We start from the raw sequence: 111,338 nt of genomic DNA on the forward strand, positions 1-111,338 counted from the left end.
GTTCGCTGCGAGGAGTTTGGATGATGCGCGAACGGTGCGTTCCGGGGAATAGCGAACCGATTTCGAAAAATAGCGAAACAGGTTCCCTGTGCTTGGATGATTCGAACTCCGCAGCGGTAATATGGCAATAAAATATAGGGACGCTTCTAATTACAGCTGAAATTTGCAAATGTGCCATAGTAGATCCACAAAAGTTAGTTTAAACTTAAGTAGACAGCCTGTATCGCGCAATAAACCGAGAGCTAGCTTGAGGTTACCTCGAATGAGCCGTAAGCGCCTTGAAGTAGACCAAAGTTAGTCTAACTTAGGTGGGACGAGCCTGTACCCCGCAATAAAGCGAGAGCGACTTGGTGTTACCACAAATGAATGCCGTGGCCCGAAAAGATGAACGGCAGCAGGTTCCGTGCTATAATGATTCCAGCGTTATACAGAGTAGATCGTCTTCTGTCAGAAGGCGGTCTATTTTCACTTAATAGACCGCTTGAAGAGGGAGAACAACATGACTAAAATTATTGCCAAACCGTTCAATGAAGAAATGCAAGCTCAGCTGGGACAGCTGGATTCCGGCTATCATGCCGGGGAACTGAGCCTGAAAGCACAAGCCGAATTGCCGGAAGAAATCTACATTATCGATGCCGAGGATGAAATGGTCGGCTATGCTGTGATATGGGAATACGCAAATGAGAAGGCCTTAATTCACAAGGCGGAACGGGATTATTTTCATATCGATGAGAAGTACCTGGAAAGAGATTTCTATATCGATATCAAGAACGAAAGAAATTTCATTTTTATTGAAGCGCTGGACGTGCTCAAGGACTATGAGGGCAAGGGCTATGCCGCTTTTTTCATCAATTGGCTGAAAGCGAAATACCCGAACAAAAAAATGTACGTCTACTCGCTGGATAAATCACGCAACTTCTGGTTTAAGATGAACTTCGAGCCAGTGGGCGATACGGTGTGGATGTCCTTTAACTAAATAGGAACGCAGCGCGGACAGGCATGTTAATTCCCCGTTCAGTCCCCCGACTTATGAAGCTGAGTGAGCTTCTGCATTTTGTACTCCTTGGCGCTGATGCCGCATAGTTTGCTGAAGTAGGCGGAGAAATATTTGTAATCCTTGTAGCCTACGAGCTCTGCGATTTCATAGTATTTGAGATCGCTGTTCAGAATGAGCTCCTTCGCTTTTTCGATGCGAATCCGGTTCAGCCACTCTTTAAAGGAGTAGCCGGTTTCGTGTTTGAAAATCCGGCTCAAATAGCCGGTCGACAGGTAGGCGGCTTTGGCGACATCAGCAAGCTTCAGGTCCTCGTTATAATTCCGGTTGATATAATCCAGCGCGGCAGCAAAATGGACATTTTTGGATTCGCCTTCTTTCACAGGCTTCGCCAAGCTTAACACCAGCTCTATTATTTCTTCGGGTGTCTCGGTTTCCGCAATAATATCGATCGTCTTATGAGACTCGGACTGCCGGTCCATAACCGCTTCCATAAGGACGGCGATGCGATTGACCGATTCCAGAAAACGGGAACGCGAGACCGAATTCTCTTGCATGAATGTAAAATAGTTCAGGAGCGCCTGCTCCATTTGAGCAGGGTTTTTGGACAAAACGGCGGAGATGACCTTGCTCTCGCAAAACTGCGCTTGCCCAGGCTCGCTGCTGGTGAAAGTGTCGTGAAGCGAGACTTTCGTATATTCCTTCTCCGAATGCCAGAAGCAGCCGTCCAGCGCTTTGTCCAGCATCGCATAGCAATCTGCGAAGTTATCAAGCGCATCGATCCGGTTCATGACAACCAGACTATTGCCGAATATATGCGGTTTAAGACCGGGAAACGCCTTGTCCATCGTATCGTCCGCTAACCCCTCAGGCCCAACATTCAAGACGGCGACAAGCCTCGTCCTGTCGATAAAAAACACAAACGGCTGGAATTGCTCAAATGCCCGTATAAATAGGTTGTGAACGATCCAGTTGTCGTTCGTCTGGCAGCTCGCAACCAGCAGCGAGTAGGAGGGACCAGGCAGCGGAATGTCGAGCTTCTCGGCTCTTTTCCGGAATTTATCCAGCGGGACCTCGCCTTTAAAAAATTTCGCGAACAAGTCGGATTTGATCAGCTGCTGGTTTTCATTGTAAATGGTTTGAATGAGCGCATTTTGCCCTTGCGTCTCATATTCCGCCAGGATGCTTTCCTTAACCCGCAGCGCGGACTCCAATATCTTGCCCGAATCAGCGTTTTTGAGCACGAAGGAGCTCACCTTGACTTCAATAGCGCTGGTGAAGTTTTCTGTGTTGCCATACGCTGACAGGATGATGACCTTGGTGCGCGGCAAATATTCGTTTAATTTACGGGCCAGCTCGATTCCGTTCATCACCGGCATTTGAATGTCGGTAAAGACGATGTCCGGAGCCAATTGGATCGCCAGCTTCAAGCCATCCTCCCCATTAGCCGCTTCGCCCACAATTTCCATACCATGCTCTTCCCACGGAATCGTATGGCGGATTCCTTGACGGATAAAGGCTTCGTCGTCAACCAGCAATATTTTGATCATGATGTCCTCGCCCCCTTGTTCATTCTTTACCTCCCGCACCATCCAGCAACGGCAGCTCCTCCTCTGAGCCATCCGAATCCTTCCTCAGCTTCTGTGTAATCTGGAAGACGGTAATCCCGTCGCGCACGTAGCAATCCAGATGAAAGCCGTGCCCGTTCTTCAGTGCAAGACGTTCTCTGATGTTCCGCAGTGCAAAGCCGCGAATACCGCTGCCATCCTCCTCCAGCAGCCGCTTAATCTCGGCGACGTCCGCAGGTGTTCCATCGTTCATAACTTCATAAATAAGCGCATCCTCAACTGAGTAAATCTTCACCTTCACCATTCCGCTCGTGCTGTCCTTCAAGCCGTGAACGAGAGCATTCTCTACAAGCGGTTGAAGCAGCAGGCGAAGCACATAGCAGGATTTCAAATCCTCCGGGCATTCGATCGCAAATACAAACTGATCACCGTAGCGGATACGCTGAATATTGATATAGCTGCTTAGATGCTCCAGCTCTTCGGACAGCTGCACCATATCGCGATTGTTGGGTGAGAGCGTCAGCCGCATCATTTTCGACATATTGGATACCATGAGGCTCACGTTCTTCGTGTCACCCATCTCGGACATCCAGTAAATCGTATCCAGCGTGTTATACAAAAAATGGGGGTTAATCTGCGCCTGCAGGGCATGAAGCTGCGCTTGCTGCAAATTCAGACGGCTCATGTACACTTCTTTATATAGAAAATCCAGCCGCTCCGCCATCCGGTTGAAATTGTTGGCCAGTACCGATAATTCATCATTTCGCTTCACATCAATGCGAACGGAAAAATCCTCATTCGTAATCGACTTCATTCGTTTGCCCAGTTTGACGAGCGGGGCGGTTATGATCTGGGAGAACGTAGCGGATAATAGAAGCGCAAATATAAACACCAGCAGGGCAGTTAAAGAAAGACCTTTAATAAGGGTTTCCTTAATGATTGTGAGAATATTCGGCTTGACGACGCTGTACAGAATAAACGGCGTTCGTTCTATTTTATGGGCCGAAATATAGTAGTGTCCGCTGATTTGAGTTGAGATTGCCTCCCTGTCCGCCAGCTGCAGCAGATTGTCGTAAGAGGTTTCTGGCCCCAGCTTGAAATCGCCCGCATCTCCCTTCGTGTCGACCAGCGCTTTATTCTGTTCATCAACGATGAAGTAGGCAATATCATGATCAATCTGATCCGCCAAAATCGTCTCCGCAAGCTGTTGCCTGCTCATCGCGATTTTGATATAGCCGATTTCTTCGGATAAATTGCTCGGATTTTTTAACATTCGGGTTACGAAAATATGGTTGTACGCTTCTTGCTGTGCATCCTTCAGCCCTGAGACATCGTGATATTCCCAGTAAGGTCTCGATTTTAACGCTTTGGCAGCTTCGATTTCATCCTTGGTCAAATTAAGATTAATGCCGGCGTTAATCGGAATCTGGTTGCGCGATAGAAGCGATACCCCTCGTATGCCGTTGGAAAAGCCGTAAGGCATAGACATCAGAATGTTGTTGGCATTGCTGATGAGCTGAAAATGGTTTTCGCTCTGCTCCGGCATGCTTAAAAACGCTTTCAAATTTGTTTCCATAAGAGGATAGGTGGTCAGATCAAGCGCATCTGTAAAAAAACGCTCGACGTTTTTCCCGACCCCGTGAATGTTGTTGGAGAAACGCATTTGAAGATCGGTTTTTGTATTGTCATAAAAGATGCTGATGGCCACGGAATAGATCGTAATAATCGGGATGGCGACAAGAAAGATAAAAAACAGCATAATCTTTTTGCGCATGCTCACAGGCTCGCGACCTCCCTTGATGTTATGCAATCATTCTGTCATTGCGAGTTGTGCGTGTCAAATCCGTTCCGCGAAATCGGCAAAGAGGACATTTTTTTCAGATAAAAAGCAAATTATAAGGATAAAAATCAAATCCCGGTTCGTCAGATAACCGTCAAATCGTCCAAAAAGGACAAATAAAAGGGATAACGAGGTAATGAAAGCGGATTCAAAAAGAGGGTGCTCAGCGTGTAATATTGATCTCAGAAAGGCAAATACATTTTTGGGGGGACAACATGAAGACGAACAAACGGCTTACCGTCATCTCATTATTATTGGTTTTGTCCATTATGCTTGCTGCTTGTGGAAGCGGTAACAATGGCCCGAAAGAATCCAACGGCTCAAATGGCTCTAGCGGCTCGGGGAAAAAGGTGGAATTAACGTTCTCGCATTATTATTTGGAGGAAGAGCGTCCTACAAGCGCTGAAATGGACAGTTACATGACGCTCGTAGAGAAATGGGAGAAGGATAATCCCAATGTGAAGCTAACGCAGTCGGTGATGTCGCAGGCCGATTATTCGACGAAAATCCAAGCACAGGCGGCAGTGAACGAAATGCCGGATATCTTTTTCCTGAAAGGCTCGTGGGTAGGCAACTTCGCAAGCAACGACCTGCTGATGCCAATCAATGATGAGCTGGACAAGTATGAGTTCAAAGACAAGTTCCGCAAGGGCGCGTTTGACGCAGCTACGCAGGATGGCCAAATTTACGGTCTGCCTAATCAGCTCTCCATTACTTCTATTGTCTATTACAACGAAAAGATGTGGAAGGATATCGGCTACGACAGCTTCCCGGACAACTGGGATGATATTAATAAAGCTGCTGCCAAGTTCAATGAAAAAGGCATTGCGGCGATCTCTCTTGGCAATAAGGATAAATGGCCGGCGGAATCGACGATTCTATCGACGATGGGTGACCGTTTCACAGGTGCTGATTGGACAAACTCCATTATCAGCCGTGATGGCAAGGCGAAGTTCACGGATCCTGAGTTCGTCAATGCGCTGGATATGATGCAGAAGAGCACAGCAGCGAAAATTTTCAATCCGGATTTCAACGTCATCTCTAATGCACAAGCAGAAGAGTATTATGCGCAAGGCAAAGCGGCAGCTACGATCGACGGCCACTGGGCAATCAGCTACCTGCTAAACAATGCGTCAGAAGATGTGCTGAAGCAGACGAAAGTAGCAATCCTTCCTCCGGTTGACGGCGGAAAAGGCGAGGCAAACACCATTTCCGGCGGAGCCGGCTGGTATGTAGCCATCAACAAAAACCTGACAGGCGAAAAGCGGGATGCCGCTATGGATTTCTTGTTCAAAACAGCAGGCTACGATTTCTCCAAAGTGTATATGGAGAAATACGGAATGGCGGGACCAAGCCTTGTTGATGGCGTGGATATGACCAAATTCCCGCAGCTTACGCAGGATTTCGCTAGTCTGACTAGCAAAGTAACGTTCACGCCAATCTATGACATGCTCATGCCAGGCGGCATTATTGAAACGATGAATACAGGCTTGCAGGAAGTGCTCAACGGTACAAAAACCGGCAAAGCGCTGGCCGAGCAGCTTCAGTCCGCTCAGGACAAACTGTAGCAGCCGCAAAGATTGGATAGCCGGCACCAACGGCGTGCCGGTTGTCCGATTACGTATTCGGATGGAGGAGGAACTATGAATCAAGCTATGCGTCCGTCCAGGAAGTCATTCGCCATGTACATGCTGCCAGGGTTTTTCTTATATACCTTCATCGTGTTCGTCCCGATTGTGCTTGCCTTCTATTACGGATTTTTCGACTGGTCGGGCGGAACCAAGATGACTTTTATCGGTTTCGACAACTTTACTGCGCTGCTGAAGGATAGTGTCTTCATCCAGTCTTTCTACAACAACATTTATTTGACGGCGCTTTGTGTCATCGGCCAGGTCGGCATCGCGTTTGTACTTGCGCTGATGTTGCATTCAAAGCGGGTCAAGCTCAAGTCGCTGCACCGGACGATGTCTTATTTTCCATCGGTGCTGTCGGCAGTTGTCATCGGCTTTATCTGGACCATGCTCTATGACTATAACTACGGTCTTATTAATATCATTCTCAAGCAAATCGGCTGGGGACAATGGGCACAGCCTTGGCTGAACAATGAAAGTCTCTCGCTGACACTGGTAGCTATTCCTTTGATCTGGCAGTATATCGGCTACTACATGATTATCATTCTGTCGGCGTTGTCCGCAGTCGATCAGCAGGTGCTGGAGATGGCGGAGATCGATGGAGCCAACAGCTGGAAGAAAGCCGTTCATATTACACTGCCGCTGATTAAAAATACGCTGGCCGTATGCGTCACGCTTTCCATCGCAGGTACGATGAAGGTGTTCGATCACATTTATGTCATGACTGGCGGAGGTCCGGGCACGTCAAGCAACGTGATGGCTTTAAACGCCTATAAGACTTCTTTTCTCACATATAAGATGGGTTATGGCAGCGCGATGTCGATCGGCGTCTTGATTTTAAGCTTAGTTGTAATCGTTGGAACCCGCTGGATCATGGGAAGCTTCACGAAGGAAAGGGAGGTGCGCTAATGGCAAGAGCCTACGCAAGAGGGCGGTTTATGTCCGGACTGGCGCCTAACCTGATTTTGCTCGTATTTTCGATTTCCTGCATTTTTCCTGCGGTATGGCTGTTCTACTCTTCGCTGAAAGGGAAGTCGGAGTTTTACGCCAATCCGATCTCGCTGCCGCATAGTCCAAGCGTTGATCAATATGTGGCGATTTTTACGAAAAGCAAAATTTTGCTCTGGATGTGGAATACGACACGGAATAGCGTGCTATCGCTGCTGATCATTCTTGTTCTTGGCTTTATTATCGGTTATTTTCTGTCCAGGTTCCGGTTTAAAGGCCGCAATGCCCTTTACAACTACTATCTCTTAGGCATGCTGGTTCCGATCCATGCGCTCATGGTTCCGATGTATGTGCAATTCACGCAAACCGGAATGAGCGACAAATGGTTTACGCTCATATTGCCCTATGCAGCCTTTGGGTTGCCCATTGCGATTTTTCTGGTAGACAGCTATGTACGAAGCATTCCGATTGAGGTGGAGGAAGCCGCTTGCATCGACGGGTGCAGCTTCCACCGGACCTTGTTCAGCATCGTACTTCCAATATGCCGTCCCATTCTTTTTACCGTCGGTATTATTCAGTTTTTCGTAGTTTGGAATGAATTTACGTTTGCACTTATTTTGAATAGCAAGGATTCACTCATGACCGTTCCCGTCGGCATCACCTTGTTCAAAGGACAGTTTGTGACGGACTATCCGAAAATGATGGCTTCGATGCTGATTGCGATTTTTCCCGCGATGATTTTGTACTTCGCTTTTTCCAAACAGATTATTAAAGGCATGGTTGCCGGCTCGGTCAAAGGCTAAGGTTAAGGCGGAATTTATTCTAACAGAAGGAAGTGTATGGGGATGAAAATAGTTGGGTTGAACGAAGCATGGCAGGTTCACGAGGCGCCTCTGCATTGGGGCAGAGAAAGCTTGGCAGCGGTAAAAGCGCTGAAGGAGGGCTGGTACGCCTGCACGCTTCCTTCCGATGTTCGCATTCCGCTGATTGAGAACGGAATCATTAAAGATCCGGTTCTATCCGATTATGCGCTGGAAAGCGAATGGATCGAGCAGCGGTCATGGTGGTATATGAAGGAATTCGACGGCTCCGGCCTCGATTTCGACAGCGATATTATCGAGCTGGTCATCGAAACGATTGATTCACATAGCGATATTTTTGTAAACGATCAGCATGTAGGCAGCCATTATAACGTTCATTATCCGTTTGTACGCAATGTGAAGGATCAGCTGACGCCGGGCAAAAATACGATTGCCGTTCGTGTAACGACCGGCTTGGAAAGCGTCTCCGAGAGCAACTTGTCGGAGCTCAATTGGGCGACCTGCCGGGAGTACGACAATGGCGGCAAAGACCGCGGCGACTATCGCCGATCCTTCGTAAGACGGCCGCAATATACGGTTGGCTGGGACTGGGGCCCGCGTGTCGTAACCTGCGGATTGAACGGCAACGCTTATCTTCGCTCCGAGAAAAACATCGCCGTCCGGGAAGTGAGTGTGGTTACTCTCGGCATCGGTGAGACTGCCAGACTCAAAGCGACGGTCAACATCGAGAATCTCAATATTGTCGGCACTGCCAGCGGCGACCTGCTCGTCGAGATTTCTTATAAGGGCAGCGTCTGTGCTTCCAAAAAGCTGGACAACCTGCTGCTGACTTCGGGCATCAATTACTTTGACCTCGAATTTGAAATCGAGAACCCGCAGCTTTGGTGGCCAGCCGGCTATGGTGAGCATCCGCTGTACGACGTAAAGGTAGAGGCGGTATCCGGAGACGTTACGACTGAATTCCCTTCCTTCCAATTCGGCATCCGGACGATCGAGCTGGATACGACGGTGCTGCAAGGAGAAGACCGGAACTTCCGATTGATCGTCAACGGGCTGCCGATTTTCAGCAAGGGCGGCAACTGGATTCCGAACGATTTTATCTACTCGCGTGTACCTGAGGAGAAATATGTGACCCTGATCCGCGAAGCGGTGGAAGCGAATTTCAATATGCTGCGCATCTGGGGCGGCGGGCTGTTCGAGCGGGATATTTTCTATCAGCTGTGCGATCAGAACGGGCTGCTGATCTGGCATGACTTCATGCTGGCATGCTCCACCTACCCGGATCACAGAAGAGAATTTATGGACGAGATGCATGACGAGATGGACTATCAGACCAAACGTCTTCGCAATCATGCTTCGATCGCTTTATTCTGCGGCACCAATGAGGTGCACTGGATTTTCAATAAAACGGACAATCCAAGATGGAATATCGAATTTAAGCACGAGAAGCAATACGGCTTGTATATTGCCAATGTGCTTGCCAAAAAAGTACTTCACAACAACTGCCCTCATATCCCGTACTGGAACAGCTCGCCGTATGGAGGGGCACTCCCGAATGCCGATACGGTCGGGGACGTTCACCGCTGGCATAATGCCTTTATGAGTCTCAATCTGGAGGAACGGATTGAGCCGATGGATTTCGATAACGTTGAATCTAAATTCGTAAGTGAATACGGCTATGTGGGGCCTTGCAATCTGGAGAGCACGAAGGCGTATTTGGACGGCGGGGAGATCGATTTTGACAGCAGCGTCTGGGAAATGCACTGCAACGTATTTGAGAAAGGCACCGTTGCGGAGGGGATTTGGAAAAGCTACCTCGACCGGTCTGACAAGCTGTCGGTCGACGATTATTTGCTCTACGGCGGTATGGTTCATTCGTTGATGCTCGAATACTCGCTAGAGGCAATGCGCTTTAAGCCGGACTGCTCCGGCGCGCTGTTCTGGATGTACAACGATGCTTGGGGCGAAGTGGGCTGGACGATCATTGACTACTACTTGCGCCGCAAAATTTCGTATTATGGCGTGAAGCGGGCGCTTGCCCACACCAAGCTGACCTTGCGTACCGTGGACGGCAATGTCGTGCTTCAAGGAATCAATGACAGCACGGAGGCTGTGTCGTTCCAAGCGGAGTTTGGCTACATTTCCTTTGACGGAGATACGCGGGAAACGAAAACGGTGAGCCTGACGATAGAGCCGCATAGCCGCAGCTACTTGCTTACGGAGGAACTGCCGGACCGGGATTATACGAAGGGTACGATTATGGTCATCCCTGCAACCGATGCGGTGGATACGGTATCACTGCGAACTGGCGATATGAAGACGCTTCGGTTCGACCGCTCGCCGATTGAAGTCATCCGTGATGAACAGACAGGCGCTGGCCGCAGCATCACGCTGCGGAGCACAGGGTTCGCCCACGGCGTATACGTCTCTGGCGGCTATGACTGCTCCGATCTGTACTTCGATTTGCTTCCTGGCGAGACGAAGACGATCACGGTGTATTCTGCCGGCAGCGAGCCGCTGTCATTCACTTCGGTCCGATAGTTTACGGCAAGATCGCAATAGAAGAAAGGGAGGCAGTCTCCGTGAGAATAGAAGACTATCAGCATTTTAAACCGCTTATATTGGATTACTATGATAAGGCGCAGATCGTATTAACGGAGCAGGAGAAGCTAAACTTGGAGCTGGCCGATTTCGGGCTGAACGAGTTTGCACAGATCGGGCTTTCTCTCGTGACTTTCATTAATACAGAGCGCTGCTGTGCCAAGGAAATGGTGCTTTTGCCGGGACAAACCTGTCCCGAGCACCGGCATCCTGTGATCCCTGAGCTGGACTATCCCGGTAAAGAGGAGACCTTCCGCTGCCGTTCCGGCATGGTATACTTGTACGTAGAAGGGGAGCCGGCCGCTGAGATTTACGGAATGCTCCCGGAATCCGGCAAGGACTATTATTCGGTATTTCATCAAATTGTGTTGAGAGAAGGGGAGCAGTACACCATTCAGCCCAATACGAAGCATTGGTTTCAAGGGGGTCCGGAGGGTGCGGTCGTGTCCGAATTCAGCACGAAGAGCTTGGATGAATACGATATCTTTACCGATCCCCGCATCGACCGGATTCCTCGTATCGAAGAATGATCATCTGAAAAATAGCGGATTATTGGAGGCGTTGGCGTTGATCAATCGAGCAGCATTTATGACAGGACTTAACAAGCTGGAAATTCGCGAGGTTCCGGTACCGGAGCTAAAGGCGTCGGAGGTGCTGGTCAAGCTTGATTACGTCGGCATTTGCGGGTCTGACGTGCATTATCTGGAGCATGGCAAAATCGGCGATTTCGTCGTGAACGGAGATTTCATTCTCGGCCATGAGTGTGCAGGCACCATAGTCGCTGTCGGTTCGGATGTTAGGCAGTTGAAGACTGGCGACCGAGTGGCGCTGGAGCCCGGGGCTACGTGCGGTAAATGCGAGTTTTGCATCAGCGGCCGCTACAATCTGTGCCCGGACGTTCAATTTCTGGCGACGCCGCCTTTCCACGGCTGCTTCGCGAATTATATCGCCTTCCCGGCCAACCTGGCATTCAAGCTCCCTGACAGCATCAGCAATAAGGAAGGCGCGTTGATTGAACCGCTGTCGGTTGGCATGCATGCTGCCAAGCAGGGCAGCGTTACACTTGGCAGCTCGGTCGTCATCCTTGGCGCAGGCTGCATCGGACTGACGGCGCTGCTGGCGTCCAAAGCGTATGGCGCGCTGGACATTACAGTAGTCGATGTCATTCAGAAGCGGCTGGACAAAGCGCTGGAGCTGGGCGCTACGAGAGTGATCAATGCGGCACAGGAGGATGTTCTGGAGCAAATCAGCGAGCTGACCGGCGGTGAGGGCGTGGACATCGTGATGGAAACGGCCGGAGCCGTTAGAACGACCCAGCAAACGCCGCATCTTGTGAAGCGCGGAGGGACGATTGTACTCGTCGGCATGCCCCCGCAGGACATTATCGAATTCAATTTCGCCAAGCTGCTGAGCAAGGAAGCGGAGATTAAAACCGTATTCCGTTACCGCAACATTTATCCGCAGGCGATTAAGGCGATAGCGGAAGGTGTTATTGATGTGTCCGGCATTGTAACCCATGAATATGGGTTCGATGATATTGCCGAGGCATTCGACGTCAACATCAACCGGAAAAACGAAGTTGTCAAAATCGTCGTCAAAATCGACTGAGTCCTAATAAACAAAGGAGCGCTCACCCGGCCATTGGCTAGAGTGAGCGCTCCTTCGTTTATTTCAGCTGTTTATTTCAGCCGCCAGCCAAAAATCTTCACATGGACGAGCAGCTTTGTCAGCCAGTGTGTGGCGATATATAGAATGATGAAAACAATCAGCAGCGGCTTGAACAGGATCACGGCCAGCATCCAGCTAACAAGGATCTGCCAAGGCTTTAACTGCCTGATCAGTTTGACCGGGCTAAGTACAATTCTGTACAGCTTGTAGTTTTTTTGCAGTGCCTCCAAGTATTCATCACGTATTTGCTTCTCGTCCGGAGCGAGCCGGATCGCGTTGCCCAGCAGGATGATCTCCTGATCATAGTCTCCGCGCCGCGAGGCAGCCCAAGCGAGATAAAGGAATACGTTGTCCGACTCGGATTCGAGACGAAGCGCCTGCTCTTCGAGCTCTTTTGAGACGCGGAAATGACCCATTTGCGCTTCGATATAACTCATTAGCGCCAAATAGCCAGCATCTTCCGGGTTCAGCTCCAATGCTTGCAGCAATTGCTCTTTTGCTTCTTGATACCGGCCCTTTTGGTTCAAGATATCAGCTTGGAGATAATAATAGAAAGGTTCGTACGGATCGACACGCATCGCTTCAGCAAGCGCGGGTTTGAGCTCATTCCACTTCTTCTGTTCATAGTACGAGATACATTTTACAAACCAAGCCAGTTGGTTTTCGGGATCGCGCCTCAGTGCTTCCCCGCACCAGTGGTGGGCTTCTTCATACTTATCCATTTTCCAAAAAACCTGGGCAAGCATCGAGTAGGCATCTGCATCCTCAGGTTCCTCGCGAATAAGAGCCATAGCTTCCTCAGAGGCTTCTTTGTATTTTTTCCATTTGAGCAAATGCTGGATTCTTTCGTATCGTGTGGAATAGGTATCGAGCTGTATGGACATGGCGTTACCTCAACCCGTGGGCTTTCATATATTCCAGTACATTCTGGTAATCTTGATTCACGTCGCTGAAGGTCGCGTAGTTTTTAGCAGTAGCAAACCAATCCAGCGTTGTTGCTTTGCGGTTTTTGGCCGCTTTTTTCAGATCATCCTGCGTAATGGGCTCGATGTTGCCGCTTTTGAGCATTCGCTCTAGCGCAGACTCTACGGAATCCCTAACGATTTGCTCCAGATCAGCACCGGAGAACATCCGCGTATCCTTAGCAATTCGCTCCAGCTCCAGCTTGCCCATCGGCTTGCCGGCCAGCTTCAAGCCGAGAATTGTCTCGCGTTCCGCTTCTTCCGGCGGCGGCACGAAGATCAAATGATTGAACCGGCCCGGTCTTCTGAGCGCCGAATCGAGATACCAAGGCGTGTTGGTGGCGGCGATGACGAATACTTGATCATTGAAGCTTTGCAGGCCGTCGAGTTCAAGCAGCAGCTGATTTACGAGCATCCGCTCGTGATGCTGCCGCATCTGATTGCGGTTGCCGCCAAGCGCGTCCAGCTCATCAATAAAGATGACACAGGGCTTGTTCTCACGCGCTTTTTCAAAAATATCATGCAAGTTATGCTCGCTTTCGCCGACATACATGGACAATATCGCTTGCAGCTCAATGTGCATGAAATTAGCGTTAATTTCGCCTGCGACAGCTCGTGCAAGAAACGTCTTGCCGCAGCCGGGAGGACCATATAGCAGCAAGCTGCCTCCAGCTTCCCGTCCATAGGCGGCGAATACCTCCGGCTGCTGAAGCGGCAAGATGAAGTTAAGGCGGATTTTTTTCTTCACTTCTTCCAAACCTCCGACGTCGGCGAAGGTTTCTTTCGGTTTATCGGTCTCGACAAGCTTGTTGTCGTCTTTGTCAAACCGGATAACCTTAAGCTTGTTGCGGCGATGCTGATCCAGATCGTTGCGGTCGGACAAGGGGACACTTCCTTTCATTCCTATTCTATTGCTAAATTATATCAAATGAGGAAGCTTTAGTCCTCTCAGGTTGTTATATATTTTTGTCCGGCTTGAAGTCCTCCCAAACTATTTAGTATAACTGGTATAACGCAAGGAAGAACGGAGGCTGCTGAATGGCAATACATATCGGATTGGCGGGCTGGGGCGATCAAGACCGGCTGTACGGACCCGGGATAAAGGCGAAGGACAGGCTGCGGGAGTACGCCAATCATTTTCCGCTCGTTGAGGTAGACAGTACGTTTTATGCAATCCAATCGAAGGAGCGTTTTGCCAAATGGACGGAGGAGACACCGGAGACGCTGCATTTCATCGTAAAAGCTTACCAAGGCATGACCGGCCATCAGCGCGGCCCTGCGGCGAAGGACAATGATCCTGCCGCGATGTTCGGCGCATTCCGGGAGTCATTGGAGCCGGTAATTGAAGCGGGACGGCTGCAAGCGGCTTTGTTCCAATACCCGCCCTGGTTCGATTGCACGAGGGAAAATGTGCGGATATTGCGCGAAGCGAGGCTGAGGATGGAAGGGATTCCGTGCGCTCTGGAATTTCGGCATCAAAGCTGGTTTGCGCCGGAATACCGGGAGAAGACGCTTGCTTTCATGGAAGCGGAAAATTGGTACCATAGCGTCTGCGACGAGCCGCAGGCAGGAGTTGGCTCCGTGCCGACAGTGCTGCGGGCAACGCATTCGGAGGTGACTGTCGTTCGGTTCCACGGCCGTCATACCGCAGGATGGAATCAGAGCAGCGCGCCGAATTGGCGGGATGTCCGCTATCTGTACCGTTACAGCAGCGAGGAGCTGCGCGAATGGGCTGGCATGCTGAGACAGCTTGAAGAGCAAAGCAAGCAGGTATGCGTCATCTTCAACAACAATTCCGGTGGAGATGCGGCGGATAATGCTAAGGAAATGATGGCGATGCTGCGCTTGCTTCGTCCTGACGGCCGTGATCCGCAAGAGCCGATGGAGGAGCCCAAGCCGCCGCCATACGAGCAGTTGGATTTGTTTTGACGCTGATCCGATTATTGATCGCGCACAATGGAGTGTTATCAGAAGGACGGTTCCTCATAGGCAGTTAAGGTTTGACATATAGAAGTTACAGATGTAAACTCTATTTAAAGTAAAGTTTACACCTGTAACCTGTATGGGAGGCTGTTCGTATTGAAATCATCCATTTCTAAAATTACCGATTCCGAACTCGAAGTCATGCGCGTGCTTTGGGAGGCTGGCCGAGAGCTGCCCATATCCGAAATCCGGCGAACGCTGGAGGCGTCCAGCGACTGGGACAGCTCAACGATCAAGACGCTGCTGCGCAGGCTTTGTGAGAAAGGAATCGTCGAGGCAGTCAAAAAGGAAGTGTTTTATTATACGCCGCTGTGCAGCGAGCAGGAATATAACGAGCATACGACGCAAAGTCTGATTGACCGCTTATACGCCGGCAGTGCCAAAAACCTCATCGCTTCGCTCCTGGGAGGCAATAAGCTCAACGATAAGGATATTCGGGAGCTGCGGGACCTGTTTAAAGTAGGTGACGGAGATGAGTGATGCGGTAAAGCTCCTTCTTTCACTTTCCATCTCAGGCACGTTGATGGCAGGACTACTTATTCTATTGAGGCCGCTGCTGAAGCACCGGGTATCGAAATCGATTCAATACTATCTGTGGCTTATCGTTTTGCTGCGTCTGGCAGTTCCTTTCTCGCTAGAGGAGAGCATGATGAATCAGCTGTTTCATAAAAAAGCCATTACTGCTGCACCGGTCATTTTACATACGGACAGTCCCATAACTAAAGAAGAACAGGATATAACTTCCGGTCCCGGTGTCTATCCTGCCGTGAGAAATGAAGCAGGGAAACAAAATGATACTGTGCCAGCGGCCACTCAACCTTCGATTCCAAAACTGTTCAATCAATATGCAATCGGACTTTGGCTGCTCGGTGTTGTCTGTTCACTTGCTATAAACACAACGGGATACTTAAGATTCAGCAGCAAGTTGAGGACTGGAGGACGACCAGCCGAACGCTGGGAGGCCAGCATGCTGGCAGAACTGCTAGGCAGGAGCAGCCGCTTCCAGGTCAAGCTGATTCGCAGCTCTGCGGTTGCTTCCCCCATGCTTATCGGGCTCTTCCGTCCAATCTTCGTTATTCCTGACACGGAATACAGCGAAACACAGCTGCGCAACATCCTGCTTCACGAAACGATTCATTTGAAGCGCTTCGATATCGGCGTGAAGTGGTTCACAATGATCGTCGCTTCGGTGCATTGGTTTAATCCGTTTATGTACGTTATTAAGAAGGAAATGAATCGCGCTTGTGAATTGTCCTGCGACGAGGCGGTAATCCGCAGACTGAATACAGCAGAGAAACAGCAGTATGGCGAGACGTTAATTTCAGTAGCTTCACAGCAACAATCGCCGAAAGGGGTATTGCGGGCTACTTTCAGCGAGGAGAAGAAGCTGCTCCGTGAGAGGCTGATCGCGATTATGAAGCATGGCCGCAAACCTAAAATAGCTGCTGTTGTCACGATTAGCGTATGCGCGCTAATTGTATGCAGCGCCGTTGCTCTTGGAGCAAGCGTTGGTCCGGCAACTCGCAGCAGCACCGCTGAAGTCGGTCTGCTTCCAGTTGAGCCGCCTGTAATCAGCGTGACTCGTGAGAGGGAATCGGAGCCAATCGGCAATATATTAACACGGAAGGTGAGCTGGGACGGCATTAAATACGACCAGATGTCATTCTATCAGACCGCTTGGAAAAGCGAACCGTCCTTGTTGACCGGCCTGCATCGGCCGCTGCCGGGAGAACTGTTCTCGATCGATTTTGGCCCTTACACACCAGACAAGGTAGAAGTGCAAATGGCTTACTTGACCGAAAGCTACGAAGAATCGATGCTGCCGATACTGAATGTTCCAGTTCAGAAACAAAATAACTCTTATCAATTTATTAATCCTCAGGCTTCGACGAGCGATATACCAACCACGGGTAGAGTGTACAGCATCACCGCTGAATGGGGCGTGAATAGAAGCGAATATATATTTGCTGCCGATGGCAAGTTTGATAACTGGGATACTCCGCTCAATTATGAAAACGATGACTATAGCTTTACGCTAACGCTGCCAAGCAGCTGGGCCGGTAAATACCTCCTTGAAGAAAGGGAGGAAGATGACAAGGTCAGCTTCGATTTCATAAATGGTCTTTCGAAATCTGGCCTATTATTCTCTGTTACGGTATGTCCGCGGGAAACTTGGGAGCGCTTGAAGGAAGAGGGGCAGGCCAACCTTACGAAAATCGGGGAAAAAGAAAATAACGTCTACTTGTTTCAAACTCCTTCTGATGTACAGTATGACACTGCCAATGAGCGAGTGAAGGAAGATTACGACTCGATGGTGAAAGATTTAGGGGCGATTCAGGCGACATTTAAACTGCTAGGATAGACGTAATCGAGATAATTCACATGGAGAGAGGATCGGGGCGAGGATGAGCTTGCTTCGATCTTCTTTTTGTCCATAAGTTATGAGGCAGTATTTATACCTATGTCTGGCAGGGAATGAGCGCCCATATCCAGAATAACCGTTAGATAGGATACTGTATTTAATAGTAGCTAGGAGGAGAATGATGCCCGATTCAAAAATTAAGATGGACGGAACAGGCGGATGTCTGTGGGAGCCGATGTGGCAGCTTCATACAGGGCTGGCTCCGGTCGAAAGGGAGCTGCTGCAGTCTAGTTGGGTAAGGAGGCTGCATCTGATCCATCATTGCGGTCCGATGTATTTGAATTCCCAATTGAATTACAGCCGATTGCAGCACACGCTGGGCGTGTTTTCGACGATCGCCTATTTTCATCCCAAGGATGCGGAGCTGAGAGCGGCTGCACTGCTGCATGATATCGGTCATGTACCGTTTAGTCATACATTGGAACGGATAGAGGGAATCGATCATCACGCAATTACACTGGAGCGGATTCAATCCCCGGAAATCGTAGACATTTTGGCTGCTCATGGTCTGGATCAATCCCGCTTACTGAACTTGATAACAGGAGAAACGGCAAGCTTGCTCCGTAATCCTAACAATAAGCTTCAATTGGATCATTTGGATTCTTGGGTGAGAAGCGCGTATTTCAGCGGACGATTGCCGGTGATGCCGCAAACGATATTGTCCCGTACGGAAGAGGACGGCGGTTATTTGTATTCCGATCTGGAGACGGCCAAGCTCCTGAAGAGACTTATTGTGGAGGAAGCGGGTATTCATGCTTCTACAGCGGATATCGGTCCGAGTGCTTTGGTTTTGCACTTGGTGCAAATTTTGATCGACCGTGGACAATTGTCACAAACCGAGCTGATCGGGATGACTGACGATATGATTGAGCAAATGCTGCACAATAGCGAGTGGACAAAAGCTGATTTCTCCCGCTTTATAGACCGGCCATGGGAGTTAAAGGTAACTCGCGGCGAGGGTGACGAGCCCATTCCAGAACAAAGCTTCGAGTGGACGGTCCGTAAGCTGTATTTGTCGATGCCGCTGACCAAGGATGGTGCGAAGGATACTTTTTACGCGGAAACAGAGGAAGCCTATCGGCTGCTGCAGCCGCTGATCGGCACCTATTGGACCTATTGGCAAGATGAAGATTAAGGCTAATCATACTTTTCCTTCCCGTTAATTTCATGTAAAGCTGGAGAATAAGGGCCCTGATACGATAGAATGGGGTGGAGTGCAATTGAAAAGCGCAGGGAGTGTTATGAATGGTGTTGAAATGGGACGGGCATACGCATACCCGTTACTGCTATCACGGCAGCGATGCGGCCGAAGAGCAGTATTTGGACAGGGCGATCGAACTCGGTTTTGAGCGTTATACGATAAGTGAGCATCCGCCGCTCCCGGCGGGTTTAATAGAAGATGCGGCGCTGTTCCGCGAACTGGCTATGCCGCCTGAGGAATTGCCGCTTTACATGAATTATGCCAAGCAGATGAAACAACAATATGAAGGACGTATTGAGGTTACGGTCGGCTTGGAGCTTGATTATTTGCCGGGCCAGCTTGATTTTACCGAGCGGATTGTTGATCAATGGGGGCGCGACCTGGAAGACGTCGTCTATTCGGTTCACTATTTGCCGGGTATCGGCGGTACGCGCTGTATTGATTTTACGGCAGACTACTCGAGAGAGTATTTACTTGGGTATTATGGCACGATGGAAAAGCTTGTGGACGCCTATTACGATCATGTCGAGGGGGCAATTGCTTTCGCTGCCGGGCTTCCGATGCGCAAGCGGATCGGCCATATCAATCTGATTGAGAAGTTTGCCAAGGCGCTTCCTCCAATTGAAGAAACCCAAATCCGTACAAGGCTGGAAGGCATTCTTCCGCTGCTCGCCAAATCGAACGTAGGCATTGATGTCAACACAGCCGGACTGCGGGTGGAAACCTGCGGCAAGCCCTACGTGCCGGAATGGTTTATTGCGGCCTGCCTGGAACAAGGCGTTGAATGCGTATACGGTTCGGATTCTCACAAGCCCGAGCATGTAGGAACAGGCTGGGACTGGTTCGAAGCGCAGATCCGAGGATAAGAGGATAATGGCAGGACATATGGAATTGGAGACTTGGGAGAAGAAGCCGTTACGCTTGCTTGCGTGTTAGGCTTCTTTTTTTCATGCAGAAACATTAAGTCTATATTATGCGTTATAAAAACAGAGATTTTTAACCAGAATGGATAGGAGCATCTGACCGGAATTGACGAAAGGGATTAGGAGTATTTGAAGTTGTTGTACGCGAAATAGGGAAGAGGGTCGTAGGATGAGAGATCAGATGAAAAAGATCATTGGCACAGCTGTAATTATGCTTTTGCTAGCAGGCTGCGGAAGCACGGCCGCTCAGCGGACGATGATCGATTCAAGCGGGACGGCAAAAGAGACGCTGGAGGCAGCCGCTCAGACTTCAGACAGCTCTAGGATGCAGCACCTGACGCTGGAGAGTGAGGCGCTGGGCAAGGCGATGAAAGTAAATGTCTATTTGCCGGAAGAATATGCGGACGGAGCAGGCGGACCGTACCCGGTTCTGTATGCTTTGCATGGCAAAAACGGCAATGAAAACAGTTTTTTCTCCAGCGGTTTGAACATCGGGGAGCGAGCGGCGAAGTTGGTCAATGAGGGAAGAATCGCGCCGTTCATTATCGTCTCTCCCCAGCTCGATAACAGCTATGGCGTCAACTCCTCCGAAAAGCTGGACAAGCGGCATGAATATGCGCTCGGCAGATATGAGGACTATTTGCTGAAGGATCTCATACCGGCAATTGACGCCAATTATAATACGGTGGCCAATCGTGAAGGCCGCTATATCGGGGGCATTTCAATGGGCGGCTATGCAGCGCTGCATCTTGCTCTTACCCATCCGGATATGTTCAGCAAGGTCGGCGGCCACAGCGCAGCAGTATGGAAGGAGACACCGGACTACTTGGCTTGGCTGTATCAGGGTGATCAGCCTCAGGAAGAGGTGGACCCTGTAATGCTCGTTGGCAAGGGAGCGGCTAAGAAGCTGGCGATTTACCTCGATCATGGGGATAAGGAGCATGAATCTATCGCCGATGGCAATCAGGCATTGATGGAGGCGCTGGATAAAGCCGGGGTGAGCTATGAGTACCATTCGAGCCCAGGGGGACATAATGATAAATATTGGGCCGCGCATATGGACGATTATTTGCAGTTTTACGGGAACAAGGGTGAGGAAGGGAAGAAGTAGCAGGATTTCTGTTAAGGAGAAGAGAGTCATAGAAGAAGCCGTTTTATGCGGGCAAAGTGAGAAGGCAGGAAGAGCTGCAGTTCTATGCGCGCAAAGACGGTAAAGCTAATACATAGCAGCTGTTCAATGAGAGCAAAGTCAGCAAGGGAAAAGCTGCTAAGGGGTGTCGTTCTGGAGGGGAACTGTCGGGTAGACAGTTCCTTTTTTTTGCGCTCAGCAGGACTTGCCGTACAGCCGCCGTTTCGCGAAATGATGGACCTGCTTATGATAAAGGAGGACGTGCAAGGAAAGGAGCGCTGTGATCGATGCAAGCAAGAAGCGGAGGCAACGCGCAAGGTATTGATGTTTCACGTTATCAAGGAACGATAGATTGGAAAAAAACAGCGGCAGACGGCATTTCCTTTGCATTCGCAAAGGCGAGTGAAGGACAATTCTACCGGGACCCATATTTTGCAGGCAACGTGTCGGGAGCCCGGGCGGCAGGCGTGATGATCGGAGCCTATCATTTCCTCAATGCGGCTTCGACGGATGCAGCGAAGAAGGAAGCGGCTAACTTCGCGAATGCGATAGCGACGGTAGGCGGGATAGGCCAGCTCGATCTTCCTCCCGTAATGGATTACGAGAACAATCCGAGCAAGCTGAGCAAAAGCGCGATCAACGCGGTTGCAAAAGCTTTTTTGACGGAGCTGGAGCGGCTTACCGGGGTGAAACCGATCATTTATACCGGCAACAGCTTCGCTGCAAACTTTGACGCATCGCTTGGAGGCTATGAACTGTGGGTTGCGAGATACAGCACGCAGCCGCCGTCAAACGTCACCGCATGGAGCAAATGGAGCTTTTGGCAATATAGCGATGGCTCTACAGGCGGAAGCAGGCCAAGCGGCGGGCGCAAGGTGGCAGGTATCAGCGGACCGGTTGATCTCAACGAGTATGCCGGAACGGTAGAGGAGCTGCGGGCCAAATATACGGATCAGGAGGATGAGCCGATGACAGAAGCGGAAAAACAAGCTTTTAACGAGCTGCAAACCAAAGTTGCTAATCTGGAAAAGTATGTGAATATCTCGGGCAATCAGACGCCCCCTGCGTGGACGAAGCCTGCGCTAGATGCTGCTATGGCAGCTGGCGTTATTACGTCTACGAATGACAAAGGGCAGCCGGAGTTTGTGTCCATTCAGATGCTGTATAACGCGGGGTTGCTGAACAGCGAGCTGATCGCCTTTTTCAAAGCTTTTAATGCTAAGACTCGCGCGGCGATCGAGCAGCTGCAAAAAACGGGCGGGAAGTAGTAACTAACGAAGGCTCCCTCCATGATCAAAATGCAAAAGTGCAGGCTGAAGGGAGCTCCTACCGCCGAATTCTGGTGTCAAAATGCAAAAGTGCATTTGAAATGTCCCAAAAGCGCCATTAGGGGCTGATTTTGTCCAAACAAACTGTACTTTTGCATTTTGAGGGGGAAAACCAGCTGAAAATGGCTAATCAAACTGTATTTTTGCATTTTGATTGGCTACACCAGCCGCTGATGACTTAAGCTCCAACTGCCAGCAACAAAAGAGGGAGAGGAAAGCGCATGCCTCAGCATGAACACTTTCCTCTCCCTCTTTTGCACTCACCGCGTAACCTCCAGCTCCGACATCAGTAGCCGAGCTTCAATATCTCTTGTCCGTCAGAGAATGTCGTCGTGTTGAACAGCAGCAGCACATCTTTAATGTCGTTTTCCTTCATGTAGCTGGAGATGTTGCCGTTGTAGTAGCGCAGATCGATCACATGAATTTCCGGTACATGCATCGCTAGAAAAGGCAATACGCTATGGGCGTAGGAATCTTTGATGACGAGCAGTTTATCCAAGTCGACATCATCCGTAGGCAGCTCGGTTTTAATCGTCATTAATGCGTGAACACCGCCGAGAAAATAAGAGTACTTATCTTTTTTCGCCAAGTAGCTGTCTTCGTACAAGCCTTGAACAGTCGTATCATCGTCGAAAATATACATTTCCGATTCAACTTTGTTTTTCGGCAAATACGCTTGAATGGAATCCGGCTTCAACCCATTGAACTGGCTGCGTGTATGGAAGCTTCCCAGAAAGCTGTTCGTCACCGTGCGAATATCAAACTCGGATTCCTCCATAGGCGGCCAGCCCATTTGCTCCGCATAAGCCCGGTAAGCCAAGTACGCGCCGTATGTCGTCCAGTGGTGATCGGTACGGTAGTACAAATCTCTATCTGGCTTCTTCTCAGCCGCAGGCTTCAGAAAATCAAATCCATTAATAAAGCGGACATGCTCCCTCACTTGCTCCATTATGGTGCCGTTTACGATAGACTGCGGATAAGCAGAAGCCAGCCATGGCAGCCGCTCCGGATAAACACCGATGGAGGTTGGAGCGAGCAGGAAGCTGATGTTCGCATGAGGATTTTTATACGCAAATTTGTTCACGGCCTCCGCGAATTTAGCTAGATCCAGCGGTTCCGGCTCGGCAAACTGTTCAAATAGAAAGCCGTCTTTACCTTTATAAATCCCGTTGTTCTCTTGCTGAAGCCGCAATTGCTCCATCGTCGATTTGACGGCAACCCATTGATCCCGCAGCGGAAAATGATCCGTAACGAAGCTCTCCGTCTGTTCGGAAAAGGTTTTGTCCAGCAGCTTCTCCCAGGTGAGCTGAGGCTTTTTTTGCAGGCTGCGATTTTCCATCTCGGAGAAGGCTTTTTTCGGCGTGAAAAGAAACAGCAGGCTGAACGCGAACAGAAGGACGGCGAAGCCGGCAACATAGATGCGGTCTGTTCGTTTATTCATGCAATTCAAGCTCCTTCTCGCTTTAGGTTAGAATCGGAAATATAAAAACGGATTAAACGTCGCATCGACCAGATAGGCAATCGAAAGCAGCAGCAAAGCGAAATGCCAGCTTAGTTTGAGGATGGGCATCTTGTCCGCTAAACGCAATTGGCGCTTAGGCATAGACGCAATGATGAGAACGACGAGCAGAATCGCGTTCGTATAGAGCAAATACAGCGTCTCATCATTCCAAGCCGGCTGGCCGTTGGAACCTGCCATTGCCAGCAAGTATTGACCGATAGAAGGAAGCTCTTCGAAAGCGAAAAACACCCAGCCGATCAGAATGAGCAATAGCGCATACACATGCCGTACCCAGCGCGGCAGCCGTTGCAGCAGCTTCAGCAGAAACATTTTCTCACCGATCAGTAAGACACCGAAGTACAAACCCCAGAGCAGGAAGTTCCAGCTTGCTCCGTGCCAAAAGCCGGTCAACATCCAGACGATGAGGATATTTCTTAGCTGCATTAACAATCCGCGGCGGTTGCCGCCAAGCGGAATGTATACATAATCCCGGAACCAGGTGCTGAGCGAAATATGCCATCGTCTCCAGAAGTCGGTAATGCTCTGTGCCGTGTATGGCCGATTGAAGTTTTCGTTAAAGCGAAAGCCAAACATAAGCCCCAGACCAATCGCCATGTCCGAATAGCCGCTAAAATCAAAATAGATTTGGAACGCGAACGCAACAATGCCCAGCCACGCCATTAATGCGGGCATCATAAGGGGATTGGTGCCGGAAATCGTATCCCATAGCAATCCGATATTGTTGGCGAGCAGCACTTTTTTCGCAAGCCCAATTGTGAAGCGCCGAACTCCTTCGGCGAAAAGCTCCGTCGTCACCTTGCGGTTCCGAAGCTGCTCCGCAACTGTCGAGTATTGGACGATCGGACCGGCGACAAGCTGCGGGAATAAGGAAACGAAGGTTGCAAAATCAAGCCAGTTCCGCTGCGCCTTCACGGTTCCCCGATAGACGTCAATGATATAGGACATCGATTGAAACGTGTAAAACGAAATGCCGATCGGCAGCGCCAAATCGGTTAGCGGGATATCCGTGCCGAGCAGCGCATTCAAGTTGCCGATGAGAAAATCGGCATATTTGAAGTAAGACAGCAATGCCAGATTGACGGCAATCGATAGAGCGACAACCGCTTTGCGTTTGCCTGCCGATAAGCCCGGCCTGCCGAGCAGCAGGCCAAAGCCATAGTCCGTAACGGTAGACAGCAGCATGATGACAATATAGACAGGCTCGCCCCATGCGTAGAAAACTAAGCTGGCTGCGAACAGGACGAAGTTTTTAATCCGCCAGGGCGAGATGAAATATAGAGCTAATACAGCAGGCAGAAATAGAAACAGGAACAGCAGGCTGCTGAATACCATGGCTGGCGTTTATTTAAAGAAAGCGTCGAAAGCTTGCTCGAGCTCGTCTGCATTTTCAGATATGATGAAAATAACGTAGTTGCCCTTTGTTACGAGTTTGTAGTTTTTGGCATTTTCATATTGATCCGGCAGGTAGGTTTCGAATGTTTTTTGCACGTCTTCAGCGCGTTTCTTCACGCCTGCTTCAACAGCGGCTACGTCTTTGGAATCCTTCACCTTCAGAACGGCGATTTCATTCGTCTTCACATTCATCATCGGCGTCATGATCGTCGATTCTTCAAGAAGGGCAGGATCGAAGTGATACATATCTTTAACCATCGTGCTCTCGAGTTCCAGCAATTTTGGCTGCTCATGCGCTGCAAGCACGCTGTCTACCATTTCTTTAGTCGATTTCGCAGGAACTTTGGCCGATGAATTTTCTTCTTGGGAAACGTTTGAGGAGTTGTTCGAATTGTTTGTTTTGCCGGGATCATTCGTATTGCCTGCTCCCGAGCATGCTGATAACATAATACCTAGTGCGATAATTAGCGTGGTTAGTCCAAGTTTTTTGTTCATTTTGTTCATGATGTTATTCAATCCCCTTGATGTTTTTTATGTGCACACACTGTAGAAAACGAACTTAATTTCATTAATGTTGCAAATGCACGGCTTGGTAATTTCTTGTTAAGCATGATTATGTAAATGAGGTGTACGTATATGTCGGGTAAAAAACAGCTGGTTGATCTGCCGAAAGTTCCGGCTTATCTGGAGTCTTTGGAGTTAGATATTAACGATTTGGGTCAAGATTGCGAGTTTGTAGACAGCATCGTTCAGGATTGCGAACTGTCTGGAGAAGCGCCTTACAAGGCTTGCTTCGACCGCATGAAGTTTACGAATGTGACGATGCGGGGAGCGCGGATGCGCAAATCGGAATTTACAGATGTGATATTCGAACGCTGCGATTTGTCGAATGCCGATTTTCAGGATGCGATCTTTCATCGCGTTGTGTTCAAGGATTGCAAGCTGATCGGAATGGATGTTAGCAGCGGTATGCTTCGCAATGCCAGCTTTATTGATTGCAATGCCGAATATGCTGTTTTTCGCATGATTAATGCGAAGCGGATCAATCTGCAGGGCGGAACATTTGCATACGGGGATTTCTTTAATTCAAATTTGACCGAGTTTTATTTGACGGAGACGAAGCTGGATCAGGCGCAGTTCTCGCAGACGAAGCTTGCTGGTATTGATTTAAGCAGCTGCGAGTTTGATAATCTTGGCGCCACGCTGCCTGAGCTGCGTGGTTGTATCATTTCACCGCTCCAGGCCGCAGCATTTGCTGGGCAACTCGGCATGGTTGTGAAACGCTGAGAAGGGCGGCTGCCTTGGAGCGCCGTTCCCCCTTTTTCTATGATTCTCCGTTTTGGCGAGTACCAATCTATCAAATCCGCATAGCATAGAAGCAGGATACATCACGCTATGGGAGGCGATCGGATGGGTTCGATAGCAAAAGGAAAGGCAATTAGGGAAAATCAGGTTTACTCAAATCGTGTCGTGCGATCGGAGTTTGACCGGCATTGGTCAACCCGAATTTCGCAATCGGGCTACGTTATTTACACAGCCAAAGCGAACAGAGCAAAGGTTGTTGTGCTGCTGGCAAACGGGCAAAGCAAACTTATCGCTTTTCCAAATTTTGTCGGAGGCGGGGGTACGAGCCATTACAGTAAGCCGCATTTCGTGAAAAACGTATAGCACGCGCGTAAAATTGCCGGCATCAGGGAACCAATAGTAGGGAAGCGACTACAATTGGGGGAAGTTGGCGAACTTGGCAATGGAGCAAAACAATTGTGATTTTTCACCGCTTAAACAGGAGATCAAGCAGGAGCTGCTGTCAATGAAACAGTCATTCGTCGATTTATTCCATCGGCTGGATGAAGAGAACAATGACTGCATGCTGAATGAATTTGAGCAAATCAAGAATAAGGTCGTGGAGCTGGAATCGCTTGCCGCGGCCTATTACTTGAGATGCTTTTTGTCCAACTATACAAATAAATTCGTGGAGCTGTCGACGACGGTTCGTCATTTGTCTCAGCGGCGTCACGGAGCGCTGCTTGTCGTGCAGAGGAAGGATCCGGTGCTCCCCCTCATTACGAGAGGCGTTCATCTGAACGCCGAGCTCACACCGTCGCTGCTTGAGACGATTTTTGTACCCGGCGGGCCTTTGCATGACGGAGCGGTATTTTTGAGCGAAGATCGGATCGTATCGGCTGGCAATGTGTTGCCTTTGGCAGTTGTGGAAACAGGCGAACGCAAGCTTGGCACGCGCCATCGGGCTGCGATGGGGCTGACGGAGCGAAGCGATGCGCTTGTGTTGGTCGTATCGGAGGAGACGGGGCAATCCTCATTCAGCGTGGAGGGCAAGCTATACCCGTTTGCCGCGTATTAGATGGGCAATAGGGATGGTCGGCAGGTTCGGCGAAAGCCAGAGCTTGCCGACTTTTTTGTCTGATCGTTTGCTGATCTAGTACACCAACTGAACGCACTGCTGAAAAGCAGCCAAACTAACTTATGACCACTTGTGAAGCTCGCGTGATCCGGAGGATGACAGACTAGACACCGCGCATCACAACGCCGACACGGTACACCGCACAGGGCAACACCGCACAGGGCAACACCGCACAGGGCAACACCGCACACGGCACACGGCAACACCGCACACGGCAACACAGCACACGGCACACCGCACACCGCACACCGCACACCGCACACCGCACACCGCAACACCGTACAGGACAACACCGTACAGGACAACACCGCACACCGCATGTGGTTACGCCTCGGCACCGTGGAACGAAGCGGGTTCGTAAAATAGCGAACCTGATTTCGCTGTAGAGGTGCGGCGCTGAGCTTCTTCCCACTGGAGCGAACCAAATTTCGCTACTCAAGAACCTAGGTTCACGAATAGCGAAATTTAGTTCGCTGTAGGTTTGGCCCCACCTAGTCAGGCCAGAAAGAGCGAATTTGAGTTCGCTATATAGCGAATCAGCTTCGCTGGAGCAAATTAAGCTCAAAGTTTTGTTAGTTTTGAGCGATACATTGCGCTCAGCACCGTGGAACGAATCAGGTTCGCAAAATAACGAACCTGATTTCGCTGTAGGGATGCGGAGCTGTGTTTCTTCCCACTGGAGCGAACCAAATTTCGCTACTCAAGAATCTAGGTTCACGGATAGCGAAATTTAGTTCGCTGTAGGTTTGGCCCCACCTAGTCAGGCCGGAAAGAGCGAATTTGGCTTCGCTATATAGCGAATTAGCTTCGCTGGAGCAAATTAAGCTCAAAGTTCTGTTAGTTTTGAGCGAAACATTGGGCTAAGCCCCGTGGAGCGAATCAGGTTCGCAAAATAGCGAACCTGATTGCGCTGTAGAGGAGCGGAGCTGTGCTTCTTCCCGATGGAGCGAACCAAATTTCGCTACTCATGAACCTAGGTTCTCGGATAGCGAAATTTGGTCCGCTGTGGGTCGGGGCCCGGCTGGTCCCGCCAGAAAGAGCGAATTTGAATTCACAAATTAGCGAATCAGCTTCGCTGGAGCATGTGATGCCTAAAAACGGCTTGTTATGGTTTATGGCTGAGCATACTACGATAATCAGAAGTATGCATGCTAGCGAGTGTCAAAAAAAGCCGTGAATTGTCTAGAAGCATAGACGATTCACGGCTTTCAAGTTTACTTAGTTTTATTCAGAAGCTTGTCGGCGACAACGGCCGCCATTTCGCGGGTTACTAAAGCTTTCGGACTGAAATATCCGTTCGAGCCCGTCATAATGCCTTGCGAGCTCACCGCTTGCACGGCTTCCAGCGCGGAAGAGGCGATGCTTGCCTGATCTTTATAGGCAACTGCATCAGTTCCTCCTGTCAATTTGAAGGCTCTTGCAATCATGATAGCCATCTCTTGGCGGGTAATAGCCTGATCCGGCTTGAATTCCGCAGCGGAGATGCCTTGAATAATACCTAGTTCTTTCGCTTTCATTACGCTGCCATAGTACCAGCTTATAGGCTTCACATCTTTGAAAATTTGCTTCGCGTCGGCAGATGGTGTCTCATTAAGCAGGTTTAATATTAACTTGGCAAACTCTGCTCTTGTCATAGACTGCTTAGGAGCAAAGCGCAGCTCGGTATCGCTGACACCGACCATCACTTTGTCCTCAAACACACGATGTACAGCTTCCAGCGCCCATGCCGAGATTTCGCTCTCATCTTTAAATATTGGACGCGGCGTGTTCAGCTTGCTGCGGTCGATAACGGCAAATTTGGTGAAGTGAGTCACTTTGCCGGTAATGACGCCTGTTTTCAAATCTAGCACGGAAGGGATCGGAATCCACTCGCCAGTGCGCTCATTCAGCCAGCAAATGACCAGGTCGTCAGGGTTCGATGTTTGAACGGGAACTTTAAACTGGACGTACACAGCTTTGCCGAATACGGTATCCTTCGGCGTGAATTCAAAGACTGATGTAGCAATTCCAAGACGCTGCTCCTTCAATTCCTGAATAGAAATTGTAATCGGCCCAGTTGTAGCGCCACTTGGAACGATAACTGCAGCTTCTCCCAAGCTATCGGAGATGACCGTTTCCTTGTCGGCTGATGTTGTTTTGCTAACCGATACCAGTTGTGCGAGCAATGCTTTTGCCAGATCTTCGACTTGTTGTTTGCTCATAGGATTGTTGCGGTTCAAAATTTCCGTCGTTCGGCTCGTTTGCCCGATCGGCAGCGTATTGTCTGCTTTGATGGTCAACAAGCTGAAAGCTTGCTCCAATTCCTTGCTAATAGCCGATGTTGCAGCAGGCATGCCTGCGTTAAGATCCTGACCAAGGTCCACGGTATAATTCCAGGTCACCTTGTCCTTGTCTTTCAGGGTATAGATGCCGGCGCTGACTTCCGGATAAATACCGTTAACGGCAAACATCCAGCCGCTTTTTGGCCCGCGGTCAAACTCGGCAAGTCCGTCAATAGCTGAGACATAGATGGAAGGACCCGAGCCTGAATAGATCACTTTCGACCCCAGTTCGCGATGGAGTACGGAAAATGCGGTGTCTCCATCAGCAAGCTCGATCGTTTTGTTGCTGACGATCGTGCCCTTCTGACTGTCGCCAACGACAGAAAGCGTGACGGTGCGAGTGACTGGCTCCACATTCGCAGATAGTATCGTAACCGGACGGGTGTCGCGGACGAGCGCCGGTCCTTGGTTTTCACGCAGATGTGTAATGACCGCTTCATATGAACCGGCAGCCGGAATCCCTCCCGCAAAGCTTGCGACGCCGCTATTGTCGGTGACGGCCGACATACCAGCTATCGTTACCGTTGCACCTGCCGCTGGTGTTATGAGATCTGTGTTATTATCCCAGTCCCATGTCCACTTAGTGACGGAAACGGTGAACGCTTCACCTGCCTTCGGCTGTGCCGGAGACAGCGTAACGGATTGCACGAGCTGTGTATCCATTCCTCCATAATAAATCAGCAACTGGTCGTTTTTATTCAGCTTAAAGCCCGCCATACTGACTGACGGTATCACCCATTGATTGTCACGCTTGACGACAAACATCCATCCGTCAAAACCGCCGTACAAACCTTGTGCAATGCCTTTGATGCTGGTTACGTATGTGCCGCTGTTATCAAGTCCGACTTCAATATCATTTATGTCTGCTACTTGGAACAGCGCATCCATAGCGGTAACGCCATGCGCAGCGCCTTGGTATATTTGCGCTTCAGGACCTTGAATAACGGTATTGACCGTTACGCCAAATTCGACCCCTGGAAGATCAGTCTGTGTATAATCGTAAAGTCTTCCGTTGTTTTCCGTATAGAGCTGATAGGCAACCAATGCCTGCAGCGCTTGCTCGGTGGAAAATGCGTTGCTGGAGCCGTCGGACAGCTTATGGCTGTAGCCTCCGTCCGCTTTGCGGAAGGAAAGGAGACGACTAACCAGACTTTCCCCGTCTTTCGTATAGTCGGTATCAGTCGGATCAAAGCCAACTGCTGTAAGTGCAATGATAGCTTGGGCTATGCTTTCGCTGCTGTCGTCATAGCCGCCATGAGGCTGCTGCTGCGTGGAAAGCCATTGTACAGCAAGTTCCCCGGCAGTTTTGGCCGGCTCTTGATCCATGTATGGAGCCAGAGCGATAAGCGCCATAGCGGTCATGTCCGGTGTGCTGGTTGTTCCAGCATACCCGTACCCGCCATCTGGATTTTTGTACTCGATTATTTTATCGATTAAACTATCGCGCTTCCACTTTGCATCGTTCGGAATCGAATAGCCGCCAGAGTCAAGCGCAATGAGACCATAGATAGGGCCGTTTACGCCTTGAGCTGTAATATTGTTGAAATTATAGATTTTCTCGATCAGATTATGTGAGGCAAAGTCCGTTGCATCGTAGCCGAGGGCTGTAATGGCAAGGGAGAGCCGTTCATAATCGGTAACGTTAGCAAAATTGCCGTTTGCTTGGGTGATGCGCTCGATTAGCTTATTGTAGTAATTCTCGGGTACTTTATAGCCGGTTCTTGCGAGTCCTGCTGCTTCCCAGTCCGAGGTGACACCTTTATTCAAAATCTGTCTCGCGGCGGTTTCAATAGCAACATCTACTGATTCGCTGCTCGGCTTTGATACTTTGCCCTTGCGCAGGCTCAGATAATAAATAACAGGCTGTTTTTCTCCGTCTTGGGCAATGACCCGGACGAGCCGGGGTTCTGAATCGCTTAGCGTAAGCACTTTGTTAATCGGTGCATTAGCTGTACCTCGGGTATTATTTACGTAAATATTTGCGGCATCGCCGTTAGCTGTAATCTTGATGCTGTTCGCATCCACGACGATGTCGTCATAAACATACTGTCCAGACGTTAAATGCCAAACCTGCGGCAAAGCGCCAGGCGCGGTGCTTGTGAACGACAGCGTATTTAAATCGTCTGTGACACCTGTTTCACTGCTAACTGGTTTAGCAGGAATGAGTCCGCTGACTTCGGTACTGACTTCGCCCAATGCGCCGCCGTCGATTTGAACGGCTGTATATACTTTGATGAAATCGACGGATTCCAGATTGGCGGGCTTTCCGTCTTCGTCGACAGCCCATGCGATATCGATAGGGTCGCCATTTGGGGCTGACGCTGCATAGGGATTTCCGAGTACATCATACGGCCCATTCCCCATGGGATGGCTGTCGGCATAACCGAAAGCATTATTTCTAACATTAATATTAACGCCAGAGTAACTGTAGCCTGTGTTAGCAAAATCGGCAGGCCTTAACGGATAATTATTTGGGATGGGATAATAGGGCCTTAAATGGGAATTGTTAGTTTTGATCTGACCGGTATTTCCTTGATTATCCGTCCAAGGAATGTTGATGCCGTTGGTTATGGCAAAGTCGGGGTCCGGGTTTGTATAGTTGGCCTTGTAGTCCCATATCGCTGCATCCTCATAGTGCTCGGAGCCGGCGATATTATACCATTTTCCGGGTTTTCCTGTACCGTCATCTTGGGCTACGGCAATTGCGCCAGGTTCAAAAAAGCCGGTAAAAGCATTTCCGTATACGTTAAAGTCAACCCCATAAGGGTGGAGCGGACTGTCGACGATCGGCTCGTCCATTTTGAAAATTACATAGCCGCCAAATGCGCCGAGCGGCATAATTTTGCTCAAATTATTGTTCCATTCCGCATTTGGATCGCTCATTAAATAGGTGTTGGAGAACTGTCCTGGCGCTGGCAAGTACTCGTAGATAGTGAACGGCCCTAGATTCGGATTGCTGCCCGAAGCCGCATAAGCTTTATGCCCTGTAAAAGGGGCGATGCTGAACATAGATAGAAAGACGAGTAAGGATAATGCCAAAGCCGTCCATTTTCGAAACAAATAAGATTTCACTAGTAATCTCGCATCCTTTCATATATAAATAGAAAATAAAAAAATCCGCCTCCAAGCAGGGGCGGTTTACCAACAAAGATCAGCAGATGCAGACGCATAACGGCGTCTTCCGCAAGCTGCGCTTCTCTTTTCTCACCTCCCGAAGAAAAATAGAAACATCAGAAAAGGCAGGTCTCCTGGCTCATGAGTCTTCGCTTCCCTCTGCCTTCCCGATCGCAGGGCAATCAGTGGCTTAATAAAGAGTCGCTCGTCAATTACAGTGGCGGGACCGCGCCGGATCTGCACCGGCTTCCCTTTTAAGCGTTCGATCGGCATAAAGCCCGGATCGAAAGCACCATTTTCTGTGAAATATGAAATTATCCGTTTTGATCATACTCTTTAGCTATATCTTTGTCTATGAATTCGCAATAATGATTGTTATTCCGCTAATTCGTAATAAAACACCTAGTCCGTTTAGAAGCACACCTCGTCCTGTAAGCGGTTGCAATCTATGATGGAAAGGAAAGGCATTTATTCCATTCCATTGAGGAGGATCCGATTGATGCGGAGGTCTACTGCAAGGTGGTTATCCTGTATGCTTGCAATGCTGCTGTTGCTGACAAGCATGCCGATTTACGGAGCGGCGGCGGAAGCGCCGGAAGCGGGGACGGAAGGACAGCCACCGATCGAAACGGTCGTTGAAGCGGACGATACGGCGCTCGCAGCCAGTTTGGCAGCAGGGGGCGATTATGTCCGGTTGAAGAACAAATGGCAGCATAATTATTTGTACGAGGATTCAAACGGCATCGTGCGTTATGGATTCACAAACATAGCGAACGAGAGCTCACACTGGCAGGTAGAGGACTATAACGGCAACAAACGGTTGAAAAACCGGGCGACCGGCCACTATCTGACGCTAGCGGAGGTGTCGAAGCGCAGAGATGCGGTGACTAGCCGGGAAATTACAGCAAGCGCGGCGACGGATCAATGGTCCTTCCATGAATCGAACCGTCCGGGCTATATCGTGATCAAGAATGCTTCAGCTCCTTCGGCGTCCAATCTGGTTCTGCACGTTGAGGACCAGCTGGGCTTTGCGGAAGCGAGCAGTGATATCAACATTACATTTGAAAGCCCGCAGTGGAAGCTGGAGCCCGTATCGGAGCTTCTGCCGGTACGTATCGGAAATCAGTATCGGGATGGGCAATATTTGTACGAGGATGCGAAAGACGGTTCCATTAAGTATGGTCCTCTAAGCGCAGCTGATCCGCTTTCGCATTGGTACTTGGAAGAGACGACGGATGGCAGCGGCGGTGAAAAGGTCCGTCTCCGCAATCGGGAGACGGGGCATTATGTGGTGCAGGGCACAGACCCCGACGCAGCTCTGCTCGCTTCAACGGATGGCAGCTCGGCCAGCGGCGAATGGAACAAGCTGAGTGCAGGCAATAATTTCTACAATTTTACTAGCGCCAATCCGGCTAATCCGGCTGCCTATATTCTGCATGCTGAAACTGGCGGCGGAATCGTATTTTCCAATACAGGCGTTCAATTAGGCTGGGGAAGCGCGCAATGGAAAATTGAAGGGGCTTATGACATTGTGCCGGTTCGGATCGTCAATTTCACAACGGAAAAGATCGGCACTTCTTATTGGTATGAAGATCAAGGCCAATTGAAATCCGGACCACTGGGTCAAGCCAACGCTCAAAATAAAGCGTATCAATGGCTGGTGGAGGACAATAACGGCGTGAAGCAATTCCGCAACGCCGGAACAGGCAATTATGTAGCCTTGCCAGGTGCGGAAGAAGGCGCTGGATTAAAAGTAGTTGAGTCTGCATTGGAGACACCGGCGGAAAGCTGGCTCATCTCCGATTCTACAATCTACGATGATTATAAAAGCTTCCGGAGCGTAACGGAATCGACGTATTATGCTCATCAAGCGGATGATTCCGATCTGGTACTGGGAGGCGTTGCCGATCCAGAAACCGATGCAGCGCAATGGCTGCTTGAGGATTTGAACATAAGAACGGACGGAAAGCCGCAATATGTTCGAATTTCAAGTGTATGGCAAAGTATGTTCCTTTACGAAGATGAAGCTGGTCGTTTGAAGTATGGTAATCCGAAACTAGACGATCAAAGCTCACACTGGCTAATTGAGAAGTTCAACGGCCGGAAGCGAATTCAGAACCGGGAGACGGGACATTATATCAATCTGGATTCAAATGGCGGCGGATTGAAAGTTTCTGAGGTGGAGGATGATAACAGCGGGGCGATTTGGGTTATTAAAGACTTCACGGGTGTGAAAGTCATCCATAGCGTATTGGATAAGAATGATTATAACAGCCAGCAGAAATATCTTAATATTGAAGGTTTAAGAAAATATGTTGACTACAGCTTGCTTTACCCGTCTTGGTCGAGTGCGAAATGGACGTTCGTACCGGTATCGGATGCGATGCCATCTTATATCCGACTGAAGAGCAAGGATAGCGGCGGGTACCTCTATGAAGTCACGGAGCCTGGGAATGACCTCGGTAAAGTGAAAAACGGCAATGTCGGCGTGGACAATAAAGCTTCGGTCTGGTTTGTGGAAGGTACGGATGCAGCGGACCAATTCCGTTTGAAAAACCTTGCAACCAGTCAGTACATCACGATGGAAGATATCGGAGCCGGCGAGGATGCACCGGATAAGCAAGTGAGTACCTACAAGGATATTTGCTTATGTTGGGGAAGCGCGAAGTGGAAGCTGCAAGAATCCGATTCTGAAGGATTTATCAACATCGTTAGCGCCTGGGATCGTCATATCCTTTATACGGCAGGCGATTATACGAAAATTAGCCGGCTCGTAGCTTCGGAAGATGCAGCAAAATTTGCAATCGAGGCTGTGACGGTTGAGCAGCCGCTTCCTGAAGAGGCGATTCGAATTAAAAATTCGGCCAATGGCCAGTATTTGTATGAAAACAAGGGTGGCATCATTATGTATGGTGCAGTTCAGCCATCAAATGGTTATTCGCACTGGTTCATTCAAGACGTTAACGGCCGTAAACAGATCGTGAACAGGGTAACCGGCCATGTGCTGACAACGCAGCATGATTATACGTATATTACAGCCGAAGAGCGGGCGGCGAATTCTGCTGCGCAAAGCTGGAGCATTGAGAACGCTCCTGCACAAGGCAGTTACTTGGTACGCAGCCTTAATGGCAGCTACAACGATGAATATTTGAATGTACAAAAAGGTGCAGGCTATGTTGAGCGCGGTCTCTATCCGGATTCTTTCGGATCGCTCCAATGGAAGCTGGAGCAAGCACCGGAACAGTTTGAAGCACCGGATATGGGCGAGGCGCGCAACGATGTGACTTCGACGCCAATCTTTAGCGATACGCACTATATCAACATCCAATCCAAGGCAACAGGCGAATTGCTTGTTGAGCAGAACGGTACGGTGTCTACACAAGCTGTTAACAGCAGCAGCAATGCTGCACAGTGGCTGCTGCAAGAATTTAATGGCCGCAAGCTGCTGCAGAACCGTCAATCCGGCCGCTACTTGAGCGCAGAGCTGACGACAGCAGCGTTAGAGGCTGGCAACAATTCTATTCAGTGGACGCTGGATGAGAGAGGCGGCTACGTGACGGCAAGCAGTGCTGCTGACAACAATGGCCTGCTCACAGATTCCGCATCCGGCACATCTTATGGCGTTCCCGCAACAGTTGACGCTTCCTTATGGAAGCTGAATCCGATTGCAGCCGACGTAGTCTATGAAGCGGAGGAAGCATTTATCGCAGGCGGCGTTAAAGTGAAGTCGGCGACGACTGGCTTCTCTGGCGAAGGCTATGCGGATGAGTTTACGGCTGTGGGCAGTAAAATTACGTTCACCGTCAATGCGCAAGCTGCTGGCAATTACGAAACAGCAGTTCGTTACAACAATGCTTCAGCAGAGGCAAAACGTTTCAACGTCTATGTGAACGGTCTTCTATCGGGACATGTCGAGCTTCCGGCTGCTCAAGGCTGGTCAACGGCGGAGCTTGACCTTGCACTGCGTGCGGGCATCAATACGGTGTCTCTGCAGGTGGATGGGGCAGGTGATGGCGGAGCTGCGATCGATAACCTGGTTGTGAAGAACAGCGTAGGCAAAGCGTTCCGTGGAGCAACGCTGCCATATATTACGTATGAAGCGGAGCATGGCAAGACGAACGGTACGCTTATCGAGCCTTCAAGATTGTATAAGGAAGTAGCCTCGGAAGCTTCAGGCCGTCAAGCGGTAACGCTGGCGAATACCGGAGAATATGTGGAGTTTGAAGTTGCTGAGGCTGCTAACGCGCTGACGCTGCGTTTCTCGATGCCGGACAGCAGCGACGGAACAGGCATTGACGCGACATTGGGTCTTTATGTAAATGGTGAGCTTCGTGAGCGCTTGTCGCTTACCTCGAAGCACGCTTGGGAGTACGGCAGCTACCCTTGGTCTAATGACCCATCGCAGGGCAGCCCGCACCGTTTCTTCGATGAAGCGCATGCGCTAATCGGCGATGTGCCTGCAGGATCGGTCATTCGTCTGCAAAAGGATGCGGTAGACACAGCCGATTACTATACAATCGATCTGATTGATTTGGAACAGGTTGCTGATGCATTTGCCCAGCCGGCCGATTTCTTGTCGGTGACCGATTTTGGCGCGGTTGCTGGCGACGGCAATGATGACACTGCAGCTCTGCTTGCAGCGATCGCTGCGGCGAAAGCGCAAGGCAAAGGCGTATGGTTCCCGCAAGGCGTATTCCATTTTACAGGCGACAATATTACGCTGGATCAAATTACAATTCGCGGAGCGGGCATGTGGCATACGACGCTGATTGGCGCCCGTTTCATCGGTAAAGGGGCGAACATTCAAGTCTATGATTTGCTCATTGACGGCGAATTAAATATTCGTGACGACGAAGCTTCGACACATGCATTCGAAGGCGCGTTCGGCAAAGGCTCGGTCATTCAGAACGTTTGGGTCGAGCATTCCAAAACGGGCTTATGGCTGACGAAGGTGAAAAACCGTGCTGTGCCAGGCGAAGTTTATTTTGACGAAATTACGGACGGTCTCCATATGGTTGGACTCCGCCTGCGGAATTTGATGGCTGACGGCATCAACTTCTGCGTCGGAACGCAAGACAGCATGATGGAGCAATCCGACATTCGTTATCCAGGCGACGACGGCATCGCAATGTGGTCTTACTTGGTGCCAAGCATTAACAACACGGCTAGATTCAACACAGTGTCGCTGCCATGGCTGGCCGATAATATCGTTGTTTTTGGCGGACATGGCAATAAGATTCAAGACAATGTAACGAGCGATACGATTACGAATGGGGCAGGCATCGCAGTCTCCACCCGTTTCAACCCGGTACCGTTTACGGGCACGACGATTGTGGAGCGCAATACGCTCATCCGCAACGGCAGCTACGATACAGGCTATCAGGTTAATCTGGGTGCGATCTGGATTTTTGCTGGCGAGAAGGATCTGGACGGCGAGGTAATCGTACGCAACAATACGGCGCTCGACAGCACGTATTCCGGTCTCATCGTACACGGTGACTTCCGCGTCGATAAAGTGAAGCTGATCGACAACGTTCTGGACGGAATGGGAACGAGCGGCGTCGAAGTGACTTCAAGCGTAAAAGGCTCTATTGAGATCGACAATGTAATCGTTCGCGGAGAGCGGATTACTCCGGTTACGAACAGTGCTGAAGGTTTTGTCTTCAAAGAAGTAAATGAAGGGTTTGCTTCGCTGCTGAAGCCTTTCCATATCGATTTTGGAGGCAGCACCGGAAAGCTCACATTAAAAGCAGGCACGTCCAAGGCACTTGTCGTCCTGAAGGCGAATGGCGATAATGTGACACCGCAAGCGGCAATTGCGACAGGCAACAGCTCGATCGCATCCGTGAGCGGAGGCAATATTATTGCGGGTATTGCTACAGGAACGACAACGATTGCAGTAACGGTAGACGGTACAACCCGCACATACACGCTGACTGTAATTGCTGGTGACGGCAATGGCAGCGGTCCGGGAACTGGAGGCGGAGGCGGAAGCGTACCTGTCGACAACGGTGCTGCCACCTCGGCTAATGACAACAAGCTGAAAGATGTGTTGAAAGACAATCCATCCTCGGTCAGCTTCACGGCTGGAGCGAATGGCGTGTCCTTCTCGGTTCAGGCTTTGCTTGAAGCAGAGAAATCGAATCCTAACGCTATTATCGTTGTAGAGAGTGGCGGGGCAACCTACCGTTTCCCTCTGTCTCAAGTAGATAAGGCATTAAAGGATTCCGGTATTACGGCTACTGCCGATGCCGTATGGACATTCGCCATTAACCGTTTGAGTGAAACAGCAGCAAGCGAGCTTCGTAAGCATGCTGCTGAAGCAGGGCTGGAGTTGAAAGGCGAGCCTGTCGATTTCAGCATTACGGTGAAAACGGGCGATCGTACCGTTCAGGTAACGAAGCTTGGCAATGTCTATGTTGCAAGAACAATTATCGTCGACGGGAAGCTGGATAGCAGCAAAACGACAGCACTCGTTTACGATCCTGCAACCGGTCAATTCCGTTATGTGCCTGCTTTGTTCGAGGCGGTGAACGGAGATAAAACGCTTGTGACGATTAAAAGCGTCAGCAACAGCATTTATGTCGTAGCGTCCTACTCCAAGACATACGCCGACATTGCCGGGCACTGGGCAAAAGCAGATATTGAGCTATTGTCCGCTAAACGAATTTTGAACGGCGCATCGGCGGATCGTTTCGAGCCGAACAAAGCGGTAACGCGCGCTGAATTCGCGGCAATGCTCGTTCGCTCGCTTGGTCTGCCTGAACAGGCAGGCGGTGCAGCTTCTGCATCGGGCTTTAAGGATGTGAAGGGCGGCGAATGGTTTGCGCCAGCGGTAGCAACAGCGGTTCAATACGGATTGCTGAAAGGCTATGACGACGGAACCTTCAAACCGAACCGCACCATTTCACGCGAAGAAATGGCGGTTGTGGCTGCAAATGCGCTGAAGCTGTTCGGTTCGAATAAGGCAACAGGGGAAGCTTCGGCTGCTGCTGGTGTATTCACGGATGCGAATACGATATCTGCCTGGGCTGCAGAGTCGGTGAAGCTTGCGGTGAGCGAAGGTATTATCAATGGAATTAAGGCGGACGTATTCTCGCCGAAAGAGAATTCGACCCGCGCCCAAGCGGCTGTCATCTTGAAACGGCTGCTGCAAGCATTGGAATTGCTGAATAAATAATAAGCAGTTCGATTACGAGGGCTGCTCCACTTCTCGCCTGCAAGGCGATAGTGGGGCAGTCTTTTTTTTTCGAAACCTTTGAGGAGTGCCAAAAGTAAACAGTACTAATACGGGCAGATAATAGATTTAAGCGATTCTCGTTTTATTTTCCGAGAAAGGTGGGAATACTAGTTTCATAGATTGCGTGTGAATGAAAAGGGAGGATTATGATGAAATCAAAAACAATGGTCATCGTCATGCTGCTGGCTCTAACGGCTTGGGGTTTGTCGGCATGTGAAGGGAAAGCGACGACGGCTCCAATTGAGGAGAACGGCAATCGCGGAGAAAGCCAGCCCGGGTTTACCGTTCTGGCAGAAAAACTGAAGGTGCCATGGGCGCTTGATTTTGACAAAGATACAGCGTATATCACCGAACGCGGCGGTACGATTGTGAAGCTGGAGGGCAAGAAGCTAACCCGTGAGACGGTGGAGCTGTCAAAGCCTCTTTTTGCTGAAGGGGAAGGCGGACTGCTTGGATTTGCACTCGCAGCTGATTTTCCGAAAAGCAAACGCGCCTATGCTTATCATACGTATAAGGAGAATGACGCGGTAGTCAATCGGGTTGTCGTGCTTGAGCATACGTCCAAGGGCTGGAAGGAAGTGCAGTCATTGCTGGAGGGCATTCCCGGCTACTTTAACCATAACGGCGGCAGAATTGCGCTTGGTCCGGACGGCAAACTCTATGTAACGACAGGCGACTCGGATCATCCGGAGCTGGCACAAGATCTGAACAGCCTGGCGGGCAAAATATTGCGTTTGAACGTAGACGGTTCTGTTCCGAAGGACAATCCGTTCCCAGGTTCTTATGTTTACTCATATGGACATCGGAATCCGCAAGGCATCGCTTGGAATAAAGCAGGCGAGATGTATAGCACCGAGCATGGGCCTTCGGGCGATCCCGGCGGACATGACGAGGTCAACCGGATTATCGCGGGCGGCAATTACGGCTGGCCGGACATTATTGGCGACGCCGAGAAGGAAGGCATGATCGTGCCTCTCTATCATACGGGCGATATAGCACTGGCACCTTCCGGCGCAGCTTTCGACGATAACGGCAAGCTATTGTTCGCTGTGCTGCGTGGGGAAGGCTTGTACCGGTTTGATCCGCAAACGAATGGTGTGGTTCAAGTGCTCTCCGGTCAAGGCCGTATGCGGGATGTAAAGGTGAAAGACGGTCAAGTCTATATACTGACGAATAATACGGACGGCCGCGGAACGCCTTCTAAGGAAGATGACCGGCTGCTGCTTCTGGAAGGATATAAGGATTGACAAGAAACCTTTTGGTTTCCTATAATGAGTAATGAGAAAAGGAAACCTTATGGTTTCGTAAGTTGTCGAAGGAGCCAGATCCATGAATGAAGCTTTGCTGAAAAAAATGCACTACAAACAAGGAAGTGCAATTGTGCTTCACGCCCCGGAAGGCTATGTTCTCGGAGTCGAGAGTGATGACGGGCAAGCTGGTCCGTATGCGTTCATTCAGCTCTTCGTGAGCAGCCTGTCGGATGCGGCAGAAAAAATACCGCAGACGCTGCCGTTGGTCGCTGAAGACGCAGTATTTTGGATCACATACCCGAAGAAGGGTCCGAAAATAAAGCCCGATATTAATCGTGACAGTCTGGCGGCGCTGGTTCAGGAAACAACAGCTTACCGGCCTGTTAGCAATGTCGCGGTGGACGAGCAATGGTCTGCGCTGCGTTTTCGACTGAAGGAAAAAGTAAAGTCCGTCAAATAAGCGGAAACATCATGAGGAGGAACATTGTAATGAGCAACGCTGCGAATCAATTGCCGGACATTCGGCAAACACTTGTAATGAAGGCTCCAATCGAGAGAGTATGGAAGGCTGTAGCGACAGCTGAAGGAATTGCGGCTTGGTTTATGCCGCCGGTCAATTTTGAAGCCGTTATCGGCCATGAATTCCAGCTTGAAGCCGGTCCTTTCGGCAAATCGCCTTGCAAGGTTACCGAGCTGGATCCGCCAAACCGTCTTTCTTTCAACTGGGGGAAGGATTGGACGCTTTCCTTCCAATTGAAGGAGACGGGGGAGAAGGAAACGGAATTTACGCTTGTACACAGCGGCTGGACAACAGATTCCGTCACTGAGTTTGGAGAGGCGCACACGCTTGTCCGGGAGAGAATGTCCGGAGGCTGGGACAAGCTGGTGCTGGCACTTCAGAAATATGTCGAGGCTTAATAATCAGTCGAGGGCTGCCGAGCCGACTCAGGACGTGTTCCAGGCAATTGCCGATCCAACTCGCCGCAGTCTGCTGCAATTGCTTGTCGATCAGGAGCTTCCGGTAAATGTAATCAGCGGCCATTATCCGATGAGCCGTACCGCCGTCTCCAAGCATCTGCGTATTTTGGCCGAAGCGGGACTGGTGAAGGAGCGGAAGGTCGGCCGGGAAACCCGGTACCGGCTGGACGCCGAGCCGCTGAGAGAATTAAAGCGTTGGCTCGCTTACTATGAACGCTTCTGGGAGAATAAGCTTGGGGCGTTGAAACGGCTCGTGGAAGAAGACGAGGATGAGAACGGCGGCAGCAGCTAGACTTTGATATCGGGTTGGGTGTAAAAATGGCGAAATAGCGTCGCACAGCGGCGATATTTCGCCATTTGCTATTTTTGACTGGAAATAGGCGAGCAGGGTGGCATACAATAGGGGGATAGTTAGGCTGAGCGAGGAGTGAAGGCGTGTGCACAAGAAAAAAATTATGTTTACAGGCGGCGGATCGGCAGGGCATGTGACGGTCAACCTGGCGCTTATTCCACGTTTTGTGGAGGAAGGCTGGTCTGTCGATTATATAGGCTCAGAAGCGGGAATAGAGCGGCAGCTGATCGCTCCGCTTCAAGAGGTCAAATATTATGGTATCGCTACGGGAAAGCTTCGTCGCTATTTGGACTGGCAAAATGTAAAGGACCCTTTCAAAGTCGTGAAGGGTGCTTTTCAAGCCTATCGGATTATTCGAAAAGAAAAGCCGGACGTTCTGTTCTCGAAGGGCGGCTTCGTCTCGGTTCCGGTGGTGCTGGGTGCCAAGCTGAACAGGGTGCCCGTGCTGATTCACGAATCTGATCTGACGCCAGGACTGGCGAACCGGATCGCGATTCCCCTTGCAACGGGAGTCTGCACGACGTTTTCGGAGACCGAACAATATTTGCCTGCAGGAAAAGCCCGGTATGTCGGCGCGGTTATCCGCGAGCAGCTGAAGCAGGGGAACGCGTCAAGAGGCCGTTCCTTCTGTAGCTTTTCCTCATCGAAGCCGGTGCTTCTCATTATGGGCGGGAGCCTCGGCGCTCGCAAAATCAACCAAGCGGTTAGATCGGCGCTTGGCCGGTTGACTGAGAGATTCCAGATCGTCCATCTATGCGGCAAAGGGCAGGTAGAGCCTTCCTTGGAATCACCGTATTACAGACAATATGAATATATAAATGAAGAGCTGCCCGATGTGCTGGCGATGGCAGACGTGGTTATATCGCGGGCGGGTTCTAATTCGATTTTTGAATTTTTATATTTGCGCAAGCCGATGCTGTTAATTCCGCTAACAAAGGAGCAAAGCCGCGGTGATCAACTGCTCAATGCGCGCGCGTTCCAGCAGGCGGGTTATAGCGACGTTCTGTTCGAGGAGCAGATGACGGCGGAAACGCTGGCAAGCAGTGTGGAGGCGCTGTATGCGAGCCGCGATAAATATGTCGAAAGAATGGAGCAGGACGAACGCAAGGACACGCTGTCGGTGCTGTTCCAAATGATTAAAAATACGGCGAAGCCAAGCCGGAAATAAGGAAGCGCTGTGCGGCTTTCACAGGCAGCCCTTTTCCTTAAAAGACGGCTCCAGCTCAAGCAGGACAAATTACTGCTTGAGGTTGGAGCGGTCTTTTTCGTATAATGGGGGGAAGCATAGGCAAGGTTATTGCCTTATTCGGCAGGACATGTGCGTTAAATTGCAGGAGGGAATCGAACATGGAATATATCAGTACCCGAGGCAATGTCGGGAAAATCGGATTTATTGACGCGTTTTTGATGGGCTTGGGAGATGACGGAGGTTTGCTTGTACCAAGCGAAATCCCTGCTATTTCCGCAGCAAAGCTGAAGGAATGGCAGAATCTCAGCTATCAAGAGCTGGTTCTCGAAATCTTTTCCTACTACACGAACGATGAAATTCCGCAAGAAGATCTGAAGAAGCTTGTCAATGACAGCTATTCGACGTTCCGCGATCCGGAGGTAACGCCAGTACGCAAGTTGAACGACAGCTTGTATTTGCTGGAGCTTTTCCACGGGCCGACTTTTGCGTTTAAAGATATCGCCCTGCAGTTTATGGGCCAGTTATACACGTACGTATCCCGCAAGCAAAATAAAACGATCCACATCCTTGGCGCAACTTCCGGCGATACGGGCGCGTCGGCGATCGAAGGCGTACGCGGCAAAGAGGGCATTAAAATTGCCATCCTTCACCCGAACGGCAAAGTGAGCAAGGTGCAGGAGCTGCAAATGACGACCGTTCAGGATTCGAACGTACTGAATTTGTCGGTGGAAGGCAACTTCGATGATTGCCAGCGCATCATTAAAGATTTGTTCGCTGATCTGGATTTCAAAGCGAATAACCATCTATGTGCGATCAACTCGATCAACTTTGTACGCATCCTGGCGCAAACGGTTTATTACTTCTACGCTTACTTCCAGGTTGTTAAGCAGACAGGCAGCGAGCAGCCGCTCAACTTCAGCGTGCCGACGGGCAACTTCGGCGATATTTTTGCCGGTTACTTGGCGAAGCGGATGGGGCTTCCGGTCAACAAACTTATTCTTGCAACGAACGAAAACAATATTTTGGAGCGCTTCATTCAAGAGGGCGTGTACAAGCCGGGCGGCTTCCGTTCGACGTACAGCCCGTCAATGGATATTCAAGTTGCCAGCAACTTCGAACGTTACCTGTACTATGTATTGGATGAGAATCCGGCGCAAATCCGCGAGCTGATGGACGGCTTCAAACGTGATGGCGAAATCGTCATTCCTGCTGATGCGCTTGCCCGCGTGCAGGTGGAGTTTGCTGCCCACGGCGTGCAAGGTCAAGAATGTCTGGATACGATTTCGAAATACAAGACGGAAACCGGCTATCTGCTTGATCCGCATTCCGCATGCGGTGTAGCGGCTTCTGACGTACGCAGCGGCGCACAGGAAGTAACGATATCACTTGCGACGGCACATCCTGCGAAATTCAACGAAGCGATTGCGCTTTGCGGTATTGAGCAGCAGTTCCCAGAGCAAATCGAAGCGTTGTTCAGCAAGCCTCAGCGTCAGACGCAAGTGGACGGCTCAGCGGAAGAAATCGTGCGCGAGCTGGTTCAATTTTATAACGCGTAGGGGGACCGCCCCGAAAAAAACCTTCAGACATCGCTTAGGCGAGTCTGGAGTTTTTTTTGTATGTGGACGCCGTATTCGCAATGAAATTGCATAACAGGGGCTGCTGACTGTACAATTTAAGGCATGTAGATCAGCTATTCATACATGGAGGAGGGGCAGGAGGATGAAGTATTCAAGCAGCATTGTCCTTGTGACAGGAACTGGACAAGGCATCGGGCGGGCAGTTGCACTTGCTTACGCTGCGGAAGGAGCCAAGGTAATTGCAGTGGACCGCAACGCTGAAGCCGCTCTGCAGACCGTTCGCGATATTCAGAAGGCAGGTGGGGACGCAGTCTCCTATACTGTTGATCTTAGCCGTCCGGAAGAGATCGAAGCTATGTTTGCTGATGTGCGTCAGCAGTATGGAAGACTGGACATACTGATCAACAACGCGGGGCTTTCCTATTGTAAGTCACCGTATGACATAACGCTGGAAGAATGGGATTACGTGCTCCATACAAACTTGCGCGGAACGTTCCTGTGTGCGAGGGAAGCGGCCAAAATCATGCGAGAGCATGGCGGCGGTGCAATCGTCAATATGGCTTCGACGCGCGCGATGATGTCCGAGCCGAATTCGGAAGCGTATGCTGCTTCGAAAGGCGGTATCATATCGCTGTCGCATGCGCTCGCCGTATCGTTTGCAGCGGATCGCATTCGCGTCAACACCATAAGCCCAGGCTGGATCGAGAATGGGGATTATTCAGCGCTTCGCGAGCAGGATCATACTCAGCATCCTTCGATGCGGGTCGGCCGGCCAGAGGATATTGTACGTGCATGCTTCTATTTGACTGAACCGGACAATCACTTCGTCAACGGGATCAACCTGGTCGTAGACGGCGGGATGACGCGCAAAATGATCTATGAGGAGTAAGGCGGGACCGAAGAAGTTGCTCTACTGATATTAGGAGCAGTATCTCTTGATGCGCTATCCTCATGCATTACGCCGCATAAAGGGAGTGGATTTCTGCCTCCAGCGAAGCTGGTTCGCTAAATAACGAAGAGTGATTCGCTGATTAGTCGGTATAGAAGCGGCATCCAGCATGGTGTGACTATTTAGCGAACCTAGCTTCGTTTTCCGTGAACCAAGGTTCACGGAAAACGAAGCTAGGTTCGCTATAGACGTGTATGCCAGCGTCTTACCTCGATATAACGTATCTAGCTTCGCTATATAGCGAAGCTGCTTCGCAAACGCCCCCTCAAAACCCGCTGAACTAAAGAGCCACCGCAAACGCCCCACAAACTAACTGAAGTAGAGAACCGCCGCGAACGTCCACAAACCAACTGAAGCATAGCGCCCTCCGCAAACGCCGACAAACCAAAACTTAAGTAGAGCCCCACCGCGAACGTCCCCAGAACCGCTAAACTATAGCCCGACCGCGAACGCCCTGAAACCAACTAAACTATAGCCCGACCGCGAACGCCCGACAAACCCGCTGAACTAGAGCCCGACCGCAAACGTCCCACAAACCCGCTAAACTAAAGCCCGACCGCAAACGCCCGACAAACCCGCTGAACTAGAGCCCGACCGCAAACACCCCGCAAACCCGCTGAACTAGAGAGCACCACGACAACCCCCTCGCAAACACGCCCAATAATAACATCTTCAACACAAGTAGGTACTGGTCTTACATTGCAACTTGAAGTTTACTTCACATTGATACAGTTTACTTTGCGAAAAAATCAGGTTTTTGTTAGTGATCGATCTATAAAACGATAATAACTAACGTGTACATTACATATTAATAACCTAAACAGTTATGTTTGTGTTATTTGTTATTGATTATTTCTTAAATTAATTAAATTTTGTGTCAATTAAATTGACACACAAAAAGAGCCCATGCTAGTATACGGTCAAGAAGTTAATTAAACAGTTAATAAACATTAACCAACCGTTTAATTAACAGTTCAAAACGTTCTCTCAATACAACGACAAGAGTGGTGATCCTGATTGTCTTACATCAAAGTGGAAAAGGTATACAAACGATTTATTCGTCGGGGACAGCAGACGGAGGCGCTTCGGGACATCAATCTTGAATTGGAGCAAGGCACGTTCGTCAGCCTGATTGGCCCTAGCGGCTGCGGCAAATCGACGCTCTTGCGTATTATTGGAGGCTTGACCGATTCCTCTGAAGGAATCGTATCCGTCGGAGGCCAGACCCCGCAGCAGGCGCAGTCGGATAAACAATTCGGCTTCGTACCGCAAGCGGCGGCGTTATTCCCTTGGCGGACGGTGCTGCAAAATATGAATTTGCCGTTCGAAGTGAACAAGAAGGCAGGTGCCGCTTTGACAAGCGAGCGGGAGGATCCAGTAGAGCTGCTGAAATCGGTAGGCTTAGGAGATTTCGTTCATGCTTACGCCAAGGAGCTTTCAGGCGGGATGCAGCAGCGGGTCGGCATAGCCCGTGCTTTCGGATCGGGTGCACCGATTCTGCTCATGGATGAGCCGTTCTCGGCATTGGATGAAATTACGCGTGAAATGCTAAGCTACCAGCTGCTCGACATTTGGGAGACGCATAAGAAGACCGTTATTTTCGTGACACACAGCTTGCGTGAGGCAGTCCTTCTCTCTGATAAAGTCGTCGTCATGTCGAGCAGACCGGGTCGAATATCGCAAGTTATCGACATCGACCTTCCGCGTCCCCGCAGGGCGGAAATGGAAGATACAGAAGAGTTCCATCATTATATTAGCCTCGTTAGAGGGCAGCTTCGGGAAAGGTGGGGATGACAGATGGGCGAGAGTATTTTGAAAAACGCCAATGAGACCGGCCCTGAGGTGCAAGCCGTGCTTGCCGTACGCAAGGAGGGTGTCTCGGGAAGAGAAGCTTCAAGAAACCTTGGGCCTTCCGGCGTACAGCGGTTGAAAAACTGGCTGGCCAACTCAGCGGTCATGCCGCCGCTTCTCGCTTTTGCAGGCCTGTTCATTTTATGGGAGCTGCTGGTCCGGGTGCTGGGCATCGAAGCGATTACGCTGCCGGCTCCCTCCTCCGTATTAAAAGAGCTGGCAACATCATTTGTTTTCTACTTGCCGCATGCTTGGGTTACTTTGTACGAAGCGGTTATCGGATTCCTGCTTGGAACGCTTGTTGCCTTCATCGGCGGTGTGCTGATGGCGCATTCAAGGTTGCTGGAAAGAACGCTTTTACCGATAGCGGTATTGGCGAATGTGACCCCAGTCGTCGCAATTGCTCCGCTGTTCATCATCTGGTTCGGGTTCGGGGCGCTTCCGAAAATACTTATTTCGGCGATTATTACGTTTTTCCCGATGCTGGTCAATTCCATTATGGGCTTCCGCTCGGTTGACGAGAACAACCATGAATATATGCGGTCGCTGCATGCTAGCAAATGGGAGATTTTCATGAAGCTGCGACTGCCGAACAGCTTGCCTTATCTATTCTCGGCGGCTAGAACCTGCGTCAGCCTTAGCGTCATCGGGGCCGTCGTTGGAGAGTGGAGCGGATCGACCCAAGGGCTTGGCAACATCGTCATGATGGCGAGCAATTACATGCAGATGCAGCGTATGTTCGCGGCCATTCTTATGCTGGCGATTATGGGCATCGCCCTCGTCAACATCGTTCGTTTCATCGAACGGAGAGTACTATCCTGGCATGTATCCGAGCAAAAGCAAGGCTGATTGCCAGCGAGAGCAAGCGTGCAATCAAGTGCGGCGTGAGTTCTTCTGAACGCGGCGCAAGCAATCATTCCGTTGTGTTTTTAGCAAAAAAACATAGAGATGAGTGGAGGTCTTTACGATGAAGAGAAAGATTTCGTGGATGTTACTGATTGCATGCTTACTAGTGGTGGCTGCGGGGTGCGGGCAGAACAAGGACGCGCCTGCGGCAAGTCCAACTGCGGACGCAGGTACGAATGATGGCGGAGACGGTGCTTCGATCGATTGGGAGGCGCGCAAGGCAGAGAACAAGAAGGCCGGAAAAATCACATACGTCACAGGCTACTATTACGCAGCATCCCCTCCCGATATTGAAGCGGTCATGGCGGACGAGCTTGGCTACTTCAAAGAGCTTGGTCTGGATGTTGAGATTATGCCAGGGCTGGATTCGGAGGGCATGAAGTTTTTGGCGGCGGGACAAGCCCAATTGGCTAGTGCCGGCGTACCGAGTCTCGTCATTCAATCGGTAGCGAATGGTGCTCCCATTAAAGGGGTAGCGACATTTGGCGCAACGGGAACAAGCGCAATTATGGTCATGGATGATTCAGATATTAAGGAGCCGAAGGATCTGGAGGGCAAAACGCTAGGTTTCCATGGTGCGCTTCCAGCCAACATTTCGGCGATGTTCGAAAAGTCGGGCGTCGATCCGCTGAAGGTTAAAGGAGTATCGGTCGGTTATGACCCGACTGTGCTAAGCCAAGGCAAGGTCGATGCGCTGACCGTGTACAAATCCAACGAGCCTTACATCATGGAACAAGCCGGCAAAAAGGTAAGATTGATCGATCCCGGCCAATTTGGTGCCGAGACCTCCTTTGGCGTCATTGCTGCCAACAATGATTTTGCGAAAAAGCATCCGGGTGCGGTAGAGGATTTCCTTCGTGCCGTCTCCAAGGCGCATGACTACGCGGTGGCTAATCCCGACGAGGCACTGAAGGTGCTGCAAGGCCGTTCCCAATCGACATACGATCTGAAGGCTGAGACGAACCGCTGGGCGGTTGAGCGGGAAATCGTGGAGACGTCGCGTCTGAAAGGGAAAGGTGTCGCCGTCCAAACGAGTGAGCAATGGCAGCGGGAGATTAACATGCTGTTTGCCTCCAAGGTTATTAGCAAAACGATAAGTGCCAACGATGTGATGGACAATTTGTTTATCGAAAGTATTTATAACGGTGAAACGCTGATCTGGCCTTAATTTTTGTCTCTAATTGCTAGCCCCAGTCTTTAGCTCTTAATGGTTCAAGTTTAGTTTTCTTATGGAATGCGATCTTTTCTCTTAATACCACTATTAAAATTCATTGGAGTGAAGCAGATATGACGACAGCAATCGACTACAACCACATTGATTTTGGCGTATTCCTGCCGGTTACGAACGGCGGATGGATAATTTCCGAAACCTCGCCGCGGCTGGATGGCAGCTATGAGCTGAACCGCAGCGCAGCGATCATTGCCGAGGAGAACGGCCTCGATTTCATTATGTCGATGGCGAAATGGAAGGGCTACGGCGGTACGACCGACCACTGGGGCACTTCACTGGAGTCGATGACGATGATGGCAGGCCTTGCCGAAGCGACCTCCCGCGTAAAAATATATGCGACGGTTCATACGCTGCTTTTCAATCCTGCGGTAGCGGCCAAAATGTTCGCGACGCTGGATCAAATCAGCAATGGACGCGTCGGCATGAACGTCGTTTCCGGCTCTTATGCCGGCGAATTCTCGCAAATGGGCATGTGGCCGGAGCATTTGAATCATGATCAACGCTATGATCTGGCCCGCGAATGGATGCAGGCGGTCAAGCGGTTGTGGAGCGAGGATTCGGTTACTCACGAAGGCGAATACTTCAAGCTGACCGACTGTACGTCTAATCCGAAGCCGCGGCAAAAGCCGCGTCCTGAGATTATCTGTGCGGGACAGTCTGAGAAGGGTATGGGCTTTACCATTGAGGAAGGCGATGCCTGCTTTATCGGCGGCAGAGACTTGGAAGAATTGGCAGCTGTCAGCCGCCGGGCGAAGGAAATGGCGGCTGAGCGGAACAAGACAATCAAAACCTATGCGATGTTCTCCATCGTGCCTGCGGAAACCGATGAGCTGGCAGAAGAGCGAATGAAGCTGTATCAAGAAGGCGCGGATATTGGAGCCATAAAAGGTATGTTGAGAAGCTATGGTCTGGAGCCAGACGGCCGCGAGAATTCGATGGTCGCGCGTGCCAAAAGCGCATTTATGTGCGAGACGATCTCCGGAAGCCTAGAGACGATTGTGGCAAGAATTCGCGAAATAGTGGAAGTGACGGGCATTGACGGCATGATGCTGACCTTCCCGGACTATATTGAGGACCTCGCTTATTTCGGCAAGCAAGTGCTGCCGGCGTTAAGAGGTACGAAGTAATGGACAGCTCTGTACCGAAGGGGCAAACGGCGCTGCTGATCGTTGATGTTCAGAACGACTTTTGTGCAGCGGACGGCATGATGGCGGGTTTCGGCGTGGATTTATCCACGATCGACCCCGCAGTCAACCGCATCGAACGGCTGGCCGCATCCGCGCGGCGCAGCGGTGTTCCGGTCATCTTCATCCGGCTCGTCACGGCGCCGGAGACCGATTCGAAAGCGCTGCTTGCCTTATATGCGAGACAGGGCATCGGACCGGAGGGAGCGGCTGTATGCCGTAAAGATACCGCAGGGGCAGATTACTACCGGGTATTCCCTCAGCCAGGAGACAGGGTTGTGGATAAGCAGCGCTACAGTGGTTTCGCAGATACAAATCTGCAGCTGTTGCTGTCGGCAGCGGGTATCGTAAGTCTTGTTGTAACAGGCGTGACAACGGAATGCTGTGTCGATTCGACGGTGAGAGACGGCTTCATGCGCGATTACGAAGTGTTCGTCGCAGCTGATGCGTGCGCCGCCTATGAACCGGATCTGCACGATGCATCATTGAAATCATTAGGCTTGAACTTTGCGACGCTTCTATCAACAGAAGAGGTGCTGGCAAGCTGGGAAGAGGCTGACATTGGCTGATTAAACAGCCGGATTCAAATGTTGAATGGGATGGAGAGGGCTCATATGAATAATTCGCAGCAGCAGAACGATTTATCACAGCTAACATTGGAAGAGGCTGCCGAAGTGATTCGAAGCCATGTCGACCGGGAGGAATTGACGGCCCTTATATTGGAGCTTTGCAATATTCCAAGTCCGGCTGGATTTGAGAAGGCGGCCGGCGATTACGTCTACGAATGGATGAAGAATGAAGGCTTCGCTCCCAAACGGGTAGGCATGGTCGAAGACCGCTTTAACGTCATCGGCAAAATCGGCGGCGATAAGCCCGGTGAAGGTAAAAACCTGTTGTTCACGAGCCATCTGGATACCGAGGGCCCTCAATACAATTGGCGCGATAACTGGAAGTACCGGCCCGGCTCCGTCGAACGCCCGGAATGGCTCGAGGCGCGGCTTGAGAACGGCGTGTTCTCCGGCCGTCCCGTCGAGAACGACCGGGGGCCGATGGCCTGCTTCCTGATGGCGGCCAAGGCGCTAAAGAAAGCGGGATTGCCACTGGCTGGTTCGCTTTATCTGACCGCCTGTCCCGCTGAGATCGGCCCGGAGCATGTAGAGGAATTTCAGGGCCCGATCTACCATGGCAAAGAAATCGGCGCGCAATATATGATGACGCATGGCGGAGTTGCTCCTGATTACGCGATTGCGGCGGAAGGGACGGATTTCGGCATCTCCTGGGTATCCTGCGGCCATGTCAATTTCCGTATCGAGCTTTATGGAGAAGATGTATTTACGCCGCTGCTGGAGCATCCGCCTTTGCTTCGAGACCACCCGAGTCCGCTCGTCATTGTCGCTCCGCTAATCGAAGCGATACAGCAATGGGCTGTCGTCTACGAGAAGGAGAACACGTATCATGCACCGGGAGGCACAGCCGTACCGAAGGTGCAAATCGCGGCTATCCGGGGCGGCGACCCGCATTTGATGGGCAGCGGGAGCGAGGTGTGCGCCGTCTATTTGGAAGTGAATTTGACGCCCCGGCAATCGGTGGCTGACGTTCAGCGGCAGCTTGAAAAGGTGCTCGCTCAAGAAGGCTTCGAAGGAAAAATCGAGCCCATCGTTTACCGCCAAGGTTTTGAGGCAGATGCGGAGCAGGTACAGCCGTTGAAAGCGGCCATCGGCTCGGCGAGCGTAGCAGCTCGCAGAGGGGAGACGGAAATTGCTCACCCGATCTATTCCAGCATGTGGCGGGATCATAACGTGTTCAATATGTACCATATTCCGGCTGTGACCTATGGACCAAGCCGTTTCCGCCCAACCGTGGACGATATGGTCGACGCGGCTATCGCCTACGCGGTTACCGCATGGCAAATTTGCAATCAAACGGAAGCCTAATACCGGCAAGGAGGCCAATCAAATGGATGCGATGAATTGGAGAAGTACAATGGGCAAGTTTGCAACGGGAGTAACGGTTATTACGACTGTGGATGAAGCGGGCAATCCGCTTGGCATGACGGCAAATGCCTTCACCTCACTGTCGCTGGACCCGCCGATGGTCTTAATCTGCGTCGATAATAAGAGCGATACGCTGACGAAGCTGCTCGCCTCCAATAAATACGGCGTGAATATTTTAGCTGATCATCAGGAGCCGCTGTCGAGAGCGTTCGCCAGAAAAGGCGGCTCGGAGAAATTCGAAGGCATTGCTTATTCAACAGGGGAGACAGGGGTTCCGGTTCTTTCCGGCTGTCTAGTCAGTGTGGAATGTATCGTGAAGGAAGCGGTGCAGGGCGGCGATCATATGATTTTGCTTGGCGAGGGCGTACGCATCCATGAGGAAGCGAGCGTAACGGAGCCGTTGTTGTTTTACAGGGGCAAATACGAAAAATTGAATGGCATAGGAGCATAATCACTTGCAAATTACAGCGATTGTAGGAAATCCGAAACCGTTATCGAAAACGTATCATATCGCCATGGAAGTCGTATCGCAGCTTTCGGGTCTGGCGTCGGAGCAAGGCCGCTCCTCAGAGCAGTTGGTTATTGATTTGGCCGACTATGCCGGCGCCTTGGTGCAGTGGGGAAATCCTCAGGCGGAAAAGCTGCTTGAGCTCGCAGCGGGAGCAGACATTCTTTTATTCGTGAGTCCTACTTATAAAGCGACTTACACCGGACTCCTGAAGCTGTTCGCAGATCAGATTCCCCAGAACGGATTGGCGGGAAAAATAGCAGTTCCGGTTATGGTAGGGGGATCGCCCCATCATAGCTTGGCAGTCGAGCATGCCATGCGTCCTTTGCTGGTCGAAATGGGTGCGAGTTGCCCAACGAAAGGCTTGTATGTGCTGGATTCGCAATTTGATGAGCTGCCGGCTGTCGTGGCCGGCTGGATTGAACAATCGCGCTGCGGATTATCCCGGATGCTGTAGCCGCTCCGCTCCTTTCCTTGCAGGAAACGGAATTCCGCGGATGGTTAGTTGCAGGGAAAGCAGCCAAGCGGGATAACCGTTAGATAAGGAATGGAGGAGCGCTATTGTCGCAAGCAATCGGTACGGAAGAAGGAAAAACGACGGTACAGGAACGAATTTTGAATGCGGCCGAGGAGCTGTTCGCCAGGAATAGCTTCGCCGGTACGCGGATTAGCGAAATTGCCTTGAAGGCGGAAGTTAATCAGGCGATGATTCATTATTATTTTGACTCGAAGGAAAAGCTTTACCAGGAGGTGCTTGCGCGGCTGTTTCAGCATTGGGAGCAGTACGTGCGGTCGATCTCCTGGGACGGCCTGGAGCCGGAGTCTATTATCCGGGAATATATTAAAGTGCATTACGAGCTTAAATGCCAGATGCCGAACCTGTACAAAATTTTTCATTGGGAGGCGCTGGAGGGCGGCGAGCTATTTAATAAATATGCTTCCTCCACCTGGGTTGAGGATTTTCTCGACAAGACACAGCTGTTCAAGGAGTGGAAGCAAGCCGGTATCGTAGATGCGAATGTGAACGAGACGATTTTACTCTTTTCGCTCTGGGGCATGATGAATCAATTCTATTATCGCGACCACAATAATTTGACGATGATCGTTGGCAAAGAAGGCTCGGCTGAGCAATTGCAGGCGGAGATCGTGGAGCAAATGGTACAGCTTACGCTGCGCGGCGTCTTAGTGAAGCATCAGCTGCCGACCGTTTCGGGAAGTGCAGAGGCGGTGAAGAACGTTGTCGTTCTGCTGCCGGAAGCAGCGGAGAAGGGCGAGAACGCGGAAGCGATGAAGCTGCTGGACAAGATGTCCTTACTGCCGGACTGGGAAATGAAGCCGACAGCTGATGCTCAGCAGGCGCTGGAGGATTGCCGCAATGGTGCAAGCTTATTTGTATTCGCTTCCACGAAGTTTGGCGAGGTGCCGGCGCGGATTGTGAAGCTGTTGCATGGACTTGAACAGGATACGGCTCTGGCAGCCGACCGGTTTGTCGGTCTATGGGTGACCCGCGACAATCCCGCATCCGAGTCGCTTCAGCGGACGCTGGAGGATGCCTTCAACCGGCTGGGCGCATTCGCAATCGCAAGAGTATCGGGGCAATCGCCGCGGGACTATATGAAACGTTGTGCCAAATGGATTGGAAAGTGATAGAAGCCGCAAAGCGCAGCAGGAGTAGGTGATGGTACATGACAACGGAATCGGACAAGCTTTCGAAATCCCGTCTTAATTGGATGATGGGGGCGCTTTTGGTAACTATTTTTTTAACCCAGCTGGATCAGACGATCGTCTCGACGGCGCTGCCGACCATTGTTGCGAAGCTGCAGGGCTTTGAGCATATGTCATGGGTGTTTACGGTTTATATGCTGGCCTCGACCGTCATGATGCCGATCGCAGGCAAGCTGTCGGATTTGTACGGCCGCAAAATCTTTTTCATGCTTGGGCTGTTATTGTTCATGGGAGGCTCCGCTTTATGCGGGGTGGCAGGGAGCATGCTGCAATTGGTGCTTTACCGGGGCATTCAAGGGATCGGAGCGGGCTTCCTGCTGCCGGTTACGTTCACGCTCGTCTTTTCCATTATGCCAAAAGAGCGGGCGGGCATCTATCAGACGCTGTATATGGGGGTATTTGCCCTTTCTTCGGTCGTTGGACCGGCGCTCGGCGCGGTCATTACAGCATTTTTGGATTGGCGGTGGATATTCTTCATCAACCTGCCTTTTGGCATCGCCATCTTTTTTGTCATGAATCGGCTATTGTCTGGCGCGAAACCGAATGTCGGGCGCAAGCCTTCCGTCGATTGGGCAGGCGCGGCGCTCTTATCAGTCTCAACGCTTGCTCTCTTGCTTGGACTAAAGATGGGCGGGGAGGAATACGGCTGGCAATCGGCTCGGGTCATTTCACTGCTTGCTCTCGGTGCCGCCGCCGCCGTGTGCTTCGCTGTCGTGCAGCTTCGGGCAAAGGAGCCGATTTTACCGTTTGAGCTGTTTCACAGTAAAGTCATATCGGGTACGCTGATGGCGACCTTTGCCCAAGGCATTATGATGTACGGTGCGCTTGTCTATATTCCCCTATTCGTACAAGGAAGCCTGGGCGGCGACGTCAGCGATTCCGGCGGCGCACTGACTCCGCTTATGTTTTGTGTGATGGTAGGGGCAACCTTCAGCAATTCGCTTATTAAAAGATGGAGCTGGCGATTCAATATCGCGCTCTCGATGCTGTTTACCGGAGCGGGTCTGCTGATGGTCATCTACATGCCCTATGACGTGAACCCTTGGCTCATGCGCTTGATTATGGCGCTGATTGGTATCGGCATCGGCATTATGATGATGGTCGGGCAGATGGCGGTCAGCATGAGCGCCGACGAACGGATCAAAGGGGTTGCGACCTCAACAGTCGGATTTTCCCGCTCGATCGGCGGAGTGTTCGGCACGGCAGTGCTAACCTCGATCGTTAATAGCCGTCTCTCTGCCCTTTTGATGGAAAAGTCCGCGCAGTTGGAGCTTTCCCCGGACGGCGTGGAGCGTCTAGCTGACCCGCAGGCGCTGCTGCAGGCTGATTCTGGTTTGCCAGCCGAGACGCTGCAGCTGCTGCGCGCCACGTTGGGGGAGTCGGTGCAGTTCGGTTTCTGGTTTCTCGTAGCGGCAGCGGTGCTTGGTATAGCCGCTGCGGTCTGGACGGGTTCGGCAAGGTTCGAAGCCGGCAGAAGCAGCGTACAGAAGCCGGAGAAGTTAGCTGGTCCTCATATGCTCTAGGCGGTGCATTTGTGTTAGCGTAAACTTTTTTGTTAGGTTTTGTTATTTTTTGCTGCCGGGTGTCGTCTTTCTTTGAGAAGAGTTATTTATCGCTCAATAGAGAGGCGGCGTCAATGGTGGGATTGGAGCAGGATCGTAAGATAGATAAGCTAAGAGAATTGGAAATTATCGGCTATCGGTTGTGCTACGGCCTGCTCCAATCCGAGCGGCTTGCGCATGAAGCGGCAAAGGAGCTGCTGCTTCGTTTGTTCCGCGACAGCCGCATCTTTGCCGGAGCTGCTGCGGGATGCGAGGCGAAGCTGCTTCGGCGGGAAGCGGCGGAGGTATGCCGCCGCTATAGGAGTCAGGCGGCCGGACATTAAGCGTCGTTCGTCTCATAAAGCGGCGAAAACCCTGCATCATGCGCCTGGGCGGCGAGCGATGCAGGGTTTAATGTTGTTTACTGATTATCCGGCAAGCCAAACGCTTCGGCCAGCAGGCGATAAGATTTCACTCTGGCCTCGAAGTTATGGATCGAGCTCATGACGAGCACTTCGTCTGCCTGATATTGCTCGGCCAGACGGAGCAGACCGGCTTTCACTTGATCGGGTGTACCGATAATGCGGCGTTCGCGCGCACGGTTGATCCGGTACAAATCATTTTCCGTGTACGGATAGTCTAACGCTGTCTGTACCGAAGGGAAGGCATGTTGGTCGACGCCGTTCTCTAGCAGCAGGAAGAATAGATCAGTACTCAGTGCGAGCTGGTTCGCTTCTTCCTCGGTGTCGGCGCAGATGGCAAGCGCAGCGACCATCGATTTCGGACGATCATTGGACAGAGAAGGCTGGAAATGCTCTTGATAATGCTTCATTGCCGTTTCGCCGCCCGGCGTGCCGAAAAACTGGGCGAATGCGAAGGCCATGCCAAGCTGTGCCGCGATGCGCGCACTCTCGAAGCTGGAGCCAAGCAGCCATACCTCCGGCGGCTGCGAGATGGACGGGGCAGCATGCAGGCCGGAGAAAGGATGGCCCTCTGGCAGCTTGCCGTTCAAATAGCCGACGAAGTCCATAATCTGCTGCGGATATTTGTTAATGTCGACGAACTTATTTTCTTGCAGCGCGCGAGTCGCAAGCGGCATGCCGCCGGGTGCACGTCCAAATCCGGCATCGATCCGGCCGGGATACAGCGCTGCTAGCAGCTTGAAGTTTTCGGCAACTTTATAAGCACTATAGTGGGGGAGCATAACGCCGCCAGAGCCGAGGCGAATTCGACTCGTGGCATTTGCCAGATGAGCGATCAATATTTCCGGAGTGGAGAAGGAAAGCATTTTGCCGGCATGATGCTCGGATATCCAATAGCGGCTGTAACCCAGCTTTTCGACTTCCTGAGCCAGTCTCGTCGTATCCGCAAGCGCATCGGCTGCTTGCTGGCCTTCCCCGATATGAGATTGATCCAATATACCTAATTTGATCACGATCAAGCACCTCCTATGATGAAAAACTGCTAACTGTTATTATTTTGAGTACATTTATTATTATACCGATAGTGGACTGGAAACATCAACCTGACGCTCCGGAGGGCTCAAAATCGGTGCAAATATTGACTTGAAGCGTTATTAAGGGTATTATTACACAATCGTGAATAATGAACAGTAAGGGTGAAAATCTTGAATTCGAAACTGCAAATTAAGAATGTAACCTTGGCGGACAAAGACATGAAATCCGGTTTGTTCCAGTACATTATGACGCTCGGCGACGGTTCCAGAGCGCGGTTGTTCTACAGCAGCACTCCCGAATGGAAATTGACTGGCGTTACCCGCATGCTGAACGTACCTTGCCCGCTTTGCCGCAAGGACTACTACTGCGGATGCTTCGAGAAAAACGCGGATTTGTTTGACCGTCAAATCAACGATCAAGACCTGATCCCGGCTTCAATGAGAAGCTAATTGCCACTTTAGACGCTTAACAGTAGAAACGGCTCCGTCCTGATGGACGAAGCCGTTTCTTTTTTTGTGCTGAGCGAAGCTGCTTCGCAAATTAACGAAGCAAAATTCGCTGTTTGGGCTTTGAAGGCGGGGGATATATGCATTAGCGAATCTGCTTTCGCTTTTGGAGAACCTGTGTTCACGGTTAGCGAAAATAGGTTCGCTGCATAAGTAATCTCAGCTGAAGCAGCGTTCTACAGCGAAATCGCCTTCGTTAATTAGCGAAGGCGATTCGTTGTAGAGGGATTATAGGGAAGCTAAAGGTTAAGTTACAGATGCGAGTGCAAGTGCAAGCGCAAGGTACTTAGGCGGATAGTTGGCCTTGAGATTACCCGTCCCGTTATGAAGTGAATTTTTTAAGAACGATGACGGCATTATGGCCGCCGAAGCCAAACGAGTTGGACAGTCCAATCGTCAATTCGGCTTCACGCGCTACGCCTGGCACATAGTCCAAATCACAGTAAGGATCTGCTTCCTCCAGATTGATTGTCGGCGGAATGAGATTATGCTGCATGGACTTGACTAGAGCAACAGCCTCGACGGCGCTGGAAGCGCCTAGAAGATGGCCCGTCATCGATTTATTTGCGGTGATGGGAATCTGGTAAGCTTGTTCGCCGAACAGCTTTTTGATCGCCGCAGTCTCGGATTTGTCCCCGACAACAGTGCTCGTTGCATGAGCGCTAATGACGTTCACTTCGTCCGGACGGATGCCTGCATCGGCAAGCGCAGCGCGCATAGCCTGGAAAGCGCCGATTCCTTCAGGGTGGGTGGCGACCATGTGGTAGGCGTCGGAGCTAGCGCCGTATCCAATCACTTCCGCGTATATATGAGCATTTCGCTTTTGGGCGTGAGAGAGAGATTCCAGTATCAGAATGCCCGCGCCTTCCGCCATGACGAAGCCATCCCGGCCTGCGTCGAATGGACGGCTGGCATGAGCGGGATCATCATTGCGTGTGGAAAGCGCCGTTGCATTGCTAAAGCTGGCAAGCGAGATGTCCACAACGGCGGCTTCCGTACCGCCCGCAATTACCGCATCGGCGCCGCCAAGACGAATGAGTCTTGCCGCTTCACCGATCGACGTATTGCCGATGGAGCATGCCGTTACCGGCGAGAGAGTAGGACCCGTAGCGCCGTATTTAATGCTGATCATGGCGGCCGCCATATTCGAGATCATCAGCGGCACCAGCGTTGGGCTTACCCGTTCCGGTCCCCGTCCTCGAAGGATGTCGGACTGATCAAGCAGCGTCTGGATACCCCCGACACCTGAACCGACATAAACGCCCAAGCGCTCGAAGTCCAGAGGCGAATCTGGAGCGCCCAAGCCGGAATCCTCCCAAGCCTGCTCAGTGGCAGCCAGCGCTAGTTGGCAGAACCGGTCCATTTTCCGCGCCTCTTTTTTGCCGAACACAGCTTCTGCATCGAAGTCTCGCACGAGACCCGCAATTTGCGATTTATGCCGCGACACATCGAACGTATCGATCTTCGTAATGCCCGATTCGCCGCGCTGCAGCCCTTCCCAGAAACGATCTACTGTATTGCCGAGGGGGGAGAGCACTCCCATACCCGTAATAACGACTCTTTCCATCTATATTCCTCCTTCAATTCATCCAAGCTTACTAATTCTTAGATGCTATCTTGTCATGTTTGATATCCTATTACAAGTTGTAGATTATAATAGTATAATGACTACTAGGATAAAGTATGCTAAGGGTGGGATCAGCAAATGAATCAGCAAACTAGACTTCAGGCGTTATCCGCTTTTCTGAAGCAGCAGCGCTCCAAAATCGCACCAGAGTCGGTTGGACTGGCGGCAGGAACCCGCAGAAGAACGCCTGGACTGCGCCGGGAGGAAGTTGCTCAGTTGGCCGGAGTAAGCACCACCTGGTATACCTGGCTTGAGCAGGGACGGGATATCCGGGTGTCGTCTTCCGTACTGGATTGCGTGGCAACCGCCTTGCAGCTCAGCGTCGATGAACGGAAGTATTTATTTGCGCTTGCTCTGGAAACGGGCGGACAAACGGCTCCAATGGAAGGGCAGGCACAGCACGAAATCAGCCCGTCGCTGAAGCGGATTTTACAGGAGCTGCGCAATTGTCCCACGATTATTACCGACCGCAGATATGATATTGTCGGCTGGAACGAGGCCGCGGCTCATGTCTTTCTCGACTTTGAACGGATTCCGGCCGATCAGCGCAATATGATCCGGATGCTGTTTACCCGAAAGGAGCTGCAGCGTCTCGCCGTGAACTGGGAGCATTTTACGAGCGGCTTTCTTGCAATCTTCCGGGCCTATTACGGGCAATATGTGGAGGACGATTGGTATGAGCGGTTTTTGGAGGAGATGAAGACAGCGCATCCGGACTTTGAACGGCTCTGGAGGCAAAGCGAGGTAAAGTCGGCTCCGGAGGTACTGATCGAGTTCCGTCATGCGAAAGCGGGCAAAATGCTGTTTCACCTTACTTCGCTGCAAGTGCAAGGAAGCGCCGATTTGCGCTGCAGTATTTATACGCCTGCTCCAGAGTCTTCCACAGAGTTTAAGCTGAGACAGCTGATGGAAAGGCAATAACTTTTGAGAAAGCGGCTTACAACACATAGAGTAACTTGCTCCCTCTCCGAGTATTTTTTACATCGTCTGGACATAATCTGACAGGTGTAACTATAGGTTCTGGAGGCGGAGCAAACGTGAGATTGAAGGATAAAATAGCCATTGTGACTGGCGGAGCAAGCGGCATCGGTGCGGAAACCGTCAAACTATTTGTCAGGGAAGGTGCGAAGGCGGTCATTGCCGATTTTTCTGACCACGGGCAGCAGTTGTCGGAAGAGCTGAACGGTGCGGGACATGATACGCTATTCGTAAAGACTGACGTTACAAAGAGTGAAGACGTACAGCGAATGGTAGAGGAGACGGTCCGCAAATACGGTCGAATCGATATTTTGTTCGCCAATGCGGGCATTGCTAAAGATGCGGCTGGTCATGAGCTAAGCCTAGAGGCTTGGCAGCGTACGGTAGATATTAACCTGACTGGTGTTTTTCTGAGCGATAAGTATGTGATTGACCAGATGCTGAAACAAGGCACCGGCGGCGCTATCGTCAATTGCGGCTCAATCCATAGCCATGTGGGAAAAGGCTCTGTGACGGCTTATGCAGCGGCAAAGGGCGGCGTGAAGCTGCTGACGCAGACGCTTGGCATCGATTATGCGCCCAAGGGTATCCGCGTTAATGCGGTATGTCCAGGCTATATCGACACGCCTCTGCTGGCAGGCTTGAACGATGCAATTAAGCAGCATCTGATCAGTCTTCATCCAATTGGCCGGCTCGGGAAGCCTGAGGAAATCGCCAAAGCGGTATTGTTTCTGGCGAGCGACGACGCCTCTTTTGTTACCGGGACTACCTTGCTTGTTGACGGCGGTTATACGGCTCAATAAACTTGTGTTGCAGTATGCAGCGGGAGGCCTTCAAGAGGCCTCCCGTTTTCCATTTATATCTCAACGGGTGTGCGAATACCGAGCAGATGCAACCCTTCCTCCAAGCAGGCTCCAGTTGCCTTCACGAGCTCAAGCTTAGCCGTTCTTTCAGAGCTGTTTTCTATAAAAATACGCTGATGGCGGTAAAAACGGTTAAAGGCCTGCGCACACTCAATCAAATATCTTGCGAGTACGGAAGGCTCACTGCGTTCGGCCGCTTGCGCGAGGGCCTCGGGATAAGCGACAAGATGCTTGAACAGCTGCCAGCTATAATCGTCTGCTGCTTCCTGAAACGAATAAGTTGTGCTGTCCGCCTGCTGTTGTCCGTACTCTAGCTCGGCGCGGGTGAGCAGCCGCTGGATTCTAGCATAGGCGTATTGGACATAAGGCCCGGTTTCGCCTTCGAAATTGACTGTGTCCGCCAAATTAAAGTCGACGTTCAGTATACGGGAATGAAGCAGGTCGCCGAACACGACTGCCCCGATGCCGATGGCTTCCGCCACCTCGTGCTTATCAGCCAAATCAGGATTTTTCTCTTCGATTTTGAGCAGCGCATGCTGTACCGCCTCGTCGAGCACTTCTTCCAGAAATACGACTTTCCCTTTGCGCGTGGACATTTTTTGTCCGTTCATCCGCATTAAGCCAAACGGCACATGCTGCAGCTGCTTAGACCAAGGCTTGCCCATCCGCTCCAGCACCAAAGCGATTTGGCGGAAATGCAGCGTTTGCTCGGAACCCACGACATACAGCAGTTTATCGCCGCCCATCACATCGTGACGGTATAGCGCAGTAGTCAAATCCCGGGTCGCATAAATCGAAGAACCGTCCGATTTGCGGATGATGCAAGGCGGCAAGCCTTCATCGTCCAGCCGAACAACCATCGCTCCGTCGCTTTCCTCCAGCAATCCCAGCTGTTCTAGTTCTTCTGCGACGGCTTCCATTTTATCATTGTAAAAGCTTTCACCAAGCACATGGTCGAAGCGTACGCCAAGCCTGTCGTACAGCCGCTGAAATTCCGTTTTGCTGTCGGTGATGAACTTATTCCAGTAATTCAGCGCGGTCTCGTCGCCGGCTTCCAGCTTGGCGAACCATTCCCGCGCCTGCAGCTCCAGTTCGGGCCGATTTTCGACTTCCTGATGGAATTTCACATACAGCGACAAATACGCTTTGATCGGATCAGCAGCAATTGCCGCATCATCGCCCCATTCTAAATAAGCGACAATTTGTTTGCCGAATTGTGTGCCCCAATCGCCCAAATGATTAACGTTGACCGTATCATACCCGATTTTTCTTAAAATATGGTATAAGGCGTTGCCGATCATCGTCGACCGCAAATGTCCGATGCCAAAAGGCTTCGCAATGTTGGGGGAGGACATATCGATAATGACGCGTTTGCCTTGCCCGATATTAGGTGCTGCCGTAAATCCGGCTCCGTCCCGGTTGCTTGACATGTACTGCTCCATCACAAGCGGACGATTGAGCTTGAAATTCAAATAAGGGCCGGCTGCCTCGACCTCCCAGTAATCGCTCGTCAGCTTGGGCGCCCATTCGCCGGCGATTTGCTGCGGGTTTTGCTTCAGCATCCGAGACAAAATAAAACAAGGAAGAGCCAGGTCGCCATGATTCTCATGGGCCGGAACTTCAAGAGCTTGGAAGATTTCCTCTCCGCTGAGCGGCAGATGGGATGCCAGTTTCTGTGCAATACGTTTTTTCAACAATGTGATCGACCTCCTGTACGGTAAAATGAACGCATAAAAACCCCGTCTCGGAAGAGACAGGGTTAAATTCCCGCGGTACCACTCTTATTGCCCGAATGATGCATGGCATCATAGGGACATCTCGCCGTTGTAACGGTACTGAACCGGGCCAACCTACGACGATGACGCTGCAACTTAATGCTGCGCTCGTATTCGGCAAGCCATCTCCCGGGTCCGCTTCATCCATTCGGTCATAACCGGCTCCCACCATCCCGGCTCGCTTGTTATGACAGGAGCAGACTACTGTCCCGTTCGTCGACATTCGTTATTAATGTCAGCTATCATAATGAAAAAAGACAGAAAAGTCAACTAATTTGAAACGTTAGAATAAACAAAAGACCCGTTTCGGGGTCTTTTGTGATTCGGAATCGTCGAACGATGGTAAGCGCAGCTCTATAGGTTTGGTGAGCATTAATGGCCTGTTTACTGTGTCAATTAGCGCGATTATTAGGGCTAAGAAAGGGATTAGCTTAGCAACCTTTGTTCCAGCCGCCGAAACCGCAGCTGCAAGCGATAATCACCAATAGAATGAAGAGAACCAGAATAACTCCCGTGTTCGAAAAAGCACCACCTACGTAACCGGACATTTTGAAATGCACCTCCTCACGTATTGAGTACACGATATGATATGCATGTCTGTCACAATTTGCTTGGGTGTTTGGCAGGGGGCGAATGGTTAGCGGGTATTCGTTGGTGTGTGATGGGGAGGGTGGAGTAAAGCGAGAGTGATGCGAGAAGCAACGAACGATTAGCTAGTAGGTCGCCAGCTTTAAGCAACAGCGAAGCGTCTTCGCTAAATAGCGAAGGCAATTTCGTGAAAGGGCGGCTTGAGAGCTAACTTTAGGCAACACCGAAGCACCTTCGCAAAATAGCGAAGACAATTTCGTTAGAGGTAGCGAACGAACTCCGGCTTTGAGCTCCAGCGAAGCAAGCTTCGCAATTCGTGAACGTAGGTTCACCAACAGCGAAGCAAGCTTCGCAATTCGTGAACGTAGGTTCACCAACAGCGAAGCTTGCTTCGCTATTTTCAGTTTAGGTTAGTTAAAGGCTACGTGCAGCGAAGTTAGGTTCGTTAAATAGCGAATCCGGTTCGTTGGAACAGCAACTGGAGCCGAGGTAGGAGTCAGGACGGTACGGATACAGAATAAGTTGGGGGGCGAGGGTCGCTTTAAGCAACAGCGAAGCACCTTCGCAAAATAGCGAAGACAATTTCGCTGTAGGTAGCAAACGAACTCCAACTTTGAGCTGTAGCGAAGCAAATTTCGCTATCCGTGAACGCAGGTTCACGAACAGCGAAGCTTGCTTCGCTATTTTCAGTTTAGGTTAGTTAAAGGCTATCCGCAGCGAAGCTAGGTTCGTTAAATAGCGAATCCGGTTCGTTGGAGCAACGGTAGTCGGAGCAAGAGACCGAGCGAAGCACCTTCGCAAAATAGCGAAGACAATTTCGCTGGAGGAAGCGAACGAACTCCGGCTTTGAGCTGTAGCGAAGCAGATTTCGCTATCCGTGAACGTAGGTTCACCAACAGCGAATCCGGTTCGTTTGAGCAGCAGGGAGAGCCGATTATGGGTCCATGACCGGGATCAGAGCCCGGTATAGGAACGGGGATACAACAAAAAAGCAGCCCCGATGCAGGGCGCTTCGGCCTGCATCGGGGCTGCTTGGTTCTAACATCATCGCCTTCGGCTGATCCGGCCGGAGCCTGATCGGATTTTCGGGTACGTTTTCTTGGGCTTTGTGAAGACGGAGCCCGATTTGCTCGAGCTGCTTTTCTTATCGCCCGTAATGATCGTACCTTTGGAGCCGCCGGACGAGCCGGAGCTGCCTTTTTTGCCGCCCATAACTGTGGAATCGGCGTTTTTGGAACGTTTGAAAATAGTGCCCGTCCGGTCAACCGTCATCGGCGGCGCCTTTTTCACGTCCTGGTCGCTAGGCTTTCGGTAGGTGCCCTGCGGCTTGTAGACGTCCTTCGAGGAGTAGCCTCTGTAGCCGCCGTTGCCGTACCGTCCGTTATCGAACAGGTCGCCAATCAGGCTGGCCAGCAGGTAGCCCTCCAAGAAGCTCATGTTATAGTTTTGCCGGACGTATTCCTTGGAGTCGACCTCAATGAGTGTATCCTCTGGAGCGTCAGGCGCTTTTTGAATATGGATGATCTCGTCGGAATAGACGAGGAACATTCGATCTGTGCTTTCTTCGGACTTTTCCTGCGGCTTTTTCTTCTCGATCAGCTGCGTTGCTACTTCCGGCACCGTCTGATTTTCCGCCCGGTACACGTACGAGGTTGAGCTGCCGGAGCCGTTGACCGATTCAAGCGGGTATTGCTCCTTCACCGTATCCGAAATCGCACAGGCGGCGAGCATCGGGACGACAAAGCTAAGCAACAGTAAGATTTTTATGCCTTGCAGCCACCACTTCTTCTCCATGCTGTGTCCTCCTCTACGCATAAGTCAGCTCATCATGCAGCTGTCTATACGCCTCTCAGAACGTGAACGTCTGCCGGCAGCACAGACTCACCAGTGTAGAGCATGAATCGGCCGTCCTGCCACTCTACGCGCAGCAGTCTCGTATCGTCGGACTGGTACTGCCAGACATGCTGCTCGCCGCCTTGCATAAACGGCGTTTTGCCGCTTGCCATAATCATGCCCGAAAAATGCTCCTCCATATGGTAGGCGCGGTCGTCGAGCTCAAGCGTAGTTGGGACCTCATCGATTTCATCGAGTCGCCCGTCAATTTGCTCGTACAACGCAAACACCGTGCGCTCCCGTTCTTCAATGCACAAGTAGCGAATGTCCGTACCGTCCTGAAGGGTCAGCACGACCGCGTTGCGGCTGCGATTTTGGGTGCGGCCCGTCACTTGATACGTTACGAGAGAAACCTCGCAAACATCGCCTGCGGTTAAGCTTAAAATGCTCTTCTCCGCTTGGACGGGAGCCGGCTTCGCCCAAATATTTTTAATTCGTTTGAAAAGGCTCATCGTTATGTTCCCTCTTTCTGCTCACAGTCGTTATTATACCGATCCAATAATTAGCGCTCCGGCAATATGAAGCGATCCGGCAAGAAGTGCATAGCCGATCTTTCCATCGTGAATGCCTTGCTCCAATTGAATGCCCGCAGTTGCCGCGAAAATCCGGCGAAACAGCCATTCCAGCACGAGCAGCGTAATGAAAGAAGCAACCGAAATTACAAGAGCTTCCCACATATAAGTCGCTTGCCCGATCGATTGGGCCAAAATATACGCTTGCGCGCCAAGCTTCATGACAAAACGCGTCGTTACTGCGATATTGCCGTCTTTCATTTCTTGAAAATCATGATATTTTGTCGTCAAAGAGTCCAAATACATCAATACGAACAACAATATCGCACCAGCTGCGGTCCACACCGGAATTTGCAGCAAATCCGTCCAAGTCATGCCATCGTTCCCCCGATATCGGTAAAATAATTGCAAAATCCGCCGGTTTTGCGATCGGGTATACCGATCCCAAACCCCGGCGGACAGGGCGCTTTAAGCTGCGCCGTTGCTCACTATTCCTTCTTCTCGTATTGCTTCAGAAGGGCGGCAAGCTCATCCTCAACCGCTTTGTCTTTACCCAGAGCTGCGAATTCATCGTCAAGCGATTTGCCTTTGTTTACCGTCAGCTCGTTGCTTGCTTCTGCGCGAGCTTCCATCTCCAGCATTTTTTCTTCCATGCGCTTCAGACCTGCACTTGCAGAGTCCGTACCGAAGCCGGCGATCGACTTGTTGATTTGTTCTTGCGCTTTTGCAGCGTTGAAGCGAGCAGCAATTGTCTCGCGTTTGTTTTTCATGTCGGTGAGCTGTTTACGCATTTCATCAAGCTTGCCGCGAAGATTGTCGGCCATTGCTTTGTTGCTGTCATAGCTCGTTTTGTACTCGGCCGCTTTCGCTTCAGCCGATTTTTTCTCTTCCAGCGCACGGCGGGCAAGATCAATGTTTTGGGCTTGAGCAGCGACATGCGCTTGCTCACCGCGTTTTTCAACGAGTTGAGCTTGCTCCTCGTACAATTGCTTGAATTTTTTCTCAAGGGCGATTTGAGCAGCTACCGCTTTTTCAGCATCTGCCAAGTCTTCGGTCATATCGCGAATATACTGGTCAGTCAGTTTAATCGGATCCTCAGCCTTCTCGATCAGGGCATACACGTTGGATAGGGTCAGGTCACGCAGGCGTTTGAAAATAGACATTTGTACAGGCCTCCTAATTATGTTTGGATTGAGTATTTATCGTCGGTACCGAATAGCTCTATTTACGATTATAACCCTCAAATAGTTTCAAGTGCAGATGAATTTAATAATCTATTTATAAATTTGGTGAATGTTGGAGTGAAAACCGGCCAAAGAACAGCATTGAAGGACTTTGCGGATTCTTATACAATTTGTTTATACATAGCGTTCATTATAGGAGGAAAAAGCAATGGCACTGGTTCAATGTGATTATTTCTCGGAAACGTTAGGCATGAATACGTCGATGACGGTCATTTTGCCGCAAAAAACGGTATCGCAGATCGGCATGGAGGGAGCAGGGGGGGCGGATAAGCATCCGGTTCTATATTTGCTTCACGGATTATCTGACGATCATACGATCTGGCTGCGCCGGACATCGATTGAAAGATATGTAGCATCGCTAGGGCTTGCTGTCGTCATGCCGAACTTGCATAAGAGCTTCTATACCGAGATGGAGCAGGGAGACCGGTATTGGACATTTTTGACCGAAGAGCTGCCTGTTGTAGCTCGCTCATTCTTCCCGTTGTCGGCGGAACGGGAGCAAAACTTTGTGGCCGGCTTGTCCATGGGCGGGTATGGTGCTTTTAAATGGGCGTTGAATTATCCCGAGCGGTTCGCAGCGGCGGGAAGCTTGTCTGGTGCGCTCGATATGCACGGACACCGGGAGAAGCTGAAACCGGGCGAAGGGCTGTATGTTCCGATTAGGAAAGCTTTTGGGGAGAGACCGATTAAAGGAACGATTGATGATTTGCTATGGATGGCAGAGCAGGCCGATAAACAAACGGGGCCGAAGCCGCTGCTGTATCAATGCTGCGGTACGGAAGATTTTCTTTATCAGGACAACCTCAACTTCCGGGAAGCTTGTCTGCGAACGGATTTGCAATTGACTTACAGCGAAGAGCCGGGAGCGACGCATGATTGGAACTACTGGGACAAAAAAATCCAGGATGTTGTGAACTGGCTGCCGCTTAAATAGACAGCAGCAGGGCATGGAGAGTGAAGGCAGAGCTGCCTTGCTCTCTATGCTCTTTTTTTATAAGTATTGAGACTGTTTCTGGAAGGATGATTCGGTAAAAAGAAAATAAGGATATCCACAAACTTGTGCACACTATCAACATGATGTTTTTAAAGTATAGTGTGGATCTTTGGAAGTTATCCACAAAATTAGTGAGTATCTTATCCACAAAAGAGATCATTTACAACCATGGGGCTAGGTGTCATGATAGGTGAAGTTGCAGAGTTCGTATCTATCATGATGGTAAAGACGGGAGAGAGCTTTAGATGGTCTGGCTTTTATTTTCAATTCTTGCTGCTTGCAGCTTTGGGCTGCGGGGCATTTTATATCATTGGACGAGTCAAAAACCGCTTAGCCGCAATGCGCTGTTATGCGGGACATTTTTCTCAGGGGCGCTAATTACGCTGGTGTGCGCAGTAGTAACTGAGCAGCAGTGGACGACGTCCGCTCTGATCGGCTTGCAGATGGGACTGTTCTCGTTTGGCGCTAATGCCAGCATGTTCAAAGGCTTTGCGGTTGGCAAAGCGTCGCTAGTTGCGATTTTGACCGCATTGCCTTCGGTTGTTGTCGCTATAGTGGCATACATACTATGGGAAGAGAAGCTGAACGGCATGCAATTTCTCGCGTTCGCCGTCATTATCACCGGCATATTGCTTGTCCGTTACTCAAACGATTTGTCCTGGTCGAATTTGCAGGGAGCACAGTGGGGACTGCTGGCGATGCTGCTTTTTGCCGGCAATGACCTATCGGGTAAATGGTCAACGATGATGGAAGCGCAAATGTTCCCGACACTCGTCTGCATGTTCGCCATGGGCAGCTTATGCTTTGGCTTATGGTGGTTAAAGGATTTGCGTGGAGAGAGGCTGGCTGCGGAGAAAGCAGTTGAGATTGGTGCAGCCAATGAAGCTGGGACTATAAGGGGAAATGGCGGAGCAAAAGCCAGAATAGCTTCTGCTGCAGTATCTTCTGCTGGAGAAGAGGCCGCTGCGTTGTCGCGTGCAGGTTGGGGCGGCAAACGGACCTTTTCAACGGGACTGGGCATCGGCATTACAAATGCAGTTGGTATGATGCTTATCATTACCGCTTTTGATCACGGCAAGGCTGGACTAGTGTCGGCCGTAACCGCGCTCAACGTGCTCATCGTATTGCTGTATACCCGATTTGTGGTAAAAGAAAAGTTCACCAAGCTGGAGACGATTGGTATCGCCACAGCTTTTGCGGGCATTTTATTGATGAGACTGTTTGGCGGCTAGTTGGCTAGTTGGAAAGTTGGAAAGTGGAAAGGTGCACCCCAAGCAGCCGCTGGCCGACTCTTGGGGTGTTTTAGTTGCGTCTGGGATTAAGTGCAAACGAGCTTTTTTTTCGCATAAAATTGATTTACGAGCTCAGGAGCTGCTGAAAAAGGAATGTATTTAAAGTTGTTAATTGATTGCTCAGGGTGTCATGCCGTATCGTGCAATCTTTAGGTTATCTTTCATTAAAGCTTATAGCGGCATCGTCCATACGATTTCTGCAATTCGTACGCATGCCTGACGGCTGTGTAATTGGAGGAGCACATGATCTGGTTTTACGTCAATAATGCTGCCTTCGATACCGCCTCGTGTTGTTTCCAGCAGTACGCAACGGCCAATTAGGCGACATAAAGCCTCGACTACGTAAGGGTCAATGGAAGAGATGGTTTGTACTTGGCTGGGACTGAACGGTTCGGTTTTGCCGTACTGATTGTAATAATTTGCGTGATACAAATGATCCACTCCTTGGAATATAGATTCGAACCCATCATATGCAGATGCCTAGTTGTCGGAATGGGCTCCCCTCGATGAAATAGCGCAGAGAACCTCGTTGTAATAAACAACGAACCTGATTTTAATGAAATTGGTGCACCGAGCTTCGATACAGCTAAATAATGAACTTGCTTCGTTAAAATGGCGCAACGAACCTCGATACAGCTAAACAACGAACCTGCTTCGCTATTTAACGAAGCCAAATTCGCTAATGAGCGGCAAACTGGCGGGGATTCGCCTACAGCGAACTAAATTTCGCAATTCATGAACCTAGGTTCATGGATAGCGAAATTGGCTTCGCTGCAGCAAAATAGTAACTAATGCGTTGGGCGTACAACGAACCTCGTTGCGCAAAATAACGAACCTGCTTCGCTAAAGTGGCGTACCGTGCTCCAACGAACCTGGATACAGCTAAATAACGAACTTGCTTCGTTGAGGTGGTGCACCGAGCTCTGATATAACTAAATAATGAACTTGTTTCGTTAAAATGGCGCACCGAACCTCGATATAACTAAACAACGAACCTGCTTCGCAATCTAACGAACCCAAATTCGCTAATGAGCCGTCAATAGGGCGGGGATTCGCCTACAGCGAACTAAATTTCGCAATTCATGAACCTAGGTTCATGGATAGCGAAATTGGCTTCGTTGCAGCAAAATAGTAACTAATGCGTTGGGCGTACAGCGAACCTCGTTGCGCAAAATAACGAAGCTGCTTCGCTAAAGTGGCGTACCGGGTTCCAACGAATCTCGATACAACTAAATAGCGAACTTGCTTCGTTAAAATGACATGACGAGCTCCAATACTAAAACGTTGCAACAACGAACCCTGATGCACAGATTAGCGAACCTGCTTCGCAATATAACGAAGCCAAATTCGTTAATGAGCGGTTAAACTGGCGGGTAGTCGCCTACAGCGAACTGAATTTCGCAATTCATGAACCTAGGTTCATGGATAGCGAAATTGGCTTCGCTGCAGCAAAATAGTAACTAATGCGTTGGGCGTACAACGAACCTAGTTGCGCAAAATAACGAACCTGCTTCGCTAAAGTGGCGTACCGGGTTCCAACGAACCTGGATACAACTAAATAACGAACTTGCTTCGTTAAAGAGGCGCACCGAGCTCCGATATAACTAAACAATGAACCTACTTCACTAAAAGCACAATTACCTGGAGCAAACGCGCGAGAACCATTTTTTTCAGGCGAAAAGAGAATTGTAAATACAAAACAGGCTTTGCCGCTAAGACGGCAAAGCCTGTTTTGTTCTGAACTGGTTGAGGTTGTGGGCAGTAGGGAAGCGGAGTGTTTCGAGCTCAGGATGACTTTTCGATGATTCTATTCATCTGAAGATGCGAAGCAACAGGAGATGGAATCAAGAATGGCAGCCTGAGCCGAAACGCGCAGCGAACCGGTTTTACCGCAGGTACTGTTGTTCCCAGATTAACCGATTCCCTCAGTCAGTCAGCCTGAGCTCCTCCGCTAAAACGCCCAATTGCCGTTCAACAGCACGGCCTCGCGCTGGCCATCCGCGGTGATGCCGTGAATGTTCAGCTCGCCCGAACCGACCATGAAATCCGTATGCGCCATGCTGCGGTTCAGTCCTTTCGCAGCCAGCTCTTCCTGCGACAGCTTGGCGCCGCCCTCCACGCAGGAGGCATAAGCGCTGCCGACAGCCAGATGGCAGGAGGCATTTTCGTCGAACAGCGTTTTATAGAACAAAATATTCGAGTCCGAGATCGGGGAATGATGCGGAACGAGCGCCACCTCGCCCAAGTAATGCGAGCCCTCGTCGGTCTCGATCAGCCCTTTGAGCGCTTCCTCGCCCTGCTCGGCAGATACGCTTACGACACGTCCGTTCTCGAACGTGAACGAAAAGCGGTCGATAACGTTGCCGTTGTAGCTCAGCGGCTTCGTGCTGGAGACGGTACCGTTAACGCCCGTGCGGAGCGGGGCAGTGTAGACTTCCTCCGTCGGCAGGTTAGGCACGAATAGGGTGCCTTGCTCATTGCTTTTGCTGCCGCCCAGCCATACATGGCCCTCCGGCAAAGCAATCGTCAGATCCGTGCCAGGGCCGGTATAGTGAAGCTCTTTATAGCTCTTTTCGTTCAAGTAAGCGGCTTTCTCCTTCAGCACACGGATATGAGCTTCCCAAGCGGCGATCGGATCGGGCTGGTCGGCCCGCACCATGCTGAAAATCGCATCCCAAAGTCTGTCGATTTGTTCCTCTTCGGGAACGTCCGGAAATACTTTTGCTGCCCAAGCAGCGGAAGGCGCTGTGGCCAGCGACCAGCTGAATTTGAATGCTTGCGCGTATTGGCGGTATTTCTCATTCGCTGTACGGAGCACCCGGTCGGCGCTGTTGACGCGTTCAATCGGCACGCCGCGAAGCAGGTCAGGATCAGCGGTGCTGATCGTAATCGATGCCGCGCCTTGCTCGGCCATCTCCAGCTTTTCGCCGGCCGACCATTTCGGCTCCTCCAGCAGTGACGCTTCTGGTGCCATATCGTATTTGATGCGCGAGACGGCATCGTCATGCCAGCTTACTTTTACCTGATAAGCGCCGACTTCATAGGCTTTCTTGACGACGAGCCGCGTAAGCTCGATCGCCTCCACTGATGCATTCACCATAACGGATTGCCCCTGCTGGACGTTGGCTCCGATACGAACGATCAGCTCGGCGTAATTGGACAGTTTTTGCTCAAAACTCAACATGAAGATCATCCTCTCGTTAACAATTCATACCTCCATTATACCTTGCCGGCAGGGCGAATATAATAGGAGCGGCGCGAGGAAACGGGCAAACGGTTATGCTACAATGAAGAAAGCCGTCCTGCGACGAAGCGTTTGCGGCAGGCAACCGCAATGCAATACCGCGCTGTGCCCTGCAAGCTGCGCATTGCCCAACAAACTAACCAACCACACAAAACCATGATGAAAAAAATAAAGGGGGAACCACAATGACTGGACAATCTGTCTGGCAGTCCCGAAAACAAAGCTTGCTTGCTTATATGCAGCAAAATGCAATCGATCTGGCGATGATAACATCGCCTACGAACGTTTATTATTTTACCGGCTTCCATTGCAATCCTCATGAACGTTTCTTAGCGTTTACTTTAGACGCGGCTACGGGCGAGGAGAAGCTTTATATGCCGCTGCTTGACCTGCCGGAAGCGGAAAAGCATGCCGATTCCCGCGTGGCGGTGCCGATCTCCGATACGGACAATGCCTATGAAGTGTTGAAAAAGTACACCACGGGCAGCGAGCGCTCCATCGGCATCGAGAAGGAAGCGGTGTCGGTTGCAAAAGCCGAACGGCTCCAATCTGCTTTTCCTCAAGGAAGCTTCGTTGATCTGGAGGCATTTATCCTGTCGCTGCGCATGAAAAAAAGCGAGGAAGAAATCGCCAAGGTGCGGACCGCCGTTCACATGGTGGAGCAGGTAGTGGCACATACGGTCAGCAGAGCTGCCGTGGGCGTAACGGAAATCGAGCTGACGGCCGAGCTTGAATATCAGATGCGCAAGCTTGGAGCTGACCGGCCAGCCTTCGAATCGATCGTGCTCACAGGCGCGAGATCGGCGCTGCCCCATGGCGTGCCGGGACCCTATAAGCTGGAAAATGGCCATTTTCTGCTGATTGATATCGGCGTGCAGGCGAACGGCTATTGCTCAGACATTACGCGGACCTTTGTCATTGGCGAGCCATCGCCGGCACAGCGCGATATCTATGATGCAGTGTTGACAGCTAACAAAGCAGGAATAGCAGCGGCGCGTGCCGGCGTCCCATTGTCAGCGGTCGATCAGGCGGCGCGGGATGCGATTACGCAGCGCGGCTTTGGCCCGCTTTTTACCCACCGGGTTGGACATGGCTTCGGGATGGATGTACATGAGCAGCCTTCCGTCTCGGGGCAAAACCATACGATTATCGAGCCGGGATTGCTGTTTACGGTAGAGCCAGGCGTCTATGATCCTATAGTCGGCGGTGTCCGGATTGAAGACGATGTCTATATCCGCGCTGACGGTACGGCCGATGTGCTCACGAGTTATCCGAAGGAACTGACGATTATCGGCGGTTGATGATTAAAGATAGGAACCTAATAAGGCCATGAAACGGTTGCCCGCAATGTAGCGGAACCGATTCATGGCCTATTTTGGCTTAGTGGAACATATTTTTTAGAACCAGCATCAAGTTCGCCGGCTTCTCTGCAAGCCTGCGCGTGTAATAGGGATACCACATGCTTCCGTACGGCATGTAGCAGCGTATCCGGTAGCCTTGTTTGGCAAGCGATGCTTGCTCGTTCGACCGCAACCCGTAGAGCATCTGAAATTCAAAGGCGGTTTTCGGCAGCCGGTTGCGGCGGGCGTATTCTTTTACCCAATTGATGATGGTATCGTCATGTGTCGCAATCGCGGTATAAATGCCCTGATCGAGATGAAACCGGATGATTCGCTTGAAGCTGGATACAACGTCGCTCTTACGTTGGTAGGCAATGGAGGCGGGCTCCTTGTAAGCCCCTTTTACGAGCCGGAGCTTGACGCCAGCCTTGGCGAGCGTGCGGACATCGTCCATCGTCCGGAACAGGTAGGCTTGAACGACCGTGCCGACGTTCGTTAATCCATCGCTGTGCAGACGGGTGACGAGATCGATCGTGCGCTGCGTGAAAGGGGAGTCCTCCATATCGATACGGACGAAAATCCGGTGCCCGGCAGCCTGCCGCACGACCGCACTGATGTTGCGGTAACACGCCTCGCCATCAATCGCCATTCCCATTTGCGTCGGTTTGAGCGATACATTGGCATTGACCTTGCGTTCTGCGATCCCGTCAACGAGCCTAACGTATTCATCCCGGTAGCCCTCTGCCTCATCCAAATGCGTAATGCCCTCGCCAAGATGATCCAGCGTAACCATAATGCCGCGGCTATTCAAAATCTCGATCTGCTGCAGCGCATCCTCCAGATGCTCGCCGGCAATAAATTTTCTCGCCAGCCTTCGTCCGTACTTTAACGAAAGTCGTTTGACCGGCTTGCTGCCGGAAATCGTGAGCATTACTTTCCGATATAGCTCCGTGCCGTCCACCATCCTCTCCCCAGTCCTTAATTAACAGCTGCTCATCACTATGTTATTCCGAAGGAGGCTGTTCCTATTATGCGAATTCCGTTTCAGAATGAACCGTTTACACCATTTAACGACGCTGGCAACAATCGTGACTACGATGCCGCGCTGCAAGAAGTCCGGTCGAAGCTTGGCCGGCATTATCCGCTTGTGATCGGCGGCGAACGAATCGAGACGGACAGGAAGGAAGGCTCAATCAACCCGGCACGTATAAAAGAAACCGTCGGCATCGTCTCCCAAGCGGATGTTGGCCTAGCGGAAAAAGCGATTCAAGCCGCGGCGGCGGCTTTTGAAAGCTGGCGGTATGTAGCACCGGAGGAACGCGCCCGATACCTGTACCGGGCTGCGGCAATCATGCGGCGGCGTAAGCATGAGTTCTCGGCGTGGATGACGCTGGAAGCGGGCAAAACGCGAACCGAGGCAGATGCCGATACGGCGGAAGCGATTGATTTTATGGAGTTTTACGCGCGGGAAATGCAGCGTCTCGCCTTGCCGCAGCCATTGACGGCACTGAGAGACGAGGAGAACGAGCTCAGCTATATTCCGCTGGGCGTCGGCGTCGTCATTCCGCCATGGAACTTTCCTCTTGCCATCACGACAGGCATGACCACAGCTGCAATTGTTGCAGGCAACACGGTCGTATTAAAGCCGGCCAGCCCGACGCCAGTCATAGCAGCCAAGCTGGTCGAGCTGCTGGAGGAGGCAGGCTTGCCGCCCGGCGTCGTCAATTATTTGCCGGGGCCGGGAAGCGAGATCGGGGATGTGCTGGTTGATCACCCGCTGACCCGATACGTCAGCTTTACCGGCTCCAGGGAAGTAGGGCTGCGTATCAATGAAAGAGCGGCCGTGACACAGCCCGGGCAAAAATGGATCAAGCGCGTTATCGCCGAAATGGGCGGAAAGGATGCCATTGTCGTCGATAGCGACGCCGATCTGGAGCTGGCTGCCGAATCGATTACGGCTGCTGCTTTCGGATTTTCCGGGCAAAAGTGCTCCGCCTGTTCGCGGGCTATCGTTCATGAAGCGGTCTATGATACGGTACTGCAAAAGGTAGTTGAGCGTACTCGGCAGCTCGTCATGGATGATCCGGCTTTGGCAACTGCGGTGTTAGGCCCAGTTATTGACGAGAAGGCATATGCAAGAATACAGGAATACATCCAAATCGGCAAAACAGAAGGCCGCCTCATAGCAGGAGGAGGTACCGGGAGCGCTGAGGGCTATTTTATCGAGCCGACGATATTCGTCGATGTCGACAGCTCCGCCCGGATTTCGCAGGAGGAAATATTTGGGCCAGTCGTTGCTTTTACGAAGGCGGGCTCGTTTGAAGAGGCAATTGCGCTTGCTAATGCGACCGACTACGGGCTGACGGGCGCAGTCATCTCGAATAACCGGTCGCATCTGGAGCTGGCCCGGCGTGAGTTTTTTGCAGGCAATCTCTATTTCAACCGCAAATGCACCGGCGCTTTGGTGGGGGCCCATCCGTTTGGCGGCTTCAATATGTCGGGTACCGACTCCAAAGCGGGCAGCCGGGATTATTTGCAGCTGTTTATGCAAGCGAAGCTGGTGTCGGAGCGGTATTAACGGCAGGCTCACATGTGTTTTTTTAGCAAAAGGCTATGATCCCGTCCATAATGATGGTTAAAATAGAAGTATTGAAATGGATGAAGTCATGGATGGCGGGGAGCGATGGCAGGTGTCTTTTTTCGGGCAGCCGATCATGCCTTCAATACGAGGGTGGAAAGATTTCGAAGCGCTAATCGCTTCGTCCTATACCTATTTGGTGCTGCTCGACAGCCAGATCGGACAGTTGAAAAGCATTGTGGATGAAGCGTCGAGGCATGGCAAGCGAATATTGATTCATGCGGATTTGATCGAAGGGCTGAAAAATGACGAGCATGCGGCGCAGTTTTTATGCCAGCAAATTGCCCCGGCAGGCATTATATCAACAAGAGCCGGCGTCATTCAAAAGACGAAGCAGAATGGCTTGATTGCGATTCAGCGGCTTTTTCTGCTGGATACGAACGCGCTGGAAAAGAGCTATGCCGTCATTGAACGGGCGCAGCCGGATTTCATCGAGGTGCTGCCCGGCGTTATGCCGCACATGATTAGAGAGGTGAAGGAAAAGACGGGGACGCCGGTTTTGGCCGGCGGCCTCATCCGGACCGCTGATGATGTCGAGGCCGCGATAGCGGCAGGTGCGGAGGCGGTAACGACCTCTAGACGGGAGCTTTGGAAACGCTATGCGCCAGGGCAAGAGGGCTGATTGCTTTATGATTGTGTGCCGCTTGTGCTGGATGCCTGCGGTTTTGACTTAAGGTAGGCTTGGCAACGGCAACGGCAATGGCAATTGCATTAGTTCTGGATTTAGATTTGGATTGGTTAGACATTTCTGATGTGAAGAGGGGGGATGACGGCATGGAGCAGCAGGAGAAGTTTATTTTAGCCTTGGATCAGGGGACGACCAGTACGCGGGCGATATTGTTCAACCATGCGGGCGAACCATTTGCGGTTGCTCAGCAGCCCGTCACCTGTTTGTTTCCGCAGCCCGGCTGGGTGGAGCAGGATGCGGAGCAGCTGTGGGAAACGTCGCTTACGGTCATTCGCGAGGTGTTGGCGAAGGAAGGACTGACTGCGGACCGGATTGCCGCCATCGGCATTACGAATCAGCGCGAGACGACGATCGTCTGGAACCGGGAGACGGGCAAGCCGATTCATTCCGCCGTCGTCTGGCAGTCGCGCCAAACCGCCGAGTTATGTGAAACGTTGAAAAGCGCAGGGCATGATCAGTTGATCAGGGAGAAAACCGGGCTGCTGATCGACCCTTATTTTTCCGGGACGAAGGTAAAATGGCTGCTTGACGAAGTAGAAGGGGCACGCGAGCAGGCAGAAGCAGGGCAGCTGCTGTTCGGAACCGTCGACAGCTGGCTGATCTGGAAGCTGACAGGTGGAGCGGTGCATGCGACCGATTATTCCAACGCTTCGCGTACGCTGCTCTACAATATTTATGAGCTCGGCTGGGACAAGGAGCTGCTGGAGCTGCTGGACATTCCGGAATCGATACTGCCGGAAGTCCGTTCTTCATCTGAGGTATACGGAAGAACGGATGCAGCGCTGTTCGGCGGTGAAATTGCTATTGCAGGAGCGGCGGGTGACCAACAATCAGCTCTGTTCGGACATGCCTGTTATGACAAAGGAGAAGCGAAAAACACGTACGGTACAGGCTGTTTTATGCTCATGAATACAGGCCCGGAACCGATTCAATCGGAGCATGGGCTGTTGACGACGATAGCTTGGGGCATCGACGGCAAGGTAGATTATGCGCTGGAGGGCAGTGTGTTTGTCGCTGGCTCGGCAATTCAATGGCTGCGTGAAGGGCTGGAAATGATCGAGACGTCGGAGGAAAGCGAGCGCCTTGCGGCATCGGTGGAATCGAGCGAGGGCGTCTATGTTGTGCCGGCGTTTGTCGGACTTGGCACGCCGTACTGGGACAGTGACGTGCGCGGTGCGGCATTCGGTATGACGCGGGGAACGAAACGCGAGCATTTTGTCCGCGCTACGCTGGAATCCATCGCTTACCAGGTGAAGGATGTGCTGGAGGCGATGGAGCAATCCTCTGGTATGCAGCTGAAATCGCTATGCGTCGACGGCGGCGCGATCCGCAATGATTTGCTGATGCAAATTCAAAGCGATCTGCTGCAGGTACCGGTAGAACGGCCGGCGATAAGTGAAGCGACTGCGCTTGGCGCCGCTTATTTGGCGGGCCTCGCTGTTGGCTATTGGGACAGCCGCGAGCAAATTGAAGGGCAGCGCAGTACGGAACGCGTATTTGAGCCCGCGATTGGTGCTGAGCGTACCGCTGAGTTGTATGAGGGCTGGAGGAAAGCGGTCAAAGCGGCGATGGCGTTCCGGTAGGGAGGCAGCGGTTGTGGAAGGTGTGATCAGCCGCTTTCAGTTCCGATAGATAACGACTGCAAGATATGGATGAGCACAGTCATGTAGTCGCCTGTCCTGCTGTACACGAAGCTGCGCGCGATGAGATCCGGGCTGGCTTTTGCAAGACGTTGTGTGGTAAGATGGCCTTACAAGTTTATAATCGGTCGGAGATCAGGAGAAACCGTAATAACCTCTCGTTTTTGCGCAAGCAGAAGCAGGAGGTATTTGCGGCTTCTCCTTTTTTGCATTCCGTCACTATAGAAGAAACGGGTGATTGATAATGGGAAATGCAAGCGAAAAGGCTCGTAATGATGCAACAGCTTTTAATGCTCTTTATCGGGCAGACGTGTGGGAACGGATGCAGGGAAGTACTTATGATCTGCTTATTATCGGCGGGGGAATAACAGGAGCTGGCATTGCGCTTGATGCGCAGTCACGCGGCTTGCGGGCGGCTCTGATTGATATGCAGGATTTTGCGGCGGGTACGTCTAGCCGTTCGACGAAGCTGGTTCATGGCGGCTTGCGTTATTTGAAGCAGCTTGAAATCGGTGTTGTAGCTGAGGTCGGCAAGGAGCGGGCGATCGTTTATGAGAACGGGCCGCATGTGACGACACCGGAATGGATGCTGCTGCCTTTTTACGCGGGAGGCACTTTTGGGCGGTTCAGTACATCGCTTGGACTGCGAGTGTACGATTTTCTGGCCGGGGTCAAAAGAAAGGAACGCCGCAAAATGTTGAGCGTTGATCAGACTCTGGCGAAAGAACCGCTTCTTAAGCGCGAAGGGATGAAGGGCGGCGGCTATTATGTCGAATACCGTACAGATGATGCAAGGCTGACGATTGAAGTGCTGAAGAAAGCGGTCGAGCTGGGGGCGGATGCAGTACCTTATGTGACAGCGGAGTCCTTCATCTACGATGGGGATGGGAAAGTCGTTGGCGTACGGGCTCACGATAACATTTCCGGATCGGTCGGGGAGCTGCGTGCGAAGACGATCATCAACGCGGCGGGTCCATGGGTCGATAAGCTGCGCGAGAAGGACGGTTCGAAAAAAGGGAAAACGCTGCATTTGACCAAAGGCGTTCATCTTGTGTTTGATCAGAAGCGTTTTCCGCTGACACAAGCGATTTACTTCGATACGCCAGACGGCAGAATGGTGTTTGCCATTCCGCGTGAGGGCAAGACGTATATCGGTACGACCGATACGAACTATAAGTCGGATATTGCTCATCCGCGGATGACGTCTGGTGATTTGCGATATATTTTGAACGCAGCAAACGACATGTTTCCTGCGCTGGGATTGGGGCCGGAGGATGTGGAATCAAGCTGGACCGGGCTGCGGCCGCTTATTCATCAAGAGGGCAAGGACCCATCGGAAATTTCGCGGAGGGATGAGATTTTTGTCTCGGATTCAGGGTTGATCTCGATGGCAGGCGGAAAGCTGACTGGTTACCGGAAAATGGCCGAGACTGCCGTGGACAAAGCTGTCGGCCAGTTGGCGGAGAAAGGCTTGAGCGGGATCGGGGCGAGCCGGACGAAGACGCTTGCGATGTCAGGCGGGGAGGTTGGCGGTTCTGCCAGCTATGAAAGTTATGCTGCAGGAATGGCTAAGGCTGCCATGGAGAAGGGATTTGCAGCGGATGAGGCTAAGCGGTTAGCCGGGCGGTTCGGCTCCAATATGGAATTGGTGTTGAAGCTTGCTGAGGAAGCGAAAGCAGAGGGAGCGAAGCGCGATATTCCGATGGGCGTCATGGCGGAATTGCTGTACGCGATTCGCTATGAGATGACGGTAAAGCCGGTCGATTTTTGGATTCGCCGCACGGGCAACTTATTATTCGACCGGGCGAGGGTCACTCGCTGGAAGGAAGCCGTCCATGCTTACATGGCCGAAGTTTTCGGCTGGTCAGAAGAGCAGGCCGCAGCCTACACCGAACAGCTGGAAGCTGAGCTCGACCATGCTGTTGTCCCGGTCGAAGCGGATTAGGCGTAGTGTGGCTCGAAGGACGAGTGGAGAAAGTTCGCTGGTTGGCAGGGTAGAGATGTTGCGTGCGAGTGCATGATGCGTATCGGCAGAACGTGTGAGGGTTTTAACTAACATTTGTTTGGCTACGTTGTTATGCTCCAGCAAGTCAGAGGCACCAGCGAAGCAGGTTCGCAAAATAGCGAACCCAGTTGCGCTAAAAGCAACGTGGAGAGGTTAGTACAGGGCTACAGCGAACCAAATTTCGCAGTTGGTGAACCTAGGTTCACGAGTAGCGAAGATTGCTTCGCTGTTACAATTGGCACCCAAGCAGACTGCCACTGAGCGAAAATGAGTTCGTAAAATAGCGAAGCAGGTTCGTTAGAGGAAAATAGTGCGGTCGAGTGTAAGGATGCGCGGTGGCGATAGGATGAAGGCTGGTTTTCAACTAACATTTGGTTAGTCTTTCAATGCTACAGCGAAGCAGGTTCGCAAAATAGCGAACCCAGTTGCGCTAAAGGCGACGGGGAGAGGTTAGTACAAGGCTACAGCGAACCAAATTTCGCAGTTGGTGAACCTAGGTTCACGAGTAGCGAAGATTGCTTCGCTGTTATAATTGGCACCCAAGGCAGACTGCCACAGAGCGAAAATGAGTTCGTTAAATAGCGAAGCAGGTTCGTTATGAGGAGCAACCGAGGTTCCAGTTGGGCTAGAGCGAAAGTTGGTTCGTAAAATAGCGAAGCAGGTTCGTTGTGAGAGGCAACCGAGGTTCCAGTTGGGCTAGAGCGAAAGTTGGTTCGCAAAATAGCGAAGCAGGTTCGTTGTGAGAGGCAAACGAGGATAAAGGTGGCATCAGAGCGAAATTACTTCGCAAACCAGCGAAGCAGGTTTGTTATAGACGGCATAAGGAGATACAGGCGGCTTTCGCTCAAGCTCCTTTCGACATCAAACGAGTAATTCGTTTGATAGCTAAATTCCCAAAAGAGGTCCGGCGTTTCATACGCCGGACCTCTTTTTATTGTATAAAACTGTCGGACGCAGGAGGGTCGAAGGAATCATTTTTTACAGCGTGTTGCACCGGCAGTTAAGTTTTATATGAAATTAGACTCATATTTTACTGATTATGGATGTTTTTATCCCTTTAGCGTCTAAAGTTATCCTTTTAATAGATGCTGCGATTTTTGATAATAGGGCTGAGAAGAGGGGTGATGACACACAGGATTACAGTATTTTCGATGCTTATCGTATCGAAAATTTTTTATATCAAACCAACTTTTATAGGGAGGTAATAATGTGAAAACAGGCGGTTTGTATGTCATGAGGCGTATGGTGCTGTTTGCTATTCTATTGGCTCTAGCATTGTCGATTGCACCGATTCCGGGAATAGGCGCATCGAAGGCGGAGGCGGCTGACGCATCGTCGTACAAAATCATCGGCTACTATCCGGCATGGGGAGCCTACGGGCGCAATTATCAGGTGTGGGATATGGACGCTTCCAAGGTGACGCATATCAATTACGCATTCGCGGATATTTGCTGGAACGGCATTCACGGCAATTCATCCCCTTCCAGTCCGAATCCGCAAACCTGGACCTGTCAAGACGAGAACGGCGTAATCAATGCGCCAAACGGAACGATTGTAATGGGAGATCCTTTTATCGACGCTCAAAAAACGAATCCAGGAGATAACTGGAATGATCCGCTCCGTGGTAATTTCAAGCAGCTTATTAAGCTGAAAGCGGCCAATCCCCAGTTGAAAACAATTATTTCGGTTGGCGGCTGGTCATGGTCGAACCGCTTCTCGGATGTGGCGGCCAGCGACGCTACTCGTGAGGTTTTCGCGAATTCAGCCGTTGACTTCCTGCGCAAATATCAGTTTGACGGCGTTGATCTGGACTGGGAGTATCCGGTAAGCGGCGGTCTTGACGGCAATAGCGTTCGCCCTCAGGATAAGCAAAATTATACGCTTCTGCTTAAAGCCATACGTGCAAAGCTGGATGCGGCAGGCACACAGGACGGCAAATCGTATTTGCTGACCATCGCATCGGGAGCGAGCCAATCCTTCGTCAGCAATACGGAGCTGAGCGAAATTGCGAAGACCGTCGATTGGATCAACATTATGACCTATGATTTCAACGGCGGCTGGCAAACGATTAGCGGTCATAATGCGCCGCTCTACAATGATCCCGCAGCAGCAGCTGCAGGCGTGCCCAACGCTGCTGTCTACAATGTAGAAGCCGGGGTTAACGGCCACTTGAATGCAGGGGTGCCGCCAAGCAAGCTCGTCATGGGTACTCCGTTCTACGGACGCGGCTGGCAGGGCTGCCAAGCAGCGGGGAACGGACAGTATAAAAACTGTACCGGACCGGCTTCAGTCGGCACGTTCGAGGCAGGCTCGTTCGACTATTCCGATCTTGCAGCCAACTATATTAACAAAAACGGCTATACCCGTTACTGGAACAATGTAGCGAAGGTGCCTTACCTGTACAATCCGAGCAATGGCCTTTTTATCTCTTATGATGATGTGGAATCATTCGGACATAAAACTGATTTTATTAAAAGCAAAGGGCTTGGCGGCGCAATGTTCTGGGAGTTTTCCGGCGACCGGCAGTCTGTGCTGCTGGCTAAGCTGAAATTCGATTTGCAAGGCCCGGCTGCTCCGCCGGACACGATTGCCCCAAGCGCTCCATCCGGACTGAATGCGGTCAATGTAACGTCGACGAGTATTACGCTCAATTGGACGGCTTCGACGGACAATGTAGGGGTCAAAAGCTATACCGTCTCCTACGGCAGCGGAACGGTTTCTTCAACTGGAACTTCTGCAACGATTAACGGTTTAACGCCGAATACGGAATATACGATTACGATTACAGCAACGGATGCGGCGGGCAATATCTCGGCGCCAAGCGCAGCGCTCAAAGTAAAGACGACAGCACCTGTTGTGGACACGACACCGCCTAGCGTACCTGCGGGTCTAACCGCATCGGGAGTAGATGCAACGAGCATCACGCTCAATTGGACGGCATCGACAGATAATGTCGGTGTAACGGGCTATACGGTCTCGTATGGAGCAGGCAGTACGGTGCAAGCAACAGGAACATCGGCAACGATCTCCGGTCTGACAGCCGACACGCAATACACGTTTACGGTTAGAGCGTCAGATGCGGCAGGCAACGTCTCGGCGGCAAGCGCAGCGCTGACAGTGAAAACTGCTGCAGTACCGGCTTGTACTGCAACACCTTGGACGGCAACTGGAGTATTCCCAGGCGGACAACGGGCATCGTACAACGGACAGCTTTATGAAGCGAAATGGTGGACGCAAGGCGACCGTCCTGATCTGAGCGGCGATTGGGGCGTCTGGAAGCACGTTGGCGTATGCGGCAGCAGCGGCGGCGGTGGAGGCGGGGGGACGGCGGATACTTCCGCTCCATCCGTACCGGCTGGACTGCAAGCTACAGCCGTAACAACAAGCTCCATTACGCTCAACTGGAACGCGTCTACCGATAATGTCGGTGTGACGGGCTATACGGTTTTTTACGGCAACGGGCAATCAGTTGCAGCAACTGGAACGACAGCAGTCGTGAACGGCCTCACCCCGAATACCTCGTATACGTTCACAGTTACAGCGAAGGATGCGGCAGGCAACGTATCTGCAGCCAGCTCGGCGCTGAGTGCAACGACAGCGGCTGATTCCAACAGCGGAACTGTGGCAGCATGGGCAGCCGGCAAAGCGTATAAGCAAGGTGACGTCGTCTCCTATGGCGGCAAAACCTATACTTGTCTGCAAGCCCATACTTCTATTGTAAGCTGGGAGCCGGCTAACGCTCCGGCCCTATGGCAGCTGAAGCCTTAAAATAACAGCAATGCAAAAGAACCTTTTCCGCTATGCGGGAAAGGTTCTTTTGCATTCTTTATACGGTTGTTGATTTTATATGTTTCTATGCACTTTGACGAACGGCAATGGGCAGCCGTTTGCGGCGGGCAAGCAGCAGCAACGGTAACGCAAGCAGTACGACGAGCGCACCGGCGACAAATACATCGTTGACGCCCATCGTGAACGACAGCAGCCGCACCGAATCGGCTGATCCCGTACCATTAGCGCCTCCCGCACTAATCAGCTCATGAGAGTGGAAGGCCGCCCGGCTCGACAGCATGGAGGTAAACATTGCAATGGCGAAGGAGCTCAGCACATTGCGTATCCAGTTGTTAATCGAGGTGGCGTGACCGGACCATTCCGGCGTAATTTCTTCCATGGAAGCAGTGCTGCTCGGCACCGAAGAGAAGCCGATACCGATGTTGCGAAGCACCATCGCCCACAGAATAAAGCTGTACGAAACATCAACTCGAAGCCAGCTCATCAGGAACAGGCCGGCAAAGATGAAGACGATGCCGAGCGTAATCATTTTGACCGGTCCAAGCTTCGGATAAAGCTTGCCCGCAATGGGGCTGAGCAGCGCCAGCAGCACCGAAGAGGGCAGCAAAACAAGTCCGGTTTCCAGCGGCGTTGCGCCTCTTACGGTTTGAAGGAACAGCGGGGCGAGATAGGTCCCGCTATACATCGCGACTGTAATTAAGCTGTAAATGGACAGCATAATCGTGAACCGCCGATTGCGGAACACGCGTAAATTAAGCAGCGGCACTTCCGCCGTCAGCTCACGCCAGATAAATAAAGCGAGCAGCACGACTCCTCCTAGGAGCAAGCCTAACGTTTTTACCGAACCCCAGCCCCAGCTATGTCCTTGACTGAACGCCGTCAGCAGCGCCAAGCTGCCAAGTACGACCGTTAACAGGCCAGCTACATCCAATGATTTCGGGACGTTCATCCGGTAATAAGGTATTAAAGTTTTTGTTAAAATGACGGCAATCATACCAACCGGAACATTAATAAGAAACAGCCAATGCCAGCTTGCGTTCTGCAGCAGCCAGCCGCTGAAGGTCGGGCCGATAGCTGGAGCGACCATGGCCGATAACGACCAGAGGCTTACGGCAAAAGGGCGGCGTTCCTTCGGAATTACTTGAAAAATAATCGTCATCGTGCTGGACATGATCAGTCCGCTGCATGCCCCCTGAAGCATGCGAAACACGATGAGGGACGGTGCGCTCCAAGCAACAGCGCATAGGAAAGAGAAGAAGGTAAAACCGACGAGCGCGAATAAATAAAGCCGTTTGTAGCTGAATCTTCCGCCCAAATAGCCGGTTAGCGGGGCCGTTACGCCAGTGGCCAGCATGAAGCCGGTGACCATCCATTGCATCGTGCCTAATCCAGTATTAAAATGATCCATTAAGAGCGGAACCGCGATATTAATCGTTGTGGTCGCTAACACGGAGACGAAGGTGCCGAAGAAGATGGCGATCATGATCGGCCAGAAATGAATGCTTGAGGCTGAATTGCTGTTGGACACGAAGTTTTTCCTCCCTGACGACCTGGTTGATGATATGTCTATTTATACATATAATAAAGCTGTATCTATCGTAGTCCTGTACGTTCTTTATGTCAATTTTGACATATGAATATAATTTCGCATGTAAACGGATTAATAAGCATGGGAGGCTCTCTAACGAATGAATACTCTGTCTTACGGCCTTCTGGCGTTGTTAAGCGTTGGGCCGCGCACCGGCTATGATTTGTCGCAACGGGTCAAACCGCTTTGGCAAGCGGGCCATAGTCAAATTTATCCGCTGCTGTCGCAGCTGGAGCAGTCCGGCTATATTACGTTTGAGCTGATCGAGCAATCGGACAAGCCGGACAAGAAGGAATATACGATTACGGAATCGGGGCTGGCCGAGTTAAGCGAATGGGTTGGCGATTCTGCGGGGAAGCCGGTGCTTAAAGATGATCTGCATATTAAGCTGTATGCCATCTGGCTGGCTGAGCCGGAGAAAGCGAGACAATTGCTTCAGGCACGCGCCGCTTTTTGCTTGAGCGAGCTGGAACGCTATCAGCTGCTGATGGATAATGTGGAGAAGGATCGATCCAGCGATGGCGGTAAAAAGCATTTTGGACGTTATCTGCTCATTCGGAAGCGGGTCATGGACGTGGAAGCGAATCTTCAATTTTGCAAATGGGCGTTAAGCGAGCTGGGCAGTTAACAGTCTCGCTTTTTCTTTTCCCGGAATATTTTTAAGTTGCCGCATGATTGCCGAATGCTATAATAAAAGCGCATACATTACCAAACCGGAACCGAATGACGGGGGAATGATCGTGTATAAAATCGTGCTGGTCGATGACGAGGCGGTTGTGCGTGTGGGCATCCGCGACAGAATAGAATGGCAGTCGCTTGGCTTTGAATGCGCGGCGGATTGCGAGAATGGCGTGGAGGCTTTGGCGGCCATAGAACGCATACAGCCCGATGTCGTATTGACCGACATCAATATGCCGTTTATGGACGGGCTTGAGCTGACGCAAGCGGTCAAAGCGAGGCATCCGGAGATGAAGGTCGTCATTTTGACCGGCTACGATGATTTCGACTATGCGCAGCGCGCCGTTAAGCTCAAGGTGAATGATTTCATTCTAAAGCCAATTACGGCTGCTGAATTAACGGCTGTGCTGCAAAAAATAAAAGCAGAGCTTGATGAGCAAAGAAAAGATAAAGAGGAGCTGGATCGGCTGCAGCGCCAGCTTCGGGAAAGTATGCCTGTACTGAAGGAGCGCTTTCTGGATCGCTTGGCAACATCTACGATTCGTGAGGGGGAGCTGGCAGAACGGCTTGCCTTTTTCGAAATTGAGCTGCCTGGTCCAGATTATGAAGCGCTCGCGATCGACCTGGATTTGCTGGAGCGGGGAGCCGGGCCCACTGCGGCTGCCGATCGGGAGCTGCTCCGTTTCGCCATCTATAATGTGACGCAGGAGCTTCTTAGCGAGGATTACACGGTATCCGAAGTTTTTCGCAGCCGCGAGGAAAAGGTGATGGCGATACTATCGGGCGATCAGCCAGAGCTGCATGACCGGGCACAGGAGCTGGCTGATAAAATTCGGCTTGCTGCTGAGCAGTTCCTGCGGCGAACGGTATCGGTAGGCATCGGAACGCCTGCGGTTAGCCTCCGGAATATTAGCGAATCCTGCCAAGCCGCCGTATCGGCATTGGAGTACCGGCTGCTGCTTGGCGGCAATCGCGTAATTAGCATTTCCGACATGGAGCCGCGGATTGGACGCAAGGCCGATTATTCGCAGGAATATGACCGGCGGCTGATCGCGGGCATTAAGACCGGTACGGCAGACGAGGTGGACCACGCTGTCGATACGGCGATTAACCGGCATCGAACGGCGATGCTGACCATCGACCAGAGCTATATCCGGCTGCAGCGGACCCTGATTGCTGTCATGCAGGCGCTCGAGGAATTAGGCTGTGAGGAAGCCGACGTGTTTGGCTCCGGTGTCAATCCTCTAACCGCGATCTACTCCTTCCGTACCCTTGATGAAATAAGCGATTGGCTCAAGGAAGCGTGTCGCCGGGCGGTGAACAGCGTAGCGGAAGCACGCGACGATCAGTGCAGGCAGCAGATGAAGGAGGCGCTCGCTTATATTCACGATCATTACGGGGATAGCGAGCTGTCGGTTAAAACGGTCAGCAAGCAAGTGCTTATGAGCGTCAGCTATTTCAGCGCTGCATTCAAATCCCATACCGGCAAAACATTCGTCGAATATTTGACAGCGGTACGGATGGACAAAGCGAAGGAGCAGCTGAAGTTCACCGGACTGCGAACGTATGAAATCGCGGCGAAGTCCGGCTACCCCGACGCGCAATATTTTAGCGTATTGTTCAAAAAGCATACCGGCGACTCCCCGACCGAATATCGGCAGAAGACGTCCGCGGAACGAGCGTGATCGGCGGCTATGGATATTTTTAAATTTAAAAGCATCCAAACGAATATTGCCGCAGCAATCGCCTGCCTGATTTTACTGACAGCCGTCCTGCTTGGCGTCATGTCCTATCAATTGTCAGCTTCTTCCGTACGAGAGACGGCCCAGGACTATACAGCCGAGCTTATCAGGCAGGTTAATGCGAACATTCAGACCTACATTACAAGCATGGAAAATATATCGCAGCTGGCGCTTAACAACGAAGACGTCCGGGCGTTTGTCGCGGCCGACAGCAGCGCCGCTGAGATCAGAGAAAGCAAAGTATCGGACTATTTCCAATCTATTATCGTCTCTCGTAAGGACATTGCCTCCATTAATGTATTTGGCTATAACGGCCGTTTCGTCTCGGACCGGAAGGATGCCGAGCTGAATCCGAATATTTCGCTGCAGGAGCAAGAATGGTACGTGAATGCGCAAAAGGCGGCGGGCCGGATTGTCGTCTCTTCGTCGCATGTACAGCCTGTTTTTAAAGATGAATACGGTTGGGTCGTCTCGCTCAGCCGCGAGCTGTGGAGCCAGGATCAGAAGAGGGCGCTTGGCGTGCTGCTCGTCGACCTGAACTTCAGCGTCATCAACGATACGTTGAACAATATCGATCTTAGCAAGCGCGGCTATGTCTTTATCGTCGATTCCGCTGGCAATATCGTCTATCATCCGCAGCAGCAGCTGGTGTACAGCAATTTGAAATCGGAGAGAATCGATGAAGTGCTGAAGCAAGGCAGCGGAAGCTTCGAGCTCAAAGAAGGCGGGCAAAGACGCATCTATACGGTGCAGGATACCGGCTTCGGCTGGAAAATCGTCGGCGTCTCCTACACCGCTGAGCTCATTGCGAATGAGCGGGAAATGCAGCTTTCTTTTGTCGCGGCGGGTATTTTCTGCTTGCTGGTCGGCTTGCTGCTTGCCTACTTTATCTCGCGAAATTTGTCCAAGCCAATCAAGCAGTTGCAGGAGCATATGAAAAAGGTCGAGAAGGGAACCTTCGACATTCGTGTTCCGATCGAGAACCCGAAGGAAATTGCCAGCTTGGCCCGTTCGTTTAATTTGATGGTCGTCCGCATTGAGGAACTGATGAACCAGGTCGTCCAGGAGCAGGAATTTAAGCGGAAAAGCGAGCTGAGCGCCCTGCAATCGCAAATTAATCCGCATTTTCTATACAACACGCTCGATTCAATCATCTGGATGGCCGAAGGGAAGAAGTCCGAGGAGGTGGTACTGATGACCTCCGCATTGGCGAAGCTGTTCCGCGCATCGATAAGCCGGGGGCAGGAGCTCGTGTCGATACGTACGGAAATCGAGCATGTTGCCAACTATTTGACGATTCAAAAGATGCGCTATACCGATAAGCTCGACTTCCGCATTGATGTTGAACCGGGCATTATGCAATACCGGACGTTGAAGGTGCTGCTGCAGCCGCTGCTGGAGAACGCCATCTACCATGGCATTAAGAACAAGGTCGGGACAGGCGAGATCATCGTCTCTGGAGGCGAGAGCGAGGGCTCCATCTGGTTTCGGGTCAGCGACAACGGCGTTGGCATGGACGGTGACACCCTCCGTACGATTCTGGAGCCGAGAAAAAGCGATCATGAAAGCAAAGGGGTAGGCATCGTGAATGTGCATGAGCGGATTCAACTCTATTTCGGCAAGGAGTACGGATTGTTCTACGAGAGCAGGCCGGGGGAAGGAACGACCGTCCTCGTAAAAATTGCCGTCATTGACGCTTCCGCTGGGAAAGGGGGGCAAGCGCAATGAAGCGCATAACACGGATTCCGCTGGCGGTGATTATCGTCATTCTTGCGCTGGCCGCCAGCATTGCGGTGTACGCTGTGTTTCAATGGGCGGTCAACGTCAAGCCGGAACGGCCGCCGCAAATTGTCGTTTCGATTAAGGCGACCGACCAGGTCGTCGATTTCTGGAAGGTGCTCATCGATGGAGTTAACGACGCGGCAAGCGAGTTCGACGCCAAAGTGAAAGTGATTGGACCGCCGATAGAGAGGGAAATTGACGTCCAGATTGCCCAGCTGGAGCAGGCGATTCTCGACAAGCCCGATGCGATCGTACTGGCCGCAACCGATTATAATCAGCTTATTCCTGTTTCCAAACGAATTGTGGCGGCGGGCATCAAGCTGATTACGGTCGATTCCAGCATTAACAGCGACGATGCGCTGAGCTTTATCGCTACCGACAATCTAGCTGCCGGACGGAAAGCGGGTGATGAGCTGGCCAAGCTGTTCGAGGGTGATTCGAAGGTTGCCATCATGAGTTATATTCAGGGCACTTCGACGCAGCTGGAGCGGGAGCAGGGCGTTCGCCAGCGACTGGCGGAAGAAGGCAGGTTTGACGTGATTGGCACTTATTACAGTGATGGTCTGGTCGACAAAGCGTACACAATTACGAAGCAGCTGCTTACGGAGCATCCCGATCTTAAAGGCATTGTCGGCCTCAACGAGCCGTCTACCGTTGGCGTCGGTTTTGCGATCAAGGAGTTTGGTCTAGGCGGCAAAGTAAAGCTGGTCGGCTTCGACAGCTCCATCGATGAGGTGAAGCAGCTGGAGGAAGGGATTATTCAAGCGACGATCGTACAGAAGCCTTATAATATGGGTTATTTAAGTGTAAAAGCAGCGATCGAAGCGGTAAACGGCAAACGGATTGAAAAGCAGATCGATACGGACTCGGTCGTTATTACGAAAAGCAATATGTATACAGAGCAAAATCAAAAGCTGCTTTTCCCCTTTGTGGGAAAGTAGCTTTTTTTGTACATTTTTCAACTATAACGATACGATATTCGATTCTGGCAGGACAGGCCTTCGCCTTACAATAAACACAAGCAAAGCAACATAGGCCGAATGTACAGTTCGCTATTAGCGACGTGCGGGGTCAAAGCGATGAGGTGAAGGCAATCATGGGTGAAGTGCTCATACAGATGGAGGGCATCGACAAGCAATTTCCCGGCGTACAAGCGCTCAAAGACTGCCAATTCGAGCTGTTGAGCGGCGAGGTGCACGCGCTGATGGGAGAAAACGGCGCCGGTAAATCGACATTAATGAAAGTGCTTACTGGCGTATATCAGCGGGACGCGGGCACGATGACCTTTCATGGCAACGAGCTTGTCGTTCCAAACGCAAAGGCGGCGCAAGATAAAGGAATTGCGATTATTCATCAGGAGTTGAATCTCGCCCCGGATCTGACGGTGGCGCAAAATATTTTCATCGGCCGCGAGCCGAGAGTCTTGGGGATGTTCTTGAAGGAAAATGAGCTGCATCGCAAAGTGAAGCGGCTGTTCGACCGGCTTCATCTCGACCTTGATCCCAATGAGCTGGTGGCCAATTTGCCGGTGGCGAAGCAGCAGCTCGTCGAAATTGCCAAAGCGCTTTCGTATGATTCTGAAGTGCTTATTATGGATGAGCCTACGGCAGCGCTTAGCGATACGGAGATTGAGGAGCTGTTCGTGATCATCCGTCAGCTTCGCAGCAGCGGGGTTGGCATCGTCTATATTTCCCACCGGATGGATGAACTGAAACGGATAACGGATCGGGTAACGGTTATGCGGGACGGCTGCTATATCGGGACGGTTGCCACGAAGGACGTTACGAACGATCAAATTATATCGATGATGGTCGGCCGGGAAATTTATGATACCTCGAAACCGGCGAGACATGCGGGCGCTGCAGAGCCGGTGCTTGAGGTTAGCGGTTTGAACCGGAAGGGTGTGCTGAAGGACGTGAGCTTCCGTCTTCACAAGGGAGAAATTCTTGGCTTTGCAGGACTGATCGGAGCGGGCAGAACCGAGGTGGCGAGAGCGATTTTTGGCGCTGACATGTTCGATTCCGGTGAAATTACGGTCAAGGGCAGGAAGCTGAAGCCACAGCAGCCGCATGATGCGGTTAAAGCCGGAATCGGCTATTTGTCGGAGGATCGCAAGCGCTTCGGCTGTATCGTCGATATGGATGTGAAGATGAATGTAGCGGCGGCTTCCATGAGCCGGTTCACGAACCCGGTAGGGTGGGTCAGGAAGAAGCGAATTGCCGAGGCAGCGGACGGTATTGTGAAGATGCTGAAAGTAAAGACGCCTCACATCGATCAAGAAGTGAAGTTTCTGTCTGGCGGCAATCAGCAAAAAATCGTCATCGGAAAATGGCTGACCAGAGACTGTGACATCCTTATCTTCGATGAGCCGACACGCGGCATCGATGTTGGCGCCAAAAGCGAAATCTATAAGCTGCTCAATGAGCTTGCGGCCAGCGGCAAATCGATCATTATGATCTCCTCGGAGCTGCCGGAGGTTTTACGGATGAGCCATCGTGTCGTCGTGATGTGCGAGGGCCGTATTACAGGAGAACTCAGCCAAGAGGAAGCGACGCAGGAGCGCATTATGCACCTGGCTACGCTGCGGGTCTAGCAATAGCGGGAGAATCAGCAGACAGATGGAAGATTCGGAGGGGTAACACATGAAAATTCAAAATGATACCGGAGCTGTCCAAACCGGCGGAAAGCGGACAATGCCCATCATTAAACCGGGAGCGATGCAGCAGGTGCTTGCATTTGCCAGTCTGGTCATCCTGGTGCTCGTATTCTCGTTCTCATCGCCTAATTTTTTTCAATTTACGAACATCGTAGGCATCCTGTTATCAACAGCCGTCATCGGTGTTCTGGCGCTTGGCTCAACGTTTGTCATCATTACCGGAGGCATCGATCTGTCTGTCGGAACGGTCATGACGCTGAGTGCAATTATGACCGGCGTATTTATTACCTACTGGGAGCTGCCTGTGCCGCTTGGTATCGTTGGCGGCATTATGACCGGTGCCATATGCGGACTTCTATCCGGTACGATTATATCGAAAATGAAAATACCGCCGTTTATCGCGACTTTAGCGATGATGATGATCGCCAAGGGACTTGCGCTAGTTATCTCTGGTGCCAAGCCGATTTACTTCAAAGAAGAGACGGGCTATTCCAAGCTGGCGCTGGACTCTGCAATCGGCAAATTCATTCCGGGCTTTGACATTCCGAATGGCGTCCTGATCTTTTTCGCGGCAGCGATTATCGGCGGCATCATCCTTTCGAAAACGATCGTAGGCCGCTACAATTTCGCGCTGGGTAGCAATGAAGAAGCGACGCGTCTATCCGGCATTAACGTGAATTATTGGAAAATCGTGATCTATACGATTACGGGTACTTTTACCGGACTTGCCGGCGTACTGATGGCTTCGCGTCTGAACTCGGCGCATCCGTCACTCGGATCGGGCTACGAGCTGGAAGCGATCGCGGCCGTCGTTCTCGGCGGCACGTCACTGAGCGGAGGCAAGGGAACGATTGTCGGCACAGTAATCGGGGCGCTCATTATGAGTGTATTGACCAACGGCTTGCGCATCCTCTCCGTTCCGCAGGAATGGCAGACGGTCGTCGTCGGCATCGTCATCGTATTGGCTGTGTATGCGGACATTTTACGCCGCCGCAAGAAGTAATGACCACCTCGTTAGAATCGTCGCTATGAGGCGCATCTACAGGTAACAGGTGCCTCGGGCAGACCGCTTCTATAGATAATAAAAGATGAAGGGGAGATTTCGGTGAAAAAGATTACAGTAACGATGCTGGTTATGCTGCTTACGATTGCAATGCTTAGCGCTTGTGCTTCCAAGGGCAATGACGGCAAAGGCGGAGAATCGCCTAGCAAAGGATCAACGAATGCCGGTGCGGAGAAAATCTACATTCCGATCATTTCGAAAGGCTTTCAGCATCAGTTCTGGCAGGCGGTAAAGGCTGGCGCCGAGAAGGCGGCGAAAGAGTTCAACGTAGAAATTACATTCGAAGGACCGGAAACCGAATCCCAAGTTGATAAGCAAATCGAAATGCTGCAAGCCGCTCTAGATAAAAAACCAAGTGCGCTTGGTTTCGCAGCACTGGATAGCCAAGCTTCGATTCCGCTGCTTCAAAAAGCGAAGGATGCCGGCATTCCAGTCATTGCCTTTGACTCCGGCGTAGATAGCGACATTCCGCTTGCGACGGCATCTACCGACAACTTGGCGGCCGCTGCTCTCGCTGCCGATAAGATGGCGGAGCTGATTGGCGGAGAAGGCGAGATCGGCATGATCGTTCATGACCAGACGAGCGTAACCGGTGCGAGCCGTCGCGACGGCTTCAAGAAGCAAATTGAAGACAAATATCCGAATATCAAAATCGTCGATATTCAATACGGCGGCGGCGACCACTTGAAATCGACCGACCTTGCTAAAGCGATCATTCAAGCTCATCCGAATGTAAAAGGTTTCTTCGGCGCTAACGAAGGCTCCGCGATTGGCGTCATCAACGCCGTTACCGAGCTGAAGAAGGAAGGCAAAATCGTAGTTGTCGGCTTCGACTCTGGCAAACAACAAATCGATGCGATTAAAAGCGGTAAAATGGCTGGCGCCATTACGCAAAATCCGGTTGGCATCGGCTATGAAACGGTGAAAGCGGCCGTGCAAGCGATCCGCGGAGAGAAAGTAGAATCGGTCATCGATACCGGCTTCTACTGGTATGATAAATCGAATATTGACAGCGATGAAATCAAGGCCGTTATTTACGAATAATTAACAGGAGGAGGGGGTGCAGCGATGCACTCTCTTTTCCTATTAAATAGAGTAGGCGCTGAAGTCCCTTTTTTTGAAAAAAATGACCTTCTGTGCTAGTCTTATAGAAAAAGCACGGAAGGACAGAGGAAAGAATGGCGAAAGTGCACCGGAAGATATCAAAGCTAGAATTAATTAAGAGAATCGTATTTATTACGATCGGCGCCATATTAATGGGCGTAGCTTTGGAACTATTTCTCGTCAATAACAGCGTCATCGACGGAGGCATCACCGGCCTTGCCATTATGGCCTCCCATTTGACCAAGCTGCCCTTGGGGCTATTTATTCTTATTTTCAACTTGCCATTCTTGTTTATCGGATTTAAGCAAATTGGTAAAACCTTCGCCTTTTCGACCTTGTACGGTATCGTGGTGATGTCGGCAACGACGCAGCTGCTGCATCATGCACATGCTTTCACAGAGGAGAAGCTGCTAGCTGTATTGTTCGGCGGCATTATTTTGGGAGCAGGGGTAGGGCTTGTCATCCGTTACGGCGGCTCGCTGGATGGTACGGAAATTGTCGCGATCCTCGCCTCGAAGAAGTTCGGCATGCCTGTAGGGCAGATCATTATGATCGTCAACGTCTTTATTTTCATTCTGGCAGGCTTTGTGTTTGAATGGAATTCGGCGATGTACTCTATGGTTACCTATTACTTGGCGACCAAGGTGATGGATATCGTGGTCGAGGGTATCGAGGAATCGAAGTCCGTGACGATTATCTCGCAGGATTACGAGGAAATTTCCGAGTCGATCATGACGCGTCTTGGCCGCAGCACGACTTACATACAGGCTCGCGGCGGTTACTCGCGTGAAGAGACGCAAATGGTGTATTGCGTAGTCAACCGTCTGGAAGTTGCGAAGCTGAAGAGTATCGTTCAAGAGATCGATCCGAAAGCTTTTATCGCAATTGAGCATGTATCAGACGTGCTTGGCGGCAATTTCTCGAAGCGGGAAATTCATTAATAGATTTCTAATTCAAAACCTCCATTCAGCGGCCCATCGAGTCGCTGAACGGAGGTTTTTTTGTTTCACTGGCCGGAGGAAGCAGCCCCTGCATCAGTAATGGATGGCTCCAGGCCGCTTGGCCGGGACAGCCCTTTATCCTTGACACCAAGCAGCAGAAGGAGCGCAATCAGCATTCCTGCAGAGGCGGTATAGAACAGTGCCGAGTAGTCGAACAGATCAACCAGATATCCCATCAAAGGGGGAGAGGCGATAGCAGCGAGTGATGATACCAGATAGTACATTCCGGTACGCGTTCCGATGCTTTGCTCCTTGCCAAGTCCGATGACGAAGGGATAGGAATTGATATTAATAAGCGCCCAGCAAATGCCCCCTGCAACTAGCAGCAGCCGAAGCGGCAGCAGCGTCTCGACCAACGTAATTGCGGCGAACACAACGATGATACCGGAGACGCCGATGACGATAATTTTCTTTTTCCCGAACCGGTGTCCCAGCCAGCCTGCCGGTATCGCGGCAAGGACAAACATGAGCGAGAAGAAGGCGAGCGAGAAGGTTGCGTCACTCTCTTTGAGCCCTAGATGATGTTTGCCGTACAGAGAGAATAGAGCTTCAACGCCCTGATAAGAGAAAAACCAGAAGAATACTGCTGCAAGCAGGAAGATCGTCGGGCGCGTCCATTCACCTTTGAACGAAAAAGCTGACTTTCCCACCGTTGCTGTGTTGTAGGACAGGGCATCCCGTTTCTCGCGAATTGACCGCATTAGAATGAGGAGGCAGATAACTGTAAGAACAGCGGCGGTTAAGAAAGGCAAGGCAGGATGCGATTTGTATAGAAAGGAACCTCCGGCAAAGGCAAGAATGGACCCGACTCCGCCCATAAAGTTGATGATGCCGTTCGCTTTCGTGCGCTGAGGCTCAGGCGTAATATCGGGCATAAGCGCGACCGTTGGCGAACGATACAGACTCATAGACAGATTCATGAGAACCATGAACAGCACAAGCGTGATCAGGCTCGTATACCACGGAATAAGCGCCACGAACAGCGCTGCGAGCGGCATGCCGATTAATAAGTAAGGCATTCGCTTGCCGAAGCGGGTATGGGTGCGGTCGCTGCGGCTGCCGATCCAGGGCTGGAGGAACAGGGCGAAATAGTTGTCGATCGTCATCATAAAGCCAATCAACGCTGTACTTGTAATAAACCGGTCAAGAAAGAATGGTACAAAACCGTTGTAAAGCGCCCAAGTAATGCTGATGCTGAAAAATCCGAAACCGAGCAGCCACGTTTTTTTCATTCGCCACCAGTGCCCCTCTCACTACAACGTTTCTATAATAATGCGTTCAGCCGATCTGGAAAGTCGGTAATGATTCCTGCTACTCCAGCCCCAATCAACCGCTTCATTTCTTCCGGTTCATTCACGGTGAACGGATTATAATCGATGCCATTGCGCGAGGCTTCCGCCACCCATTCCGGCAGTACGGCATATCTTGGCGCATGCAAGGCGTTTGCCCCAATCGATTGGGCGTAACGCCAAGGCTCATATAGTCCTTCCATATATAAAATACCGGTCTTGATCTCTGGGGCGAGCCGCTTGCACTCTACCAGCGAATAGTGATTAAAGCTGGAAATAATGACCCGGTCGGACAGGTTATATTCTCGTACTGTTTCGATTACCTTCTGCTCCAGTCCTTGATACTGGACGAGTCCGTTTTTGAGCTCGAGATTAAGGATGGTATCCGTTTGTTTCACTAGTTCGAGAAGCTCCTCCAGCGAAGGCACGGTTTCTTTTGCAAATTCGGGACTATGCCAGCCGCCTGCATCCAGTTTCTTCAAATCACTGTAATCGATGGAGGCGAGGTAGGCATCTAGTCCCGCTGTGCGGGTTAGTTTCTCATCGTGGATCAGGACAAGCCGCCCGTCCTTCGTCATTTGGACATCGGTTTCGATACCGGTCGCTCCAAGCTCCAGTGCTTTGGAGAATGCCGCCATCGTGTTTTCCGGACAGTAGCCGGATGCTCCTCTATGGGCGTAATTAATTAGCTTCGTCAATGGGTGTTTCCTCCTCATAATGAAGTAATTCCGTACGGTTTCTACCTGCAAATAATAGCATCCATTTGTTAACAGTGTATCATGACGGGATGGGGAAGCCTATCGAATCGTCTGGAGATGAGATGGATTTTGCAGTAAGAATATTCAGATGGTTTACTGTATTAACTGTATTATTATAAATTAATAATACAAAAGGTATATTGACACTAAGCTGGTTATCATTATAAAATGGCGCTACAAATGATACATATTATATAATCTGTATCAATTATTTAATACAAATCAGTGCTGGGAGCAAGAAAATTTTTTCAACCTGATTGTAAGCGCTGTCTTTCGTAACGCGCGACGAAAGCGAGTGTTGCAATAATAGCAGCCAGACAGAAGCCAGTATTACTTCTAGAATGGGGAGGATGAGTCGAATGAAACGAATGAATTTGTTAAAGCGGGCACTGCCGATAGCGTTATCGGTTTGCTTGGTAAGCGGGGGATCGGCATGGGGAGCGCCTGGCCTGGAAAGGGCTGTACAGCAAGAGGAGGATTGGAGTATGCTTCAAACTATGATATCTAAATACTATGGCGAATGGACGGATACTTCCTATGATGGATTATTCGTCTCGACGATGCCCAAGACGGCGTTGTTAGGGAATGGCGATGTTGGCGTAACTTCCGGCGGAGATGGCGAATCGAAAACCTTTTATATTTCTAAGGGGGATTTCTGGGCGTATAGAGGCTCTCCAATGCCAATTGGAGGCATCACGATTCAGAAGAAATCTCATGGTACGCAAGCGCCTGATCCGCAAACGAACTCGCTGGCTTATCAGAAACCGGTAACCTCGAGCGCCGATCATCCGGGATTTTCTGCTGATCGTGCAGTGAACGGACAGTGGAGCGGCGGCTATGAAGGCTGGGTATCGCCAGTAGGCAATCCGCAGTGGATGGCGGTTGATTTGGGAACGGAGACTACCTTCAACCGTTTTGTTGTACGTCATGACGCGGCTGCGCGGCCCAATGAAACGGCCAATGTAACGCAAAGCTTCAAGCTGCAGACAAGCGCTGACGGCTCCAACTGGACAGATGTGTATACGGTTACAGGCAATCACGATGCGATTACCGATATTACGCTCCCCCTGCCCGTTACGGCAAGGTATGCGCGATTGTACATTATGAAGGGAACGCAGGAAACGACATCGGACTCGATTCAAAATCCAAGGACCCGGATCGGTCAGTTTGAATTGTACAACAATCCCGATTTGGTCGATCAGCAGAATACACCACAGCAACCTGAAGAGCAGGGCTCGCTCACTTTGAATAAGACCGTTACGGCTAGCGGATCGCATTATACGCTGACCCCTGACCGGGCGATCAATGGAGCATGGAGTCCTAATTCCGGCTATGAGGGCTGGACCAGCGGCTATCATGGCGACGGTCAGCCGGGGCCTTGGTGGCTGGAGGTCGATTTGGGCGAATCGAAAGTCTTCAACCGTTTCGTCGTTCAGCATGACGGGGCGGCGCGTCCAGGTGAATCTGCCAACAATACGAAAGACTTTGAGCTGCAAACAAGGAACTCGGCAGAGGAAGAGTGGCAGACGGCTTATCAAGTGGAAGGCAACACAAGCGCTACGACGGATGTCAGACTGGATGAATCGGTCACAGCACGATATGTCCGGTTGTACATTACAACTGGAACGCAGGGAACGACTGACGATTCGGCTAATTACCCAAGAGCGAGAATTGGCCAGTTCGAACTGTTCAATGAGGAAGCTGATGCAGGCGGCGAACAGCCGCAGGAGCCGGAAGAGAATTTCAAGGTTTACGATCTTGGCGGCAGTTTTGATTTATCCCGGTATGTCATCCGTCTCGGACATGCTTCATCTATCGGAGTGGAAGCAAGCGAGGATGGAATTTCATGGGCGAAGATTGGAGAGCAAATCGGCAGCAATGGCAAGAAGGTCATTGATGTAACGACTGATTCATTCACAGCGCGTTACATTCGGGTAACAGCGGATAAGGCGTCTACAATTTCGCAGCTGTCTGCATTTGAAACGCCGGGATTAAATCGCTTCAAGCCGGAAGGCAAGCTGCATGAGATTCAGAACATTCTGGATGCCCAAGTGCAGACAGAGATGGAGATCGCCGGTACTCCTTTGTCCATGAAGACGTGGACGTCGGCAACGGAGAACGTCATTATAACCGAACTGACGTCGGAAGGTACATCACCGATCGATGTGCAAGCTCAGTTATGGGCGAAGTCTGGAAACGCTCAGCTTCCCGTAACGGCAACAAGCGATGGCAGCAGCGTTACGGTCACCCGCCAGACAACGATTGACAGCAGAGATGCCGAGGATGCTAATGCTCATGTCTCGAAAGCAGCATTAACGACGAAAGTCATCGGCGCAGACGGTGTCGCGGTAAGCTCGGATGCAGACAAGGGAGAAGGCACGATTGAGTTTGCTCTTGCTCCTGGTCAGACCGTTTATCTCGTGACGGCAGTCGGGGGAGGAGGACGCACCTATAATAGCGATGGCGAGCTGCTGCAAGCTGCCGAACCGGAGGTTCAAGCCGTTAATCTGCTTCACGATATTGCCGGCGCAGCCGATATTCAAGCGCTGCATGGCCAGCATCTGGATTGGTGGAAAAACTTCTGGCTAACCTCTTATATCACCATGGATACTACCGATCCGAAGCTGGACACGCTGATGAAATACTATTATGCTGCGCAATATGTGCTCGGCAGCAGTATTCGCGAGGATAAGGTCGCTCCCGGCCTATACAGCATCTGGCATACGACGGACGGCTCGCAGTGGAGCTCGGACTATCATATGAATTACAATTTTATTGCTACGTTCTATGGCGTCAATTCCAGCAACCGGGCGTGGATGGGACTTCCAGCAATCGACGCAATTCTGGATTACGCCGGCGAAGGTGCAAAAAACGCGGCTTCGACGGACCATCTGCTGAATCTCAGTGAAGGGGAACACGGTGAGCAGGTCCGCCATTTCGTAGAAGCCAAGATCGCCAAAGGAGATATTGATCCAACCAATGGCATTGCTGACGCTTTGCTTTATCCGGTAAGCATTGGCCCATGGGGGATGAAGCTGGAAAGAAGCTACAGCTATTACGGGCAGCTGCTCGACGCGATTTTCAGCACTTATACATTGATTGAATACTACGATTACACGCAAGACGAAAACTTCCTTCCGGTCATGTATGATTATTTGAAGCAATGCCTAGCATTGTATGAAGCATGGCTGGAGAAGGAGGACGGCAAATACGTTCTTTACAGTGCGTATAATGAAGGCTCTTGGGGCAGAAATTCGGCGGTAGAGCTGGCTGTGCTCAAAAATACGCTTTCCCACGCGATAAAGGCAAGCTCGAAATTGAACATCGATGCGGGCAAACGCGAGCAATGGCAATCGATACTCGATAATCTTGCGCCGCAGCCAACGGCAACTTACGCGGGCAAGACGATATTCTCGCTGGCCGAAAAGCATTGGAACAACAATCAATGGGAAGACCTTGCAAGACCAATCCCATGGGATGGCAACATTTTGCCGATGGAAAATGTCGTGCCGGGTGATCAAATCGGCTACTACTCGCCAAATACCGACCTGCAGGTCGCACACAATACGATCTCGGTATTTGTGGACGAAGCGATTGGGGGCGGGAAAAATGGCGCTTGGAGCCAATACAACAACTTCCCGAAAATTTTCGCCAATGCGGTGAAGGTAAGATATCCGGCGCAGGAAATCGTCGACAATTTTGCACGGACGATTGAAGAACAAATGAAAAACAACTTGACGATCACAGACGATTCAGATTTTCACGGTGCCGAGAAAAGCGGTGCTACGGAAGCGATTAACAGCATGCTGCTTCTCAGCAATCTGGGCGTTATGAAGGTATTCCCGAACTGGCTCGAAGACCGGGATGCGGAGTTTAAAAATCTTCGTGCCAAAGGCGCCTTTGTCGTATCATCGGCCTATCGGGCTGATACGCAGTCTGTTCAGTACGTCGATCTGACGAGTGAAGCCGGTCAACCGGTGACAATCGCTTCTCCTTGGGAGAGCGGAATTGTCGTGAAAGATGCAAACGGCAGTGTTATTCCGACGGCAGCGGGCACGGCGCCTAACCATGCTGAAGAGATAACCTATACCTTCAACACGACGAAAGGCATGAAGTATCATATTGTTGCGGCTGGAAATGATTCAGAAGGTCCGGGAGGCCCAGTTGAACCGAACCCAGGAACAAATAACGGTAGCAGCGGCAATTCCGGAGGTCCTGTAACTGGAGGCGGAAATGGTGTCGTAAAAGCGCCAGAACCAACTGTAGATGCGGCTGGACTTGCAACGACAAGTATTGATGCGGCTGCGTTCCAGAAAGCTGTTGAAGCGTCTAAGTCGGTTCGCATCGAAGTGCCGGCTAAAGCCGGGGCTAAAGGTTATGCTGTCAAACTGCCTGCGGGAGCTTTTGCCGATGGGGCATCTGCGTTAAGCATAAAGGTTGCAACTGATACGGGAACGATCCAGCTCTACTCCGATATGCTTAAGGGTGGAGTGCCGGCAGGCAGTCAGTATGTAACGCTGATCTTGAAAAACGCCGTGCAGGAAGATATCGGCAACAGACCTGCAGTAGAAATAAGCATTCAAGTAGACGGGGCTGCTGGAGCCTGGAGCAATCCGGATTCACCGATTGCTGTATCGATACCGTATGCTCCAACAGCAGCGGAGCTGGCAGATGCAGAGCATATCGTCGTATGGCAAATCGACGAGGACGGTAACCGGCATATCATCCCGACAGGGAAGTATGATCCGGCGACAGGCAATGTGACGTTTAAAACGACAGTGCTAGGCACATTTGCAGTCGGCTTTGTTCATAAAAGCTTTAGTGACCTTAACGGCTATGGCTGGGCTCAGAAAGCCATTGAAGTGATGGCGTCCAAAGGGGTCATTAACGGAGTGTCTCCGGATGCGTACATCCCTTCGGCATCCGTCAAACGGGCGGACTTCATTCTTTTGCTGGTGAGAGCGTTGGGTTTAAGCGGTACAGCAAACGGCGGCTCGTTCACGGATGTGCCTGCGGATGCCTATTATGCAGACGCTGTAGCTATCGCCAAGAAGCTGGGGATCGTAAATGGCGTTGGCAACGGTCAATTCAATCCGGAACAAACCATTTCTAGGCAAGATATGATGGTGATGATTGACCTTGCAATGGCTGCTGCAGATCATGGGCTGGAGCCGGGATCAGCAGCCGATTTAACAGGCTTCAAGGATAACGGCAGCGTAGCTTCCTACGCAGCGCAAAGTGCAGCAACGCTCGTGAAGAGCGGTATTGTAGAAGGCTCCGGGGAGCAGATCAATCCCCGCGGCATGGCTACGCGAGCAGAAGCGGCAGTGCTGATCTATCGAATTTATAACGCAGCTTTCTAAACAGGGGCAGGGCTCCTTTGCTTTCACGGAATAATTTGATACAATGACGACAACGTCTGATGATTTTATGGGGATGTCTCTTGTGAATGGCTGCTGATGCCAGTTCACGTACAAGAGGCATCCTTTTCTATTCCTTTTACAGGGCAATCGGTCGGCAAACTGCAAAGGATAAGTCGTAAAGTCAGTAGCGGAAGCTTGAGAGAAGCGCTATCCTATATAAACTAACCGGATTAAAGATGAGGATGAACGGTAAATGGAGGAGACAGATGCGAAAAAGGCTGTTGGAGCTGCCATGGAATTCGCTTAGATTTAAGCTTGTGCTGGGCCTGTTGGGCGTGACGGTTCCGCTGATTGTGCTGCTTCTTGTTAACAGTCAATATAGCGTCAATGTCGTACACCAGCAGGTAGCATCGTCTAATCAGAACCTGATATCCATTTATATGAAACAAATTGACGGACAGCTTGCCGAGGCCGAACGGCATATAGCCGGACTGGCATTTTCGGAGACGAGTGTCCAGCAGATGAATGCTCCAAGAACAGAGGATGAATATATGCTGGCGAAGAGCGGCGTGTCACGACGATTGAGCGCGGATCTTTCACTTTACCCTGCCATTGATGGTTTCTATGTCTATTCGTCAACCAAGAATGATGTTGTGGATGCCTACCGGCCATCTATGTCTTACGAGAATCTGTCCCAGTTACGGGAAATGTTCACGTCGGCCATTCGCGATCTTGAAAGGCTGCCTTCGCAGCGCACTAGCGGATGGAAAACCATACGGGATGGTGACGATGCGTATCTGCTCCGTGTGATTAAGGACGGAAATTTATATATTGGAGCTTGGTCGAAGGCAGGAAGGCTGCTGGGTCCGCTGGATTCCGTTCAAACCGGACCGTCTGGCGCGGTGCTTCTGGTAGATGGGGAAGGGGAACAGCTTGCTGCAACACGGAAACTGGATGCGAAAGGACTGAATTTCAAGAACGACTTTAACCGCTATTACTTATCTGGAGACAAGAAAGATTTTCTCGTAGTCGGTCAGATGTCGAGCAGAGGGGACATGGCTCTTGTCGCGGTTATGTCGGACAAGACGCTTCTGCAAAATTTGCCTTACTTGAACAAAGCGGCTTCGCTAGTCGTGCTGATCGCGCTGTTCATGCTTCCATTAAGCTATTGGCTGTTGCGCAGAGTGCTGCTCCTTCCGCTTTGGCGTATCGTGTCCGCAATGCGGAGAATCGGCGAGGGGAATTTTAATTTTCGTATGGAAACAGGGTCGGCAACGGATGAATTTCGTCTTGTTAACGAAACGTTCAACCGGATGATTTTGCAGATTGAGGAACTGAAAATTCATGTTTATGAGGAGCAGCTCAGCAAGCAGAGGGTGGAGCTGAAGCAGCTGCAGCTTCAAATTAATCCGCATTTTTTTATGAACACGCTTAATATTTTGTACACGCTAGCCCAGCACAAGCGATATGAGTTGATTCAGGAGCTGACAATGTATCTCGTTCACTATTTCCGTTATTTGTTCCAGAGCAATCATCCGCTTGTACTGCTAAAGGATGAATTAGCGCATGTCCGTAATTATCTGAACATACAGCGCTTGCGCTTTCCTCATTATTTGAACGTCGATATACAGGTGCCCGATTATTTGGGGAATACGCCGATTCCTCCGCTCATGCTGCAGACGATCGTTGAGAATTCGATTAAGCATGCGTTGAAGACGGATAAGCCCATTACGCTTTCTATCGAAGCAGATGTAGACGAACTGGCAGAGGTTCCGATGGTTTGCCTTGTTATTAGTGATAATGGTGAAGGCTACTCGGAAGAAGCGCTGGAAGCCATCCGTTCAGGAGAACGGCTAGTGGATAATAATGGCGAGCATATTGGCTTATGGAACGTACGCGAACGCCTCCGTCTTCAATATGGAGAGCTGGCAAGGCTGGACTGTTATAACGATGACCCTCATGGTGCCGTTACGGAAATTACGGTTCCATTAAACCCGGTACAGGAAGAAAAGGAGATGACTTCCCATGCGACGCTTGCTGATCACGGACGATGAATTCATTACTGCAGAAGGAATCAAGCATGCGGTTGACTGGACTAGACTGGGCATCTCACATGTGTTCACTGCATATAGCGCCCCGCAAGCTAAGGAGATATTTAATCGCGAACCGATCGATATTCTATTATGCGACATTGAGATGCCGCAAGGTAACGGACTGCAGTTATTGGAGTGGGTTAGGGAGCATCATCCTGCTGCCGAGACGATCTTTCTTACCTGTCATGCTGACTTCCATTATGCCAAGCAGGCGATTCAGTTAGGCAGCTTTGATTATCTGCTGAAACCGGTGCTATATGCTGATTTGGAAGCCGTAGTAAAGCGTGCACTGCAAAAAATTGATGAAAATCAGCGGTTGAATGAATTCAGTCAGTTCGGGAAATATTGGATGCAATATCAGCCGCTGCTTATCGAGCGATTCTGGCTCGATATATTGAAGCAGTCAATCCCAAGCGATCCCCGCGAAGTGGCCAGAGTTGCCGAGGAGCGCAATATTCCGTATTCCGAAGACATGCTGTTCCTGCCTGCCTTGATTCATATTCGCCGCTGGCACAAATCCTATTCGCTTCGGGATGTGAAGATCATGGAGTATGCGATTAGGAAATCAGCGGAGGAGATGGTCGTCGTAAGACCGGACAACGGGCTGGTAGTCTCTATCGGAGACGGATTTCTGCTGGCGCTGCTCAGCGGAGAAGCCAATCAGCCCGAATCCGCTTCGCTGAATGAGCGCAGCGAGGCGTATATTACAGCTTGCCGCGATTATTTTGCATGCGATGTATCCTGTTACATTGGTGAGATTGTGCGCGGGCACGAGACGGCAGCCATGTACGGCAGACTGCTGGCGCTTGACGCCAACAATGTTGCTTATGACAGCAAAGTCTTTCACCTCGGGCAGGCGCGAGTCCCGGCACTCTCTATCCAGCAGCCGATGCTGGATATGACCGTATGGGCAGCGATGCTCGAAGGCGGCTCAATAGAGAAAGTGCTGGCGGAAGCGGAGGCTTATATCGAGAAGCGCATTCATTCGGATGAGCTGACACCGGAGTCGTTAAATCCATTCCTGCAGGATGTGCAGCAAACGGTCTATTATGTGCTTCAAGTAAAAGGCATTCAGGCGCATCAGCTGTTTGGGGATCGTCATTCCATGGAGCTGAGCGCAAGAGCGACCCGTTCGGCAACCGATGCGCTTTCATGGCTCAAGCATCTGATCAGCACTTCCATGACCTTCGCAGCCGACGTGGAGCATTCCCCTAACGTTGTTGATAAAGCGATTGCGTATATTCACCAGCATCTATCGGAAGTTATTTCGCGTGAGGAGATTGCCAGCCATGTATTTCTGAACCCGGATTATTTGACCCGCCTTTTCAAGAAGCAGACCGGACTGTCAATATCGGAGTATGTGCTCAAGCATCGGCTTGGAATTGCTGCAGAATTGCTGGGCAGCACAGAGATGTCGATCAGCGCAATTGCGGGCAGGATCGGTTATGCGAACTTCTCGCACTTCTCCCGGATGTTCAAGAAGTATATGAATATGAACCCGCTTGAATATCGGCAGGAGCAGCAGGAAAGAAAGAAGTCCAAAAGTCGGGAAAGTGGCAGTGAGAGGTCGTGAACGGGGCAGTTAGGTGCACCTATTCTTTCTACAATGAGATTAGGCTTTACTATTGCATCCTAATAAAAAGCGGGGGAATTTCAATGAAGAAAGTTCGTTTTACAACGTTAATTTTGCTGCTTGCCTGTTCGCTGGCTTTGACAGCCTGTGGAAGCAACAACAAGGGCGGTACAAATGACAGCCAATCTTCGAAAGCGCCGGAAGGCAAGGTTGAGGAACTGACAGTAGCTTTCCCGATGGTCTCATCGGCACAGCAGGACATTCAACTCGTTGAAGACGCAGTCAACAAGATTACAGAGCAAAAAATCCAAGCACGAGTCAAATTTCTGCCGATCAGCGCAGGGGAATGGCAGCAGCAGACCAATCTGCTGTTCACGAGCAATGAGAAGCTGGACTTGATGTTCGTTAACGGAAGCCTGTACAGCGGCATGGTAGCCAAAGGACAGCTGGTTCCGATTGATGATCTCCTCTCCAGATATGGCGGCGGTATTACCAAAGCTCTGGGCGACTATCTTCAGGTTGCGCGATTAAAGGACGGTATTTATGCCGTGCCGACGATCCGTGATCTGGCGACCAGCTATGGAATCACCTTCCGCAAGGATTTGGCAGACAAGTACAGCATTGACGTAAGCAAACTGAATACGATGGAAGATATTGAGCAGGCGTTCAAGACGATTAAGGACGGAGAAGGCGGAGATTTCACCCCGCTTATTCCTTCCGGAGTCGGCGCAACGTATCTGGAGAACTATTTGACCTATGATCGTCTTGGTGACGGCATCGGTATTCTTCCGGACTACGACAACGGCTTGAAGATTGTTAATTTGTATGAGACAGATATGTATAAAGAGCAGCTGAAGCGTATTCGGGACTGGTATTTAAAAGGCTATATTATGAAAGATTCTGCGACGAACAAGCTGTCGACGTTCGAATTGCTAAGATCCGGCAAGGGCTTTGCTTATTTCGCAGCGCTGAAGCCGGGCTTTGAAGAGCAGGAGTCGCAAGCTTCGGGTGTTCAGGTCGTTACCAAGGAATTGCTGCCGGCGATCGCAACAACAAGTACGGTTACTGGCGCGATGTGGGGCATTCCCGTCAATACGAAGCTGGAAGGCAAGGCAATGGAGTTCCTTAATCTCATGTATGAAGATAAAGATATTATCAATCTGTTCGATTGGGGCATCGAGGGCAAGCACTACGTGAAAGTGCCGGGAGAAGACAATGTCATCGACTATCCAGAAGGTGTAACTGCGCAGACAACGGGCTATAACATGCCGCTTGGCTGGCTCTTCGGCAATCAGTTCTTGTCGTACGTAATGAAGGGGAAAGATGCGGATATTTGGAACAAGATGGATGCATTCAACAAAAATGCGGCACATTCCAAAGCGCTTGGATTCAGCTTTGACGCTGCCCCGGTAAAAACAGAGTATGCAGCGGTCATGAACGTAATTACGCAGTACAAGCTTGCGCTTGAAACGGGCAGTGTTGATCCTGACAAGGTGCTTCCTGAATTTATTAACAAGCTCAAATCAGCTGGTGTAGATAAAATTATTCAAGAGAAGCAGAAGCAGCTGGATGCCTGGGCGCAAGCTGGCGGAAGCAAGTAAGGTCTAACGAGTTCAAATACGATCAAATCCGACCAACGCTGTTGGTCGGATTTTTTTGTCTCTATTTCGATTATTGCGTGTATGCGAGTAGTCGGCAAAACGCATAACAGAGGTCGGATTGGCGGTAGTGGCGACCCTCAGATATTAGCTAACATAAAGGAAGAACACGGCGCTTAAAAGCCGCACAGAGAAAGGGGAGAATGCCATGAGCGCGCTCACGCAACGCAGAAAGTGGATGAAGATTTGGCGGTATTGGCCGCTGTACCTGATGATGTTACCGGGATTGGCATACATGGTACTCAACAATTATTTACCGATGTTTGGCTTATCGATCGCCTTTAAGGATATTGACTACCGCAAGGGCATCTGGGCAAGCGATTGGATCGGTTTTAGAAACTTTGAATTTTTGTTCAAAACCGATGATGCCTTCATTATTACCAGAAACACGCTGCTGTACAATGGGGCCTTCATCGTATTAGGGCTCGGAATTGCTGTAGCGATTGCGATTTTGCTGAACGAGATTCGCAATAAGTTTGCTGCAAGGCTGTATCAGAGCCTGATCATTTTGCCGTTCCTGATCTCCATTATTCTGGTCAGCTACCTTGTCTACGCGATGCTTAGCATCGACACCGGCTTCGTCAACAAGACCTTGCTTCCGATGCTTGGCATCGATTCAATCTCCTGGTACAGCGAGCCGAAGTATTGGCCA

The 111,338-nt window shown here is 51.0% G+C and carries 82 protein-coding genes, 1 pseudogene and 1 riboswitch; of the genes and pseudogenes, 60 read left to right on the forward strand and 23 right to left on the reverse strand.

Features of this window, described 5'->3' with window-relative positions; translation table 11 throughout:
• Nucleotides 1-499: 499 nt before the first annotated feature.
• Nucleotides 500-976 (forward strand): GNAT family N-acetyltransferase, encoded by a 477-nt coding sequence (locus IEX98_RS07055; RefSeq protein WP_188888228.1) that lies wholly within the window; start codon nucleotides 500-502, stop codon nucleotides 974-976.
• Nucleotides 977-1,014: 38 nt separating this feature from the next.
• Here IEX98_RS07055 and IEX98_RS07060 read toward each other — a convergent pair whose 3' ends face one another.
• Together IEX98_RS07060 and IEX98_RS07065 are read right to left on the reverse strand one after the other, a co-directional pair.
• Complete coding sequence (locus IEX98_RS07060; RefSeq protein WP_188888229.1) at nucleotides 1,015-2,544, reverse strand: response regulator; 1,530 nt, start codon at nucleotides 2,542-2,544, stop codon at nucleotides 1,015-1,017.
• Nucleotides 2,545-2,563: 19 nt separating this feature from the next.
• Nucleotides 2,564-4,336 carry a sensor histidine kinase gene (locus IEX98_RS07065; RefSeq protein WP_229692055.1) on the reverse strand — a complete coding sequence of 591 codons (1,773 nt, stop codon included), beginning with the start codon at nucleotides 4,334-4,336 and terminating at the stop codon, nucleotides 2,564-2,566.
• 281 nt (nucleotides 4,337-4,617) lie between these two features.
• On the opposite strand from IEX98_RS07065, the gene IEX98_RS07070 reads away from it, so the two are divergent.
• From IEX98_RS07070 to IEX98_RS07095, 6 genes are all read left to right on the forward strand, one after another.
• Complete coding sequence (locus IEX98_RS07070; RefSeq protein ID WP_188888231.1) at nucleotides 4,618-5,970, forward strand: ABC transporter substrate-binding protein; 1,353 nt, start codon at nucleotides 4,618-4,620, stop codon at nucleotides 5,968-5,970.
• Nucleotides 5,971-6,045: 75 nt separating this feature from the next.
• Nucleotides 6,046-6,942: a carbohydrate ABC transporter permease gene (locus IEX98_RS07075; RefSeq protein WP_042166314.1), complete on the forward strand. Its 897-nt coding sequence runs from the start codon at nucleotides 6,046-6,048 to the stop codon at nucleotides 6,940-6,942.
• Nucleotides 6,942-7,784 (forward strand): carbohydrate ABC transporter permease, encoded by an 843-nt coding sequence (locus IEX98_RS07080; RefSeq protein ID WP_188888232.1) that lies wholly within the window; start codon nucleotides 6,942-6,944, stop codon nucleotides 7,782-7,784. The genes IEX98_RS07075 and IEX98_RS07080 overlap by 1 nt, the downstream gene beginning before the upstream one ends.
• A 42-nt stretch (nucleotides 7,785-7,826) precedes the next feature.
• Nucleotides 7,827-10,343, forward strand: a complete 2,517-nt coding sequence (locus IEX98_RS07085) for a glycoside hydrolase family 2 protein (protein ID WP_188888233.1) — start codon at nucleotides 7,827-7,829, stop codon at nucleotides 10,341-10,343.
• Between the two features lie 41 nt (nucleotides 10,344-10,384).
• The gene (locus tag IEX98_RS07090; protein WP_188888234.1) at nucleotides 10,385-10,933 is read left to right on the forward strand and encodes a D-lyxose/D-mannose family sugar isomerase; all 549 of its coding nucleotides are present in this window, start codon (nucleotides 10,385-10,387) and stop codon (nucleotides 10,931-10,933) included.
• A 37-nt stretch (nucleotides 10,934-10,970) separates the two neighbouring features.
• Nucleotides 10,971-12,011: an NAD(P)-dependent alcohol dehydrogenase gene (locus IEX98_RS07095; protein WP_188888235.1), complete on the forward strand. Its 1,041-nt coding sequence runs from the start codon at nucleotides 10,971-10,973 to the stop codon at nucleotides 12,009-12,011.
• A gap of 71 nt (nucleotides 12,012-12,082) precedes the next feature.
• On the opposite strand, the gene IEX98_RS07100 is transcribed toward IEX98_RS07095, so the two are convergent.
• Nucleotides 12,083-12,955 (reverse strand): tetratricopeptide repeat protein, encoded by an 873-nt coding sequence (locus tag IEX98_RS07100; protein ID WP_188888236.1) that lies wholly within the window; start codon nucleotides 12,953-12,955, stop codon nucleotides 12,083-12,085.
• Nucleotides 12,956-12,959: 4 nt separating this feature from the next.
• The gene (locus IEX98_RS07105) at nucleotides 12,960-13,916 is read right to left on the reverse strand and encodes an ATP-binding protein (protein ID WP_229692026.1); all 957 of its coding nucleotides are present in this window, start codon (nucleotides 13,914-13,916) and stop codon (nucleotides 12,960-12,962) included.
• A gap of 155 nt (nucleotides 13,917-14,071) precedes the next feature.
• On the opposite strand from IEX98_RS07105, the gene IEX98_RS07110 reads away from it, so the two are divergent.
• From IEX98_RS07110 to IEX98_RS07140, 7 genes are all read left to right on the forward strand, one after another.
• Nucleotides 14,072-14,962: a DUF72 domain-containing protein gene (locus tag IEX98_RS07110; RefSeq protein WP_188888238.1), complete on the forward strand. Its 891-nt coding sequence runs from the start codon at nucleotides 14,072-14,074 to the stop codon at nucleotides 14,960-14,962.
• Between the two features lie 150 nt (nucleotides 14,963-15,112).
• The gene (locus IEX98_RS07115) at nucleotides 15,113-15,496 is read left to right on the forward strand and encodes a BlaI/MecI/CopY family transcriptional regulator (RefSeq protein ID WP_188888239.1); all 384 of its coding nucleotides are present in this window, start codon (nucleotides 15,113-15,115) and stop codon (nucleotides 15,494-15,496) included.
• Nucleotides 15,489-17,378 (forward strand): M56 family metallopeptidase, encoded by a 1,890-nt coding sequence (locus tag IEX98_RS07120; RefSeq protein ID WP_188888240.1) that lies wholly within the window; start codon nucleotides 15,489-15,491, stop codon nucleotides 17,376-17,378. The genes IEX98_RS07115 and IEX98_RS07120 overlap by 8 nt, the downstream gene beginning before the upstream one ends.
• A gap of 178 nt (nucleotides 17,379-17,556) precedes the next feature.
• Nucleotides 17,557-18,573, forward strand: coding sequence for an HD domain-containing protein (locus IEX98_RS07125; RefSeq protein ID WP_229692027.1), 1,017 nt, complete (start codon nucleotides 17,557-17,559; stop codon nucleotides 18,571-18,573).
• 110 nt (nucleotides 18,574-18,683) lie between these two features.
• Complete coding sequence (hisJ, locus tag IEX98_RS07130) at nucleotides 18,684-19,505, forward strand: histidinol-phosphatase HisJ (protein WP_188888242.1); 822 nt, start codon at nucleotides 18,684-18,686, stop codon at nucleotides 19,503-19,505.
• Nucleotides 19,506-19,743: 238 nt separating this feature from the next.
• Nucleotides 19,744-20,673 (forward strand): alpha/beta hydrolase-fold protein, encoded by a 930-nt coding sequence (locus IEX98_RS07135; protein WP_188888243.1) that lies wholly within the window; start codon nucleotides 19,744-19,746, stop codon nucleotides 20,671-20,673.
• A gap of 305 nt (nucleotides 20,674-20,978) precedes the next feature.
• Entirely contained in the window at nucleotides 20,979-21,959 is a 981-nt protein-coding gene (locus tag IEX98_RS07140) for a glycoside hydrolase family 25 protein (RefSeq protein WP_188888244.1), read from the forward strand.
• A 186-nt stretch (nucleotides 21,960-22,145) separates the two neighbouring features.
• On the opposite strand, the gene IEX98_RS07145 is transcribed toward IEX98_RS07140, so the two are convergent.
• The 4 genes from IEX98_RS07145 to IEX98_RS07160 are packed head-to-tail and all read right to left on the reverse strand — an operon-like array spanning nucleotide 22,146 to nucleotide 25,437.
• Nucleotides 22,146-22,283, reverse strand: a complete 138-nt coding sequence (locus tag IEX98_RS07145) for a hypothetical protein (protein ID WP_188888245.1) — start codon at nucleotides 22,281-22,283, stop codon at nucleotides 22,146-22,148.
• A gap of 22 nt (nucleotides 22,284-22,305) precedes the next feature.
• A complete protein-coding gene (locus IEX98_RS07150) occupies nucleotides 22,306-23,460 on the reverse strand; it encodes a DHHW family protein (protein WP_188888246.1) in 1,155 nt (384 codons plus the stop codon).
• Between the two features lie 27 nt (nucleotides 23,461-23,487).
• Entirely contained in the window at nucleotides 23,488-24,873 is a 1,386-nt protein-coding gene (locus IEX98_RS07155; protein WP_188888247.1) for an MBOAT family O-acyltransferase, read from the reverse strand.
• Between the two features lie 9 nt (nucleotides 24,874-24,882).
• Nucleotides 24,883-25,437, reverse strand: coding sequence for a DUF4358 domain-containing protein (locus IEX98_RS07160; protein WP_229692028.1), 555 nt, complete (start codon nucleotides 25,435-25,437; stop codon nucleotides 24,883-24,885).
• 132 nt (nucleotides 25,438-25,569) lie between these two features.
• Here IEX98_RS07160 and IEX98_RS07165 point away from each other — a divergent pair, with 132 nt between their 5' ends.
• From IEX98_RS07165 to cdaS, 3 genes are all read left to right on the forward strand, one after another.
• Nucleotides 25,570-26,220 (forward strand): pentapeptide repeat-containing protein, encoded by a 651-nt coding sequence (locus IEX98_RS07165; protein ID WP_188888248.1) that lies wholly within the window; start codon nucleotides 25,570-25,572, stop codon nucleotides 26,218-26,220.
• A gap of 108 nt (nucleotides 26,221-26,328) precedes the next feature.
• Nucleotides 26,329-26,601: a hypothetical protein gene (locus IEX98_RS07170; RefSeq protein ID WP_188888249.1), complete on the forward strand. Its 273-nt coding sequence runs from the start codon at nucleotides 26,329-26,331 to the stop codon at nucleotides 26,599-26,601.
• 79 nt (nucleotides 26,602-26,680) lie between these two features.
• Entirely contained in the window at nucleotides 26,681-27,295 is a 615-nt protein-coding gene (gene cdaS, locus IEX98_RS07175; protein WP_188888533.1) for a sporulation-specific diadenylate cyclase CdaS, read from the forward strand.
• A gap of 1,274 nt (nucleotides 27,296-28,569) precedes the next feature.
• Here the strand turns inward: cdaS and IEX98_RS07180 are convergent.
• Nucleotides 28,570-32,748, reverse strand: a complete 4,179-nt coding sequence (locus IEX98_RS07180) for an S-layer homology domain-containing protein (protein ID WP_188888250.1) — start codon at nucleotides 32,746-32,748, stop codon at nucleotides 28,570-28,572.
• 149 nt (nucleotides 32,749-32,897) lie between these two features.
• Nucleotides 32,898-33,102, reverse strand: a riboswitch (cobalamin riboswitch).
• Between the two features lie 220 nt (nucleotides 33,103-33,322).
• Between IEX98_RS07180 and IEX98_RS07185 the strand changes: the two genes are divergently transcribed.
• The 19 genes from IEX98_RS07185 (at nucleotide 33,323) to IEX98_RS07275 (ending at nucleotide 57,609) form a co-directional block, all read left to right on the forward strand.
• A complete protein-coding gene (locus IEX98_RS07185; protein ID WP_188888251.1) occupies nucleotides 33,323-39,970 on the forward strand; it encodes an S-layer homology domain-containing protein in 6,648 nt (2,215 codons plus the stop codon).
• 206 nt (nucleotides 39,971-40,176) lie between these two features.
• Entirely contained in the window at nucleotides 40,177-41,277 is a 1,101-nt protein-coding gene (locus tag IEX98_RS07190; protein ID WP_229692030.1) for a PQQ-dependent sugar dehydrogenase, read from the forward strand.
• Between the two features lie 82 nt (nucleotides 41,278-41,359).
• Complete coding sequence (locus IEX98_RS07195; RefSeq protein WP_188888252.1) at nucleotides 41,360-41,740, forward strand: hypothetical protein; 381 nt, start codon at nucleotides 41,360-41,362, stop codon at nucleotides 41,738-41,740.
• Between the two features lie 29 nt (nucleotides 41,741-41,769).
• Nucleotides 41,770-42,198: an SRPBCC family protein gene (locus IEX98_RS07200; RefSeq protein WP_188888253.1), complete on the forward strand. Its 429-nt coding sequence runs from the start codon at nucleotides 41,770-41,772 to the stop codon at nucleotides 42,196-42,198.
• The gene (locus tag IEX98_RS07205) at nucleotides 42,185-42,550 is read left to right on the forward strand and encodes an ArsR/SmtB family transcription factor (protein ID WP_188888254.1); all 366 of its coding nucleotides are present in this window, start codon (nucleotides 42,185-42,187) and stop codon (nucleotides 42,548-42,550) included. Before IEX98_RS07200 ends, IEX98_RS07205 begins: the two co-directional genes overlap by 14 nt.
• A 163-nt stretch (nucleotides 42,551-42,713) precedes the next feature.
• Nucleotides 42,714-43,778 carry an undecaprenyldiphospho-muramoylpentapeptide beta-N-acetylglucosaminyltransferase gene (locus IEX98_RS07210; RefSeq protein ID WP_188888535.1) on the forward strand — a complete coding sequence of 355 codons (1,065 nt, stop codon included), beginning with the start codon at nucleotides 42,714-42,716 and terminating at the stop codon, nucleotides 43,776-43,778.
• A 179-nt stretch (nucleotides 43,779-43,957) separates the two neighbouring features.
• Nucleotides 43,958-45,355: a threonine synthase gene (gene thrC, locus IEX98_RS07215; protein ID WP_188888255.1), complete on the forward strand. Its 1,398-nt coding sequence runs from the start codon at nucleotides 43,958-43,960 to the stop codon at nucleotides 45,353-45,355.
• 163 nt (nucleotides 45,356-45,518) lie between these two features.
• Nucleotides 45,519-46,265, forward strand: a complete 747-nt coding sequence (locus IEX98_RS07220; protein WP_188888256.1) for an SDR family NAD(P)-dependent oxidoreductase — start codon at nucleotides 45,519-45,521, stop codon at nucleotides 46,263-46,265.
• A gap of 1,077 nt (nucleotides 46,266-47,342) precedes the next feature.
• Nucleotides 47,343-48,119, forward strand: a complete 777-nt coding sequence (locus tag IEX98_RS07225) for an ABC transporter ATP-binding protein (protein ID WP_188888257.1) — start codon at nucleotides 47,343-47,345, stop codon at nucleotides 48,117-48,119.
• 3 nt (nucleotides 48,120-48,122) lie between these two features.
• Entirely contained in the window at nucleotides 48,123-49,025 is a 903-nt protein-coding gene (locus IEX98_RS07230) for an ABC transporter permease (RefSeq protein WP_188888258.1), read from the forward strand.
• Nucleotides 49,026-49,143: 118 nt separating this feature from the next.
• The gene (locus IEX98_RS07235) at nucleotides 49,144-50,250 is read left to right on the forward strand and encodes an ABC transporter substrate-binding protein (RefSeq protein ID WP_188888259.1); all 1,107 of its coding nucleotides are present in this window, start codon (nucleotides 49,144-49,146) and stop codon (nucleotides 50,248-50,250) included.
• A gap of 119 nt (nucleotides 50,251-50,369) precedes the next feature.
• Nucleotides 50,370-51,440, forward strand: coding sequence for an LLM class flavin-dependent oxidoreductase (locus tag IEX98_RS07240; protein WP_188888260.1), 1,071 nt, complete (start codon nucleotides 50,370-50,372; stop codon nucleotides 51,438-51,440).
• Entirely contained in the window at nucleotides 51,440-52,066 is a 627-nt protein-coding gene (locus IEX98_RS07245) for a cysteine hydrolase family protein (RefSeq protein WP_188888261.1), read from the forward strand. Before IEX98_RS07240 ends, IEX98_RS07245 begins: the two co-directional genes overlap by 1 nt.
• A gap of 45 nt (nucleotides 52,067-52,111) precedes the next feature.
• Nucleotides 52,112-53,431: a hypothetical protein gene (locus IEX98_RS07250; protein WP_229692031.1), complete on the forward strand. Its 1,320-nt coding sequence runs from the start codon at nucleotides 52,112-52,114 to the stop codon at nucleotides 53,429-53,431.
• A 22-nt stretch (nucleotides 53,432-53,453) separates the two neighbouring features.
• Nucleotides 53,454-53,942, forward strand: a complete 489-nt coding sequence (locus IEX98_RS07255; RefSeq protein WP_188888262.1) for a flavin reductase family protein — start codon at nucleotides 53,454-53,456, stop codon at nucleotides 53,940-53,942.
• Between the two features lie 4 nt (nucleotides 53,943-53,946).
• Nucleotides 53,947-54,456 carry an NADPH-dependent FMN reductase gene (locus tag IEX98_RS07260; protein WP_188888263.1) on the forward strand — a complete coding sequence of 170 codons (510 nt, stop codon included), beginning with the start codon at nucleotides 53,947-53,949 and terminating at the stop codon, nucleotides 54,454-54,456.
• A 104-nt stretch (nucleotides 54,457-54,560) separates the two neighbouring features.
• Nucleotides 54,561-55,646 (forward strand): TetR/AcrR family transcriptional regulator, encoded by a 1,086-nt coding sequence (locus IEX98_RS07265; protein WP_188888264.1) that lies wholly within the window; start codon nucleotides 54,561-54,563, stop codon nucleotides 55,644-55,646.
• 38 nt (nucleotides 55,647-55,684) lie between these two features.
• Entirely contained in the window at nucleotides 55,685-57,247 is a 1,563-nt protein-coding gene (locus IEX98_RS07270; protein WP_188888265.1) for an MFS transporter, read from the forward strand.
• A 113-nt stretch (nucleotides 57,248-57,360) separates the two neighbouring features.
• Nucleotides 57,361-57,609, forward strand: a complete 249-nt coding sequence (locus tag IEX98_RS07275; protein WP_188888266.1) for a hypothetical protein — start codon at nucleotides 57,361-57,363, stop codon at nucleotides 57,607-57,609.
• Between the two features lie 77 nt (nucleotides 57,610-57,686).
• Here IEX98_RS07275 and IEX98_RS07280 read toward each other — a convergent pair whose 3' ends face one another.
• Nucleotides 57,687-58,700 carry an LLM class flavin-dependent oxidoreductase gene (locus IEX98_RS07280; protein WP_188888267.1) on the reverse strand — a complete coding sequence of 338 codons (1,014 nt, stop codon included), beginning with the start codon at nucleotides 58,698-58,700 and terminating at the stop codon, nucleotides 57,687-57,689.
• A 192-nt stretch (nucleotides 58,701-58,892) separates the two neighbouring features.
• Here IEX98_RS07280 and IEX98_RS07285 point away from each other — a divergent pair, with 192 nt between their 5' ends.
• The gene (locus IEX98_RS07285; RefSeq protein WP_229692032.1) at nucleotides 58,893-59,171 is read left to right on the forward strand and encodes a hypothetical protein; all 279 of its coding nucleotides are present in this window, start codon (nucleotides 58,893-58,895) and stop codon (nucleotides 59,169-59,171) included.
• A gap of 379 nt (nucleotides 59,172-59,550) precedes the next feature.
• On the opposite strand, the gene fabF is transcribed toward IEX98_RS07285, so the two are convergent.
• Nucleotides 59,551-60,795 (reverse strand): beta-ketoacyl-ACP synthase II, encoded by a 1,245-nt coding sequence (gene fabF / locus IEX98_RS07290; protein ID WP_188888268.1) that lies wholly within the window; start codon nucleotides 60,793-60,795, stop codon nucleotides 59,551-59,553.
• 138 nt (nucleotides 60,796-60,933) lie between these two features.
• Here fabF and IEX98_RS07295 point away from each other — a divergent pair, with 138 nt between their 5' ends.
• On the forward strand, nucleotides 60,934-61,776 hold the full coding sequence (locus IEX98_RS07295) for a helix-turn-helix transcriptional regulator (RefSeq protein WP_188888269.1): 843 nt from the start codon (nucleotides 60,934-60,936) through the stop codon (nucleotides 61,774-61,776).
• A gap of 116 nt (nucleotides 61,777-61,892) precedes the next feature.
• On the forward strand, nucleotides 61,893-62,636 hold the full coding sequence (locus tag IEX98_RS07300; RefSeq protein ID WP_188888270.1) for an SDR family NAD(P)-dependent oxidoreductase: 744 nt from the start codon (nucleotides 61,893-61,895) through the stop codon (nucleotides 62,634-62,636).
• A 53-nt stretch (nucleotides 62,637-62,689) separates the two neighbouring features.
• On the opposite strand, the gene argS is transcribed toward IEX98_RS07300, so the two are convergent.
• The 6 genes from argS to IEX98_RS07330 form a co-directional block, all read right to left on the reverse strand.
• Nucleotides 62,690-64,393, reverse strand: coding sequence for an arginine--tRNA ligase (gene argS / locus IEX98_RS07305; RefSeq protein WP_188888271.1), 1,704 nt, complete (start codon nucleotides 64,391-64,393; stop codon nucleotides 62,690-62,692).
• A gap of 509 nt (nucleotides 64,394-64,902) precedes the next feature.
• Nucleotides 64,903-65,019, reverse strand: a complete 117-nt coding sequence (locus IEX98_RS07310) for a sporulation protein YjcZ (RefSeq protein WP_188888272.1) — start codon at nucleotides 65,017-65,019, stop codon at nucleotides 64,903-64,905.
• A gap of 1,084 nt (nucleotides 65,020-66,103) precedes the next feature.
• Entirely contained in the window at nucleotides 66,104-66,853 is a 750-nt protein-coding gene (locus IEX98_RS07315) for a DUF4247 domain-containing protein (protein ID WP_188888273.1), read from the reverse strand.
• Nucleotides 66,854-66,897: 44 nt separating this feature from the next.
• Nucleotides 66,898-67,404, reverse strand: a complete 507-nt coding sequence (locus tag IEX98_RS07320; protein WP_188888274.1) for a DUF4178 domain-containing protein — start codon at nucleotides 67,402-67,404, stop codon at nucleotides 66,898-66,900.
• 33 nt (nucleotides 67,405-67,437) lie between these two features.
• The gene (locus tag IEX98_RS07325; protein ID WP_188888275.1) at nucleotides 67,438-67,839 is read right to left on the reverse strand and encodes a DUF350 domain-containing protein; all 402 of its coding nucleotides are present in this window, start codon (nucleotides 67,837-67,839) and stop codon (nucleotides 67,438-67,440) included.
• A gap of 113 nt (nucleotides 67,840-67,952) precedes the next feature.
• Entirely contained in the window at nucleotides 67,953-68,627 is a 675-nt protein-coding gene (locus tag IEX98_RS07330; protein ID WP_042166244.1) for a PspA/IM30 family protein, read from the reverse strand.
• Between the two features lie 229 nt (nucleotides 68,628-68,856).
• Here IEX98_RS07330 and IEX98_RS07335 point away from each other — a divergent pair, with 229 nt between their 5' ends.
• Both IEX98_RS07335 and IEX98_RS07340 read left to right on the forward strand, forming a co-directional pair.
• Nucleotides 68,857-69,642 (forward strand): alpha/beta hydrolase, encoded by a 786-nt coding sequence (locus IEX98_RS07335; RefSeq protein ID WP_188888276.1) that lies wholly within the window; start codon nucleotides 68,857-68,859, stop codon nucleotides 69,640-69,642.
• 305 nt (nucleotides 69,643-69,947) lie between these two features.
• Nucleotides 69,948-70,934, forward strand: a complete 987-nt coding sequence (locus tag IEX98_RS07340) for a DMT family transporter (protein ID WP_188888277.1) — start codon at nucleotides 69,948-69,950, stop codon at nucleotides 70,932-70,934.
• 231 nt (nucleotides 70,935-71,165) lie between these two features.
• Here the strand turns inward: IEX98_RS07340 and IEX98_RS07345 are convergent, their stop codons facing one another.
• Both IEX98_RS07345 and IEX98_RS07350 read right to left on the reverse strand, forming a co-directional pair.
• Nucleotides 71,166-71,426: a DUF2642 domain-containing protein gene (locus tag IEX98_RS07345; RefSeq protein WP_188888278.1), complete on the reverse strand. Its 261-nt coding sequence runs from the start codon at nucleotides 71,424-71,426 to the stop codon at nucleotides 71,166-71,168.
• Between the two features lie 1,519 nt (nucleotides 71,427-72,945).
• Entirely contained in the window at nucleotides 72,946-74,178 is a 1,233-nt protein-coding gene (locus IEX98_RS07350) for an aminopeptidase (protein ID WP_188888279.1), read from the reverse strand.
• 245 nt (nucleotides 74,179-74,423) lie between these two features.
• On the opposite strand from IEX98_RS07350, the gene IEX98_RS07355 reads away from it, so the two are divergent.
• Nucleotides 74,424-75,539, forward strand: a complete 1,116-nt coding sequence (locus tag IEX98_RS07355; protein ID WP_188888280.1) for a M24 family metallopeptidase — start codon at nucleotides 74,424-74,426, stop codon at nucleotides 75,537-75,539.
• Between the two features lie 79 nt (nucleotides 75,540-75,618).
• Here the strand turns inward: IEX98_RS07355 and IEX98_RS07360 are convergent, their stop codons facing one another.
• On the reverse strand, nucleotides 75,619-76,539 hold the full coding sequence (locus IEX98_RS07360; RefSeq protein WP_188888538.1) for a proline dehydrogenase family protein: 921 nt from the start codon (nucleotides 76,537-76,539) through the stop codon (nucleotides 75,619-75,621).
• A gap of 69 nt (nucleotides 76,540-76,608) precedes the next feature.
• Here IEX98_RS07360 and pruA point away from each other — a divergent pair, with 69 nt between their 5' ends.
• From pruA to IEX98_RS07385, 5 genes are all read left to right on the forward strand, one after another.
• Complete coding sequence (gene pruA / locus IEX98_RS07365; RefSeq protein ID WP_188888281.1) at nucleotides 76,609-78,156, forward strand: L-glutamate gamma-semialdehyde dehydrogenase; 1,548 nt, start codon at nucleotides 76,609-76,611, stop codon at nucleotides 78,154-78,156.
• A 112-nt stretch (nucleotides 78,157-78,268) separates the two neighbouring features.
• Nucleotides 78,269-78,838, forward strand: coding sequence for a glycerol-3-phosphate responsive antiterminator (locus tag IEX98_RS07370; protein ID WP_308421765.1), 570 nt, complete (start codon nucleotides 78,269-78,271; stop codon nucleotides 78,836-78,838).
• A 152-nt stretch (nucleotides 78,839-78,990) separates the two neighbouring features.
• Complete coding sequence (glpK, locus tag IEX98_RS07375) at nucleotides 78,991-80,487, forward strand: glycerol kinase GlpK (protein WP_188888282.1); 1,497 nt, start codon at nucleotides 78,991-78,993, stop codon at nucleotides 80,485-80,487.
• Between the two features lie 301 nt (nucleotides 80,488-80,788).
• Nucleotides 80,789-82,489, forward strand: coding sequence for a glycerol-3-phosphate dehydrogenase/oxidase (locus IEX98_RS07380; protein ID WP_374705326.1), 1,701 nt, complete (start codon nucleotides 80,789-80,791; stop codon nucleotides 82,487-82,489).
• A gap of 1,302 nt (nucleotides 82,490-83,791) precedes the next feature.
• A complete protein-coding gene (locus IEX98_RS07385; RefSeq protein ID WP_374705330.1) occupies nucleotides 83,792-86,317 on the forward strand; it encodes a glycosyl hydrolase family 18 protein in 2,526 nt (841 codons plus the stop codon).
• An 85-nt stretch (nucleotides 86,318-86,402) separates the two neighbouring features.
• On the opposite strand, the gene IEX98_RS07390 is transcribed toward IEX98_RS07385, so the two are convergent.
• Entirely contained in the window at nucleotides 86,403-87,866 is a 1,464-nt protein-coding gene (locus tag IEX98_RS07390; protein ID WP_229692034.1) for an MDR family MFS transporter, read from the reverse strand.
• Nucleotides 87,867-88,026: 160 nt separating this feature from the next.
• Between IEX98_RS07390 and IEX98_RS07395 the strand changes: the two genes are divergently transcribed.
• The 8 genes from IEX98_RS07395 (at nucleotide 88,027) to IEX98_RS07430 (ending at nucleotide 97,892) form a co-directional block, all read left to right on the forward strand.
• Nucleotides 88,027-88,554, forward strand: a complete 528-nt coding sequence (locus IEX98_RS07395; protein ID WP_188888283.1) for a PadR family transcriptional regulator — start codon at nucleotides 88,027-88,029, stop codon at nucleotides 88,552-88,554.
• Between the two features lie 106 nt (nucleotides 88,555-88,660).
• Nucleotides 88,661-90,289 (forward strand): response regulator transcription factor, encoded by a 1,629-nt coding sequence (locus IEX98_RS07400; protein WP_229692035.1) that lies wholly within the window; start codon nucleotides 88,661-88,663, stop codon nucleotides 90,287-90,289.
• Nucleotides 90,290-90,298: 9 nt separating this feature from the next.
• The gene (locus IEX98_RS07405) at nucleotides 90,299-92,074 is read left to right on the forward strand and encodes a sensor histidine kinase (RefSeq protein WP_188888285.1); all 1,776 of its coding nucleotides are present in this window, start codon (nucleotides 90,299-90,301) and stop codon (nucleotides 92,072-92,074) included.
• The gene (locus IEX98_RS07410) at nucleotides 92,071-93,069 is read left to right on the forward strand and encodes a substrate-binding domain-containing protein (protein ID WP_188888286.1); all 999 of its coding nucleotides are present in this window, start codon (nucleotides 92,071-92,073) and stop codon (nucleotides 93,067-93,069) included. The genes IEX98_RS07405 and IEX98_RS07410 overlap by 4 nt, the downstream gene beginning before the upstream one ends.
• A gap of 155 nt (nucleotides 93,070-93,224) precedes the next feature.
• Complete coding sequence (locus tag IEX98_RS07415) at nucleotides 93,225-94,721, forward strand: sugar ABC transporter ATP-binding protein (RefSeq protein WP_188888287.1); 1,497 nt, start codon at nucleotides 93,225-93,227, stop codon at nucleotides 94,719-94,721.
• A 100-nt stretch (nucleotides 94,722-94,821) separates the two neighbouring features.
• Nucleotides 94,822-95,787 (forward strand): ABC transporter permease, encoded by a 966-nt coding sequence (locus IEX98_RS07420; RefSeq protein WP_188888542.1) that lies wholly within the window; start codon nucleotides 94,822-94,824, stop codon nucleotides 95,785-95,787.
• 123 nt (nucleotides 95,788-95,910) lie between these two features.
• Entirely contained in the window at nucleotides 95,911-96,891 is a 981-nt protein-coding gene (locus IEX98_RS07425) for an ABC transporter substrate-binding protein (protein WP_188888543.1), read from the forward strand.
• Nucleotides 96,892-97,025: 134 nt separating this feature from the next.
• Nucleotides 97,026-97,892: a YitT family protein gene (locus IEX98_RS07430; RefSeq protein ID WP_188888288.1), complete on the forward strand. Its 867-nt coding sequence runs from the start codon at nucleotides 97,026-97,028 to the stop codon at nucleotides 97,890-97,892.
• Between the two features lie 65 nt (nucleotides 97,893-97,957).
• Here IEX98_RS07430 and IEX98_RS07435 read toward each other — a convergent pair whose 3' ends face one another.
• Together IEX98_RS07435 and IEX98_RS07440 are read right to left on the reverse strand one after the other, a co-directional pair.
• On the reverse strand, nucleotides 97,958-99,184 hold the full coding sequence (locus IEX98_RS07435; protein ID WP_188888289.1) for an SLC45 family MFS transporter: 1,227 nt from the start codon (nucleotides 99,182-99,184) through the stop codon (nucleotides 97,958-97,960).
• Between the two features lie 32 nt (nucleotides 99,185-99,216).
• Complete coding sequence (locus tag IEX98_RS07440) at nucleotides 99,217-99,939, reverse strand: glycerophosphodiester phosphodiesterase (protein WP_188888290.1); 723 nt, start codon at nucleotides 99,937-99,939, stop codon at nucleotides 99,217-99,219.
• A gap of 419 nt (nucleotides 99,940-100,358) precedes the next feature.
• On the opposite strand from IEX98_RS07440, the gene IEX98_RS07445 reads away from it, so the two are divergent.
• The 5 genes and pseudogenes from IEX98_RS07445 to IEX98_RS29100 all read left to right on the forward strand — a co-directional run.
• Nucleotides 100,359-105,362 (forward strand): discoidin domain-containing protein, encoded by a 5,004-nt coding sequence (locus IEX98_RS07445; RefSeq protein ID WP_188888291.1) that lies wholly within the window; start codon nucleotides 100,359-100,361, stop codon nucleotides 105,360-105,362.
• Between the two features lie 266 nt (nucleotides 105,363-105,628).
• Nucleotides 105,629-107,416, forward strand: a complete 1,788-nt coding sequence (locus IEX98_RS07450) for a sensor histidine kinase (RefSeq protein WP_188888292.1) — start codon at nucleotides 105,629-105,631, stop codon at nucleotides 107,414-107,416.
• Nucleotides 107,388-109,028, forward strand: a complete 1,641-nt coding sequence (locus IEX98_RS07455) for a response regulator (RefSeq protein ID WP_188888293.1) — start codon at nucleotides 107,388-107,390, stop codon at nucleotides 109,026-109,028. The genes IEX98_RS07450 and IEX98_RS07455 overlap by 29 nt, the downstream gene beginning before the upstream one ends.
• A gap of 83 nt (nucleotides 109,029-109,111) precedes the next feature.
• Nucleotides 109,112-110,629: an ABC transporter substrate-binding protein gene (locus IEX98_RS07460; RefSeq protein WP_188888294.1), complete on the forward strand. Its 1,518-nt coding sequence runs from the start codon at nucleotides 109,112-109,114 to the stop codon at nucleotides 110,627-110,629.
• 205 nt (nucleotides 110,630-110,834) lie between these two features.
• A pseudogene (locus IEX98_RS29100) lies at nucleotides 110,835-111,338 on the forward strand (sugar ABC transporter permease); the annotation flags it as partial.

Source organism: Paenibacillus radicis (ex Gao et al. 2016) (genome assembly GCF_014641555.1).
Lineage (GTDB): Bacteria > Bacillota > Bacilli > Paenibacillales > Paenibacillaceae > Pristimantibacillus > Pristimantibacillus radicis.

Coding starts and splice junctions, on each gene's coding strand:
- IEX98_RS07055 (WP_188888228.1), top strand. CDS start 500: ATGACTAAAATTATTGCCAAACCGTTCAATGAAGAAATGCAAGCTCAG.
- IEX98_RS07060 (WP_188888229.1), bottom strand. CDS start 2,544: ATGATCAAAATATTGCTGGTTGACGACGAAGCCTTTATCCGTCAAGGA.
- IEX98_RS07065 (WP_229692055.1), bottom strand. CDS start 4,336: ATGCGCAAAAAGATTATGCTGTTTTTTATCTTTCTTGTCGCCATCCCG.
- IEX98_RS07070 (WP_188888231.1), top strand. CDS start 4,618: ATGAAGACGAACAAACGGCTTACCGTCATCTCATTATTATTGGTTTTG.
- IEX98_RS07075 (WP_042166314.1), top strand. CDS start 6,046: ATGAATCAAGCTATGCGTCCGTCCAGGAAGTCATTCGCCATGTACATG.
- IEX98_RS07080 (WP_188888232.1), top strand. CDS start 6,942: ATGGCAAGAGCCTACGCAAGAGGGCGGTTTATGTCCGGACTGGCGCCT.
- IEX98_RS07085 (WP_188888233.1), top strand. CDS start 7,827: ATGAAAATAGTTGGGTTGAACGAAGCATGGCAGGTTCACGAGGCGCCT.
- IEX98_RS07100 (WP_188888236.1), bottom strand. CDS start 12,955: ATGTCCATACAGCTCGATACCTATTCCACACGATACGAAAGAATCCAG.
- IEX98_RS07110 (WP_188888238.1), top strand. CDS start 14,072: ATGGCAATACATATCGGATTGGCGGGCTGGGGCGATCAAGACCGGCTG.
- IEX98_RS07120 (WP_188888240.1), top strand. CDS start 15,489: ATGAGTGATGCGGTAAAGCTCCTTCTTTCACTTTCCATCTCAGGCACG.
- IEX98_RS07125 (WP_229692027.1), top strand. CDS start 17,557: ATGATGCCCGATTCAAAAATTAAGATGGACGGAACAGGCGGATGTCTG.
- hisJ (WP_188888242.1), top strand. CDS start 18,684: ATGGTGTTGAAATGGGACGGGCATACGCATACCCGTTACTGCTATCAC.
- IEX98_RS07135 (WP_188888243.1), top strand. CDS start 19,744: ATGAAAAAGATCATTGGCACAGCTGTAATTATGCTTTTGCTAGCAGGC.
- IEX98_RS07140 (WP_188888244.1), top strand. CDS start 20,979: ATGCAAGCAAGAAGCGGAGGCAACGCGCAAGGTATTGATGTTTCACGT.
- IEX98_RS07150 (WP_188888246.1), bottom strand. CDS start 23,460: ATGAATAAACGAACAGACCGCATCTATGTTGCCGGCTTCGCCGTCCTT.
- IEX98_RS07155 (WP_188888247.1), bottom strand. CDS start 24,873: ATGGTATTCAGCAGCCTGCTGTTCCTGTTTCTATTTCTGCCTGCTGTA.
- IEX98_RS07160 (WP_229692028.1), bottom strand. CDS start 25,437: ATGAACAAAATGAACAAAAAACTTGGACTAACCACGCTAATTATCGCA.
- IEX98_RS07165 (WP_188888248.1), top strand. CDS start 25,570: ATGTCGGGTAAAAAACAGCTGGTTGATCTGCCGAAAGTTCCGGCTTAT.
- IEX98_RS07170 (WP_188888249.1), top strand. CDS start 26,329: ATGGGAGGCGATCGGATGGGTTCGATAGCAAAAGGAAAGGCAATTAGG.
- cdaS (WP_188888533.1), top strand. CDS start 26,681: ATGGAGCAAAACAATTGTGATTTTTCACCGCTTAAACAGGAGATCAAG.
- IEX98_RS07185 (WP_188888251.1), top strand. CDS start 33,323: ATGCTTGCAATGCTGCTGTTGCTGACAAGCATGCCGATTTACGGAGCG.
- IEX98_RS07190 (WP_229692030.1), top strand. CDS start 40,177: ATGATGAAATCAAAAACAATGGTCATCGTCATGCTGCTGGCTCTAACG.
- IEX98_RS07195 (WP_188888252.1), top strand. CDS start 41,360: ATGAATGAAGCTTTGCTGAAAAAAATGCACTACAAACAAGGAAGTGCA.
- IEX98_RS07200 (WP_188888253.1), top strand. CDS start 41,770: ATGAGCAACGCTGCGAATCAATTGCCGGACATTCGGCAAACACTTGTA.
- IEX98_RS07205 (WP_188888254.1), top strand. CDS start 42,185: ATGTCGAGGCTTAATAATCAGTCGAGGGCTGCCGAGCCGACTCAGGAC.
- IEX98_RS07210 (WP_188888535.1), top strand. CDS start 42,714: ATGTTTACAGGCGGCGGATCGGCAGGGCATGTGACGGTCAACCTGGCG.
- thrC (WP_188888255.1), top strand. CDS start 43,958: ATGGAATATATCAGTACCCGAGGCAATGTCGGGAAAATCGGATTTATT.
- IEX98_RS07220 (WP_188888256.1), top strand. CDS start 45,519: ATGAAGTATTCAAGCAGCATTGTCCTTGTGACAGGAACTGGACAAGGC.
- IEX98_RS07230 (WP_188888258.1), top strand. CDS start 48,123: ATGGGCGAGAGTATTTTGAAAAACGCCAATGAGACCGGCCCTGAGGTG.
- IEX98_RS07235 (WP_188888259.1), top strand. CDS start 49,144: ATGAAGAGAAAGATTTCGTGGATGTTACTGATTGCATGCTTACTAGTG.
- IEX98_RS07240 (WP_188888260.1), top strand. CDS start 50,370: ATGACGACAGCAATCGACTACAACCACATTGATTTTGGCGTATTCCTG.
- IEX98_RS07245 (WP_188888261.1), top strand. CDS start 51,440: ATGGACAGCTCTGTACCGAAGGGGCAAACGGCGCTGCTGATCGTTGAT.
- IEX98_RS07250 (WP_229692031.1), top strand. CDS start 52,112: ATGAATAATTCGCAGCAGCAGAACGATTTATCACAGCTAACATTGGAA.
- IEX98_RS07255 (WP_188888262.1), top strand. CDS start 53,454: ATGGATGCGATGAATTGGAGAAGTACAATGGGCAAGTTTGCAACGGGA.
- IEX98_RS07270 (WP_188888265.1), top strand. CDS start 55,685: ATGACAACGGAATCGGACAAGCTTTCGAAATCCCGTCTTAATTGGATG.
- IEX98_RS07275 (WP_188888266.1), top strand. CDS start 57,361: ATGGTGGGATTGGAGCAGGATCGTAAGATAGATAAGCTAAGAGAATTG.
- fabF (WP_188888268.1), bottom strand. CDS start 60,795: ATGGAAAGAGTCGTTATTACGGGTATGGGAGTGCTCTCCCCCCTCGGC.
- IEX98_RS07295 (WP_188888269.1), top strand. CDS start 60,934: ATGAATCAGCAAACTAGACTTCAGGCGTTATCCGCTTTTCTGAAGCAG.
- IEX98_RS07310 (WP_188888272.1), bottom strand. CDS start 65,019: ATGTCCGGTTACGTAGGTGGTGCTTTTTCGAACACGGGAGTTATTCTG.
- IEX98_RS07315 (WP_188888273.1), bottom strand. CDS start 66,853: ATGGAGAAGAAGTGGTGGCTGCAAGGCATAAAAATCTTACTGTTGCTT.
- IEX98_RS07320 (WP_188888274.1), bottom strand. CDS start 67,404: ATGAGCCTTTTCAAACGAATTAAAAATATTTGGGCGAAGCCGGCTCCC.
- IEX98_RS07325 (WP_188888275.1), bottom strand. CDS start 67,839: ATGACTTGGACGGATTTGCTGCAAATTCCGGTGTGGACCGCAGCTGGT.
- IEX98_RS07330 (WP_042166244.1), bottom strand. CDS start 68,627: ATGTCTATTTTCAAACGCCTGCGTGACCTGACCCTATCCAACGTGTAT.
- IEX98_RS07335 (WP_188888276.1), top strand. CDS start 68,857: ATGGCACTGGTTCAATGTGATTATTTCTCGGAAACGTTAGGCATGAAT.
- IEX98_RS07340 (WP_188888277.1), top strand. CDS start 69,948: ATGGTCTGGCTTTTATTTTCAATTCTTGCTGCTTGCAGCTTTGGGCTG.
- IEX98_RS07350 (WP_188888279.1), bottom strand. CDS start 74,178: ATGTTGAGTTTTGAGCAAAAACTGTCCAATTACGCCGAGCTGATCGTT.
- IEX98_RS07355 (WP_188888280.1), top strand. CDS start 74,424: ATGACTGGACAATCTGTCTGGCAGTCCCGAAAACAAAGCTTGCTTGCT.
- pruA (WP_188888281.1), top strand. CDS start 76,609: ATGCGAATTCCGTTTCAGAATGAACCGTTTACACCATTTAACGACGCT.
- glpK (WP_188888282.1), top strand. CDS start 78,991: ATGGAGCAGCAGGAGAAGTTTATTTTAGCCTTGGATCAGGGGACGACC.
- IEX98_RS07380 (WP_374705326.1), top strand. CDS start 80,789: ATGGGAAATGCAAGCGAAAAGGCTCGTAATGATGCAACAGCTTTTAAT.
- IEX98_RS07385 (WP_374705330.1), top strand. CDS start 83,792: ATGGTGCTGTTTGCTATTCTATTGGCTCTAGCATTGTCGATTGCACCG.
- IEX98_RS07395 (WP_188888283.1), top strand. CDS start 88,027: ATGAATACTCTGTCTTACGGCCTTCTGGCGTTGTTAAGCGTTGGGCCG.
- IEX98_RS07400 (WP_229692035.1), top strand. CDS start 88,661: ATGATCGTGTATAAAATCGTGCTGGTCGATGACGAGGCGGTTGTGCGT.
- IEX98_RS07405 (WP_188888285.1), top strand. CDS start 90,299: ATGGATATTTTTAAATTTAAAAGCATCCAAACGAATATTGCCGCAGCA.
- IEX98_RS07410 (WP_188888286.1), top strand. CDS start 92,071: ATGAAGCGCATAACACGGATTCCGCTGGCGGTGATTATCGTCATTCTT.
- IEX98_RS07415 (WP_188888287.1), top strand. CDS start 93,225: ATGGGTGAAGTGCTCATACAGATGGAGGGCATCGACAAGCAATTTCCC.
- IEX98_RS07420 (WP_188888542.1), top strand. CDS start 94,822: ATGCCCATCATTAAACCGGGAGCGATGCAGCAGGTGCTTGCATTTGCC.
- IEX98_RS07425 (WP_188888543.1), top strand. CDS start 95,911: ATGCTGGTTATGCTGCTTACGATTGCAATGCTTAGCGCTTGTGCTTCC.
- IEX98_RS07430 (WP_188888288.1), top strand. CDS start 97,026: ATGGCGAAAGTGCACCGGAAGATATCAAAGCTAGAATTAATTAAGAGA.
- IEX98_RS07435 (WP_188888289.1), bottom strand. CDS start 99,184: ATGAAAAAAACGTGGCTGCTCGGTTTCGGATTTTTCAGCATCAGCATT.
- IEX98_RS07445 (WP_188888291.1), top strand. CDS start 100,359: ATGAAACGAATGAATTTGTTAAAGCGGGCACTGCCGATAGCGTTATCG.
- IEX98_RS07450 (WP_188888292.1), top strand. CDS start 105,629: ATGCGAAAAAGGCTGTTGGAGCTGCCATGGAATTCGCTTAGATTTAAG.
- IEX98_RS07455 (WP_188888293.1), top strand. CDS start 107,388: ATGCGACGCTTGCTGATCACGGACGATGAATTCATTACTGCAGAAGGA.
- IEX98_RS07460 (WP_188888294.1), top strand. CDS start 109,112: ATGAAGAAAGTTCGTTTTACAACGTTAATTTTGCTGCTTGCCTGTTCG.